The sequence below is a fragment of the Colwellia sp. MB02u-6 genome (genome assembly GCF_014077095.1).
Lineage (GTDB): Bacteria > Pseudomonadota > Gammaproteobacteria > Enterobacterales > Alteromonadaceae > Cognaticolwellia.
This window is the reverse complement of record NZ_JACGVG010000038.1, coordinates 288357-403699: the sequence shown is the minus strand read 5'-3', so window position 1 is coordinate 403699 and position 115343 is coordinate 288357. Positions and strand designations below refer to the sequence as shown.

97 protein-coding genes, 8 tRNA genes and 7 pseudogenes (2 of these 112 cut by a window edge) are annotated in these 115343 nt (G+C 37.5%); 51 read left to right on the top strand and 61 right to left on the bottom strand.

Annotated elements, in window-relative coordinates:
- Window positions 1-962: the 5' portion of a CaiB/BaiF CoA-transferase family protein gene (locus H4J46_RS16695; RefSeq protein WP_182234797.1), read on the bottom strand. The gene continues 253 nt to the left of window position 1, outside the view; only the first 962 of its 1215 coding nucleotides appear in the window; the start codon lies at window positions 960-962; its stop codon lies off the left edge, out of view.
- 167 nt (window positions 963-1129) lie between these two features.
- Window positions 1130-2374 (bottom strand): bifunctional alpha/beta hydrolase/OsmC family protein, encoded by a 1245-nt coding sequence (locus H4J46_RS16690; RefSeq protein WP_182234795.1) that lies wholly within the window; start codon window positions 2372-2374, stop codon window positions 1130-1132.
- Between the two features lie 170 nt (window positions 2375-2544).
- On the opposite strand from H4J46_RS16690, the gene H4J46_RS16685 reads away from it, so the two are divergent.
- The 3 genes from H4J46_RS16685 (at window position 2545) to H4J46_RS17445 (ending at window position 4532) form a co-directional block, all read left to right on the top strand.
- Window positions 2545-3765 (top strand): Xaa-Pro peptidase family protein, encoded by a 1221-nt coding sequence (locus tag H4J46_RS16685; protein WP_182234793.1) that lies wholly within the window; start codon window positions 2545-2547, stop codon window positions 3763-3765.
- A 339-nt stretch (window positions 3766-4104) separates the two neighbouring features.
- Window positions 4105-4407 (top strand): YciI family protein, encoded by a 303-nt coding sequence (locus tag H4J46_RS16680; protein ID WP_182234791.1) that lies wholly within the window; start codon window positions 4105-4107, stop codon window positions 4405-4407.
- Window positions 4407-4532 (top strand): hypothetical protein, encoded by a 126-nt coding sequence (locus tag H4J46_RS17445; RefSeq protein WP_259365920.1) that lies wholly within the window; start codon window positions 4407-4409, stop codon window positions 4530-4532. Before H4J46_RS16680 ends, H4J46_RS17445 begins: the two co-directional genes overlap by 1 nt.
- A 38-nt stretch (window positions 4533-4570) precedes the next feature.
- On the opposite strand, the gene H4J46_RS16675 is transcribed toward H4J46_RS17445, so the two are convergent.
- The 6 genes and pseudogenes from H4J46_RS16675 to H4J46_RS16650 all read right to left on the bottom strand — a co-directional run bounded on the left by H4J46_RS16675 (window position 4571) and on the right by H4J46_RS16650 (window position 9392).
- The gene (locus H4J46_RS16675; RefSeq protein WP_182234789.1) at window positions 4571-5338 is read right to left on the bottom strand and encodes a DUF1461 domain-containing protein; all 768 of its coding nucleotides are present in this window, start codon (window positions 5336-5338) and stop codon (window positions 4571-4573) included.
- Window positions 5328-6062: a hypothetical protein gene (locus tag H4J46_RS16670; protein ID WP_259365919.1), complete on the bottom strand. Its 735-nt coding sequence runs from the start codon at window positions 6060-6062 to the stop codon at window positions 5328-5330. Before H4J46_RS16670 ends, H4J46_RS16675 begins: the two co-directional genes overlap by 11 nt.
- Window positions 6062-6874, bottom strand: coding sequence for a hypothetical protein (locus H4J46_RS16665; RefSeq protein WP_182234787.1), 813 nt, complete (start codon window positions 6872-6874; stop codon window positions 6062-6064). The genes H4J46_RS16670 and H4J46_RS16665 overlap by 1 nt, the downstream gene beginning before the upstream one ends.
- A 70-nt stretch (window positions 6875-6944) precedes the next feature.
- Window positions 6945-7286 (bottom strand): annotated as a pseudogene (locus H4J46_RS16660) (cupredoxin domain-containing protein); the annotation flags it as partial.
- 20 nt (window positions 7287-7306) lie between these two features.
- Window positions 7307-8722 (bottom strand): ATP-binding protein, encoded by a 1416-nt coding sequence (locus H4J46_RS16655; protein ID WP_182234783.1) that lies wholly within the window; start codon window positions 8720-8722, stop codon window positions 7307-7309.
- Window positions 8723-8732: 10 nt separating this feature from the next.
- Window positions 8733-9392 carry a response regulator transcription factor gene (locus H4J46_RS16650; RefSeq protein ID WP_182234781.1) on the bottom strand — a complete coding sequence of 220 codons (660 nt, stop codon included), beginning with the start codon at window positions 9390-9392 and terminating at the stop codon, window positions 8733-8735.
- 549 nt (window positions 9393-9941) lie between these two features.
- Here H4J46_RS16650 and H4J46_RS16645 point away from each other — a divergent pair.
- Both H4J46_RS16645 and H4J46_RS16640 read left to right on the top strand, forming a co-directional pair.
- Entirely contained in the window at window positions 9942-10412 is a 471-nt protein-coding gene (locus H4J46_RS16645; protein ID WP_182234779.1) for a hypothetical protein, read from the top strand.
- Between the two features lie 191 nt (window positions 10413-10603).
- On the top strand, window positions 10604-11092 hold the full coding sequence (locus H4J46_RS16640; RefSeq protein WP_182234777.1) for a YchJ family protein: 489 nt from the start codon (window positions 10604-10606) through the stop codon (window positions 11090-11092).
- On the opposite strand, the gene H4J46_RS16635 is transcribed toward H4J46_RS16640, so the two are convergent.
- The 3 genes from H4J46_RS16635 to H4J46_RS16625 all read right to left on the bottom strand — a co-directional run bounded on the left by H4J46_RS16635 (window position 11089) and on the right by H4J46_RS16625 (window position 13830).
- Window positions 11089-11622 (bottom strand): VC2046/SO_2500 family protein, encoded by a 534-nt coding sequence (locus tag H4J46_RS16635; RefSeq protein ID WP_220463058.1) that lies wholly within the window; start codon window positions 11620-11622, stop codon window positions 11089-11091. The genes H4J46_RS16640 and H4J46_RS16635 overlap by 4 nt on opposite strands.
- Before the next feature lie 123 nt (window positions 11623-11745).
- Window positions 11746-13038 carry an ATP-binding protein gene (locus H4J46_RS16630; RefSeq protein ID WP_182234775.1) on the bottom strand — a complete coding sequence of 431 codons (1293 nt, stop codon included), beginning with the start codon at window positions 13036-13038 and terminating at the stop codon, window positions 11746-11748.
- A 75-nt stretch (window positions 13039-13113) separates the two neighbouring features.
- On the bottom strand, window positions 13114-13830 hold the full coding sequence (locus H4J46_RS16625; protein WP_182234773.1) for a response regulator: 717 nt from the start codon (window positions 13828-13830) through the stop codon (window positions 13114-13116).
- A 370-nt stretch (window positions 13831-14200) separates the two neighbouring features.
- Here H4J46_RS16625 and H4J46_RS16620 point away from each other — a divergent pair, with 370 nt between their 5' ends.
- From H4J46_RS16620 to rlmA, 3 genes are all read left to right on the top strand, one after another.
- Entirely contained in the window at window positions 14201-15460 is a 1260-nt protein-coding gene (locus H4J46_RS16620; protein WP_182234771.1) for an MFS transporter, read from the top strand.
- 750 nt (window positions 15461-16210) lie between these two features.
- Window positions 16211-17020, top strand: coding sequence for an exodeoxyribonuclease III (gene xthA / locus H4J46_RS16615; RefSeq protein ID WP_182234769.1), 810 nt, complete (start codon window positions 16211-16213; stop codon window positions 17018-17020).
- A gap of 115 nt (window positions 17021-17135) precedes the next feature.
- Entirely contained in the window at window positions 17136-17960 is an 825-nt protein-coding gene (gene rlmA / locus H4J46_RS16610; RefSeq protein WP_259365917.1) for a 23S rRNA (guanine(745)-N(1))-methyltransferase, read from the top strand.
- 79 nt (window positions 17961-18039) lie between these two features.
- On the opposite strand, the gene yfbV is transcribed toward rlmA, so the two are convergent.
- The gene (gene yfbV / locus H4J46_RS16605; RefSeq protein WP_182234765.1) at window positions 18040-18471 is read right to left on the bottom strand and encodes a terminus macrodomain insulation protein YfbV; all 432 of its coding nucleotides are present in this window, start codon (window positions 18469-18471) and stop codon (window positions 18040-18042) included.
- A 660-nt stretch (window positions 18472-19131) separates the two neighbouring features.
- Between yfbV and H4J46_RS16600 the strand changes: the two genes are divergently transcribed.
- From H4J46_RS16600 to H4J46_RS16580, 5 genes are all read left to right on the top strand, one after another.
- Complete coding sequence (locus H4J46_RS16600; RefSeq protein WP_182234763.1) at window positions 19132-19512, top strand: ACT domain-containing protein; 381 nt, start codon at window positions 19132-19134, stop codon at window positions 19510-19512.
- A 13-nt stretch (window positions 19513-19525) separates the two neighbouring features.
- Window positions 19526-19870 (top strand): ArsC family reductase, encoded by a 345-nt coding sequence (locus H4J46_RS16595; RefSeq protein WP_182234761.1) that lies wholly within the window; start codon window positions 19526-19528, stop codon window positions 19868-19870.
- Between the two features lie 15 nt (window positions 19871-19885).
- Window positions 19886-21034 (top strand): succinyl-diaminopimelate desuccinylase, encoded by a 1149-nt coding sequence (gene dapE / locus H4J46_RS16590; RefSeq protein WP_182234759.1) that lies wholly within the window; start codon window positions 19886-19888, stop codon window positions 21032-21034.
- A 1-nt stretch (window position 21035) separates the two neighbouring features.
- A complete protein-coding gene (locus H4J46_RS16585; RefSeq protein WP_182234757.1) occupies window positions 21036-21713 on the top strand; it encodes a M15 family metallopeptidase in 678 nt (225 codons plus the stop codon).
- A gap of 111 nt (window positions 21714-21824) precedes the next feature.
- Window positions 21825-22055, top strand: coding sequence for a hypothetical protein (locus tag H4J46_RS16580; RefSeq protein WP_182234755.1), 231 nt, complete (start codon window positions 21825-21827; stop codon window positions 22053-22055).
- A 49-nt stretch (window positions 22056-22104) separates the two neighbouring features.
- Here H4J46_RS16580 and bamC read toward each other — a convergent pair whose 3' ends face one another.
- Together bamC and H4J46_RS16570 are read right to left on the bottom strand one after the other, a co-directional pair.
- On the bottom strand, window positions 22105-23190 hold the full coding sequence (gene bamC / locus H4J46_RS16575) for an outer membrane protein assembly factor BamC (RefSeq protein WP_182234753.1): 1086 nt from the start codon (window positions 23188-23190) through the stop codon (window positions 22105-22107).
- Between the two features lie 561 nt (window positions 23191-23751).
- Window positions 23752-23991, bottom strand: coding sequence for a CDGSH iron-sulfur domain-containing protein (locus tag H4J46_RS16570; RefSeq protein WP_182234751.1), 240 nt, complete (start codon window positions 23989-23991; stop codon window positions 23752-23754).
- Window positions 23992-24577: 586 nt separating this feature from the next.
- Here H4J46_RS16570 and H4J46_RS16565 point away from each other — a divergent pair.
- Together H4J46_RS16565 and bcp are read left to right on the top strand one after the other, a co-directional pair.
- The gene (locus H4J46_RS16565) at window positions 24578-25105 is read left to right on the top strand and encodes a glycine cleavage system protein R (RefSeq protein ID WP_182234749.1); all 528 of its coding nucleotides are present in this window, start codon (window positions 24578-24580) and stop codon (window positions 25103-25105) included.
- A gap of 8 nt (window positions 25106-25113) precedes the next feature.
- Window positions 25114-25584, top strand: coding sequence for a thioredoxin-dependent thiol peroxidase (gene bcp, locus H4J46_RS16560; protein WP_182234748.1), 471 nt, complete (start codon window positions 25114-25116; stop codon window positions 25582-25584).
- 164 nt (window positions 25585-25748) lie between these two features.
- On the opposite strand, the gene cobA is transcribed toward bcp, so the two are convergent.
- The 3 genes from cobA to H4J46_RS16545 all read right to left on the bottom strand — a co-directional run bounded on the left by cobA (window position 25749) and on the right by H4J46_RS16545 (window position 28362).
- Complete coding sequence (cobA, locus tag H4J46_RS16555; RefSeq protein WP_220463057.1) at window positions 25749-26573, bottom strand: uroporphyrinogen-III C-methyltransferase; 825 nt, start codon at window positions 26571-26573, stop codon at window positions 25749-25751.
- Between the two features lie 485 nt (window positions 26574-27058).
- Window positions 27059-28132, bottom strand: coding sequence for an AI-2E family transporter (locus H4J46_RS16550; RefSeq protein WP_182234746.1), 1074 nt, complete (start codon window positions 28130-28132; stop codon window positions 27059-27061).
- Between the two features lie 5 nt (window positions 28133-28137).
- Complete coding sequence (locus H4J46_RS16545; RefSeq protein WP_182234744.1) at window positions 28138-28362, bottom strand: sulfurtransferase TusA family protein; 225 nt, start codon at window positions 28360-28362, stop codon at window positions 28138-28140.
- 108 nt (window positions 28363-28470) lie between these two features.
- On the opposite strand from H4J46_RS16545, the gene H4J46_RS16540 reads away from it, so the two are divergent.
- The 5 genes from H4J46_RS16540 to H4J46_RS16520 all read left to right on the top strand — a co-directional run bounded on the left by H4J46_RS16540 (window position 28471) and on the right by H4J46_RS16520 (window position 33695).
- A complete protein-coding gene (locus tag H4J46_RS16540; protein WP_182234742.1) occupies window positions 28471-29073 on the top strand; it encodes a hypothetical protein in 603 nt (200 codons plus the stop codon).
- 39 nt (window positions 29074-29112) lie between these two features.
- On the top strand, window positions 29113-30570 hold the full coding sequence (locus H4J46_RS16535) for a M48 family metalloprotease (protein ID WP_182234740.1): 1458 nt from the start codon (window positions 29113-29115) through the stop codon (window positions 30568-30570).
- Between the two features lie 57 nt (window positions 30571-30627).
- Window positions 30628-30978: an arsenate reductase (glutaredoxin) gene (gene arsC / locus H4J46_RS16530; RefSeq protein WP_182234738.1), complete on the top strand. Its 351-nt coding sequence runs from the start codon at window positions 30628-30630 to the stop codon at window positions 30976-30978.
- Between the two features lie 2 nt (window positions 30979-30980).
- Window positions 30981-31373 carry a DUF2069 domain-containing protein gene (locus tag H4J46_RS16525; RefSeq protein WP_182234736.1) on the top strand — a complete coding sequence of 131 codons (393 nt, stop codon included), beginning with the start codon at window positions 30981-30983 and terminating at the stop codon, window positions 31371-31373.
- A gap of 357 nt (window positions 31374-31730) precedes the next feature.
- Window positions 31731-33695: a hypothetical protein gene (locus H4J46_RS16520; protein WP_182234734.1), complete on the top strand. Its 1965-nt coding sequence runs from the start codon at window positions 31731-31733 to the stop codon at window positions 33693-33695.
- A gap of 396 nt (window positions 33696-34091) precedes the next feature.
- Here H4J46_RS16520 and H4J46_RS16515 read toward each other — a convergent pair whose 3' ends face one another.
- On the bottom strand, window positions 34092-34445 hold the full coding sequence (locus tag H4J46_RS16515; RefSeq protein ID WP_182234732.1) for an RNA-binding S4 domain-containing protein: 354 nt from the start codon (window positions 34443-34445) through the stop codon (window positions 34092-34094).
- Between the two features lie 1013 nt (window positions 34446-35458).
- On the bottom strand, window positions 35459-35857 hold the full coding sequence (locus H4J46_RS16510; RefSeq protein ID WP_182234730.1) for a DUF3718 domain-containing protein: 399 nt from the start codon (window positions 35855-35857) through the stop codon (window positions 35459-35461).
- An 833-nt stretch (window positions 35858-36690) separates the two neighbouring features.
- On the opposite strand from H4J46_RS16510, the gene H4J46_RS17440 reads away from it, so the two are divergent.
- Window positions 36691-36930, top strand: coding sequence for a redoxin domain-containing protein (locus tag H4J46_RS17440; RefSeq protein WP_310650263.1), 240 nt, complete (start codon window positions 36691-36693; stop codon window positions 36928-36930).
- A gap of 27 nt (window positions 36931-36957) precedes the next feature.
- Complete coding sequence (locus H4J46_RS17435) at window positions 36958-37140, top strand: hypothetical protein (protein WP_259365916.1); 183 nt, start codon at window positions 36958-36960, stop codon at window positions 37138-37140.
- Between the two features lie 41 nt (window positions 37141-37181).
- Here H4J46_RS17435 and H4J46_RS16500 read toward each other — a convergent pair whose 3' ends face one another.
- Window positions 37182-37889: a lipoyl protein ligase domain-containing protein gene (locus H4J46_RS16500; protein ID WP_182234728.1), complete on the bottom strand. Its 708-nt coding sequence runs from the start codon at window positions 37887-37889 to the stop codon at window positions 37182-37184.
- Window positions 37890-38319: 430 nt separating this feature from the next.
- Between H4J46_RS16500 and H4J46_RS16495 the strand changes: the two are divergent.
- From H4J46_RS16495 to H4J46_RS16480, 4 genes and pseudogenes are all read left to right on the top strand, one after another.
- Window positions 38320-38802, top strand: a pseudogene (locus H4J46_RS16495) (IS6 family transposase).
- 96 nt (window positions 38803-38898) lie between these two features.
- Window positions 38899-39060 (top strand): hypothetical protein, encoded by a 162-nt coding sequence (locus H4J46_RS16490; RefSeq protein WP_182234726.1) that lies wholly within the window; start codon window positions 38899-38901, stop codon window positions 39058-39060.
- Window positions 39036-39212 (top strand): annotated as a pseudogene (locus H4J46_RS16485) (N-succinylarginine dihydrolase); the annotation flags it as partial. The gene H4J46_RS16490 and the pseudogene H4J46_RS16485, both read left to right, overlap by 25 nt.
- 625 nt (window positions 39213-39837) lie before the next feature.
- Window positions 39838-40677 (top strand): PEP-CTERM sorting domain-containing protein, encoded by an 840-nt coding sequence (locus H4J46_RS16480; protein ID WP_182234722.1) that lies wholly within the window; start codon window positions 39838-39840, stop codon window positions 40675-40677.
- Window positions 40678-41446: 769 nt separating this feature from the next.
- Here the strand turns inward: H4J46_RS16480 and H4J46_RS16475 are convergent.
- The 3 genes from H4J46_RS16475 to H4J46_RS16465 form a co-directional block, all read right to left on the bottom strand.
- Window positions 41447-41992: a hypothetical protein gene (locus H4J46_RS16475; RefSeq protein ID WP_182234720.1), complete on the bottom strand. Its 546-nt coding sequence runs from the start codon at window positions 41990-41992 to the stop codon at window positions 41447-41449.
- A gap of 602 nt (window positions 41993-42594) precedes the next feature.
- The gene (hda, locus tag H4J46_RS16470) at window positions 42595-43305 is read right to left on the bottom strand and encodes a DnaA regulatory inactivator Hda (RefSeq protein WP_182234718.1); all 711 of its coding nucleotides are present in this window, start codon (window positions 43303-43305) and stop codon (window positions 42595-42597) included.
- Window positions 43302-44432: a DUF2066 domain-containing protein gene (locus H4J46_RS16465; RefSeq protein WP_182234716.1), complete on the bottom strand. Its 1131-nt coding sequence runs from the start codon at window positions 44430-44432 to the stop codon at window positions 43302-43304. The genes hda and H4J46_RS16465 overlap by 4 nt, the downstream gene beginning before the upstream one ends.
- Before the next feature lie 142 nt (window positions 44433-44574).
- Between H4J46_RS16465 and purM the strand changes: the two genes are divergently transcribed.
- Genes purM through H4J46_RS16450 form a run of 3 tightly spaced genes read left to right on the top strand, consistent with a single transcriptional unit; the run spans window position 44575 to window position 47047 of the window.
- Window positions 44575-45621 carry a phosphoribosylformylglycinamidine cyclo-ligase gene (gene purM / locus H4J46_RS16460; RefSeq protein WP_182234714.1) on the top strand — a complete coding sequence of 349 codons (1047 nt, stop codon included), beginning with the start codon at window positions 44575-44577 and terminating at the stop codon, window positions 45619-45621.
- Window positions 45622-45627: 6 nt separating this feature from the next.
- A complete protein-coding gene (purN, locus tag H4J46_RS16455; RefSeq protein WP_182234712.1) occupies window positions 45628-46272 on the top strand; it encodes a phosphoribosylglycinamide formyltransferase in 645 nt (214 codons plus the stop codon).
- A 22-nt stretch (window positions 46273-46294) separates the two neighbouring features.
- The gene (locus H4J46_RS16450; protein ID WP_182234710.1) at window positions 46295-47047 is read left to right on the top strand and encodes a DUF3108 domain-containing protein; all 753 of its coding nucleotides are present in this window, start codon (window positions 46295-46297) and stop codon (window positions 47045-47047) included.
- Between the two features lie 146 nt (window positions 47048-47193).
- Here the strand turns inward: H4J46_RS16450 and H4J46_RS16445 are convergent, their stop codons facing one another.
- Window positions 47194-47979 (bottom strand): class II glutamine amidotransferase, encoded by a 786-nt coding sequence (locus H4J46_RS16445; protein ID WP_182234708.1) that lies wholly within the window; start codon window positions 47977-47979, stop codon window positions 47194-47196.
- A gap of 343 nt (window positions 47980-48322) precedes the next feature.
- Here H4J46_RS16445 and fadE point away from each other — a divergent pair, with 343 nt between their 5' ends.
- Together fadE and H4J46_RS16435 are read left to right on the top strand one after the other, a co-directional pair.
- Window positions 48323-50740 carry an acyl-CoA dehydrogenase FadE gene (fadE, locus tag H4J46_RS16440; RefSeq protein WP_182234707.1) on the top strand — a complete coding sequence of 806 codons (2418 nt, stop codon included), beginning with the start codon at window positions 48323-48325 and terminating at the stop codon, window positions 50738-50740.
- 537 nt (window positions 50741-51277) lie between these two features.
- A complete protein-coding gene (locus H4J46_RS16435) occupies window positions 51278-52330 on the top strand; it encodes an aldo/keto reductase (protein ID WP_182234706.1) in 1053 nt (350 codons plus the stop codon).
- A gap of 296 nt (window positions 52331-52626) precedes the next feature.
- On the opposite strand, the gene H4J46_RS16430 is transcribed toward H4J46_RS16435, so the two are convergent.
- Together H4J46_RS16430 and H4J46_RS16425 are read right to left on the bottom strand one after the other, a co-directional pair.
- Window positions 52627-54447 (bottom strand): acyl-CoA dehydrogenase C-terminal domain-containing protein, encoded by a 1821-nt coding sequence (locus tag H4J46_RS16430; RefSeq protein ID WP_182234705.1) that lies wholly within the window; start codon window positions 54445-54447, stop codon window positions 52627-52629.
- A gap of 262 nt (window positions 54448-54709) precedes the next feature.
- On the bottom strand, window positions 54710-55237 hold the full coding sequence (locus H4J46_RS16425) for a hypothetical protein (protein ID WP_182234704.1): 528 nt from the start codon (window positions 55235-55237) through the stop codon (window positions 54710-54712).
- Window positions 55238-55502: 265 nt separating this feature from the next.
- Here H4J46_RS16425 and H4J46_RS16420 point away from each other — a divergent pair.
- Window positions 55503-56515 (top strand): annotated as a pseudogene (locus H4J46_RS16420) (IS3 family transposase); the annotation flags it as partial.
- Window positions 56516-56621: 106 nt separating this feature from the next.
- Here H4J46_RS16420 and ilvD read toward each other — a convergent pair.
- From ilvD to H4J46_RS16385, 7 genes are all read right to left on the bottom strand, one after another.
- Complete coding sequence (gene ilvD, locus H4J46_RS16415; RefSeq protein WP_182234703.1) at window positions 56622-58301, bottom strand: dihydroxy-acid dehydratase; 1680 nt, start codon at window positions 58299-58301, stop codon at window positions 56622-56624.
- A gap of 772 nt (window positions 58302-59073) precedes the next feature.
- The gene (locus tag H4J46_RS16410) at window positions 59074-59361 is read right to left on the bottom strand and encodes an antibiotic biosynthesis monooxygenase (protein WP_182234702.1); all 288 of its coding nucleotides are present in this window, start codon (window positions 59359-59361) and stop codon (window positions 59074-59076) included.
- A 297-nt stretch (window positions 59362-59658) separates the two neighbouring features.
- Window positions 59659-60549, bottom strand: coding sequence for a dienelactone hydrolase family protein (locus H4J46_RS16405; RefSeq protein ID WP_182234700.1), 891 nt, complete (start codon window positions 60547-60549; stop codon window positions 59659-59661).
- A 340-nt stretch (window positions 60550-60889) separates the two neighbouring features.
- Complete coding sequence (locus H4J46_RS16400; RefSeq protein WP_182234887.1) at window positions 60890-61222, bottom strand: YnfA family protein; 333 nt, start codon at window positions 61220-61222, stop codon at window positions 60890-60892.
- 105 nt (window positions 61223-61327) lie between these two features.
- Window positions 61328-61909 (bottom strand): antibiotic biosynthesis monooxygenase, encoded by a 582-nt coding sequence (locus H4J46_RS16395; RefSeq protein ID WP_182234698.1) that lies wholly within the window; start codon window positions 61907-61909, stop codon window positions 61328-61330.
- 420 nt (window positions 61910-62329) lie between these two features.
- Window positions 62330-62860, bottom strand: coding sequence for a TetR/AcrR family transcriptional regulator (locus H4J46_RS16390; RefSeq protein WP_182234696.1), 531 nt, complete (start codon window positions 62858-62860; stop codon window positions 62330-62332).
- A gap of 198 nt (window positions 62861-63058) precedes the next feature.
- Window positions 63059-64174 (bottom strand): FAD-dependent oxidoreductase, encoded by a 1116-nt coding sequence (locus H4J46_RS16385; protein ID WP_182234694.1) that lies wholly within the window; start codon window positions 64172-64174, stop codon window positions 63059-63061.
- 237 nt (window positions 64175-64411) lie between these two features.
- On the opposite strand from H4J46_RS16385, the gene H4J46_RS16380 reads away from it, so the two are divergent.
- From H4J46_RS16380 to H4J46_RS16370, 3 genes are all read left to right on the top strand, one after another.
- The gene (locus H4J46_RS16380) at window positions 64412-65029 is read left to right on the top strand and encodes a glutathione S-transferase (protein ID WP_182234692.1); all 618 of its coding nucleotides are present in this window, start codon (window positions 64412-64414) and stop codon (window positions 65027-65029) included.
- Window positions 65030-65109: 80 nt separating this feature from the next.
- Window positions 65110-65802: a cupin domain-containing protein gene (locus H4J46_RS16375; protein ID WP_182234690.1), complete on the top strand. Its 693-nt coding sequence runs from the start codon at window positions 65110-65112 to the stop codon at window positions 65800-65802.
- A 436-nt stretch (window positions 65803-66238) separates the two neighbouring features.
- Window positions 66239-66814, top strand: a complete 576-nt coding sequence (locus H4J46_RS16370) for a DNA-J related domain-containing protein (RefSeq protein WP_182234689.1) — start codon at window positions 66239-66241, stop codon at window positions 66812-66814.
- A gap of 384 nt (window positions 66815-67198) precedes the next feature.
- Here H4J46_RS16370 and H4J46_RS16365 read toward each other — a convergent pair whose 3' ends face one another.
- Window positions 67199-67891: an SOS response-associated peptidase family protein gene (locus H4J46_RS16365; protein ID WP_182234687.1), complete on the bottom strand. Its 693-nt coding sequence runs from the start codon at window positions 67889-67891 to the stop codon at window positions 67199-67201.
- Between the two features lie 1111 nt (window positions 67892-69002).
- On the opposite strand from H4J46_RS16365, the gene H4J46_RS17730 reads away from it, so the two are divergent.
- The 3 genes from H4J46_RS17730 to H4J46_RS16355 all read left to right on the top strand — a co-directional run bounded on the left by H4J46_RS17730 (window position 69003) and on the right by H4J46_RS16355 (window position 74364).
- Window positions 69003-69200 (top strand): DDE-type integrase/transposase/recombinase, encoded by a 198-nt coding sequence (locus H4J46_RS17730; protein ID WP_404851806.1) that lies wholly within the window; start codon window positions 69003-69005, stop codon window positions 69198-69200.
- A 330-nt stretch (window positions 69201-69530) separates the two neighbouring features.
- Window positions 69531-70742: an acyltransferase family protein gene (locus tag H4J46_RS16360; RefSeq protein ID WP_182234685.1), complete on the top strand. Its 1212-nt coding sequence runs from the start codon at window positions 69531-69533 to the stop codon at window positions 70740-70742.
- A 1009-nt stretch (window positions 70743-71751) separates the two neighbouring features.
- The gene (locus H4J46_RS16355; RefSeq protein WP_182234683.1) at window positions 71752-74364 is read left to right on the top strand and encodes an EAL domain-containing protein; all 2613 of its coding nucleotides are present in this window, start codon (window positions 71752-71754) and stop codon (window positions 74362-74364) included.
- Between the two features lie 252 nt (window positions 74365-74616).
- Here the strand turns inward: H4J46_RS16355 and H4J46_RS16350 are convergent, their stop codons facing one another.
- Both H4J46_RS16350 and H4J46_RS16345 read right to left on the bottom strand, forming a co-directional pair.
- The gene (locus tag H4J46_RS16350) at window positions 74617-75516 is read right to left on the bottom strand and encodes an ABC transporter ATP-binding protein (protein WP_182234681.1); all 900 of its coding nucleotides are present in this window, start codon (window positions 75514-75516) and stop codon (window positions 74617-74619) included.
- Window positions 75513-76328, bottom strand: a complete 816-nt coding sequence (locus tag H4J46_RS16345; protein WP_182234679.1) for a hypothetical protein — start codon at window positions 76326-76328, stop codon at window positions 75513-75515. Before H4J46_RS16345 ends, H4J46_RS16350 begins: the two co-directional genes overlap by 4 nt.
- A gap of 751 nt (window positions 76329-77079) precedes the next feature.
- Between H4J46_RS16345 and edd the strand changes: the two genes are divergently transcribed.
- Together edd and H4J46_RS16335 are read left to right on the top strand one after the other, a co-directional pair.
- Window positions 77080-78921, top strand: a complete 1842-nt coding sequence (gene edd / locus H4J46_RS16340; protein WP_182234677.1) for a phosphogluconate dehydratase — start codon at window positions 77080-77082, stop codon at window positions 78919-78921.
- 182 nt (window positions 78922-79103) lie between these two features.
- Window positions 79104-79809 (top strand): annotated as a pseudogene (locus tag H4J46_RS16335) (IS4 family transposase); the annotation flags it as partial.
- Window positions 79810-79860: 51 nt separating this feature from the next.
- Here H4J46_RS16335 and tnpA read toward each other — a convergent pair.
- A pseudogene (tnpA, locus tag H4J46_RS17430) lies at window positions 79861-80265 on the bottom strand (IS200/IS605 family transposase).
- Between the two features lie 211 nt (window positions 80266-80476).
- On the opposite strand from tnpA, the gene H4J46_RS17725 reads away from it, so the two are divergent.
- Window positions 80477-80668, top strand: a complete 192-nt coding sequence (locus H4J46_RS17725; RefSeq protein WP_182234886.1) for a tetratricopeptide repeat protein — start codon at window positions 80477-80479, stop codon at window positions 80666-80668.
- Between the two features lie 318 nt (window positions 80669-80986).
- On the opposite strand, the gene H4J46_RS16320 is transcribed toward H4J46_RS17725, so the two are convergent.
- The 4 genes from H4J46_RS16320 to H4J46_RS16305 all read right to left on the bottom strand — a co-directional run bounded on the left by H4J46_RS16320 (window position 80987) and on the right by H4J46_RS16305 (window position 86177).
- A complete protein-coding gene (locus tag H4J46_RS16320) occupies window positions 80987-83395 on the bottom strand; it encodes a DUF748 domain-containing protein (RefSeq protein ID WP_182234675.1) in 2409 nt (802 codons plus the stop codon).
- Window positions 83396-83550: 155 nt separating this feature from the next.
- Window positions 83551-84207, bottom strand: a complete 657-nt coding sequence (locus H4J46_RS16315; RefSeq protein WP_182234673.1) for a DUF2959 domain-containing protein — start codon at window positions 84205-84207, stop codon at window positions 83551-83553.
- An 11-nt stretch (window positions 84208-84218) separates the two neighbouring features.
- Entirely contained in the window at window positions 84219-84449 is a 231-nt protein-coding gene (locus H4J46_RS16310; protein ID WP_146879940.1) for a hypothetical protein, read from the bottom strand.
- A gap of 411 nt (window positions 84450-84860) precedes the next feature.
- The gene (locus tag H4J46_RS16305; RefSeq protein WP_182234671.1) at window positions 84861-86177 is read right to left on the bottom strand and encodes an outer membrane protein transport protein; all 1317 of its coding nucleotides are present in this window, start codon (window positions 86175-86177) and stop codon (window positions 84861-84863) included.
- Window positions 86178-86608: 431 nt separating this feature from the next.
- Here H4J46_RS16305 and H4J46_RS16300 point away from each other — a divergent pair.
- Window positions 86609-86776 (top strand): annotated as a pseudogene (locus H4J46_RS16300) (transposase); the annotation flags it as partial.
- Window positions 86777-87089: 313 nt separating this feature from the next.
- Here the strand turns inward: H4J46_RS16300 and H4J46_RS16295 are convergent.
- From H4J46_RS16295 to H4J46_RS16275, 6 genes are all read right to left on the bottom strand, one after another.
- Window positions 87090-89096, bottom strand: coding sequence for an EAL domain-containing protein (locus tag H4J46_RS16295; RefSeq protein ID WP_182234667.1), 2007 nt, complete (start codon window positions 89094-89096; stop codon window positions 87090-87092).
- The gene (locus tag H4J46_RS16290) at window positions 89096-89641 is read right to left on the bottom strand and encodes a YfiR family protein (RefSeq protein WP_259365915.1); all 546 of its coding nucleotides are present in this window, start codon (window positions 89639-89641) and stop codon (window positions 89096-89098) included. Before H4J46_RS16290 ends, H4J46_RS16295 begins: the two co-directional genes overlap by 1 nt.
- A 7-nt stretch (window positions 89642-89648) precedes the next feature.
- Complete coding sequence (locus H4J46_RS16285) at window positions 89649-90719, bottom strand: transporter (RefSeq protein WP_259365914.1); 1071 nt, start codon at window positions 90717-90719, stop codon at window positions 89649-89651.
- Window positions 90720-90969: 250 nt separating this feature from the next.
- The gene (locus tag H4J46_RS17425) at window positions 90970-91098 is read right to left on the bottom strand and encodes a hypothetical protein (RefSeq protein ID WP_259365913.1); all 129 of its coding nucleotides are present in this window, start codon (window positions 91096-91098) and stop codon (window positions 90970-90972) included.
- 513 nt (window positions 91099-91611) lie between these two features.
- On the bottom strand, window positions 91612-93411 hold the full coding sequence (locus H4J46_RS16280; protein WP_182234665.1) for an alpha-amylase family glycosyl hydrolase: 1800 nt from the start codon (window positions 93409-93411) through the stop codon (window positions 91612-91614).
- Between the two features lie 19 nt (window positions 93412-93430).
- A complete protein-coding gene (locus H4J46_RS16275) occupies window positions 93431-95092 on the bottom strand; it encodes an alpha-glucosidase family protein (protein ID WP_182234663.1) in 1662 nt (553 codons plus the stop codon).
- Between the two features lie 498 nt (window positions 95093-95590).
- Here H4J46_RS16275 and H4J46_RS16270 point away from each other — a divergent pair, with 498 nt between their 5' ends.
- Together H4J46_RS16270 and H4J46_RS16265 are read left to right on the top strand one after the other, a co-directional pair.
- A complete protein-coding gene (locus tag H4J46_RS16270) occupies window positions 95591-98092 on the top strand; it encodes a TIM-barrel domain-containing protein (protein ID WP_182234661.1) in 2502 nt (833 codons plus the stop codon).
- Between the two features lie 150 nt (window positions 98093-98242).
- The gene (locus H4J46_RS16265) at window positions 98243-99769 is read left to right on the top strand and encodes an MFS transporter (protein WP_182234659.1); all 1527 of its coding nucleotides are present in this window, start codon (window positions 98243-98245) and stop codon (window positions 99767-99769) included.
- Window positions 99770-99841: 72 nt separating this feature from the next.
- Here the strand turns inward: H4J46_RS16265 and H4J46_RS16260 are convergent, their stop codons facing one another.
- A complete protein-coding gene (locus tag H4J46_RS16260) occupies window positions 99842-100864 on the bottom strand; it encodes a LacI family DNA-binding transcriptional regulator (RefSeq protein WP_182234657.1) in 1023 nt (340 codons plus the stop codon).
- A gap of 203 nt (window positions 100865-101067) precedes the next feature.
- Between H4J46_RS16260 and H4J46_RS16255 the strand changes: the two genes are divergently transcribed.
- From H4J46_RS16255 to H4J46_RS16225, 7 genes are all read left to right on the top strand, one after another.
- Window positions 101068-101232 (top strand): hypothetical protein, encoded by a 165-nt coding sequence (locus tag H4J46_RS16255; RefSeq protein WP_182234655.1) that lies wholly within the window; start codon window positions 101068-101070, stop codon window positions 101230-101232.
- A gap of 481 nt (window positions 101233-101713) precedes the next feature.
- The gene (locus tag H4J46_RS16250) at window positions 101714-102856 is read left to right on the top strand and encodes a serine hydrolase (protein ID WP_182234653.1); all 1143 of its coding nucleotides are present in this window, start codon (window positions 101714-101716) and stop codon (window positions 102854-102856) included.
- Window positions 102857-103066: 210 nt separating this feature from the next.
- Complete coding sequence (locus H4J46_RS16245) at window positions 103067-103342, top strand: hypothetical protein (protein ID WP_182198101.1); 276 nt, start codon at window positions 103067-103069, stop codon at window positions 103340-103342.
- 100 nt (window positions 103343-103442) lie between these two features.
- Window positions 103443-103913 carry an HAD family hydrolase gene (locus tag H4J46_RS16240; protein ID WP_182234652.1) on the top strand — a complete coding sequence of 157 codons (471 nt, stop codon included), beginning with the start codon at window positions 103443-103445 and terminating at the stop codon, window positions 103911-103913.
- Between the two features lie 121 nt (window positions 103914-104034).
- The gene (locus H4J46_RS16235) at window positions 104035-104304 is read left to right on the top strand and encodes a hypothetical protein (RefSeq protein WP_259365912.1); all 270 of its coding nucleotides are present in this window, start codon (window positions 104035-104037) and stop codon (window positions 104302-104304) included.
- Between the two features lie 503 nt (window positions 104305-104807).
- On the top strand, window positions 104808-105266 hold the full coding sequence (locus tag H4J46_RS16230) for a nuclear transport factor 2 family protein (protein WP_182234648.1): 459 nt from the start codon (window positions 104808-104810) through the stop codon (window positions 105264-105266).
- A gap of 142 nt (window positions 105267-105408) precedes the next feature.
- Window positions 105409-105915, top strand: a complete 507-nt coding sequence (locus H4J46_RS16225; protein WP_259365911.1) for a GNAT family N-acetyltransferase — start codon at window positions 105409-105411, stop codon at window positions 105913-105915.
- A 154-nt stretch (window positions 105916-106069) separates the two neighbouring features.
- On the opposite strand, the gene H4J46_RS16220 is transcribed toward H4J46_RS16225, so the two are convergent.
- The 13 genes from H4J46_RS16220 to pgsA all read right to left on the bottom strand — a co-directional run.
- On the bottom strand, window positions 106070-106759 hold the full coding sequence (locus H4J46_RS16220; RefSeq protein WP_220463052.1) for a glycerophosphodiester phosphodiesterase family protein: 690 nt from the start codon (window positions 106757-106759) through the stop codon (window positions 106070-106072).
- A 144-nt stretch (window positions 106760-106903) separates the two neighbouring features.
- Window positions 106904-108880 (bottom strand): tetratricopeptide repeat-containing sulfotransferase family protein, encoded by a 1977-nt coding sequence (locus H4J46_RS16215; RefSeq protein ID WP_182234644.1) that lies wholly within the window; start codon window positions 108878-108880, stop codon window positions 106904-106906.
- Between the two features lie 142 nt (window positions 108881-109022).
- Entirely contained in the window at window positions 109023-111422 is a 2400-nt protein-coding gene (locus H4J46_RS16210; RefSeq protein WP_182234642.1) for a TonB-dependent receptor, read from the bottom strand.
- 387 nt (window positions 111423-111809) lie between these two features.
- A complete protein-coding gene (locus H4J46_RS16205; RefSeq protein ID WP_182234641.1) occupies window positions 111810-113159 on the bottom strand; it encodes an MFS transporter in 1350 nt (449 codons plus the stop codon).
- A gap of 615 nt (window positions 113160-113774) precedes the next feature.
- Window positions 113775-113861: transfer RNA gene (locus H4J46_RS16200), tRNA-Leu, on the bottom strand.
- A 62-nt stretch (window positions 113862-113923) separates the two neighbouring features.
- Window positions 113924-113999: transfer RNA gene (locus H4J46_RS16195), tRNA-Gly, on the bottom strand.
- 41 nt (window positions 114000-114040) lie between these two features.
- Window positions 114041-114127, bottom strand: a tRNA-Leu gene (locus H4J46_RS16190).
- 61 nt (window positions 114128-114188) lie between these two features.
- Window positions 114189-114264 (bottom strand) — tRNA-Gly (locus H4J46_RS16185).
- Window positions 114265-114333: 69 nt separating this feature from the next.
- Window positions 114334-114409: transfer RNA gene (locus tag H4J46_RS16180), tRNA-Gly, on the bottom strand.
- 64 nt (window positions 114410-114473) lie between these two features.
- Window positions 114474-114560, bottom strand: a tRNA-Leu gene (locus H4J46_RS16175).
- A 4-nt stretch (window positions 114561-114564) separates the two neighbouring features.
- A tRNA-Cys gene (locus H4J46_RS16170) sits at window positions 114565-114638 on the bottom strand.
- Between the two features lie 71 nt (window positions 114639-114709).
- Window positions 114710-114785 (bottom strand) — tRNA-Gly (locus H4J46_RS16165).
- A gap of 142 nt (window positions 114786-114927) precedes the next feature.
- Window positions 114928-115343, bottom strand: partial view of a CDP-diacylglycerol--glycerol-3-phosphate 3-phosphatidyltransferase gene (gene pgsA / locus H4J46_RS16160; RefSeq protein WP_182234639.1) — the 3' portion only. The gene runs 169 nt beyond the window's last position; 416 of the gene's 585 nt are visible here — the last part of the coding sequence; its start codon lies beyond the right edge, outside the window; its stop codon occupies window positions 114928-114930.

The window sequence follows — 115343 nt, the reverse complement described above, 5'->3', positions numbered from 1 at the left end:
CCACAAGGTACAGCAATTACTTCTAATATCGTGACCCAATAATCAGTGCTTTGCTTAGCAATAATAAGCGCTAATATCGGCACAAGTTCAATACGGTTTTCGACCCTATGTTGATTGGTTTTAAATAAGGCATTGTTGGCTAATTCTGAGCACTGAGCGGCCTGACAAAATCGTTCAAACTGTTGATCATTACCTATCGCTAATATTAAGCTGCCGTCATTAGTCGCAAAGGTTTGATAGGGCACAATATTGGGGTGAGCATTGCCTAAACGCTTTGGATTTTCACCTGTGGCTAAATAGTTCATGCCTTGATTAGCCAGCGTTGCCACTTGTACGTCAAGTAAGGCAATATCTATGTGCTGACCTTTGTTGGTATGCGCTTTAGCGAGTAATGCAGCAAGAATAGCATTAGCGCTATAAAGCCCAGTCATCACATCAATCACGGCCACGCCAACTTTCATCGGTTCGCCATCAGCAGCTCCTGTTAAACTCATTAAGCCACCCTCACCTTGGATCATGGCATCGTAACCAGCTTTATGGGCGTATGGGCCATGTTGACCAAAGCCAGTGATTGAACAGTAAACTAATTTAGGGTTGAGTTTTTTTACTTGCTGATAACTCAAACCATATTTTTCAAGACCGCCGACTTTATAGTTTTCAATTAAGACATCGGCTTTAGTGATCATGTCTTTTACCACTTGTTGCCCTTCTCGCTGGGTTATATCAATAGCGATTGACTGTTTGTTGCGGTTTGCACTGTGGTAATAAGCGGCTTGGGCAGGTTCATTATCTTGCGCTGGTTTAATAAATGGAGGACCCCAATGACGGGTATCATCACCTTTTTTGGGTCTTTCCACCTTAATAACTTCAGCACCCATATCAGCGAGCATTTGTGATGCCCAAGGCCCGGCCAAAATTCGGCTTAAATCAACAACTTTAATACCCTTTAACGCTTCAGACATATACCAAACTCTACCCTTTACATTGTTGCCATAGCAATGATGATCTTCTATCTGCCAATGATAATTTATCATCAGCAGATAGAACAGTCTAACTTGAAATAAATAACTCAAATTCATTGATTTTAGTGAGTTATTTCCAGTGAGTTATTTCCAGTGATTCGGATTTTTTATGCTTGATTAAGCAATGTACTCACCACTTTGACATTATTGTGCAGAGTTTTATGTACTGGACATTTATCTGCTATGGCTAAAAATCGCGCGTATTGAGCTGCTTCTAGCTCGCCAACAAAGCTAATTTTCCGCACTATGGCTTCAATACCCTGACTTTCACTTTCACATTTTTGACAGTCTTGTTGGTAATCTCGACTGTGTGTTAACTCCACTTTAATATGTGTAATGGCCAAATTTTTACGCTCAGCGTACATACGTAAAGTCATGGCGGTACAAGCGCCTAAGCCCGCTAGCAAATGCTCATAAGGATCAGGTCCCATGTTATTACCACCAACACTTTCTGGTTCATCAGCAAGCCAATAGTGGCTATTGGTGCTGACATGTTGGGTAAATTTATGGTTTTTTTCTTCTACCATAACGTAGCCTTTAGCGACCTCATTTTTGTCATATTTACTGCTAGCAGTTTCAGCAATATGGTGAGTATTGTCCGCATAAGTCATATATCGCCCTGCCCAGGCCGCTATCACATCAGCAGCATATTCAGCATCACGTTTATTGGTCAGTAAATGGTCGGTATCATCTAAACTAACAAAACTCTTAGGATGTAGGGCGGCTTGGTATATTTTTTCCGCTTCGCTGATATTTACCGTGCTGTCAATTGGTGAGTGCATGACTAAAAGAGCTTTTTTTAGTTGACCAATATGACGGGTATCGTAGCGCTTTATATCATCTAAAAATTGTTTTTCTATGGTGAATACACGCCCAGCTAAATTAACCTCTGCTTTACCATTTTTTTCAATATCATCAAGCTGCAGGGCAAAATTCTTCGCGACATGTGCTGCATCTAATGGCGCGCCAATAGTGACCACTGCGGTCGCTTCTTCAACATATTGAGCAACGCCAAGCACGGCTGCACCACCTAAACTATGGCCAATAAGCAGTCTTGGTGCTTGATATTCTGTACGAAGAAAATCTGCTGCAGCAATTAAATCTTGTATATTTGAAGAAAAATTACTGTTAGCAAAATCACCATCACTATTGCCTAAACCGGTAAAATCAAACCTTAATACTGCAATACCCTTTTGCACTAAAGCTCGGCTAATACGTGATGCCGCCGCGATGTCTTTGCCACAGGTAAAACAATGAGCAAATAAGGCATAAAACTTAACCTCAGACTCAGGACTTTCCAGTAAACCACTTAAGTTGTGTTCACCACTGATAAACTCGACTTTTTTGCGCATAGCTACTCCTTGGGTTAATTGGGCTGGTGATCTTTTTAGGATTATAATGTTTGACCGTTTAGCTTTAGGATAAATTTCTTTTATCATACCGCTACTTTATTTATTACGATACATAGCTTATTTTTTTGTATAAAATATACCAGTATTAATTAAATTTTTTAAGGAAAAATATGACTATAGGTGTTGGCGGCTCTACCGCAAAAATTGAACTTGAAAAGTTAGTCAATATGACTAGCAAAGTGCAAGCAATAACAGCGGCTGAATTTAAACAGCGCATTGTGAAAGCGCAAACAATTATGGCTGAAAATAATATTGAAGCTACTTATATCAACGCCGGAACAAATCTATATTACTTTACAGGTACTCGTTGGTACGCTAGCGAACGTATGGTTGGCGCTATTATTCCTCAACAAGGTGAGATTAAATATATCACGCCATTTTTTGAAGTGAATACGCTTGAGCAATATATGACCATTAAAGGCGAGATAAAAGGCTGGCAAGAACATGAAAGTCCATATCTGCTATTTAAACAAACCTTGGCTGAGTGTGGCATTAATTCAGGCCAAGTGGCCATAGATGAGTCTACTGCTTTTTTTATTGCCGACGGTATTAAAAAAGCGGCACCACAGTTTGCACTTGTTGATGCAAAATGTGTGACCGCGGGTTGTCGTGCAGAAAAATCAGATACTGAAATAGCCTTATTGCAACAGGCAAAAAATATGACTATTGAAGTGCATAAAGCTGTTGCTCGGATATTGCATGTGGGGATTACTACCCAAGAAGTCACCCTCTTTATTGACCAAGCGCATCGCAAAGTGGGCGCTACTGCCGGTTCCTATTTTTGTATCGTACTATTTGGTGAAGATTCATCTTATCCACACGGCGTAAAATCACCAAAAACACTGGAAACAAATGATATCGTGTTGATTGATACTGGCTGTCAGGTTGAAGGATACAACTCTGATATTACCCGTACTTATGTATTTGGTGAGCCTAATCAACGCCAACGTGAAATGTGGCTTTTCGAAAAGCTAGCACAAAAAGCGGCCTTTGATGCCGCCAAAATTGGCGTAGCTTGTGGTGATGTTGATGTTGCCGCCAGAGCTTATTTAGCCGGTCAAAATTTAGGGCCAGATTACGAAACGCCTGGCTGTCCGCATAGAACAGGCCATGGTGTTGGCTTAGATATTCACGAATGGCCTTACCTAGTGCGCAGTGATAGAACGCCACTGGCTAAAGGTATGTGTTTCTCAAATGAGCCTATGTTGGTATTGCCAAATGAGTTTGGCGTGCGTTTAGAAGATCACTTTTACATGACTGATTCTGGCGCAAAGTGGTTTACTGAGCCTTCTTATTCCATTGACGATCCGTTTGGTTATCAGAAAAATTAAGCAAAGCTACAACTAATAGACAAATACAAGGCGTTAACTTCAATACCAGTACCATTTAGTAAAAGCTTAGTAAAGTTAGGGGTAAATAAGCGTTTATCCTTAACTTATCAAAACTATTACACTCTATATCCTTAAATAGTTTGGCGTATCGCTTAGCTTTGGATAGAATTGTTATCTTATCGTTTTTGATACGAGCTTATGTACGCACGGTTAGAAGATCCCCCGTTAATTACTTTTTTTGTATAAATACAAGCCTGAAGATTAGGCAGAAGATAAACAAGAATAATTTAACCTGGGCACTACTTGCGGCTTTTAATTAATAATAATTTTGGATGTAATATGTTTTACCTGATCTACAGTGAAGATGTTGAAAATAGTTTAGCTTTACGTATGAGCGTGCGTGAAAATCATTTAGCTCGTCTACGTGTATTGCAAGATCAAGGCAAGTTACTGGTGGCTGGACCTTGTCCTGCTATCGATAGTGAAAACCCTGGCGACGCAGGCTTTACCGGTTCACTTATTATTGCACAGTTTGACAGTTTAACCGACGCTCAACAGTGGGCAGATCAAGACCCCTACATAGCAGCAGGTGTCTATAAAAAAGTGATCGTTAAACCTTACAAAAAAGTACTACCGGCATAATGATTAATATTAATAATAACTTTTTTAGCAAATACCTATTGCTTAGCTTACTGGGGTTTTCTCCTGCAGCAATGGCTAAAAATACCATAGAAATGTGTGAAGCCAATATGGAAACTGTTGCTTGAAGTGGTTAATTTTCTATACGTTTAAGATTAATTAAACTTTATTTTTGACGCTGATAAAGGCTCAAAATTGCATCAATAATTAGCGCTAATAGTAAAGCTACTAAGAGCAATTGTCCGGCTATAGCGGCAAAAATATCAGGCGCTTTCATCAGTGAAGCCATTAACGAGTCTTGATAATAAAAAAACCACTGATGATCGTTAGGAAATATAACGGTATGTAAATAATAAAAAATGGGTGTAAAACCCCATATCGTCAACATAGCGACAACCAAAGAAACCAAGCAGGCTAAAGCGATTAACTTCTGCTTTGCTGTCGGCATTGCTCTTATCGACTCTGCCGTTAATTGCTTAGCTTTACGACCATAAAATATCAATAAGCTGAGCATAAAAAGTAAATTACCCCACCACAGCTTAGTCATATTATCGAGTAAATTCGCCACATCTTGTAAATGTTGCACTTCACTTTTAGTTAATAATTTTTGTAATATCCCCTGATGATTTAAATAACTAATTTCTGTTAAACCATCACCGTGATGGTGGATAGACTGCACAATATCAGCAAATTTTTTTTTGTGTAATTTCACATCATTAATGGGAAAGTCACGCTTACCTTGGGTGTTTTTTGGCACACTTTTACTAATCAAGGTATTTATTTCTAATGTTTGGTACCAAACATTATATAAGAAGTTTGTCGCTTTACTCACTTGCCAACTTATACCTAAAGAAAAAACCAGTAATGCTAAGGCAAACACACACCAAAATAATGGCCGAATCAATAAATGTTTACACATGATTTTAAAATTCATATTCAATAGCCGCACGTAAGATATGGTCTTTGTCATCACCATTTAAACCGGTTATAAAACCCAATTCCCATTTCAATTGTTTTTGACCATCAAACCTTTGTATGCCCATAAAAGTGGGACCAATACCGGTATAGTCTTGGCCAATATAAATTTCAATGGCTGGCTGAACTTGTGGTAGCCACCGATAGCGGTATTGCAAACGAAACTCTGTTTCAAATTCATTTTTGATATCGCTACCACTTTCATAAATTAAAAACGCATTCAAGGCTAAGCTGTCACGGCCAAATTCTTTTTCAAATAACAAACCGGTAGTAACTTCCCAAACATTTAATTCATGTACTTTTTCGACTTCAAGTAACAAACCCCAATCGGCCCAATATTCGCCTTGATCTGTCATCATCCAGCGCGTTTCAACTTCATAGGCAGACAAGCCAAAGTCACCATCTCTATCTCGCTCACCCACGATATAAAATTCAATCATAACATTGTCGGTTATTGACTTTCCGTAGGCTATTCGTTGTCCTAAACTGTTACCCGCGTCATTTTGATGTGACAACATACGCCATTCAAATTCTTGCTCGTTAGGTAACACATAGGGATGATATACCTTATCAACAACAACACCGTCAGCCAGTGCAACTTGACATGTCAGTGCTGAAAAAGCAGATAAAATCAACAGCAACAAACTAAATTGTGTTAATTTTTTAAAGATTAGAAAGTTCATCACACCACCTCCTTATGACTCACTATAGTGCGTGTTGACTTTGAAAGCGTCGAGCTAAAAAAAATCAAAGCAAAGGCAATCACAATGGCTGAAATATAAAGTAATAGTTGCAATAGTGTTGGCGTGGCATCGTAGCCAAAAAACACCGTAAACAACTGCCCTAGTTCGGAATTTTCCGTTATTAAATAATTAGAATCCCACAAAAGGCTATTCCCAGGTAAAACATCGATTTGGATCAGTAATTTTGTCGCTTTCATCAGTAGTCCAACACTAAAAACTATCAATAGTACTTCACGAATAAGGCGACAATAACGCTCAATAAACGCCATTAAAAAATACAACAATACAGCGATGCTCGCGCATATACCCACACCAAGAGTAACGCCTGCCACTAAGGCATTAGACGCATTATTTTGATACCAAAAGCCAGTGATATAAATTAGAAAATTGGCGCCATTGAGTGTCATAACAATAACGGTTAAAGCCATGGCACAAAGCCGAATAAGGGTAAGTCTTCCGGCGCTTAATGGCCTTTTTACGATTGCAAGCTGGCTCAATAACAACAGTGATATAAAATAACAAACAATGTAGAGGCAAGCATAAAACCATTCTCGCCCCGTATCATCTAGTGTATGTGCAACTTCATCAGTAGTATTTAATAAAATTAGGCTTAACATTACGCCAGTCAATAACGCAGGATAATACCACTGCAACTTGATACCTTGTTGCTGGAGCATAGAGATCAAAATAATACTAATGACGAATATTGGCAAAGCATCTCTTAAAAAAAGAATAACGGTATTAATTAACATGTAAAACCTCCTTAAACAGAAGGCTATTCGCTGCTAGCGGTGCCGTATAAGCTAGCGCTAAAGTCTCTATATTAGCATCAGTTGCGCTCTTTTTAGGGACAACAATAATGGTGCCTTGAGCGCTGTTAGGGTTAAACTCACCAAAAAATTTGTAATGACCTGGAGGTAAAGGTCCAATAAAAATCACTGATTTTTTTTGTGGAAAAATCACTTTCTCTCTATTAAGGTCAAAACTATCAAACTCTTCAGGGGTGGTATCTCGATTATAAATAACTAATTTTACTTTCGTGTTTGCTGGAATTTCTATTTCAGCCGGATAAAACAAATGATTTTTAAGTTCTACCTCGAATTCCGGCCGGTTTGCCAAGCTAGCAAATGATAGTAGCGCTAAAAAGACAATAATGCTTTGCATAGGTTTGACAGAAAATAGGCTCATTGATAATCTCCCTTTGCTGGTGAGCTGGGTAATTTATTACCATTAATAGTTGCACCGCTGTTACTATCTACCATAGAAAAAACAACCTTTACACATAAGCCAAACAAAGCCTTTGAGCGACTTAAGCTGATGTTTGCTTGATGCAATTCTACAATATGTTTAACAATCGACAAGCCTAAGCCACAGCCAATAACATTTGAATTATGGCTATCGCCGCCGACACGATAAAAGCGATCAAATACCCGTGAATATTCTTCCGGCGCAATACCCGGGCCGGAGTCTTCAACACGTAATATAAGCTTATTTTTGTCTTGCACGCACGAGACTAAAATCTTGCCATAATCCGGGGTATATTTAGCAGCATTAGCAATCAAATTTTTCAATAGTATACCGATTACAAATCTGTTGCCCAAAATGTTCAATGGCGCACTATTCAGTTCGATATCATGGCCTCTGCTGGCAATATAAGGATAGAGCTCACTAATACATTCTTGCAATAGCTCTTGTAAATTAAGCACCGCACTTTCAGCCAATATTTGTTCTGGATTAGTCCGGTTCAAGGTCAATATTTGATCAACAACATGTGCCATACGCTCAACACTTTGCTCTAATTGCTGAAAGGGTAATACTGACAGCGCTGTTGAGTTTTTGTCACTGTCAACAAGGATGACATCATTAAAGCTTTGTTGAAGGTTATAAACGTTAATTTTCAATACGCTTAATGGCGTTCTAAGTTCATGGGCGGCATCTGAGGCAAATTGCTTTTCACGCTCAAAAGATAATGACAGTCGCAGAAATAATTCATTTAAGGTTTCAATCACTGGCGCAAGTTCTGTGCTTGAACTGACCGTTAACGGGCTAAGATCATTTGCTTTTTTATTTTTGAGTGCTCGAGTTAAAAAAGTCAACGGCTTCAAGCCCTGCCGCACCGCTAATGAAATGATTAATGCGAGTAATGGCATGACTAAAATAATGGGGGTAACCGCAGATAAAATTATCCCCTCAGCAAGGTCAAATCTTTGTTTTAATGGTTGAGCAATAATAACCCAAGCATTGGTTGTTGAGTTATCTGTTATTTTGTCGGTATAAGTGCGCCAGCGTTTGCCTAGGAAGTTAGCTTCTTTAAAACCGTTATTTAAGGTATTTATTAGCGTGTTTGGCGCATTATCACTGCGAGTTACTACCTGGTTATCAAGCACTATTTGATAAGAAAAATTGCTGGTTACTGGGTGCGTAATGACACCTTTAGGTAGCTTAACAGCCGTTATAACCTGAGCTAAAGAGACTAATTCATTATCAAATACACTTTCGGCTTTGCGCATACTCGCTTTATAACCCTGAATAGCAGAGACAAAAATTACTAAGGTAATAATTGATAACAGCATTAGCACTAGATAACGGCGAATAGGCATAATAAACTTTTTATGCCTTATTTATGGTGTAGCCAACACCACGAACTGTTTGGATAAATTTTTCAGGTAACTTTTTGCGTAAATTGTGAATATGGACTTCTACCGCATTACTCATCACTTCTTCACCCCAATCGTAAAGGCGTGATTCAATTTGCTCTCGTGACTGAATTCGCCCAGCATTTTCCATTAATACTTTTAGCACCATATATTCTTTTTTTGAACAGGACAGTTCTTTATCTTCGATAAACACTTTGTGGGCAGTCGTATCAAGCTTTACCAATGCAATGGAGATTATTGCGCTATCAGCAGTACCTAATCGGCGTTCAATCACTCGTAAGCGAGCAAGAAGCTCGTTAATGTCAAAAGGTTTAATTAAGTAGTCATCGGCGCCAAAGTCTAGTCCTTGAACACGCTGCTCAATAGTGTCTCGTGCGGTCAGCACAATAACCGGCGTAGTTTGCTTTTTAGCTCTAAGCTTTTTTAGCACTAATAAACCATCCATGTCAGGCAACCCTAAATCTAAAATTACCATGTCATGATCAGGCATAGTCAATGACGTTAAAGCGTCTTCGCCGGTATTAACGTGGTTAACCAAGAAGCCCTCATGTCGCAACGACTGTTGTAATGCTTGTGCTAGTGGCAGATCGTCTTCAACGAGTAAAATTCTCATATTGTTACTTTAGAACCTATTTAACTTATTTAACTTATTTCAAGCCAAACTGTCGATAAAAATTTAGCTATTTACATATAACTAACCGTAATAGTTTTAGCAAGTAAACTCAATGGCTTGGCTATACACTTCGAGATGAAATTAACGACGTAATTGGATATCTATTGGTTAATATCCTTGATTATGGTAGCTAGCTCGGTATAAGTTTTATTTTAAATCAATTTGCACCAGTAACATAGCAGAATGCGGTGTTTATCTTTTCACCTTTAATGTTCAGATAGTGTTCAGAGCAATTATTCCTTAATAACTTACCCATATCGGTAAGTTACGCAGCTTTAATTTAAATAGCGTTGTACAGTAATTAATCTCTAACTATTAAGCTCTAGTTATGTTTGCTTTACACATAAAAGATCAGCTTCACTTCGCTAAAATATCGATTTTAAAAAGCGAGTCTTCTTATAGCTTTGAGCAAATATTAGTAAAATAATGCTTGAAATAGCATCAAAACCGATATACTGTACATCCATACAGTATATCGAGGTGAGCACTATGGTTAACACTAATAAAATAAACTTAAAAATAAATAACAACAGCTTAACTATAGCCCCTAGTATTAATTTACCCCCTCAAATTAATTTGTCTTCTGCTTGGTGTAATATTATTAGTGTAAATAGTCTCGGAGATGTCTCTAAAAAGTATCAGGACATTTGTCAAAACCACCATGATGATAAAAAGTGGATTTTAATGATTAATCCAGAAAATTCTTCGCTAGAACAACTCTCTAACATGGGTAAAATTAATCCAGCAAAAATACTAAAAGTGAATGCAAATAAGGTCAATGTCAGCTTAGATCATATCAAAAACACGTTATTAAAAGGCACATGTTCTGCGATGATTTTATCAAACGCCAACTATAATCAAGCTCAATTAAAAGAAATATCTCGCTGTGCTGCCTTAGGAAAAACTCAATGTATTTTATTACAAAAGACAGATTGTAAAGCAATCAACCAATTACATTAAATAACTATATTTAGTCAAGGTGGTAAAACAAAAATAAAACAAAAAATTGTGTTTAATCCACGATTTAATGTAAAGCGCAAAAAACCTTAGGTTAAGTAAGATGAACTGAACAATTAAAGCCATAAACCATAAAAAGCATAATAACTGTCATGATAGACTAAACATAATTACCCTTTAAATAGTTTATCTACATGTTATGTCCATGCGGCTCAGAACGAACCTTTGCACTGTGTTGCCAACCTTTAATAATGGCAACAAAACCTGCTCACTCTCCAGAACAACTTATGCGCTCACGCTACTCTGCTTACGCAACACAACAGGCCGAGTATATTTACCTTACTTATGCCCATTCAAGCCAAGCTCTACAATCCATTGATGATATCGCACAATGGGCTGCAGAAACAAAATGGCTGAAACTCATTATTCACTTTGCCAGTGATCATGAAAAAGATTTAGCTAACCGTAATAATGCTCAAGTAGAGTTTTCCGCTTTTTATCAGGTTCACAAACAAATTTGGCAAATGCGAGAACAATCTAATTTTGTGCTTGAAGATAGCGCATGGCGATATCTTGATGGAGAGGTGTCAGATAGCAAAGTATTAAATAAACCCAAAAAAAATGAGTTTTGTTTTTGTGGCAGTGAGAAAAAGTTTAAACATTGTTGTGCTAAGGCTTTTTAGGCAACGGCTTCCATTAACGGTGCTTTAACAATAGTCGTTTGCACTGCCGCTAACCAAGCTATGGCATTGAAGTCAGCTCTTTGCTCTGTTTGTGTTAACGATATGTCCTGATTTTTTTGCTGGCAATATAAACTGGTATTAGTCATCACCTGTTCGTTTATATGTTTTACATCATCACGAAACGCTAATGGTTTAGGGTTAAGTATGTTTGCTAGCCTTAGGTCTTCTAACTGCTGTTTTTCAATCAAACTTGCCTGATTATAGCTGCTTATATCAGCAACATCTTTTAATGCTAAAGGGGCTTCATCAGGTAATTGAAAATATTTTCGTAACTGTTCTGCTGAAGTGGTTTTTTCAGGTATTTGTGAAAGTGGTAATTTAAATTGGCTATGCGCTCGAACATCGTCGGTTAGCATGGCGAGTAACAGCGCAAAATCAGAACGACGCGCATGGTAAACACTTTGGTTAAGCTGTTCGCCTAACTGAAGTTCATGAACAAGTATGTCGTTTGATAAAGCGTTTAGGGTCAAAATAATCTACTGTTTTGCTACTGATAATATTTATATCGGCAGCAGCACAGTTTACTTTAACCCTATGCCTAATTAATTATTGATTTTTATAGTAAATACAAAGTATTGACTGATTTTTGTCCATTATGCAGAAATTTGTTTAATGGGCCAACGCAGTATAAAGCTGGCTCCACCATTATTGCTATCAACAACAGATGCACTGCCGCCATGCCACTCCATGATCCGACAAACGATGGCTAGACCTAAACCAAAGCCTCCTGTTTCACGATTACGAGATACATCACCACGAGAAAAAGCATCAAATATAGTACATTTGAAATCATCACAGACTCCCTCACCATTATCGGTAACGCTTATCTGGCAGTGCTCTTCGCTTTTCTTAATCGTGATGTCTATTTCACCATTGCCATATTTTATGGCATTAGAGATATAATTATTCAACGCTCGACCAATAAAGTGTCGGTCAACCTCAACTAGTTCATTTCCAAGCAGGTTAACAATGTTAAATTTTTGTTCAAACTGTTGGTAATTACTGACTTGTTTTTCGACAATATCCACCAATGATTCTTCACTAAAATTTATTTCGGGTTTGTCATTATCAAAACTAGCGTAAATTAACATCTCACTAATGAGTTGTTCTAACTCACAAACATCTTTACTAATGGCTTTGCGATATTTCTCTTGTTTGGCTTTATCATCAGTGCAGGCTAGCATTTCTAAGGCAAACTTAGTGCGAGCTAACGGTGTACGTAATTCATGTGCAACCGCAGTTGATAATTCTTTATGAGCATCGATTAAACGTTTAATACGGCTGGCCATAATATTAAACGCCGTCACCATAGGTGCTGCCATGGTCGATATTGCTTGTGGTGCAACAACATCAAAACTTTCTTGACCAAACTCTATCGCCGTTTTTTGCAATTGATCCAAGTCTCGAGACAAAGGCCGTAACCAAAAAAATAATATACAGGCTAAGGTTGCTAGCAAAATAACACGAATGAGTGCCTCTAGCCTAGGCCGGGTTGGCATTTTAGCAGGCCCCAACACAATAACAGTGCCAGCATCATTGATCCTATGATGAATTTCTACCGCGTTATTATCATAATAAATATGCGTATTTTCTTCTTTGATGACGTCATGATTTTGATAGCTAATGGCTTTTACTTCTCGCGCTGACATTAACTTTAATGGCAGTTGCCACTGCTTTGCAGCTTTCGATAGTATTTCTTGCCATTGATCTTCTGGGTGCTTTTCTAAATAGTTAGATAGCGCCAACAGCATACTTTTATAACCGGTGTAAGACTCTATGTCTTGTTCAAGGTATGAACTCCATACTTCATCAAGCATCCATGAGAATACGATGAAAATAGAAATAATAAGGAAGTATAAGCTGAAGAATGAGCGACCAAGTTTCATAAAATGCCTAAAGAAAGGAAATAAATACTGATGAGTCGCCATAACAGCTCACCAGCTTACACAATAAAATAATAGTTAACTCCATGCATCTGGAACAAATAAATAGCCTTGTCCCCAAATGGTTTTAATACGAAAAGGAGTTTCATTACTATCGTGTAATTTTTTACGCAAGCGTGATATGCGCACATCAACACTTCTATCCATGCCGTCGTATTCGCGACCAACAACCGCTTTATAAATATAATCACGATTCTGCACTTCGCCTGAACGACTAGCTAATAGCCAGAGTAAATCAAACTCTTGGCTAGTAAGGTCAACATTTTCTCCGTGCAATGTCACTTGTCTAGAACCACGGCTAATATGTAGTTCACCACAATTAATTTTAGCATTTTCTTTACCATCCGCTGGCAACTGGCCACGACGCAATAACGCATTAACACGGGCAAGCAGTACTCTTGGCTCAACAGGCTTAATCACGTAATCATCCGCGCCAATTTCCAAACCTAACACTTGGTCAAAGTCTGTGCCTTTCGCGGTTAGCATTAAAATTGGCCCTTTAAAGTTAGGGCGTAAATCTTTACAAACAGCAAATCCATCTTTACCTGGTAGCATAATGTCTAAAATAATCAAATCAGGAACGAATTTATCAACTCGCTTTTCTACCGTGTCGCCTCTAAACTCTTGCTTAACGTGATAACCTTCATTTTCTAAAAACTCAGCGACTAGATCCGACAATTGACGGTCATCTTCAACAAGTAATATTTTTTTAACTAACAATTCACTATCTGACATTAACTGCTCCTACTTTATTACGCTGTATTAACAGCATTTTCATGGCTAATTTATGAACACGGTCAATGTTTACGCTAGCCAATAAATAACAACCATTGAAATATGAATCATTGCGCAAGCATAAAATGTTTATTATTAATTAACAACACTATGTACAAGGTGTTACGGCAATAGTACAACTTACTACCCTGAAATTACAATTAATTACACTAGGACTAACAAGTAGAGTTTTATTATACTTTATTAATAAAGGGGCTTAGCGCCACTATCGGTGCGTTAAGAGAAACAGAAAATTTTTACTTTAGTTATAAAGCTAACTTATTATATAATCAATAAGCATTATATCCACCGTATTATATAAATATTCGTTATGACAACTCACGCTACTAAAGTTAAAATATCTGCAAAAAACACCTTAATTACTGAACAGTTAAAAGCAAAAAAAACCTTATTTTCTGTCATGCTGGTAGTACTGTTTAGTAGTGCCGGTATTGCCTTACCTTATCCTGTATTAGCACCTCTTTTTCTAAATGAAGTTAGCCCTTTAACCACTTTTGCTGATTTACCAAGTAAAATATTACTCGGCATTATACTGGCGATATACCCTTTAGGGGTTATTCTTGGAAGCTCAGTTTTAGGTGCTGCCTCAGGTATTTATGGCAGAAAAAAAACCTTAATCATTACTTTGATTTTAACTGCCGTTAGTTATGTATTATCCGCTTTAGCTGTTATGGCTGAAAGTTTTTTGCTGCTGATATTAGCGCGTTTTATTACAGGAATTTTTTCCGGTAATATCAGCATAGCCAAAGCGATAGCGGTAGATTTATCGCCCACGCTAGATAAGACCCACACCTTTAGCCTAGTAAATGCCACCAGCTATTTAGGTTGGTTGCTCGGCCCTTTAGCCGGTGGATTACTGGCAATATACGGTTTAGATACCGTCTTCTACTTCGCTGCCGTCGCGATAGTTATTGCCCTTATTAGCGTCGCTTATGTATTACCTGCTGGTAATAGCAAATCCGATCAGCCAAAGATAAAGTTTTCCCAACTTTTTAGTAAACAAAACTCATTTGCCTTACTCGCTAATAAAAAAATTAGACGTATCTTTTTAATTTATCTATTGGCAACACTCGGCCTAAATGCCTATTACGAATTTTACCCCGTTTGGTTGGTAGAAAACTTTGACTTTACTAGTCCCGACATTGGTTATATAACAGTTGTTTTAACCTTATTTATGACCATAACCAGTGTGTTTTTTGTTAAGCAATTAAAATACTTATTGGGGCTTAAATTGGGAGCCATTGTTGGTATGATGTTAATGGCATTGTTGTTTAGTTTACACCTTGTATTGTCGGCAACCAGCATTTGGCCTATTTATGCCATAATAGGCATCGCCATCGCTATTTTCAATGGTTTATTACCCGTTTATATTTCCGAGCAATATGCTGATATTGAACAAGGACAACTTATGGGCTTAATTACCACCACCTTTAGTTTAGCTAATATGCTTATGGCGCTTATTGGCAGTGTATTAGCCTTATTTGGCGCACACTGGGCCATACTATTTGGCGCCTTTTTGCTTATCATTGCCTCCATCGACTTTCACTTTAGTCAAAAAGATATTCGCTAGCTGATTTCACACTAAAGTTATTCTCTACCTAGGCACTAACTCTATTATAAATTGATGATTGGACTTCCCCTAGTTTACTAAACACCAAACTAGTAACATTGTAATTTCAACTAGAGGCTTTTATGAACAAAGGCAAACGATAAGCCCAAGAATTTAAAATTGAAGCAGTTAAAAAACGAATGAACGTGGTTATTCAGTTACTGGAGTATCTGAGCGGTTAGGTATTTGTACTAAAACGTTATATCACTGACAAAGTCAATTATCGGATAAACCTAAAGCGGTTAAAGCTCAAGATGAACAATTATATTAGCCCACACTAAACCTGACACTTTACATTGTCTATTTCTGGTGTGGGATAATAAACTTCGATGATAAAGACAGCTAGTGGCACTGTTGAACTAGGCAAACCATGACACCCAACCGTGACTATCAGCACCATCTCCCAGTCACCTCTTAAGTAAACCCTTTAATGTTCAATTAACCAACAATCCAAATGACGGATATGAATCTTTATTCAGAAGTCTAACCGTTACAACCTTCACTTACCTTCAAGATAATACGAAACAGCGTTGCCAAGCTATCTTAATTAGTTTCTAATACTACTCATCTTTAATTTCGGTTATGAAAAATAATTTATCAAAGCGCACTTGATTATGCCTATAACTATTTTAGTCTGCTCAAAATAACACCTTAGTATGCCGATAAATTAACAAAGCCAATTAACCCACTGTTATACAAGTATATATAATTATGAAAATCATCTCATTTAATATTAACGGCCTGCGCGCTCGTTTACATCAGTTACAAACTATTATCGATAAACATCAACCTGATATTATTGGCCTACAAGAAATTAAAGTTCATGATGAAGTATTCCCGCTCACTGATGTTGAGGCGATGGGCTATCACGTTTATTTTCATGGTCAAAAGGCGCATTATGGTGTTGCTATGCTATGTAAAAAAGCCGCTAACCTAGTCACTAAAGGCTTTCCAACCGATGATGACGAAGCGCAAAAGCGCATGATCATGGTGCAAACAACCGATGAGAATGGTGAAAAAGTTACCGTATTAAATGGTTATTTTCCACAAGGTGAAAATGTTGCCCATGAAACAAAATATCCTTACAAACGTCAATTTTATAAAGATTTAATGCAATACTTAAATGAGCACCATACCCCTGACGAAAATATTGTGGTGATCGGTGATATTAATATTTCACCTGCTGATTTAGACATAGGGATCGGTGAGCCAAATAAAAAACGCTGGTTAAAAACCGGTAAATGCAGCTTCCAACCAGAAGAAAGACAATGGCTAGCCACCTTAATGGATTGGGGCTTTACTGATACCTTTAGGTCATTACACCCAACCCGTGAAGAAAGGTATTCATGGTTTGATTATCGCTCTCGTGGCTTTGACGATAATCGCGGCTTACGTATTGATGTGGTGTTAGCAACCAAAAATTTTGCTAGCCGCTGTATTGAATCAGATATTGATTATGAACTTAGGGCCATAGAAAAGCCATCTGATCATGCACCCATTTGGTCTACGTTCAGTAAATAAAGCTTTTCAAGCAACATAATACTTATAATTTTAAAATCAAACTTATACTGTTAAAACCATACTTTTAAAAAGGGGCTAGCCCCTTTTTTGTTAAAAATAGACATTAATGATCCCTATGACTGCTACCCACTATGCATGCCCTATATGTAGTTTTCCTCTGCAAAATCATGAAAAGCTGTTTCGCTGTGAGAATAATCATAGCTTTGATCGCGCAAAAGAAAATTACTTAAATTTATTGCCCGTACAATTTAAGCATTCAAAAAATCCTGGTGATAACAAAGCGATGGTCAATGCTAGGCGAGCATTTTTAGAACAAGGTTACTATCAACCCTTGGTTGATAGAATCGTCGCTTTATACCAAGAAAAAGTACTTACTAATGCTAGTAAGCCAACGATTGTGCTCGATGCAGGTTGTGGTGAAGGCTTTTATACTCATCAACATAAGAATACTGAAAATACTGTTTATGGTGTTGATATTGCTAAAGAAGCAATAAAAAAAGCGGGTAAGAAATATCCACAATGTCACTTTAGTGTCGCGACGTTATCGAAATTGCCTTTTAGTGACCGCCTATTTTCTTGGATTATATCGGTTTATGCCCCTATTTTAGAAAAAGAGTTTACGCGCGTATTATCAGCCGGTGGTTTTTTGTTAACCGTTACGCCAGCAAAACAGCATTTGATGCAACTAAAGCAGCATATTTATAATGACGCTAAAGAACATGATGAAGAAAAATTGCCCATTGAACATTTGGCACTGGTGCACCAAGAAAACATCTCTTATCAAATGCACTTAAAAACGGGTCAAGACACGCTAAATTTATTGGCTATGACACCCTTTGCTTTTAAGGCGAGTAACGAAGCCAAAGAAAGCTTACTAAGTCAGCATGACTTTATATGTCAGGCGGACTTTCTGATCAGGCTTTATCAAAAATCGAGCTAAAAAAATGCGCTACAGATTAACTGTATCGCATTATTAGTTATAACCTTTCCTAATCAACTTTACTTATAATCTCAACGAATTAAGAGGTTTTATAACTATTTTTAAAGCTTAAGTTTAATAAGTGAGCCAAGTCTAAATAACGTGGACGTTGAGTTGACAACTTGATATCGCCACCGCTTTGGTTAACGCGCGCGACGCTTTCTTTGTACCAATTAGCTAACGCAGGCGGAAGAAATTTATCAGCTTTAATGCCCATCAAAATCAACGCTTGTAATGGAAAGCTCATAATACAAAGTGTATATAATAGCGCCTGAGGTAAGGCAGACATAGAGCCAAAATACAACTGTAAGATTAAACAAAACACTGCTAAACCGGGCATCACTTTACAGACCAAACGGCTCACTTTAACCGCATGATACTCCATAAAGTATTCACCAAGTTCAACGCGTGAGGGCCATAAATTCATGTACTTTCGGCCAAGCGAGATAATTTCTAATATAGATAACTTCATGAACGATACCCTACAACAGCGGTTGATTAAAAGATAGTACCTTTTAATATACGATGGTATTAAGTAAAATGACCACAGTTGATGGCATTTTATTGCCCTGCATCAATATTTCTCAGTAATTCCTAATAATTATGAGGCTATCGCTAGTGTCTTGGTTGACGATACTTGCATTGGTTGTAATTTCAACACACTTGTAGTCTTCCAACAATATAATCAGTAATTACAAAGATCTGCCCTATAAATAAGTAGATCTTTAGCTGTTTTACGCCTTAATACGACGTTTTAACAACTTATCTCTGAGTTTTAACGCTAATTATTAGCTGGTATTTTTTAACCAGCAAAATAAGTAAATAAAAAACAACAACTTAACCATTTAAACAATAGTTACACACAATGATATCCACAGCTTATGTGGATATCATTAAACGTACAATATTATAATTTATACAATTAATTTGCTTTATATACCTAAATAGACTTAGAAATACACTAGTTTGATAGCAATAATCAATTTAATGCGTAGTAAACACAGGTTAACCAGTTTGCTTAAACATAACATTTAGTTACTGCATTCAAACCCACGCAAGTATAACCCCTAGAGTTGAAAGCTATTAAACGCTATAGTGTCGACATCAGCATTTAAACAAGCGAAGTCGACTTATGAGTAACTTTACCCTACGGCGCTTATCTGAAACGTTTGCTATTCATAGTTTGCGACGTGAGAGCTCAATACCTGACGTGGTATTTAATGCCCCGATATTCTTTTTAGCAAAAACCTATGACGAAATTTCAATTGTTATTCCAGAGCATATTGAAATTGACAGTGAAGAAGTCGAACTTGGCTGGCAAGCATTTGAAGTTGTTGGCCCACTCAACTTTACCTTAACCGGTATAATGTCAAATATATCAACAGTGCTAGCAAATGAAAAAATTAGTATTTTTACAATTTCTACTTTTGACACTGACTACGTTTTAGTAAAATCAGATAAGTTTGCAGCCGCTAAAGCCGCGTTAATAAAACATAACTACCAAGTGATATAATTCAGGAAATAAAATGACAATACTTTATGGCATTAAAAACTGCGATAGCGTAAAAAAAGCAAAAAAATGGTTAGAGCAAGAAAATATTCCTTATCAATTCCACGACTTTCGTAGCGATGGCCTCAGCCCACAATTGCTACAGGAATTTATAAAGTCTGCCGATTTGACTCTGCTGTTAAATAAACGCAGTACTAGCTTTCGTCATTTAACTGACGAGATTAAAAACAACCTCACTGACGACGTGATGACCGAGATTATTTTAGCACAACCCACGCTAATTAAGCGGCCACTACTTAAGCACAATCAAGCATTTTTGGTTGGCTTTAAAGATAGTCAATATCAAGAAATTTTGCTTTAGGTATATAGTATTCTTATGATAAAACATAGCAATTGCACCATTTCACTAGCACAAGCACTGATTGAACGCCCTTCTGTTACTCCTGAAGATTTTGGCTGCCAACAACTCATGTCTGAGCGTTTAGCCAAGTTAGGTTTTAATAATGAAAGCATGGTATTTGAAGATACCACTAACTTATGGTCTCGACGAGGTAGTTCAGGGCCAGTATTTTGTTTTGCTGGCCACACCGATGTTGTGCCACCGGGTAATTTAGAAAGCTGGAACACTCCACCATTTGATCCCGTTATTATTGACAGTATGCTTTATGGCCGCGGGGCCTCTGATATGAAAGGCAGCTTAGCGGCGATGATAGTAGCAACCGAACGATTTGTTACTGACTATCCTAACCACCATGGCTCTATCGCATTTTTGATCACCAGTGATGAAGAAGGTCCTTTTATTAATGGCACAACACGTGTGATTGATACACTTGAAGCCCGCAATGAAAAAATTGACTATTGTATTGTTGGTGAGCCTTCTAGTACCAATAAATTAGGCGACGTGGTTAAAAACGGTCGTCGTGGTTCAATTTCTGGCGAATTACACATCCATGGTAAACAAGGCCATGTAGCTTATCCTGATCACGTTATTAATCCCATTCATAAGGCCATGCCGGTTTTAGCTGAGTTAAGCGAAATGCATTGGGATAATGGTAATGAATATTTTCCGCCGACGAGTTTTCAAGTGTCAAATATTCAATCTGGCACTGGCGCTACCAATGTCGTGCCGGGTCATTTAACCGCATTATTCAATTTACGTTATAGCACTGAATTAACAGCCGAAATGATCGTTGATAAAGTTGAAGCCTTATTAACTCGGCATCAATTAAACTTTGAAATTAAATGGATATTTAACGGCCAGCCATTCATTACAGAACCAGGTACATTGGTTGATTCTGTTGTACAAGCGATTGAAACCTGCTGCAATATAACAACCGAGCTTTCCACCAGTGGTGGCACTTCAGATGGACGATTCATTGCACCTACTGGAGCACAGCTTGTTGAGCTTGGTCCTTGTAATGCTACTATTCATCAAGTTAATGAATGTGTTGCGGTACAAGATTTGATTTTATTAACCGATGTCTACTATCAAACCTTGGTTAATGTTTTAGCCAACGATAAGTAAAATGACAGAACTTGAGTTAATATTGACCGGCAAAACTGAAAGTCATATTCATTGGCTAGCGCCTAATATGGCTATTCATACTGAAATGTTGTCGGCATTCAAACAACTACAGCTGGCCGCAAAAGCTGCAGGTATAGAGTTGAGAATTGCCAGTGGCTTTCGCAGTTTCGACCGACAACTCATGATTTGGCAAAATAAGTTTTCTGGTAAAACGGCAATTAAAGACGGCTCAAATCAAATTTTAGCGGTTAAAGAACTCAGTGACACTGAAAAAATACACGCCATTATGTTATTCTCTGCGCTGCCGGGAGCTAGTCGCCATCATTGGGGCTGTGAAATTGACGTTTATGCGAAAAATTTATTACCCGCGGCGCAACCTTTAGCATTAGAGCCATGGGAATACCAAGCTTCAGGGCACTTCTATCCCTTGAACGTTTGGCTAGCTGAACATGCGAAAACGTATGGCTTCTTTTTACCTTACGATAAGTTTCGTGGCGGTGTTGCCCAAGAGCCATGGCATCTTTCATACTTGCCATTATCTAAACACTACCAACAAGCTTATACTGAAGCACTTTTAGCAGAAACATTATTAAATAGCGAGATTCAAGGTAAAACCTTACTGCTCGCGTTGCTACCTGAGCTATATCAACGTTATATTGTTAATGTAGCTGATGCTTAACTCTTATTAACGATTAAGCATTTTTTGAAACTAAGATTAAAGGCTTAATTATATGTATGATTGAGCGTATTGTAGGCATTTTATTTGCACATTTAAGCGGAGCGTTAATTTATGACCAGCGTATTAAATGAAGGCTGGGTTGCCCCAGCCATCGTTATTATTGCATTAGCTATTTTAATTGGTAATTTAAGTACTTTTCAAAAGAGTGCAAAAACACCTTTACGTAAGAAAAGTTTAAACGATTTAAAAGAAACTATACCAAGAACACAGAAGTCGCCTCATCAAATGGCAACTGTTAGTAAGACTAATGATATTACCCATAAAATAAAAAACTCCGATTAACGGAGTTTTTATTTTTCTATAAGTAATAGTCATTGCTATTATTCGAGTATTAAAAAACGTCTTTAAATGACAAGCCCGCTTCCATTACCTTAAATATTTTCTCTAAAGTTGCCTCAGATAACGCTGTACCTTCATCATCATATAAAGTAACAACAGATTTTTCAGCCATTTTCTCTAGCTGAAATTGATATTTACCATTAGGTAGATCTACAAGCTGTATGCTATCTCCCCAAATACTATCCCACAGACTAGATTCAGGTTTTACGTAATCAACATAATAAATTTTAGTGGTTTCATTAAGGTCGGTAATGCTAAAGCCATGATCTTCAAAAAACAAAGGTAAGTTAGACCAGAATAGCTCTATATCCATTTCTACAATATAGGCTGGCTCACCAGAAGCATTCTCACCTAAGCTAACAAAGGTTTGATTAGCACGTAATAAGCGATTTTCTTGTTGTTTTAAACGATATTGGAAATCAACTTGCGCTATAATTTCATTGAGCATATTCATTTCAGCACGTTGTTGATCAATAATATCGATACGTTTACTGCCACCTGCTGCATCTGTTTTCAGGTAATCGAGTAATTCAACAACTAATGCGACACTTCGACCATGAGATTTACTTTCAAGTGTATAGCGATAACGAATACTCTCTGATATTGCTATTGATTTAAAAGGCCAAGTCCCTGTTTCTACTTCTTTGTTATACCAATCTGACTCAAAAACTAAACCGTTATCGTCGACTTGTTTTAATTCAACATTGTCTGTGGTTAATTGGCCTTTCAAGGCTTTTAAAATAAAGCTTTTTAGATCATCGTCATCAATTACTTGGTCAAACCATACCTTTGCTTCAGCAGAAGTGCTCTCTGTGCGTGTTGACGCCGCGATAGGTAAAACCAGTGAAGGTGCACGAACATCTACATCACCACCAACTGGACCTTCATGGTTTATTTCGTCACTAACAAAAAAGGTATCAACTTGTTTAGGTTTATCTAATCCTGCAGGTATTTTTAACGCTGTTGCTTCTTTTTGTTTTGCGTATTCAAAATCGCCTACTGCTTGCTTATTATTTACAGTACCGCAGCTAGTAACAGCGACACTTAATAATGAAAAATAAAATATCTTGCGATTCATTAACACTCCCGAGGATACAAATCTGAATCTTTCTAATTTAATTTTGCTTGTTTAGTTTTATTAATACTCACTGGTATAAGTATTATTTTTAGTCAATACGAAAAACTGATAAGTTAATATCGTAAAGTTCAAGCAATACATCAATAACGTCGTTTTGATTACTGAATCCGGGCTAAGTTCCCCAAAATCATCTGATTTATTTAAAAGCCGCCAAATTCATGGCAATAGCGCTAAATTGAGCAGCGCACCATGGTACTTGCCTGAAAATACAAACACAAGATATTGCCGCATATTTATCATCAAATATAGTAAAATAGTGACGTATGTTGATGGTTACTCGTTTGCACTTCTGATCATAAAAGAGTGACAGTGCCTGCGTTATACTTTTTATCTTACTAACGGCTTTATTACGGCTAACAGCATTGAAAATATTAAGTAACTATTAACAACCTTCTATATTCAATTATATTATTCATCATTATAAAGCACCATTAAATAAAAAAGTTGATTACAAAGCAAAGCGCAAATAACCAACTATTCAAAGTGTGACTATAATTAGAATTAATTGCTCTTATGGCTACCGTCACACATAGGCTGATTTTTGGTTGATTTACAGCCACAAAAAAAGACTTTACCGGACTCTTTTGCCGTATATTTTACGGGTGTAAATTCAGAGCCTTTATGTGAACCGTCACAAAAAGGTTGTTTGTCACTTTTACCACATGCACACCAAAAATAATTTTTCTCTGCTTCTACTTCAACGCCATAAGGGGTATCTGAAGCACGTTCTGGTTTACTCATAATATATTCTCCATGGTTTATTCTTCAAAATTTAAAAGTTTCAGTTAGAGTATCAATTCAGTTTAGTAATAGTATACCCAGTACCAAGCAACCATCTCTCCTGCATAAGCGGGTATGTTCATTTACATTATCGTAAATTTAACTGCATGTACATTAGTTAGCTTTACCTGCTATTTTAACCATCAAAAATCTAGTTGTTTTAAAGGGGGAACAGCTCTTTAGCCAACCAACTTTGTCCTGCTCTGCCTAACACTTTAGATAAACGTATTATCGTTTTATCGTTTTATCGTTTTAGCGGATATTACTCTCAGGCCTTTAAGCATATAATTTATTAAAATAGGACTATCACTGGTACTGGCAAAATAAAATAAATATAAAAATAAAAACAGTTATACACGCTTAATTAACCCTGATCATTACAGCATTTTCTCTTTATATTACTCGCATTCTTTTAGGGCAACTATCCTTATCCTATGTAAATAAATCTAGTTTTTTCAAAGGGTAAAATAAACACTCAGCATGCGGTTAGCTTTAGTCCCTTAACATGCGTTACAATAGGGTTTTAATATCATGGCTAGGTTTATTGATGAGCGAATATTTAGTATTAACGGCAATGGGGCCAGATCGCACAGGCAGTGTCAGTGACTTAACCAAATTAGCCAGCGAGTGTGGCTGTAATATCTTAGACAGTAGAATGGCAATATTTGGCCTAGAGTTCACTTTAATTATGCTGCTTACCGGTAGCAACAAAGCTATTCATCAATTAGAAAGTAAATTACCGGCTGTCGCCCATGAACTTGAGTTAATTACTATGATGAAAAGAACCTCAGGTTATCGAGAGCAAGATTATGTTCATCATTACCAAGTTGATTATGCTGGTATCGATCAACCCGGAATTTTAAAGGCTGTTACGGCATTCTTTGCGACACGTAATGTCGATATATCGTCATTAAAATCTGAAATTAATCAGAAAAATAATCACACGAGTGCCGCCATATTAATCGCGCTGATGGAAGAAACTAGTATCGAACAACTTGAAAACGACTTCTTGCAGTTGTGTGAACAATTTGATGTGCAGGGTTGCATAAAAAAAATTCAATCAAACTTATTTTAGAGGCTTAAATGAAAACATTAGTTGCCGGTGATAGCGCACCAATTTTCACTTTAAAAGATGAAAATGACCAGGATATTAAACTCGCAGAATATATTGGTAAAAAACAAGTATTAGTTTATTTTTACCCTAAAGCGATGACACCGGGCTGCACGGTGCAAGCACAAGGTCTACGTGACCATAAGGCTGAATTAGATAAATTAAATACTCAAGTGTTTGGTATTAGTCCTGATGAACCCAAAAAACTAGCCAAATTTTGCCTGCGTGATGAACTCAACTTTAGCCTATTGTCAGATCCTGATCATAGTGTTGCTGATGCCTTTGGTGTTTGGGGTTTAAAGAAATTTATGGGCCGTGAATATGATGGCATTCACCGCTTGAGCTTTTTGATTGGCCTAGATGGAAAAATTAGCCATGTTTTTAACAAGTTCAAAACTAAAGATCATCATCAAGTCGTTCTTGATTTATTAAACAAGCTGTAATTTTTAAATTATAGTGGCTTAAACAAGCAAATAAATAGCAAAAAAGGCTTAACAACAAACTTGTTAAGCCTTTTTTGTATCAATAAATCAAGTGCCCTTTCATGGGGTATCTTATTAATCTACCGCCTTTAATAAGTGCTATATGCTCAAATATCAACTTAGCTCTACTCTACTGATAATGGTAACTGTTGCTGATAGTTTTTTGCATCTAAGAAACCTGGTGTTGTTAACGTAATATCGGTTAACTGGTTAACAACATCGCCAATAACGATTAAAGTAGGCGGTGTAACTTTATGCTCAGCCGCCAGATCAGCAAGCGAAGATAATTTACCACGAAAAATTTGTTGTTCCGGTTGAGTGCCTTTGCGTATCAGCGCTGCCGGTGTATTTTTGTCACGACCATGCTTAATTAATTGCTCAGTGATACTAGGCAAGGTGTTAATGCCCATATAAAACACCACGGTTTGACTACTACAACTCAAGCTTTGCCAAGGTAAATTAAGTTGGCCGTCATTTTGGGTATGGCCGGTAATAAAGGTACAGCCTTGTGCTACACCTCTGTGTGTTAAAGGAATGCCCGCATAAGTTGTGCAACCTGATGCCGCCGTAATACCCGGACAAAGATGACAGCTAATACCATTTTTTAATAAAAACTCAGCTTCTTCACCACCGCGGCCAAATATAAACGGATCGCCACCTTTTAAGCGTAATACTTTTCTACCTTGTTGTGCATATGTCACCAACAACTCATTAATTTTATCTTGTGGCACACAATGCTTTGCTTGTTCTTTACCAACATATAGACGTTCACAATGTTGCGGTAAAAGCGCCATAATTTCATCACTGACTAAACGATCATAAATGGCAACGTCTGCCTGCTCAATAAAACGCAAGGCACGAATAGTTAATAATTCTGCATCACCTGGGCCTGAGCCAACCAATGCTACTTCACCAGCTTGTAAAGTGGACTTTCTATTTATGTTATTCAAAACATTGCTACTCAATTTATTTTCATTAGATAATGGTGTTATTTATAGCGTACCTTATCGACCCTTATTCTATTATAATATAAAAACCATCAGGCTTATAAATTATATTTTGATAACTTAGCGTTAATTAACCTAAGTTATTTTATTTACAATAAAATAATCATACTGCACTATCTTACAACCAATAAAAAATAAAAATTCATACTTAAATTAATCAATGTATTACAACTAAATGTGTTGAAGAACTTAACAAAAATGTTGTCCATTAAGCACTCGCCTTAAAACGCTCTAACGATTGAAAAGTAAAGGCTTGGCATTTATATTCAAAGGTGAGGAGAAAAATAAATATACAATTGATGTGAAAGTTCAACACGAATCATTAAATGTTGAACCACACCATTAAATGTTGAACCACACCATTAAGTTTAAAAGCTAAGTCAAAAACTAAAGCCTAGACAACTAGGCTTTAGTAAATGGATAACAAACTAACTGGCTTTTATCACCTCATGCTGAGTCGTTGTTGACCAAGCATTCAGCACGGCTTTAACAAGCGTTGCTAATGGAATAGCGAAAAATACGCCCCAAAAACCCCATAAACCACCAAATAATATCACTGCAATAATAATCGTTACTGGGTGAAGGTTTACCGCTTCAGAAAAAAGTAAAGGTACAAGCAAGTTACCATCAAGCGCTTGGATAATGGCGTACGCTATCATTACATAACCAAATTCAGCACTAGTGCCAAATTGGAACAAAGCCACCAGCAAAACAGGCAATGTTACAATCGTTGCGCCGACATAGGGCACAAGTACAGATAACCCGACTAATACCCCAAGTAATACCGGATAATTAAGTCCTAAAGCAATAAATGCTATGGTTGATGCTGTACCAATAATAATAATTTCAATCAATTTACCACGAATATAATTCATAATTTGCTGATTCATTTCTATACCTACTTGTTTTGCCATACGACGATCTTTTGGCAGAAATTGGCGTAGGCTAACAAAGAGCATGTCTTTATCTTTGAGAAAGAAAAACACCATTAATGGCACTAAAATAAAGTAAATTAACAAGGCGACAACATTGGAAATTGAATTAAGCGATGCTTTGAGCGCCACTTGTCCCCATTCAATTAGCTTATCATTAACTAAGGTTATTACATGGGCAATTTGTTCATTACTGACCAAGTCTGGGTATTGTGCCGGTAATGCGAGTAAATAAGTTTGTCCTTGCCCAAGCATTTGCGGCACTTCTTGCAGTAAATTGCTACTTTGCTGCCAAATAACTGGCATCAGTCCCAATATGCCGATTAAGGTTAAACCAACAAAAACAGACACAACAATAATCACAGCCAGTACCCGAGATAATCCCAACTGCGAGAGTTTATTCACCGGTAGGTCTAATAAAAAGGCTATGGCAACGGCTACAAATACCGGCATTAATAAACTACTGAAAAAATAAACAAACAAAAAAGTACAAATTAAAATAACCATTAAGGTTACCGCACTCGGGTCCGAGAAATTTCTTTTGTACCAATCGCTAAACAGAGAAACCATAATATTTACTTTTCCATTCTTATTATTAATTCAACAATATATCTATCAACATTACGCTGTTCGAAATAAAACCCTTGTTTTGTCAACAATTTAGGAATATCTTTTTTAGAACCATTATCGCAAATACGTATCAAACAACAATCAATAGGGGTTAATTTTCTAAGTAACAAGCGTAAATTTACCAGTGGTACAGGACATTTATCTTGTGTAGCATCGTATTCGTAAGTCATAAATAAAAATATGCGTAGTGCTTTAGTTTGATTATCTAATTTGCGACAATTGATTACAATGACATTTGTAAATTCTTTTAGTGTATTCTAATAAATTAAAGAGGTTAAATGAGCGAGCTTTCTTATAATTCCAGCCTTAAAGAAATAAATAGCTACAAAAAAAAGATAAACTGGGGTGACATACCAACTATTTATCAGTTAGCAACAAATTCACTTAATGATATTGATGGCATGTTAACTCATGGTTTCGATAATGCATTTAAACAGTTACTAGACAAAAGTAACTGGAATATCAATATGGTAGATCAGCAAAACGATATTATGGGTAAAGTAACAACCGCTAAGCCAAAAATCTCGCTTAATCATCATATGAATGAACAACATTATGAATTACATTGTTACCCCATAATCAATAATGAACGTGTGCTACAAGCGCAATTGAATAATCCGCTGTGCCCATTTGTAAGCTGGAGGCCTGGAACTATGCAAATGTTGTTTAGATTGAACTCATTGATTCCTTTTATTGTCTACACTTTTCAAAAGGGTGATGTCGCAGATTATGCCCTTATTCGTTATGCCAACAAACGTGTTAAAGAGTTGATATTATTACTACAGCAATCGTTTGATATTACTGATATCGAAGGCTATACAATCGCTGAGTTTTGTCAAGAAATTTACCGTAAGCATTCACAAGCTCAGCATAAAGCATAAAAATAGTGTTGATAAACCTGACAATATGGAAAATTAAATTTGTTTAAATTAAAGCCACTCATTATTTCACTTGCCTTAGTATCATCAATTACCAGCAGTGCATTTGCCGCAAAGAGTGAGACTAATAAAAATAAACTACCCGAAATTGGCTCAGCGGGTGTCAGTGTATTATCCATCGAAAAAGAGCGTCAAATTGGCGGCGAAATGATGCGTCAAATCCGTGCCTCTCAACCGATATTAAACGACCCCGTATTAACAGAATATATTAATGACTTAGGCAACCGCATGGTGCGAAACGCCAAAGACGTAAACTATAGTTTTGAATTTTTTGTCATACGTAATCAAGAGTTAAATGCCTTTGCTTTTTTTGGAGGCCATATTGCCATTCATAGTGGCCTGATAACTACCGCCAACACCGAAAGTGAACTCGCCTCAGTGGTTGCTCACGAAATATCACATGTGACCCAACGACACTTGGCAAGACGATTAGAAGCACAAAACAAATCACAACCTTTAACCATGGCTGGTATGATTTCAGGTGTGTTACTCACCTTGATAAATCCTACCGTTGGTATGGCGGCACTGACTACTTCAATGGCAGCGTCGCAACAAGCGGGGATAAATTATACCCGCGGCAACGAGCAAGAAGCCGATAGAGTGGGCATTATGTTGCTCGCTAATAGTGGTTTTAATCCCCAAGGTGCCCCTGATTTTTTTTCCACTATGGCAGAGAAGTACCGTTACACCTCGAAGCCACCTGCCATGTTGTTAACTCATCCTTTGCCTGAGTCTAGAATTTCAGACGCCAGAATAAGGGCGCAAAATTACTCACCACGCCCCTTAGCTCCAAATTTAGAATTTGAGTTAGCTAAAGCCCGTATTATGGCAAGGTATGAAGGAAATACGAAAGATAATGTCATTAACTTTCAGCAAAGTTTAGATAAAAAACGCTATGCTATAAAGGCTGCAGCACAATACGGCCTTGCACTTTCTCAATATGAAAATAAAAATTATCAAAACGCTATTAGCCAACTTGAAACATTATTGCACAACGACAAAAAAAACCTATTTTATGTTGATGCCCTAGCCGATGCTTATATTGCCGTAAAAGCTTTTGACAAAGCTATGAATATGCTTAGCGAGTTAAATCTTTTAATGCCGAACAACCAAGTAGTGACATTGAACTACGCGAACGTTTTAAATGAGGCTGAGCAATACAGTAAGGCAGAAACGCTATTACAAGATTTCTTAGTGCTGAGCCCAAAAAACTTTATTGCTAATGATTTATTATCAGAAGTGTATAGAAAACAAGATAAAAAAGCGCTTATGCACGCTACTAAAGCCGAAGTTTATGCCCTATTAGGTGCTTATCCAAAAGCGGTTGATGAATTACAAACCGCTTACAACTTTGTTGAAGAGAACCCATTATTACAAAAACGTATGAAGGGCCGCATATTACAATTGCAAGAACAACAAGAAAAGCTTAAGCGCTTATAAAAATCAATTAAAATACCGTTAAATTTAATTTGTCTAACAATAATCTAAGAGAAAAACATGTTAACGATTTATCACAACCCTCGTTGCTCAAAAAGCCGACAAACACTAGCACTTATTGAAGAAAAAAAACATGATGTTACTATTGTTGAATATTTAAAAACACCGCTTAGCATTACAAAAATTGAACAGCTATTATTATTACTTAAGCTATCACCACGGGAGATGATGCGAACAAAAGAAGTTGAATTTAAAGAGCAAAACTTGACCAATGCTGATGATGCTACTTTAATTGCCGCTATGGCTAACACACCTAAACTTATTGAGCGCCCTATTGTTACTGATAACACCCGTGCTATTATTGGTCGTCCACCAGAAAATGTACTTTCGCTAATGCAGGGTAATGATTAAAAATGACCAATAAAAAACGTTTATCTACAACTACACTCAAGCAGATCACTTTGTTTGGCTATTTCTCATTGCTTTTTTACATGCCATTTTGGCTGATTTTTATGAGTGATGACACAGCGCTATCAGTACCTTTAACGTTAGTAATGTTTGTTCTACCTTTATTATTTCCGTTAAAAGGCCTAGTACAGGGCAACCCCTATACATACGCATGGTCAAACTTTATTGTCATGATTTATTTTCTGCATAGTTTAACCACATTATGGGTTTCAGCTGATGAAAAATTATGGGCCTTGGGTGAGTTTTTCTTTGCCACTGTTATGTTTATTGGTGGTAGTTATTATGCAAAATACCGTGGCCAAGAGCTGGGTTTAAGCATTCGTAAAAAGAAAGAATAGTGTCACTACCTCTTGTGTTCAGTGGGTCATGACTACGAACTTAATAGTGAGTACATTAATACTGAGAAAAAAATACTTAGATAGTTAAGAGATAGGCATTTTTCATCAATACGCTATCAGTCATTAATACTAAACAAGGACGGACTTACACGGGTGCTTCCCCTCCCCGCCTAGTAAATTAATAGCAGGGTTTTCAAACCTGCAAAGCTATAAACACATTCCTTTCTTTACTCTAGGACTAAAATTGTTTAAAAATAGGGTTGCAGATTAACATTGCAACCCATTAGCATTTATTATGAAGTTAATTCCCCATAAGCAGGTCTTTTAATGTAACTCCGCATTTAAACAGAGGCACGAATGAATAATATTGGCATTAATCAAAGAGGCTTTTCAAACACAGTAACAACACTTGTGTTGACTTTAATTGTGTTAATTTTTCAAGGATGTGGTGGTGGTAGCTCTAGCACTAAAGATAGTAAACCTAGTGATGATTTCACCCCTGTTGTTACTCAAACCGGCATAGTCGCATTTGATGACGCCAGTAAAACCGCACAGCCAATTGAATTATTTCTTTACTATCCTGACGATACGCTGAGCAATATTAGTTGGCAACAAACTACAGGCAGTGAGCTTGTTTTTCATGCAAAACATTCCAAAGGCATTGCCTTTTCGCCATCTGCGGCAGGCGAATATAGTTTTCAGGTCAGCTTTACCCGCAATGGCGTAAGTGAAACCTTATCGCATACCGTTATAACTTCAGATGAGCGCAGCCAAATATCAGCAAGACTAGGTCATGCAGCATTGGAGGGGAGTAATGTTTCTTTAAGAGCCAGCATAGAAAATGCCGCGTTAACAAACAACAGCATTATATGGCAACAAACCTCTGGCCCAACGGTGACTTTTAGTGAGGTAACTGAGGGACAGAGTGCCGTTTTTTTCAAGGCGCCTGCGGTTAGCGCTGACAGTTTGCTAACCTTTACGGTTAGTGCTTCAGATGGCGCAACAGAGCAACAAGATACTATTGCCATATTAGTCGAAAATGCAGCAACTATTAGCAGCGATGATAATACGGCTTACGATTCACGATTAGCGACCGTATTTCCTTTTAATGCAAACTCGCCTTATGCTGATGTTTTAGTTAACTGTGTTTATAATAATCGCATTGATTTTCGCACTAGCTGTCGCTTTGATGAGTTACCGCTAATAGCACAAGATACCACCACACCGACTATTGACGACATTATGGACCGCGTTGTGGTTTCTCATCAATGGATGGGGCAAAGATTTAAAGAGTTTTTACAACACTCAGATCAACAAGACGATTTTAAAAACTTACTGCGTGCCACCACAGCCATTGTTATTTCATATGACATACGCCCTTCATATTATTGGGTGGTTACCGGGGCTATTCATCTTGACCCTGAAAACCTTTGGTTAACACCCGATGAGAGAGATACCATTAATCAAGCCCCCGACTTTCGTGCCTCATTCGGCAATGAGCTAAATTTTGCTATGCCATGGCGTTATGTTAAAAATAATAACTACGCAAGCTTTTACTATCCACAAGATTTGCGATTGACTCGTGATGCGAGCGAGGGTGTTTTTGATTTAGCGTCATTGATGTATCACGAACTCGCACACGCCAATGATTTTTTTGCACAAAGCACGTGGGCAAACTTAGACCGAAATGATCGCATACTAGACGCCGCTGATAAAATCTTAAAATCAACCGGCATACAATCTGATATGTTGAGCACTTCACTGCCACTTAATGGTACACAAATGTATCGTTTAGCACAGGTACGTTATCAAGGTGAAACGGCGACAAGCAACGAAAAAAATTACAGTCCAAGTGACGTTACTGGCTTTTTTAGACCTGAACATGCCCCGCAATTTTACAATTACACCAGTAAACGCGAAGACTACGCCATGTTGTTCGATGGTTTTATGATGAAAGCGCGTTACGATATTGACAGAGATGTTGCAGTCACTAGCCAACCTGAAAGTACAGGAGAGCAATACATAGTGACGTGGGGGCAACGCGGACGTATTGGAGACGTTAATATTAAGCCAAGAGTTGACTATGTTACTCGCCGTATATTGCCTGAGTTTACTTCAGCCCCCAATATTATTAACAATTTAGACGCACCAATAGCGATGGAATCAGGAAAAACATGGGCAGAAAATTTAGCGATTAGTCCTGAGGTAAATCAAGCGAATAAAATAGTGCTTGATAGTTTCCAGTTAACTAATTCAAAAGCTAACAGATTCAATGCTAACGGCCCAATGTTTTATGAAAAGCCCATCCCTAAACGTAACTGAACCTAAGCACAAGCGGGATCAGCCTAATGTAAACTTAGCTAGGTTTAAGTATAAGTAATTGTAAAAATTAACGAATAATGAGCGGGGGTTTAAAATATGAGTGAATTTAGCAAATAATTTACAATGGCTATGTGAAATATTTTAGATGCTCAATCAACAAATAAAGTGACTTTTAACGGTCACTGTTGCCATTTACAAGACTTAATTTAAATCTGTGTTCATCACAAAAAAAAGACCACTTTACTACCAAAGCGGTCGTTCACGTAATGGTATGGACATGATTTCTTTATGCACAAAGCTAAAGGTCGTTCGTACCCTATTTCACCTTGGGCTTGTCACAAACTCTACCACTTTACGGAGCTTTTTAGAGGGTAATAGGCCGAAAAAATTGGCTTTTTAGCGTTCGATTGATGGCTTAGTCGCCGTTTCTGATGCAATAATTCGCGCTTTACTTTTAGCTCTTTTTTTCTTTTTTGAATTTTTATTCGCTAAAACTACGGTACTAATAAACTCTGCTGATTTTTTGCTAGGATTATAAGCAATCTCAATAATTTTACCGTTACATGCGATAATATCGCCGCGGCGAATTTTTTTACGCTTTTGAACGACAACTTCATTATTTACTAAAACATTACCTTCACTGATCATGGTTTTAGCTTCGCCACCACCGTCAACCATATTGGCAATTTTGAGTAAGTTACAAAGTTCTATAGGTTCAACACAAATGTCGATAATTGAGTGTTCTGACATGAAATACGCCTAATGATTTAAAATAATAATATTGCTCATATTCTAACATATATTTGGATAAAACTTATATTAAGGATACTTTATAATTCTGAGTCAGCATAGACGGTAACTAATTGATGCATTTATCATTTTCTAAAACGTTACGAAAAGCTTTGGCATTCACTGATTAAATTTTTAAGTTGTGACATCCATGGTTTCTTTATGGCACCAACTTGTCGTTAGGATATCTTTTGAAATAGCGAATTTTTAAAGCAAAACTAAAAATTAATACAACCGACTACTCTAAGGATAATAGCGGCCAAAAAACAACTTATTTCAGTTGTGATTTTATCACTATAAATAATACGTATTGCCACCAGACTGTGTGAAAACTCCCAGCTTAAAATTTTTTTGCGACGCCACGTAAATAAATAGATGGTTTGATAGCAAATGTACTACAAAATTTAATCTACAGAGCCTTTTTTCGTTGATATTATCCAATTACGCAAGTTAAATTAGTTTTCACACGGGCTGCCATCAAAGCAGTTGTTCATCATACAACTACTAATGTGACCTAAGCGCATTGAAAAAGTAAGGTTTTAGAATTATGTGCGTTTGTCTAGGTCTGCTTTACATCCGTTAGTTGTCTTAAGCTGGCCAAGAGCTAACTAAATAATCATTGGCATAGGGAAGGTTCCTAACATCGGTTTTGAGACTGATTTCAGGGTATAAAAAGAAAAATTAAATTATAGAATGGAAACAAAACCTATGATGGCTGCAAGATCATAGTGGTAGTTGGCATTTCATCTATGGACGCTAACTTATGCTGCCAAATAGCCATTCTGGATTATTAAATAGATTCTAATTACTGGTCAGCTTTCGGATAAGAAAACTGACCGTTATATATTTCAGTATTTTTTAGTCAATAATAGGGGCAGACATTCGGATACTAAACGTAACATTAACTTATTGAATGAAGAGCCAAACTTTATAATAAATTATAAAAATTTAGCTCTGAATTTTCAATATGCAATTTATTTAGCCGAGCCGACATAAATGATTTTAGTATCTTCATTTTTGTGATTAAAAACAGCTGCGATATCTTTTATTTCAACACTTGTGGTAGGTATTTTATCTTTTTTGGAGGTAAAACGATTTAAATACGAAAAGGTATCTAACGCATTATATTTATGGGCAAAATGCGCCATTACCATATCATTACAAGTAATAGAATTAACAGCAACGCGTTTTGAATGAATCGCGGATCTCCCCGGATTGAATCGCAATGCATTTTTTAATCCATCTTTATTATTACTGCCAGCAAACACACACATTTTTGTCTCAATACTACTATCTGTTGCAATAAACTCGTACTTGGTAGCATTAGCATTGAAAGATAATACGAACACTACTGCCAATGTTAAAGTTTTCATAATTGACTCCTTTATAGTTGCAAGTACCCGATACAACTTAACCAAAACTCTCGAATAGTTAACGGGCGATAGGAAGCTATTTAACAGCTCCTAATCCGTATCTTTATAGGCATTTTTTGCGCCATTCAGAATTGGTAAAACCTAATCTTATGAATAAAAAGCGATTAAAATATGTAACTAAAAATAATCTTAATTTTGAAATAATAAGTGTAAAAAAACTCGACACAGGCTAATGAAAAATTCGAAATATAGAGAGAAATCTAGTGTGAAATTTGGAAATATACACATTTAGAGTCAAAGCATCATATTTGTAGAGTCAAAGCTTCATATTTGCAGTGCAATGTATTATATACTGTAAAAAATGCTGACATTATAGTCCGATTTACACAAAGTGGACTAGCTGTAAGAAGTCATGCAATACAACTATGTGAACGACTGCAATAGTGCTTTTGTTCGCATTCAGGCATAAAGGGTTATTGGCAAAAAATCATCATTTAGAGACGCACTTTTTCATCTATAACGAATACCAGCTATTAGGATGCTGTTCACTTATTATGGTTGTTCAACAATGTCCGCTGTAGATCAAAGCATACTACTAATTTACTGTAGGGACGTTCAAATGATAACGTCTTCAAAGTGACAATTGTTAGCCTTACTTAGTAGTGGTCAATGGTCATTATTAATAAAGGCCGTAATCTAAATGAATAATATAATTAACGTAACCATGCATAAAAAAATAACCACATCATTTTTTTGCTGTTGTTATTAACTAATAATGCCTTCGCGGATACAAGTATTAATGTTGGCCCAACGCAGGTAAAAAAGCACCATTAATATCAGTTATCAATACGCTACAGCAGCAAGTTAATATCAAACAACTCAGTGGTGATAAAGCTTTAGTTATCTTATTTTCCCGCTCTGCCGATTGGTGCCCCTTTTGTAAAAAACACCTAATAGAATTGAATGTTCATGCCGAACGATTAACAGCATTAGGTTATGGCTTAGCGGCTATTTCTTATGGTAATACTGATGTTTTAAAAACCTTTGCCGAGCAGAAAAGCATAAGTTACTAATTACTTTCTGATTAAAGAGTACAAACCATGTTGGTCTACGATATTGTTAACAATGAATATGCTACAGACAGTGAACATTACGGTATCCCTTACCCAGGTGTAGTGGTCATTGATAACAAAGGTAATGTAATTCATAAGCACTTTTTCAAAGGTTACAAAAAACGTGTTAAGTTTACCGGTCTTTACTCACAGTTAAAAAGAAACATGTAAATAACAATTAGTTTATTTATAACTTTAATATGAATGGCTGTTTATGAATATAAAGCACTATCAACAAAAGCTTGAGTTAACTGCTGATACAACTGATCAATAGTAGGTCGCTCGGTAATATGTTCAAAAAGTGCAGTATGCACTTGCGCTTGTACCCGCTCCGTTTTATCAGATAGTTGATAACATAAATTAACCGGTTTTATAATCTCATCTAATAACACGTCAATAAGAATAAAAGCTTGTGCTAACACTATCTTGCCACCGCCTTTTTTTAATATCACCCGCTGCGCTGTACCCACTATTTTTTTACCGTTAATATTAATATTGTAATCACCATCACAGTAAGAGAACTTTGTCGCATGTGCTTTGCTAACCAAGTTAAATTGATAAAAAAAACCATGTAACACTGTACATAGATTTTCGTAGGCTTGGGGAATTGAATACGGTATATCTTTTGACCAAAGATAAAGGTGAGATAAATTTATAATACCTGGACATTGCGGCACTGGAGCTCCACCCGTTTTACGTGAATGTAACTGCCATTCATCCGCTAGCAAACCCGCTTTAAGTGCGTCTGATTCTGGCCATTTTTTACCTGCAGGTAATACCAAGGTAGCTTCTTTAGCTTGCCAAAGCATTAAACACTGCTTGAGCTCACCAGTTTGGATTTGAGCAATAAGCGCTGTTTCTTTTTCAAAGACCTTAGCGACAGAGGTTTGTTGGTAACGCAGGAGTTTATTGCGGCTCATATTAACTTCTTATACGGGTATCATGTTGAGTGTCAGTATTTTACTGCTAAATTATAATAATTCACCAAGCTAATTTAACAAGGAAGTTAGTAAGTGTATAGGTAAAATAAAACGTCATTTTTCATAAAACAAAAATACATGATGCCTCATATTGACCTCTATTTTATATCCTTGAAGGAGTGAAAGTTGGCTATTCTACGTCTATTAATCAACTGTTGCTAAGTAATTCAGAATTCAAGACAAGCGCCTCCCGCTTTTGTGTAAACCAGTTTTTCTTATGATGATGAAAGGCTTTTATTCGGGGTTTGAAGTCCAGCGGTACGAAAAGTGGTTCTGTCGAAAATAGAGGGAATAGTTGATTATCTAACGATTATTGATCACTTCTTATCATTATGCCCTCAATTTTTCAGGCTGACATTATCTAAAAGAAATCATTCTGCAGTCCCTTCGATACTACTTAGTCTACAAGCTAAGTTATCGTGAAATCGAAGAAATATTTGCAGAGCAAAATATTCATTTTTACCTCTCCACCTTAAATCGTTGGTTGATCAACTATAGCCCACCACTTGAAGCCAATTTTAACACAAGAAAACGTAACGTGGCAGACTCGTGGCGAATGGATGAAACCTACATCAACATTAAAGGAAAATGAGTTTACTATTATCGAGCTGTAGATAAAGATGGCGCTATTGTTGATTTTTACTTAAGTGAAACACGTGATAAGCCCGCTGCGAGGGCATTTTTTGACCAAGCACTAAACAGTAGTGGCTTACCCAATAAAGTGGTGATAGATGAAAGCGGAGCGAATATTGCGTCGCTTGATACCCTCAATGTTCAGCTTTGGTTGTCAGGATATATGCTGTGTATGATTGAAGTGTTAACTGTGAAATACCTTAATAATATTGTCGAGTAAAGTCATCGAAAAGTGAAAGGTAAAATGTACCAATGCTTAGGGTGAAAGTCTGGGGTTGGAGCAGAGGCGACATTAGCGGGTGTTGAGCTTTGCTCGATGCTCAAACAAGGACAGATGATTGACTCAGAAAATAAAATGGTATGGGAGCAATTTTATTCGCTTGCAGGCTATTTTTCTCTGTGGAAAGCGTCACCTTCAATTAAGGCGAAAGAATTTGAGTTTGCGACAGAACCCATTATCGCGATAGATTGCGGATAAATGATTTAAGAGAGCCACAATTGCTTATTGAGTCACGAACGGCATTAGACGAGCTTTTTCAGATTTTATTCCTAGGAGCAGTCTATCGTTTTCAGCAATCAATAGTGCCAGATAAAGTAAAGGCCAGAGAGCCAGAAGGGCTATCTGCTTAGCCCGATCAACCATTAAATGTTGTGGTTCCTTTCTTTTGTCATTTAGGTCTTGTTGGTGCGCATTGTTGACGTTATCTACTGATTGTTCTTTAGATCAAGCGCTAGCCATAGGCTGACATTGAGATTTGATAGACCATATTCATATTCATATTCATATTCATATTCAGGGTAAGTTTAACTAAAATTTCTGCTTGTTTGTGTGGCTGGTTTAAGCTCATTTCTGCCCCTACATCTAGCTGTAGAAAACTAAATTCATTAAGGTCAGTTCTAACTCATTTATCAACATAAAGGCTAGTTTTTCCGAGTATTAGTATCTAGATCTTAGGGTATTTATATACGTAGGTTTGTAAATTAATACATCTTATCTAATTTATTACTTCAATCTCATATAAACTCAATAAACTTAAAATATCCAAATAAAAACAACTGGTTGATAAGCTGTACATGTGTCAGTTTATTTTACAGTCTGTAATATAAATAAAACCGAGATACTATCATTTCATTGAAATTATTGTAGTTTTTATGTTTGGCGTATTTTTTGCTTTAAAGTTACAACGATTAATAAATTACTATTTTAATTATTACCTACTAAAACTAATTGCAAAAGATTAAAAAGGAATATCAGATGAAATTTAAATTTCTTTGTACTGCTTTAACTGGATTAATATTGTCTACAAGTTGTTTAGTATCGACCGCTCATGCTGGATTAATCCATTCTTATGATTTTTCTGGTAGTGCTAATGACACTACGGGTAGTGCGAATGGTAGTGTTTATGGGGCGACTTTAACTACAGATAGACACGGTAATTCGAATAGTGCTTATGCTTTCGATGGTAATAATGCAATTGTTGCAAACTTCTCATCACCAGCAACAGCTACATTTGCGATGTGGGCCACTTGGAATGGTACTCATAATGAAATGTTGTTCAATTCTGGTCCTAATGGGCAAGGGGTAGATTTATTTTTCTGGAAGAACATTATTTCTTGGAATTCAAAAAATAATTCTTTTGGAAATATTTCAAGTACTAACATTGGTGATGGGAAATTCCACCACTATGCTGTTGTTAACGATGCGGTAAATACTCTAACTACCCTTTACATTGATGGTACTTTTTTTGGTAGAGCTTCTTATCAATATAGTAACAACAGTTCATTTACAATAGGCGCAGCTCTACGGAATGGTAATCGGGGTTGGTCTGGAAAAATTGATGATGTTCAGATCTTTGATACTGCGTTGGATGCGGCAGGTGTGAAAGCTTTAACATCAGTCCCAGAACCTTCAACACTTGCTATTTTCGCATTATCAGTCCCAGAACCTTCAACACTTGCTATTTTCGCATTATCAGTCCCAGAACCTTCAACACTTGCTATTTTCGCATTATCAGTCCCAGAACCTTCAACACTTGCTATTTTCGCATTAGGAATGATTGGTTTAGCATCACGTAGATTTAAGAAGCAACCTTAATAATTTTTTTTTAGTAAACTCTAGAAAACACCAATTGTCATGATTGGTGTTTATTTGTTACTGGTGATAGTTAACTATAGAATACTCCGCACTTAACGACCGCCTTGGTTGCTCAGTTGTCTGTCAGGATAAATACAAGTCTATACCCCCTCCAACCCATGACCTTTCCAATAAAAAGTTATTCTAATTTCGTTCAGGCACTAACGCGCTTATCGTTCTAAATAACCAAAACCCTATCGATATTAATGACTATTTTATCGGAGGAGCTGCGATTAGTGAAACAAAAGCTAACGTCAGCACAAAATTAGCATTAACTGTTTGATGATGAATGACCGTTGTAGTGGGTTAGTTCTCTATCAAGATAAAGGTAGGTCTACTTCTTATGAACACTGATAGCAGCGCAAAAAGCTATTGATGTTAACGTCCAGTTTCATATTTTTTCTGACTGTTTTAAGGTCGATTCTTTATTAATAAAAAGGTCAGCAATGTGGCAAAAGTGAATATTCAGATACAAGTGGCCACCGGCGACTTTGAGCTTGAAGCTCACAATAGACCATACTTAGTTCTCCATTAATAACATAGAACTATTATGTTTTCTTTAACCGTTTATAAACCAACTGAGCCATGGAATAAAAACAAAATTGTTGGGCAAAAATTACCACTTAAGCTACAACAAATTTGGGCAATCCGAATCAGATTAGAATTAGTGAATAAACAAAGAGTAAACATTGGAGCACTCCCCCCCAATATTTACCCTTATATAAAGTTACTAAAACCTAAAGGCCAAAACCAAAGCACTCGATACGGCTGACATATCAGCACCATCATCAGCTAAATCTTCATAATCTCCTGTTGAGCGGATACCAACAGACAAATCTAACGATATGGCTTCCCAATTATAACCAAAACCTCCGCGTAATTGGACTCCTGAAAAGTCCTCTTCCATACCTTCAAGATCAAGAGTTTCGCTATATACACCAGCTCCAACGTATGCCTTAAAGCCTTTAGATGCTAAACCTGTACCGTAGTATGCTGAAATATCAACACCTGAAACATCAAGGTATGAAAAGTCATTGTGCTCTAATGAATAATACTGTCCATTTATTGAGAAACTATCACTAACTGCATATGTTGATGACAAAGTAAAACCTGTAAAATCATCATCTCCTAACTCTTCATGGTCAATAATAAGTGCGTATGTTCCCCCTCCAATAGACCAATGTTTAATTGGTTGAGCGTTTTCATCTGCATATGTCGTGTTAGAAAAGATTAAAGAGGAGGTTAATATTACGGCAGTTATTAAGTTATTGTTCATGTTATTCCTTTATTTTTTGACAGGTGCGTAAGCACTAAAATACAAGTCATTTGTATTTTTTCGAATTTACAGAGTAATTTAAATTAAATCAATGTTTTATTAGGCATTTCTTTGGAATTATCAATGTTCGTTCATTAAGTATATTTGAATATATCATGATCTCAGTGTACCTTGTAATTGTCGTTATGGTACTAAAACCTAAAGGCATCAATGTGACAAAATTAGCACGTTGAAAACATAACCCGACAGGCAGTTGAGAGCTTACAGCGCTCGTTAGCCCATAACGACCGGCTAATCTCAAGAGTGTTCCAAAGTTGTCTCTATTTTCTAGCCGCTGTGAAGTTTTTTTAAATTTCTCATAGATTTTCACACAAAACATACGATTAATTTTCCTAACTCAGCTACAGATCTGAAACTATTTAACTAAAATTCTCACTTTATTTTAATTTCCACATAAGATCAAACATAGGCACTTGATTTTTTTTGGCTTTAAATTGATGAATTAAAAGGATTAAATTAAACGGACAATCGAAATTACTAGTTTTAAGTCACTATTTTAAATCAATGGTGTTTACATTAGGATTATGTAAATCACTAATTATTTAAAATAAGACATCTTTAATAAAGGGAATAGTGATGCGACGCTGTTCTCTGATTGACGCCTGATCAAGCTGTTCTAATGCGGCAATTAAACTGGTCATATCGCGTGATAAACGATTAATTAAAAATCTCGCCACGTCATCATTCATCGTTAAACCCCGTTGTTGTGCGCGGTATTGCAAGGCAAATGACTTTTCTTTATCTGATAAGGGTTTTAATTGTTCCGTTAAGCCCCAGCTTAGCCGAGATACCAAATCAGGCAAGCTAATATTTAACTGTGCAGCGCTTTGATCACCGGTAATAATCAGGCATTTGTTTTGCTCAACCATACGGTTATATAAATCAAACACGCCTTGTTGCCAGATATTATTACCCGCAATCAATTGAATATCATCTAGACACACTAGATCAATATTTTCTAAACCGTCAAGTACATCAACCGAAAGTTGAGTAAGCTCAGAAAACGACAAACACAACGAGGTTATACCTAACGTGTCGGCATAGGCACAACTGGCGTGTAACAAGTGACTTTTACCGACATCGGTTAAACCAAACAAAAACAAACTGTGTACTTGTTTGTTTTCATCACCTATATGATCGAGAAAGTGCGTTAACTGTTGCACAACCATTTGGTTGCTCTCACTTTTAAAACTCGCGAAGGTTTCATCGTCAGGTAATTGTACAGACAGAGTGAGTTGCGAAACTTTCTTCACTTTTTACCCCAATAAAATACCGGCACTTGTTCTAAGCCCTCAGGCGCAGCAAGGGGGTCAACATAACGATTGAGCTGTTCACTCAATTTTAATGAAGCAAGCAAAGCTTGTTGTGAGCCAATTAACGACAATTTAAAGCGCCGATTAGTACCTTTTGCACTGATCAATTGTACTGATTGTACTGCAGACAATTCTGCAAAAAAATCTGACACCGCAATCAAGTCTACTAATGAGGCGATATTGGCAACATCTATTTCAAACTCGTTACTGTGAGTTGTTGATAAGGCATATTGCTGATAAATAATATCGGTAATATCAGACAAAGCAGCGGTTAATAACTCGTCAACGTTATTACCCAAGTATTGTTCGCTGAACATTTGTACGTGCTCATTTTGCGCATCGGTCATTAAACTCCAGTCTACGGCTAAACTATTGACTCGGCACTGAGGACAGTTTAAAAGATTATTTTGGCTGGCAACTAAGCTTGAGTTTGAGACTCTAATCACCACCACAGCTTCTGCCATATAACGCGCAGACGCTTGTGCTACTGGTTTTGAAAAACGCCCCCAAACATCAGTTAATGTCAAAGCATTAAGATCAGTTAAGTCCATTATTGGCATGACTAATGGTAAACCACGCAACTGGGAAAAATCATCAATAACGCGGGGTAAAAACGAATTCGATGTTGCAGAAATCACCTTGCGTTTAAAGCCATCTTCCTCAACCAACCAGACCATCACTTGTGGCCTTAATTGTCCCCAGATCGGCAAGTCGCTGGCTTTAAACAATTGATTGATCTTGGCTTCGTTAAAGGAAACATTGAGCAAGACTTTATTATTAGAGCGGATATATTGATATTGCGTAACATACATGCTGTAGTTATTTATTGCTTGGGTAATAAGCGGATGAGCAATGTCATTACCTCCCACCTTAACTAAAATTGCCCGCAAGGCATTTTTAAGTGCTTGATTACGATCGCCATTTGATTGTGACGCTACAGCAACTTTTGCGCTGTACAGGTTTTCTACCTCGATAGCGCTAATTTTAAGCGGTAATACAAGGCATAAGAATATCAGACAATTTCTGAACATATTTAGCATTAACATGTGTTTCATCATGTGTTTCATAATGAAGATCCTATCATAATGTTGCTGATTTTTATCACTTATAAAAAATAAATTATTTTAAAGATTTTCAGCACGTCTTTGCGCTGATAGAATGTGCGCCTTTATCATACAAGCAAACTAACAACATAATTGAGGTTTCCCCGTGAGCGAAGAAAAACAGTCTTTAAATTATAAAGATGCTGGCGTTGATATAGATGCAGGTAATGCCCTAGTTGAAAATATTAAAGGTGCAGTAAAACGCACTACTCGTCCAGAAGTTATGGGGGGTCTAGGTGGTTTTGGCTCTGTCTGTCAACTTCCTACTGGCTATAAAGAGCCCGTACTTGTTGCCGGAACGGATGGCGTTGGTACAAAATTGCGTTTAGCAATAGATTTAAAAAAACATGACACTGTTGGTATCGACTTAGTGGCTATGTGTGTAAACGATTTAATCGTGCAAGGTGCTGAGCCACTATTCTTCCTTGACTATTATGCTACAGCAAAACTTGATGTTGCCGTTGCTTCAGCCGTTGTTGAAGGTATCGCAGAAGGTTGTGTACAAGCGGGTTGTGCATTAGTCGGTGGTGAAACCGCTGAAATGCCAGGCATGTACCACAAAGGTGACTACGATATAGCTGGTTTTTGTGTTGGTGTTGCTGAAAAATCACGTTTAATTGATGGCACTAAAGTAGCCGCAGGTGATCAACTTGTTGCGCTTGGCTCTTCTGGTGCTCACTCAAATGGTTTCTCTTTGGTACGCAAAGTATTAGAAGTAAATAACACCAACACCGATGACTTACTTGATGGAAAACCATTAGCTGAGCATCTTTTAGCGCCAACAAAAATTTATGTTAAATCAGTTTTAGAACTGCTTAAGCATGTTGATGTGCACGCTTTGTCACATATTACTGGTGGCGGCTTTTGGGAAAATATTCCTCGTGTTTTACCAGAGAGCGCTCAAGCCATTGTTGACGGAAATAGCTGGCAATGGCCAGCCATCTTTAATTGGTTGCAAGAAAATGGCAATATCAGTGAACATGAAATGTATCGCACATTTAACTGTGGCGTTGGTATGATCATCGTAGTACCTGCTGAGCAATTAGCACAAAGTATCGAGATTCTTAACGCGCAAGGTGAAAACGCTTGGCATATTGGTGAAATTGCTGATCTACAAGCAGACCAAGAACAAGTTATTATCAACAAAGGTTAATCATTGATGCGAAGCCGAATTGTAGTACTTATTTCCGGCGGCGGCACAAACTTACAAGCGATTATTGATGCCTGTAAGCAAGATAACTATGGTGGCGAAATCGTCGCCGTAGTGTCTAATAAAGCTGACGCCTATGGTTTAACGAGAGCACAAGATGCTAACATAGCAACCTCTGTGCTTTCACACAAAGACTTCGATAGCCGAGAAAATTACGATAGTGCCTTAGTCGCCAAAATTAATAATTATCAACCTGATTTGATTGTGCTAGCCGGTTTCATGCGTATTTTAACCGCTAAATTTGTACAAAAATTTCAAGGTCGCTTGATCAATATCCACCCTTCTCTATTACCTAAGTATCAAGGTTTACATACCCATCAACGCGCCATTGACGCCGGTGATATTGAACACGGTGTGAGTGTACATTTTGTTACTGAAGAACTTGATGGTGGACCGGTAATTTTACAAGCAAAAGTCCCTGTTTTTCCAGAAGATAACGCCAATGAGCTTGCTCAGCGTGTACATCAACAAGAACATCGTATTTATCCTATGGTAATTAATTGGTGTTGTACTAAACGCGTAACTATGGCAGCAGAACAGGCATTATTTGATGGTGTAATCTTACCTATTTCGGGGTATGCTAGCGAAGAATAGTATTTAATTTAGAGAGTTTACCATGTTGAAATCATTACCTTATATTGTTTTACTTTTTTCCAGTCTCAGCTTTAATGCCATGGCAGCAGATAAAGAAAATAGTGTAGTGATCCCTGCATTTAATGCTCAATATACTATTTTGCGAAATAACAAAGCTATTGGTGAAGCCACACGTAAGTTAAGCTATTTAAATAATGGCTTAGCGAAATACAGTTATCAGACAGAAATTGAATGGTTAATTTTCTCAGATAGCCGTACAGAAAGCTCTATTGTTCAGCTTGAAGGCTATAAAGTAACGCCAACAAGTTATGAATACAAACGCGAAGGCACTGGCTCTAACAAATATTATAAATGGCGTTATGACATAGCAAATAATAGTGCTATTGATGAGAAAAAGCAGCAAACAAAAAACATAGACTTCCCTGAGAACATTCAAGACTCGCTCAGTTACCATCTGCAGCTTCGTCTCAATATGATCACTAATTCCGAACAAGAGCATTTTGTTTACCCTGTGATTAAAACCTCAGGCTCAATCAAAAATTACGTTTATCAATACGACGGTGAAGAAGAGCTAATGTTACCTTATGGCTTGGTAAAAACCATTAGACTTAAACGTGAAGTTGTGGAGAAAAAGCGTGTCACCTTCGCTTGGTTTGCACCCGAGTTAGATTACCTGTTAGTCAAACTTTATCAAATTAAAGCTGATATTGAACAATTTGAAGTACAATTAAAGTCAGTGACCAACAGCGATACAGTGACCGCTTTAAGCAAATAATTAAACCTCAGTAAACTTTTAATAATTTTTCAATCAGTTATCGTAAAGTGGTTAAATAAAAGTGTAAAAAGTAACTGAATTAAAAATGGTTATATTAAAAGTGACTCAGTTAAAAGTCACTTTGCTTAATCACTTTTAAGCTTTCATTAGTCTTGCTTACTTTCAAATATGAGCTGGCCTTTACAAAATAATAAACCTTCGCCTACTTGCATTTTTTGCCATTTTTCATCATCAGTTAATGGTTGGGTCGCGATAACAGTAACAATATCATTTTCGGTAGTTACTTGATCAAAATTCACCACCATTTCTGCATCAATCAAACTCGCTTTACCAAACGGCGCACGTCGAGTTAGCCAATGTAAATTATTGGTACAATACACCAATAAAAAATCACCATCGGTTAACAATAAATTGAATACACCTAACTCATTGATTTTCTTACATAGCCCAATAATATAATGAAATAATACTTCAGCATTAGGCTGATCACCGTCAAACTCTTGTAACAGTTGATCTAATATCCAACAAAAAGCCTGTTCGCTATCGGTTTCTCCAATAGGTAAATGATACTTTGTCGCTAACCTAGATTTAAAATCAGCTAATTGGCCATTGTGCGCGTAAGTCCAATTTTTACCCCACATAGGGCGAACAAATGGGTGGGTATTAACCAAAGATACATTACCAGAATTTGCCTGTCGTATATGACAAATCACTGTTTCACTTTTGATCGGGTAATCAGTCACCAACTGAGCAATAGGTGAATGTGCACTCGGTAGCGGATCTTTAAAGCTGCGACAACCCTTGCCTTCATAAAAAGTAATACCCCAGCCATCTTTATGTGGCCCAGTATTACCGCCACGCTGCATTAAACCACTAAAACTAAAACAAATATCTGTAGGTACATTGGCACTCATGGCCATTAATTCACACATATAATAAAACCAATAAAAACAAAAATTGATGAAACTAACACCAGAAAAGTACCCTGTTAACCGTTGAGGTATCAGTAAGAAAAAATAAAAATAATATAAATTCAAATTAATCGAGCTTACCTGACCATTTTACTTTGTTATAGTTAGTAATTAATACTGTTTTAATTCTTTACAGCACATAATCCTAGTAAAGGGCGTAAGTAACGATAAATAATTTGAAATTATCTATCAGACGAATTAAGCTTAAACTATTACGCTGGTATGACCTTAAGCTCTGGTCTGACTATAAAATTTGGTTTGACTCTACCAACGTTGACCAAAATATCAACATTAAGGGAAATATGTGGACTACTTAACTTGGATACTCATTGCTGTAGCATTATGCGGGTTTATGGCCTATTCACGCGCCTCACTCTCAACGTGTACCATAGCATTTACCTTACTGATGATCGTAGGAACTTTTTTCCATGTAATCGCTTTCTTCGGTTGGCTAATTTTTATCATTATCGCCCTACCATTAAATATTGCTGATGTGCGAAAGCAGTATATTTCTAGTCCTTTGCTCGCTATTTTTCGCGGCATTATGCCCGAAATGTCAAAAACTGAGCAAGAAGCTATTGATGCCGGTACAACTTGGTTTGAAGCGGAACTATTTCGCGGCACGCCCGACTGGAAAAAGCTTCATAACTACCCTAAACCAAGATTAAGCGCAGAAGAACAAGCGTTTTTAGATGGTCCAGTAGAAGAAGTTTGTCGTATGACGGATGATTGGCAAACAACCCATGAGCTGGCCGATTTAACACCCGAAGTATGGCAATACCTTAAAGATAATAAATTTTTCGCGATGATCATTAAAAAGCAATACGGTGGTCTAGAATTTTGCGCCTATGCTCAATCTTGTGTCTTACAAAAGCTTTCCAGTGTCAGTACCGTTTTATCATCTACCGTTGGTGTACCTAATTCACTCGGTCCGGGTGAATTATTGCAACATTATGGCACCCAAGAGCAACAAGATTATTATTTACCGCGACTAGTTAAAGGCGATGAAATTCCTTGTTTTGCCTTGACGAGCCCAGAAGCGGGTTCTGATGCTAGTGCAATTCCTGATTTTGGCATTGTTTGTCTTGGTGAGTTCGAAGGTGAAGAAGTGCTTGGCATGCGTTTAACATGGGATAAGCGTTACATCACCTTAGCCCCTGTTGCTACGGTATTAGGTTTAGCATTTAAGTTACAAGACCCTGACCACCTGTTAGGTGAAGAAGAAGACTTAGGCATTACCTGTGCATTAATACCAACAGATATCAAAGGTGTTATTACCGGTCGTCGTCATTTTCCACTCAACGTGCCGTTTCAAAATGGTCCAACCCAAGGTAATGATGTTTTTGTGCCATTAAGCTTCATCATTGGTGGTCCTGAAATGGCAGGACAAGGCTGGCGTATGCTGGTTGAATGTTTATCTGTGGGCCGCGCCATTACCTTGCCTTCAAATAGTACCGGTGGTATCAAGTCGTTGGCATTAGCAACGGGCGCTTACAGTCGTATTCGTCGCCAATTTAAAATAGCTATTGGTAAAATGGAAGGTGTCGAAGAACCCTTAGCGCGCATAGGGGGTAATGCCTACTTAATGGATGCAGTAACGACTATGTCGACAGGCGCCATTGATATGGGTGAAAAACCCAGTGTGGTGTCTGCGATTGTTAAATATCACCTGACCGAAAAAATGCGCACCTGTGTCGCTGATGCTATGGATATTCATGGTGGCAAAGGTATTTGTATGGGCCCTAGTAATTATCTTGCCCGTGCCTACCAAGGTGCCCCTGTTGCTATTACTGTTGAGGGTGCAAATATACTGACTCGCAGTATGATTATTTATGGTCAAGGTGCTATTCGCTGCCATCCTTATGTACTGGCTGAATTATCGGCGGCAAATAATGAAGATAAAACACAAGCACTCAATGACTTTGATCATGCCTTATTTGGTCATATTGGCTTTGCGATTAGTAATATTTGTCGTAGTGTTTGGTTTTCCTTTACCGGCAGTTATGTCCTTAGCGCACCTTTTCACGATGAAACTAGACGTTATTACCAACTAATGACCCGTTTCAGCTCAAACTTAGCCATGCTATCTGACATTGCTATGCTAACGTTAGGCGGAGATTTAAAGCGTAGAGAGCGTATTTCAGCACGACTGGGTGATATTTTAAGCTATTTATATTTAGCGTCTGCAACCCTTAAACGTTACAACGATGAAGGTCGCCAAAGCGCTGACTTACCCTTAGTACAATGGGCCTTAGAAGACAGTCTATACAATATTCAACAAGCGATTGAAGCACTCATTAATAACTTCCCAAATCGGATAGTAGCGAAAGTATTGCGACTGATTATTTTACCGCTTGGCTGTTGGTTGAAAAAACCGTCAGACATAACCGATCATAAAGTGGCGGCCTTACTGCAATACCCTAATGAAACGCGTACACGCTTAGGAAAAGGTCAATACCTTACACGTGAACCAGGCAATGTTTTAGGGCAATTAGAACAAACGCTTGAAGATATCATTGCTTGTGAACCTATTTTTGAGAAAATTTGTCGTGAACTTGGTCAGCGCCTGCCATTTTATCAACTTGATCTTGTTGCTGCAAAAGGCTTAGCGGCCAATATTATCACTGAAAAAGAAGCCACATTACTCACCGCGACAGAAATTGCGCGTAAAGCGACCATTGATGTTGATGACTTTGACTCTGATGACTTAAAAGCCGGTTAGTTTTTAAGTCAAAATTATGGTTATAAAGTCCCTTACTGCGAACAGTAATAAGGGACTTTTTTTTTGTTTAACAATTGATTAAATTAATGTCAGTCTACATCAGTACCAAATTTCAATTTCAACTAATAGTGATAAGGAAAATGTTGGCTATTATTATTGCCATCAGGCGCTAATAACAATGCCACTAACGCTTTGTGCTGTTTGACAAAGACAGTTAAATTAGCTGATGAAGTTGAAAGGCTACATAGCGAAACTTGTCTGAATTAGCTAGGTAAAAAAACATCAACACATAAAGTGCTCATCAAGAGTATGCCAGAAATTTTTGCTACTATTTATACTAGCCTCCTGCTTATGATTTAATCTAGTATTGATAATCTAGTATTGGTAATATTAGCCATTTAAATAGTCATACTGGCACAAGCCTTTATTAATAATTTCCCCCTTGAGCTTGTGCCATAAAATGACTGTTAATTTTACCCCGACACAGCACTATAAATTTTGCATTCGATATTTAAAACAGCATAAAAGGTTAATAAAATGAAATATGTTCGATTAGGCAGTAGCTCATTAGAGGTGTCACCTGCTTGTTTAGGCAGTATGACTTGGGGATTACAAAACAATCAAAGCGATGCTAATGCCCAACTCGATTATGCTCAATCACAAGGTATCAACTTTGTTGATACGGCTGAAATGTACGCCGTACCACCTAGTGCAGAAACTTATGGCAAAACTGAGGACATCATTGGCCATTGGCTTGGTGCTAACCCGTCACGTCGTAAAAACATTGTGTTAGCATCAAAAATTGCGGGTCCCGGATTCTCCTACATTCGTGATGGCAGTAATATATCAGGTGCCAGTGTTATTGCTGCTGTTGACACATCATTAAAACGCTTAAAAACTGATTATATCGATCTTTACCAGTTGCACTGGCCAAACCGCCAGTCACCACACTTTGGTCGACATTGGCCAAATGGCATTAATTATCCACAGGTCGATGTAGAAAAACAAAATGAAGAAATGTTAGATATATTACAAGGCTTAGATAGTTGCGTTAAAGCGGGTAAAATTCGTTATTGCGGACTATCCGATGATACACCTTGGGGTATTAACCAGTACTTACGTTTAAGTGCTAAACATAACTTGCCGCGCATGGTATCAATACAAAATGAATTTAGTTTGTTACATACCAAAGATTGGCCGTATTTAATTGAAAATTGTCTCCATGAAGATATCGCCTATTTACCTTGGTCGCCACTGGCAACAGGTTTACTGACTGGTAAATACCTCAATGGCCAACGCCCAGAAGGTAGTCGCTTTACCTTTATGCAACGCAATGGTCTTTTTAGAGATACAGCAAATACTGCAGCCGCAGTAAAGGCCTACGTCGACATTGCCAAAAAACATAATATTTCGCCAGCCCATTTGGCTTTAGCTTGGTGTAAGCAAGTACATGGTGTAACTTCAACCATTATTGGCGCAACCAATATGCAACAATTGACAGAAAATATTAAGGCTTTTAAGCAACCACTAACCACTGATGTGCTAGAAGATATTAAGCAGGTATTACAACGCTTTCCATCACCGTTTTAGCCAAACATATATTTAACTATATCTGTCTTTTAGCATTGCTAAATATATGCATAGTAAAGAAGAATAAGCTTTTTATGTATTTTTCAACCACATATTTTATAGAAAAACCTCCTACAAACCTCTGAAGTGCCTAGGCAGATAAAATAAAAAATTTACAACAAAACTGAGGTTTGCTAACAGAATCAAAAAAGGCCATATTACTAATGAAATATGGCCTTTTTATTTTATTATCTACGTTAAATTTCACATAAAATCTAGAAAGAAATCCCAGCAAAAATATAGCTAAAACTCATTGTTTACAAGAAAGATAATAATTCTTCATCTAACTGCATTAAGGTTTTAGGATCAGCCATCATAGTTACCGCTAATGACTTAGTACGTGGTAATAAGCGTTCGAAGTAAAATTCAGCAGTTTTAATTTTTGCTCGATAAAAATCTCTGTTTTCAACATCAGTCGCTAATTTTTCGTATGCAGCTTGTGCCATTTGAGCCCAAAAATAAGCCATAACGATATAACCTGAGTACATTAAAAAGTCTACTGAAGCCGAACCAATAACGTCACGATCTTTTTTAGCTTTAAGGCCTAAGCGAATAGTATATTGTTGCCATTTTGCTACCGATGTACTTAACGGCCAGATAAACTTGTTCATTTGACGTTTATGTGGATTGTTCGAGATCATGCTCTGATCTTTACAAAAGATCAGTATTTCTTTAGCAAAAGCATTTAACGATTTACCACGTGTCATCAGCACTTTACGGCCTAATAAATCTAGCGCTTGAATACCGGTTGTGCCTTCATAAAGTGTTGCAATACGTGTGTCACGCACAATTTGTTCCATGCCCCATTCTTTAATGAAACCATGGCCACCAAATATTTGTAGACCATGATTAGCACTTTCTGAACCTAATTCAGTTAAAAACGCTTTTAAAATAGGTGTAATAAAACCTAGACGAAAATCAGCATTTTTACGATCTTCTTCAGTTTTAGCATTATCTATATCATCAACAATTTTCGCGGTGTAATAGATCATCGCACGACCACCTTCACTAATCGCTTTTTGGGTCATTAGCATTTTGCGTACATCAGGATGACAAATAATAGGATCAGCGACTTTATCAGCATGTTTTTTACCCGTTAATGAACGCATAGACAAACGCTCTTTCGCGTAAATCAATGAGTTCTGGTAAGCCAATTCAGCGGCACAAACACCTTGTAATGCCGTACCGACACGTGCGGTATTCATAAAGGTGAACATACATTCTAAGCCTTTATTTTCAGGGCCAATTAACACCCCTTTGGCATTATCAAAATTAAGTACTGCTGTTGCTGAGCCTTTAATACCCATTTTGTGTTCTATAGAGCCACAGGAGACATTATTGAACTCACCAATAACGCCTTGCTCATCCGTTTGCATTTTAGGCACAATAAAGAGTGAAATACCCTTAGTGCCTGCAGGCGCACCCGGTACTCTTGCTAATACAATATGAATAATATTATCAGTTAAGTCATGTTCGCCGGCTGAGATAAAAATCTTAGTGCCTGTAAGGTTATAGGTACCATCACCATTTGGCTCCGCTTTGGTTTTAACTTGTCCTAAATCTGTACCACATTGCGGTTCAGTTAAACACATAGTACCGGTCCACGACCCTTCAATAAGGCGTGTAAGGTAAAATGCTTTTTGCTCATCCGTACCATGAGTATCAATAGTATTCATCGCGCCATGACTCAAGCCCGGATACATAGCCCAAGACCAGTTAGCTGTGCCCATCAACTCAGACATTACCATGCCTAATGATGATGGTAAGCCCTGACCACCGTGCTCAACAGCATGTGACAAACTAGGCCAACCACCTTCAACAAATTTCTGATAAGCTTCTTTAAAGCCTTTAGGCGTTGTTACAACACCATTATCAAAGGTACAACCTTCTTCATCACCGCTTTGGTTAATAGGTAGCAGTTCGTTTTCACTAAATTTTGCACATTCTTCTAAGATAGCATCTACCAAATCAGGCGTTGCTTCTTCAAATTCAGGATACTTTTTGTAATGATCGTAATACTTGAATACATCTTCAAACAAAAATTTGATGTCTGCTATCGGCGCTTTATAACTTAGCATGCTTAACTCCTAACACTTTTAATAATAATTTTTTGCATTACTGCACAAGTGACATTGAGTATACACAGATCCAGCCACTGGTCATACCACTATTTATTCTTTTACTAGGATAAACAGTGTAATGACAACATAAATCATTTAAAACATAAACTTAAAGATAAAAGTCACCTTGTGTAACATATGATTTTATACAATAAATAAGTAATAATTAAAATTATAGTGGGTAAAAGTCTTATTACGAACAAAAAATTAAATGAACTTTCTAATCTTCAATAAGCCAATCAAGGTAACATTGCATAAACAGTTGCCAGAATTTATGACAACTCGAAATTTCAATCAATTGTTGCTGTAACCGCTGCAATATGGCTTCATCAATAACACTACTGGGGTCTGGAAAGAATTGTGCTTGGGTTTGTTGACCATGATCAAACAGCAACTGCATACAAGCGATATAACTAACTAAACTTGTTGCTACTAACTCTACTTCCCAACCTGTTTCAGCTAAAAATCCAGTATAAACTGGTAATTCTGCTTGATTGGTGTCAACAAAATACGGATCACCTAATTCGGTATCTCGGGCAAAAACCTGCCATGAGGTTTGCCAACAGCCTTTTTCTTCGCCGGATAAGTCATCACTGGTTGCCGCTTGACCTAATTCACTCATGCCAAAGCCAAGCTGCGCTTTATTTAATTCGTTTTGAGTTGCTACCTGCTTAAAGCCTTGTGGGCCAAAAAAAACTTCTTGGTTAGCTGAAGTATTTAAAATACTTATCAGTTTTTTATCTGTCATATTTACCTAATACATTTATAAAATTTTTAGAACATGAAAAATTATACGCTACTCAAAGCAAGCGTATGTCAAATTAATTAATCCTTAAGCCATTAAACACTAAAGGTGTATTGCTCAAATATTGTAATTAACGCCCTTTACAGTTTATCTATTTGTTTTAGCGCTACTATCGACAATATGTCATATAACCTAGAGGGACGACTAGCAGTATGTCTCAACACGATTGAGTCAGTAAAAATATTCAAAAGAATGCAAACTTGATGCTATCGCTTTAGTTGTCGAGCAAAAATATAGCCAGGCAGAAGCCTCAAGAAACTTAGGTATTAATCCTAATAGGCTAGGTTGTTGGCTCAAAGAAGCCGACAATGAGGATGGTCAAGCTTTTCGTGGCAAAGGGAAATTAATACCAGAGCAAGCAGAAGTTCGCAACCTAAAAGCTCAAGTAAAACGTTTAGCAATGGAGCGTTAGATCCTAAAAAAGTAATGGCCTTATTTGCTAAAGACACGAAGTAAAATATTCGTTCATTACCCAACATAAGAAGATCTGGCCTGTGGTAGTCATGCACCACTTACTGGGTGTTAAAAGTAATAATTTCTATAGCGTTCAAAAGCGTAAAGTAAGTGCCTCTGATGATCCAACACATCAAGAAATGATTGTGTTGATTAAAGATATTGCTAAATTCAGTGACAATACCTATGGTGCTAGGTGGGTTAAAAAGTACTCAATACGTTAAGCTTTCCAGTTAGCCAACGTAAGACGGCTCAACTAATCGTTTGGGTTCGTTATAAAAAGAAATACAAAGCAACAGCGACCATAACAACCCCATTTATCAAAATGAGCTAAAGTAAAACTTTGCTGTTGCAGCACTGAATAAACCGTGGGTAGGTGATATAACCTACGTTTGGACACATAAGGTTGGCTATATTTACGTGTCGTGATTGACTTATACTCACAAAGAATCTTGGGTTGGAGTATGGGGTCAAGAATGAAAGCACAGCTTGTTTTTGATACATTAACAATGGCTATTTGGCGACGACAGCTCAAAGCAGGGGGATAGTTTATTCAGATCAGGGCTTTAAGTATGCCAGCCATCAATATCGTTGATTACTCAAATCAAATGGATTTGTTGGCAGTATGAGTAAAAAGGATGTTACTGGGATAATGCCGTTGTCGGAAGCTCGAAACCAAAGTGCGTTCATTGGCGTAATTATGAAACACGTTATGCAGCACAGCAAGATGTACTGAACTACATAACCATGTGGTACAACAGTCACCGGCAGTATCAGGAGATTTTTCGCTGGAAACTTAATCTCTGACCTTTGACCGCTTTGATAGCATCACAAAAGAATGCAAAATCAAAACGGGTTCTGAAAACGGGCTATTTTAGTCTATTTCATCGGTAACACACCCTAGCGATGCAGATTTTACCGTGGCAATATACTTTCGTAATACACCGTTGGTAGCTCTATAAGCCGGCTTTATCCATGCGGCTTTGCGCTTAACAATTTCGGCCTCGTCTACTTTCAGTTCCAATTTATTCGTCACTGCGTCAATACGGATAATGTCGCCATTTTGCACCAAAGCAATCAATCCACCTTCTGAAGCCTCAGGGGTAACGTGTCCAACAACAAAGCCGTGAGAACCTCCAGAAAATCTACCATCAGTGATTAGAGCTACGTCTTTGCCAAGACCAGCACCCATTACTGCTGACGTTGGTTTTAGCATTTCAGGCATTCCAGGCGCTCCCTTTGGCCCAGAATAACGGATAACGATAACCTCTCCTTTTTGTACTTCGTCTTCGATGCCTTTTATTGCGGCGAATTCATCTTCATAAACTCTTGCTGGACCTTCGAATACTTCGCCTTCTTTACCTGTAATTTTGGCAACTGAGCCTTCAGAAGCCAAGTTTCCATAAAGAATTTGTAAATGACCCGTTGCTTTTAATGGGTTACTTAAAGGTCTGATGATATCTTGAACTGCTGGCAGGCCAGGTAAATCAGCTAAGTTTTCTGCAATAGTTTGCCCTGTAACGGTCAAACAGTCGCCATGCAACAAACCTTCAGCCAATAAATACTTCATTACCGCAGGGATCCCGCCTATGGCATGTAAGTCTTGCATTAAGTATTCACCTGAGGGTTTTAAGTTTGCCAACAATGGCGTTTTGTCAGCCATAGCTTGGAAATCATCTAAACCTAAATCAACACCACAGGCTCGCGCCATGGCAATTATATGCAAAGTTGCGTTAGTAGAACCGCCTAAAACCATGATCATTCTTAAAGCATTTTCGAATGCTTTTTTGGTCATGATATCTTGTGGCTTTATGTCTTTTTCCAGCAGATTTTTAATGGCATCACCCACTTTGGTCACTTCTACCTTTTTCTCATCACTCACCGCTAGATTAGACGAAGAGTAAGGCAGGCTCATCCCTAAAGCCTCAATCGCTGAAGACATAGTGTTTGCGGTGTACATTCCACCACAAGCACCCGCTCCTGGGATTGCATTTTGAATCACACCTTTATAGTCTTCATCAGAGATAACACCCTGTAATTTTTTTCCATAAGCTTCGAAAGCAGAGACAATATTCAAGTCTTCACCTTTCCATTTCCCCGCTTTAACAGAGCCGCCATAAACCAATATTCCTGGACGATTAACACGCGCCAACGCCATCATTGCCCCTGGCATGTTTTTATCACAGCCAACGATCGCCACCATAGCATCATAATATTGAGCACCGGCAACCGTTTCAATAGAATCCGCAATTACATCACGAGAAACTAAGGAATACTTCATGCCTGCCGTTCCGTTTGAAATACCGTCACTCACCCCTATAGTATGAAAGATTAAACCCACCAAATCGGCAGCAATGACACTTTTCTTTACTTCTTTAGCAAGTTCATTTAAGTGCATGTTGCAGGGGTTACCTTCCCATCCTGTAGAAACGATACCCACTTGTGCTTTTTTCATGTCATCTTCTGTCAAACCAATCGCATAAAGCATGGCTTGTGAAGCTGGTTGTGATTCGTCTAAAGTGACCGTTTTTGAATACTTATTTATTTCTGACATTATTATTTTCTCCGAAACCATCATTAAATAACTTTTATTAGCACAGATTGCAAAAAAATAATTTTTGAAACCAACCCAACGCTGCTCTTTATCCACTTGCATTGAATTTTCTGCTCTATGACTATATTTTTTATATTTCTATATTTCTATATTTCTATACCGAAACTACTTGAACATGCAGGGAGCAGCAAATTAAGGACTGCCCCGAAGTGCCATATATTAATAACAACACCTTTAAATACACCTTGGATAATGAGTATCCCTATTTATAAAGCTCACCTTTTCATCTTTACGATCAGTTTTGCACGTCAATAGAGTTAAATAATCCCTACTGGGCATAATGGTAAAGCTGTTGGTCAAAAAAATCAGAAAAACATATCTGCTATCACTATTATACAAATATAGTTACATACTGGGTGTCCACTATAGGCTTAGATATAACCCAATATAAAATAAATTCTCTGTGAAGAGCTAAAGCATCACTAATTTGCGCTCAAGCAAGAATTTTAGCCGCGAGCCAACTATTGCTTAGACATTCAAATTTAGAAAGTATAATTGAATATTTAGGCGCTGAAATGGACCATGCTTTATCTATATCAGAAAGCACAGAAAATTAATGCCTATTTTAAGTGCCTCAAAAACTGAGGCACTTTCGCCGCCTTTTTGAGGGAGAATTAACCATAACTATTGCGATAAATCGGTCTTTTTTTGGTGTTCAAAAGCGCCCACAACAATGGCTCAATTGAACGCTTTGCAGACGTTAGCAGAAAAATTATGACTGCGATATTAATACTTTAATTTTTTCGTCTTGTATTAGCATTAAAATAATCGCCTTATTAACTTCACGACGTGTTTTTGACTTATGCCAACGATTCCAACAAGCCACATTATCCCAGTTGGTGATAATCGTTCTAATATTAGAATTATTACTGTTGCGGTATGATGCGCCAGAAATATAACCTTTTGCCGTCATTATTGCGGTTAAACTTTTGCGAATTTCAGAGTCGTATGTTCTTTCCATATCGTCAGCGAGTACACGCTCAATAATTACTTTTATCATTTTTATTTCAGTTACCCAATAGTTAAATTTACAGATATCATATTTTTCCATCACTAGCTTATAGATATAACGCACTTAACCCATCATTGTAAGCGGAATAATTGTTGATGTTATATTGGTGTGAAAGTCGATTATATTGTTAAATTATCTGAGGCTATAGTTATTTGAGTTATAAATAACTGAATAAAATAAACCTTTCCTATCAAAAAAACACCCCAAAGCGATCATTTTACGCCCTTCTTAATCACCCAAAAACTAACGTTACCCCTGACTTTTGTCTCCTATTACTCAGTATTTTTAAACTAATTTTTCAGCAAAAAATGCTAATGTACGATCCCATGCAAGATCTGCATTTTCTTTATCATAGCGCCCAGTAGAGTCATTATGAAAGCCATGTTGGGCATTTTTATACATGTGCATTTGATAAGGGACTGCTACCTTTTTTAAGTCGTTCTCATATTCAGGCCAATATTTGTTAACTCTTTCATCAAGTTCAGCAAGCTGAATAAGTAACGAAGCTTTAATATTTTTCCTTGACTCACTTTTTGCAGGTGTGCCATAAAAAGGTACTCCAGCAATAATGAGATCAGACTCAACGGAGGCTAAATAATTAACTATGTAGCCACCAAAACAAAATCCAACAGCACCGAGTTTCCGGTTACTTCTGTCATGCTTCTTGATGAAATTTGCCGCCGCAACAAAATCTTGTTGTATTTTAGAACGCTCCATAGTTTTTTGCATTGCTCTACCCTCATCATCATTCCCAGGATATCCTCCTAGTGTAAAGAGAGCATCAGGAGCAAAGGCAAGATAACCCGCTTTAGCCAGTCGACGAGTGACATCTTTTACGTATGGGTTCAGCCCCCTATTTTCATGAATAACTAAAACAACGGGTAAAGTGCCTGTTTTATTGGTTGGCGTTACTAAATAGCCAGCGCCTTTGCCGTAACCCTCTGGGGAATCAAAGGTCTCATAGGTTGCTTTTATTTCAGCATCATTAAAAGAGACTTGTTCGGCTAAGGCATAATTAGGCAACAATGTTGATGTTAATAAGGCCATGGAATAACCAGCAGCAACCAAAGTACCTAATTTTGCCATAAAGGCTCTGCGATCCATTCCTCCATGAGCATATTCGTCGTACCAGTCAAATGCTTCTTGAGGGATATCACTCTCTAATTTTTTTAACATGTTTATCTCACTTGTTAATTTTTAAAACAAAATGGATACTTATAAAATAGAATGATTTTTAAGGCTTCACAAATTTTAAAATCACAATTTAATTATAATGATTAATAATTAGGTTACTATCACTACAGAAAATTAAATACCAAATAACTTTAACTATTTGATGGTTATATTTTAGCCGCTGTCAACCCTGCGCCTTAGCCATTTTTGGATTGTCTTTAGTCTCTAAAAATGTTTTTTACAGTGGCTGGATGGGGGTAAACCTTTGCAGACTCACTAATGACGTTAAGCCTTTCTCGCTATATCAGCGCTGAAAAAGCCGCACAGCTTACATTTTTAATTGTTATGTAGTGCGGGGGGCAAACATAATAATAGCCATACCCAGAAGTGCTACTCCCGACCCAACTAAATCCCATGCTGTTGGGCGAATTCCTTCTATAACCCACAACCATAAAATAGCCATAAAAATATAAACACCACCATAGGCCGCATAAACTCTACCAGCGGCCTCAGGATGTAGAGAAAGCAACCACGAAAATGTGGCCAAGCTTAGAGCGGCTGGAACCAACAACCAAATTGACTTATCTTCACGCAACCAAAGATACGGTAAATAACAACCTATAATTTCAGTTAAAGCTGTAATGATAAAAAGACCAAATATTTTAAATTCCAACAAAAAAATCTCTCTTAGTAGTGAAAATCCCGCTTGAGCCACAATTTACCGAAGAAAAGCGTAGAAAACACTATTATCTGCAAGTTGTTGGTGGGCTATAAGTGTGCATCAACTGAATAGCCATCGCTGGATAAATCGTGTGTAACGAGGCATGATCCAATAAACCATGAGAAAAACGATGACTCCTGTTACTACAAGCGTGGTTATAAAATGATTATCGGGAAAGTGTAATAGTTGCAGCACTGGTGCAATGACTATCGGTACACCAAGCACTAAAGGGTAAATGGCAGACCATGTCACTATGGACTGTTTCCAGCGAACGGGTACTTTAGCTTTAGCTCTTTCTGGGGTAAACCAGAAATCTAGCCCACTACTGATAAAAAAGTCATCGCCAGTGACTAATAACGGCTGAACCTTGTCAATCAGACGAGAGCGAGTTAACGATTCCATCCAGTCTTGTAAATGTGCTCGAGTGTCAAATCGGATAATAATTGTGTAGGTTCCGGTCAGTCCAGAAATTGGACGGACGATGTGCCAGTCCAAATTCCCTAGTGAGGCTTTGCAAAGCGGCGCAATTTCATTAGACCAGCTTTCGTAATCAGCATGTTTGCCCTCACGCACTCTATGCGTAATAACAACCGTTGCCCCTTCTATATCGCTGAAATTCTCAGTAACTTTATCTGTATGCATAATATCTGCGCCCTTATGTTGATCAACGCCTAAATAGCAGGCTAAGTTATCATTTGCTCAGTTATAGTTGGCTAAAATTTTCTAGCTAAACGAAACCTAGTCAACTATTAGCTTTCTGTTTGAGTAACTTAGGTGATAGCTGTCTGTTTGAGTAACTTAGGTGACTCACTGTCTGCGACTGCCAAGTGTGTTTACTCAACCATAAGCTGAATTATTTTTCTTTCGCTTTGCCCATGTTTTTTGGTTTTGATTTTATATAGGTTTAGGTTCGTCTAGGCTATTTACAGACTTATGTGAGTGGACATAAAAATGAGATTTAGGTATTTGTCTAATATGACTTAATGCGACAACCATTCCACAACGATGGCACATAGCTTAAGACAATATTGTTTAAATAGCATAGTCTATAAAAATACGCGGTTAAATATAAGATTGAATATTATCAAAAGCCGTTTTATCATCTAATACTTTAGATAAAATCATCATGCCCTCTAATGAGGCTAATAACTGAATAGCTTTAGCTTTGGCACTTGCTGCTGTCATATCTTTTTCTTCAATATATCTTTGTTGTAACCAGTTTATATTCAATTCAAAAAAACGTTTGATTTCACTTTTCACTTGCTCTGGTAAGGCGTCTAACTGTGCGCCTAATAAACCACATAAACACATTTGGTTATCTTTTTCCAATGCCGCTTTGAACATATTAATATAGAGATTAATCGCACTATTCTCTTGTTGCTTTGCTTTCTCATCATTTAGTGATGCTAAAAACACATCGGTATACTGATGGGCTAATTCTGCAGCTAAATCAGATTTGGTGCGAAAATAATAATGCACACTTGAGCTTTTAATGCCTATTTCATCGGCAAGCTCTCTAAAGCTAAAATTACCGTAACCGCCAGACCTTACTTTGTTTTCAGCTAATGTGAGTATTTGAGATTTTTTATTCATAAATAAATGCTATGTGAGAGGTTAAGTAAATCATGAAGTTATTGAGTAGCTTTAATGCCCATATTAGCAATATAACCAGACAAGGTTACTGCTGATGTTAGTTACTCAATAATCTCATCTATTATCAATGACTCAGTCATTTTATTCAAATAGTTAATAATTTCGCTAAATTGATACCACTAAGATGCTTGTCTGTTTTTAGTGACTTTTAAACAAGACTGTTTTTTTCAATAAACTAATCGCTGTATTAGCGGCGTTAATCGCGCCTTCAAGGTAACCAGCATCTTGCTCAGAAAACTCACTAGCTGCCAGATATAAGTTTAATGACGATAACTCCTGAGAAAATCGCTTTATATTAAAATCAGGATGCGCCGGTGCCCCTGCTCTGTCTTTATCTGTGGCAACATGGACATCGTTACCCCAACTTTTTAAATAACACTGTTCATAGTCCTCGGCTGCTTCGCCAAACAGTAACTTAAGCTGATTAATACACTGAGCTTTTAAATGTTCAATAGAGACACTCTTTATGGCTTGGGATGAAAGTCCGATAAAACCAAATAATGCAAAACCCTGCTGATCTGCTGCTGAGGCATCATGAATTTCCATCATAGGTCCAACGCGACTAAATGCTTGTCCTGCTAAGCCATTGTCTCGCCAAAAAGGTTTATTATAAGTCGCTATAAACTTTGCTTGGTTCGCCATCCAAGTAGGTACAGCCACTAACGCTTTTGTTAACGCTTCACTCGCCCAATGAGCAGGCGTTAAGTATTCATGAATAAGTCTGGGTGGCAAGGCTAATATTAAATTGTCGGTTTCGTGAATAACGACCGAAGCATCTTTTGTATTTTTCACTGTTACTTGCCAAGTATCATTGACCTTTATTAAACTATCTACTTGACAACTTAGCTGATAGTTACTTTTTGATAACTTAGCTTGTAAAGCCAAAATGAGTTTATATAAACCCCCTTCTAAGCGATGCAATAAAGGCCCTTGACCATTTTTAATAATTTTAGGGGATATATTCGTATGTTCATGATAAACCACCGCGCCAGCAATATGTTGATGAAATAAATTTTGCTGCAAATTAGCCGCTAATGCTTTCATACGATAATGATGCGGAAATATCCATGTTGGGCCAAGATCATGAAATAACGATTCATCATTACTTCCTTTAGGCTGTTCACTATGAATGCGCCCACCAAAAACATCTTTCGCTTCAAAAAGCACATAGGGAATATTTAACTGTTCTAACTGAAACGCGGTGTACAAACCAGCTATTCCACCACCAACAATAATTACGCGCTTTTTATTCATTAACACCTCAAGCCTATCTACTGATAGATAATATTAACTAGCGTTCAATTTAAAAGCAAGTCATTTTGCAACGCGCTAGAATCTATATTTAGCTATTAGTTAACATTTGACAATTGATATAAAAACAACCAAGCTACCTACCAATAGATAGATAACTTAATTGTTAGATAAAAATAAGTAAGTTGACGGTAAATAAAATAATACTTATTTAAATACACTCATTAAGTGGAAATAAAAATGAAAATATATGATGTTGAAGGTTTTCCTAATCCACTTCGTGTTCGAATGGCTTTAGCTGAAAAAAATGCGCTAGACCAGGTTACTTTTGTTGCTGTTGACGTAATGAACGCTGAGCATAGAAGTGATGCTTTCCTAGTAAAAAATCCAACTGCTGGTGTTCCAGTACTCGAATTAGATGATGGTAGCTATATTTCTGAATGTTCAGCTATTATTGAATATATCGATCACACATTTGCCGGTATTTCATTAACAGGAACGTCTGCTAAAGAGCGTGCTGTTATTAACATGATGCAACGCAGAGCTGAATTTATGGTACTTGATGCTGCCGCTACTTATTTTCATCATGCAACTGATGGTTTAGGACCCGATCTTGAAATAGACCAAAATAAAGCATGGGGCAATAAACAAGCTAAAAATGTACTGGCCGGTTTTAAATATTTTAATACCGTATTAAGTACCGCGCCTTATGTCGCCGGTAACGAATTTACGATGGCTGATATCACCTTATTCGCAGGTCTTGCTTTTGCTGATTTTGGTAAACTAACCGTGCCAAGTCAATATACACATTTACTTGCATGGCGTGCAAAGATACAAGACCGACAAAGCCTTAAATAAAACTATATCGCGAGTTGTTTAACCGCTTTAATGCCATTAACGACTCGCTCCCCTTTACTCTTTTTAACTAGGATTTACTTGTGGGAATTTTTGATGATTTTACGCAAAGAGCCGTTGTTCATAGTGCCTCATTAGACTGGTTAGCCTCACCTATGCCAGGCGTTGAAAGAAAACCTCTAGATAGAGTGGGTGGCGAGGTGGCTAGAGCAACCAGCATAGTGCGATACGCAAAAGGCAGTAAATTTTCTCCTCATGTTCATACTGGTGGCGAAGAATTTGTTGTACTTGACGGTGTATTTCAAGATGAAAGTGGAGATTTCCCTGTAGGCTCGTATGTTCGAAATCCTCCGCAATCTAGTCATACGCCACGCTCTGATAACGGCTGTATTATTTTTGTAAAATTGTGGCAATTTCAACCTAAAGATAGAACGCATATTCGCCTACAGATCAAAAAAATGTCAGCGATTCCTTCGCAAACGGTTGGCGTCTCTATTACCCCGTTATACAAAGACAAATATGAAGAAGTGTCGGTTTATTATTTTGAACCGAATACAAAAATGAGTTTATCAGTTCCTGAAGGTGCAGAGGTATTAGTATTAGCCGGGGAATTACAAGCACAAAATGATTTACTGCAAAAGCATAGCTGGATGCGTTTACCTTTAGGCGACACATTAACAGTAGCAGCAAAAAGTAATGGCGCAAAATTTTGGGTTAAAATAGGAAATTTATCTGATGTAAGCAACCAGATAAAACGGATTCAAGCGGCGAACTAATTTTTTAAACAAAGAATAAACAGGGAGTAAATAAAGGGACATGCTATATCTTTAATTGAGTTTTACTAAAATTTTTTATCGTTTAAATAAAGCGTGTCATTTGACAGTATATATCAAATAATTTCTGGCTAATGAATTTGTGTCTATTGATTTATCTTTCCTGTCTATATTCTGTAATGTTCAGATTTCGTGCCTAAAAAGTCTATTAAGCGCTCCTTTATATCTTCATAAATGGCTTTCTATTCACTAACCGCGGATATTTTTGCTGAGCTGAAAAGCTTAATAGATAGTACTATTTTGACCTGACATCCTCATTATTGCTATGGTCTGATTAAGAGCGGGCAAGATACTCTTGACTCTAACCGGTTAACGCTAACTTATACTGTGCCCGCTGACAGTAATGTGTGTGCAATAAATAGAAAGGGAACTGAAATATATGACCAATCCTTTAATTATTTTGATACTGAGATATTTAAGAGAGCAGAAAAGTGCTTGCTCTCTGCTTGATTTGGTGAATCTTTGTGAACAGGACTTTCTTGCGCTTATTCTAACGGATGTCGCCCCTCAGATAGCTATTTTCCAAAAGAATTTTTTTGTTATGAATGCGCTTTATCAAATTCAACATGATATTAAAACAGAGGGTTTTTCACTGACAACTTTTCCTTTAGAAATCTGTCTGATACCACATTGCGCTAGTGTTAAAAACGCCCTGACCACGCGCGATAATGATCTGGCCCACTACTATTTGGATTGGTCTAATTTGAATAACATCACCATTGAAGAGGTTGAATCACTTTTTGCTAGTTTTTGGCAAAAATATCAGGCGGTAGATAAGGTTGGCGATGCTTTGACGACGTTAGGGCTAGATCAAGGTGTGGATTGGTCTAAGATACGTCAGGCTTACCAAAAAAAGGTTTTCATTAATCACCCTGATAAAGGCGGCTGCTCAGATGACTTTCTCAAAACCCGAGCAGCCTATGAAATCTTAAGGTTTTGTTATTATGAAACGTAACAGCAATTTTTTATTTATCTCTAATTCGTTAATGGCCATATTACGCTTTAAATATCACTCATTAAACTTTAAGTAAGTCTGATGCTAAGTTCATATTTCACTTAATGATTAAGACCAACTATGATGGAGCAGCCCTACTTTGCTACCAAACCAAATAATCCTAGTTTTTTCATGTTTAAACATCTACTTTTTGTGCTAAATTTGTATTAGCTTATCAAGTCAATAATGGATAATGTCCGTTCATTAGCTACATCTGCTGAAGTGTCATATTTTCTATCAAAACACGTGTTAAACACTTGTTGAAATAAGATATTTTCTGCCCAATGATGACAACTGGTTCTAAAAAAGACAATATTTATTGAGCGCTAAGGCCAACATATAGAATCAATCATGGTTAATAATCTGTGACTCTGAGATCGTTGTATAAGTCATAGGTTTATCAATCTGGTGAGCAATAAGGTTTTGTGGAATATGGGGTTGTAGCAAGTGTTCAAATTGCTCAACTTCATTAAATTGAGGATTTAGCCACCTATCTACTAATAGTGATTCTTGCGGTAGAATTAGCGGCATTGCTTTACTGTGAATTTTCATCAACTTTGGGTGTGGTGGCAGGGTGATAACCGAGCAGCTAAGTTTTATTTCACCTGTAGCTTTGTGCTTCCATTCACGACACAAACCCCCAAGTATTAATCCACCTGACTCTGCTGCCATATCGTAATAATGTATAGGTTTTTTATTCACAAATTCAGTTTCACCAAAACCTTTAACTGCAATAATACACCGTGAACTACGGTACGCTTGATAACCTGCACTTCTTGGAGTATTTAACTTATCATATCGTGTATTAAATGAAGTAAATTTAGACGGTTTAAAACCATTTACTGTTTGATCTAACAATAACCACCAAGTAGCATTTTCCACGCGCCGTTGTTCACCCACATTCCTGACAATGGAAATGGTATCCGCCGCTTTTACACAACGACTATCAATCGGGTTATCAATTACCTTGTTAATTTTTAAGCTGGTATAAAGTTTTTTAACTCCCGTATCAAATGTTGTATTAAACCGACCGCACATGTTTTTTATTCCTCATGAATTACAGGCTATCTTAGCCACGAATTTTAGCTATACTTCGCCAGTTAACGGTGAACTGCAAGTTTAAAAAGTAACGCTTCATTTACCATTTTTCCGTCTGCTCTTCAGCATTTAGCTTTAACATACCTTGACCATGGCAAGTATTAACTAGCTAACTGTAAAGAGCGTTTTTATTTGCAGGCAGAGAGTATTGAGTACCTACAAAACACTCAGTAACTTTGTTTTTTTCACTCTATTGAGTTGGCGCATATACATGTTAATCAGAATAAGTTTGATCATAAAAGAGTGCCATAATATAACAAGCATCCAATCTGTTGTCACAAAGTTAGGTGTCTCTGTTGATATCACAAAGACATCTGTAATGGTTTAATGAAATTGAAAGGATTTATAACTTAAAATAAGTTAAGGCTTAAAGGTATTCAAATGACCAGAAGAAATTAGTTACATTCCTAATCAAACGCTAGAATATTCAAAGTTAATGGTAGAAGAAAACTATACCAACAAAAAACATAAGATATCTCAGGTGCTTTTGCCTCAGCTATTGCTCGCTTGAAAAGGCAATACTTAGCTGAAGTATCGGGTCATACTCCTCAAGTTTTAATGTGATCACCGTTGACCAACAACGAATCAAATTATTATAGGAGCAATTAAAGAAATCATAAGAGAATAATGAAATATTAAAAAATCTGCAGCTTTCTCATACGCAACAATCCAAATTTGAATTAATCAAAAATATAAAGAAAACAGAGCCTCAATATAAAATCAATGAATTATGTCGAGTTTTTGATGTTAGTTTAAAGCAGTTATTATTACCGTCGAGTAACGGCTAATATAGCGACAACAAACGTAATGAACTTAATTAATAGTATCTCAATTGATTCTGAAAATACCGATTGAAAACGTCGTATTCATGCAGAACTAATTGAACTTAGTCATGTAATAGGTGTACATAAAACGCATACCTTAATGAAGAAACTAAATATAAAGGCCATAATACCTAAGGATCGGCACTACTATCCAAGTTCAAGTAATTAGCACAATAGATGGCTAATTTACTTAAACGTCACTTTAACCCTGACCCAATCAATACGCCTTGGTTGGTGACGTTACCTATTTAAAAACATATCAAGGCTGGAGTTATTTAACTTCTGTACTTGATTTAACGAGTAAGGAAGTCGTGAAGTACACACGAGCTCAAGCACTTGATGCAAACTTAGCAAACAGAGCCTTACGTGATGCAGTGAATAGACAACAACCCAATACGCATAAATTAATGTTTCACTCGGAGTAAGGCGTTCAATACTTAGCGAAAATATTCAGAGATAAATTATTATAATAAGACTAAGCCACATAAGTACAATGCAGGAATAAGCCCCAATGAGTCAGAGTTAAGTACTGGATAAACTACAAAACCATGACCATTTTACTTAACTACTTAAAGCTAAGCGAATTACTGCCAAAGTTGGTAAAAGTAGAACTTAAAGATTTTCATGCCATACTGACTGTTGGACTGGCTTGGAGTGTGTAACAGATTGTATAGGTAGTCCGGTTATTATAAGATGGACAATTGAGATCTATACATTTACCCTACATCCGTCTTGTTATTACAATATTAGATCAAATGAAATCAAAAGCTTATAAAACCGAGCGTTTATACTCGTTAGACTCCTTGCGCGCAATACTAATGCTATTAGGAGTAATATTTCATACAACCTTAACCTACCGGGCCTCTTTACATTCCATTAATATTGATGCATGGATGCAAGATCCCATTTCTACTCATATTTTAAATGATTATATTACAGATTTTGTTCATGCTTTTAGAATGCAACATTTCTATTTAATCGCTGGTTTTTTTGGTGCTATGCTTTTTTATAGCAAGGGCCCTTTGCAAAGTATTACCAATAGATTTTTAAGAGTTGGGTTACCTTTTGCCGTATTTATTGTAATACTTTCTCCTCTCTGTAATTTTGCTTTTGATTATAGTAGGCTAGTATTTAGTGGGGGCACCACTGCGTTTGCGTCTACCTTGTCTGATTTTTCTTTTCCAGGCGATTTAATCCCAGGAAGTACGAAACACTTGTGGTTTTTGTATTATTTAATTTTCTTCTCAGCCTTTTCGATATCTTTAGGCCTCGTTTTTAGAAAATTACCTTCTCTGTCAAATAGGATCTCTAATACTTTTAGCTGGCTAATACAGCAAACAAAATATCGGGTATTAATTTTAAGTGGAATAACATTTCTAATTTATTCTCTAATAGAACCTAAGGCAATAGAGAATTCGTTTTATAAATGGATTCCAGATATAAGTGTTTTTATTTTTTATTTATCTTTCTATTTAGTTGGTTGGTTGTTATTTAAATCAAAGCATCTGTTAAAGACAATGATGCAGTCAGATTGGCTTTGTTTGATGTTGGGACTTGTTTTATTTACGGTTCATTTTGTTATGAAGGAGTCAGTTAATGAAATGATTACACTGATGCTAATTATAAAATCGTTGACAACCTGGTTATTTATTTTTGGTATTACAGGTTTATTTATTCGTTATGGAAGCAATCAATCAGCAAGAATGAGGTACATATCAGATTCGTCTTATTGGGTCTATTTACTTCATTTACCCTTAACAGCTTTTTTACCAGGATTTATTGCCGATTGGCAATTACATGCGATATTAAAATTATTGATTGTTGTAGTTGGCACAATGGTTATTTGTTTAGCTACCTATCATTATTTGGTTAGAGGAACATTTATAGGTCAATTTTTGAATGGGAAAAAATATTCAAAAAAAACAGAAGGTCTATTTACAACAAAACCTATTGTGAATAACTCATAATAAATAATGACATCACGGCCAATAAATATAGTTGACCCGTGATGTCAAATGAGTGTCGCCCCTTCATGCTTATGTAGTGGTCAACTAAAACTGGAAATATTTTAAGGACTCTGTAATAAAAGCTGTGTAACTGCCTATCATTAATACCCATATAGGGTTTAAGATAGATAAACTTTGAATAAGAAAGTACTAGCAGCATTTGCTAAGTAAGTACCCAAAGGCATTAAGTCAGCGCAAGACTTAACCCATCAAAATAGCGGAAATGGTTACCCACTGGGATATCGACATTTTCATCAGAAAAAGTCCCTGAAAGGACAAAGTCCTCCTCGCCTAAAGGGTCATTATATCGAGCAAAATTTTCTCCCGTTTTATTTCTCCCACTTTATATTCAACCATAAAAAGAGCATAGCCAATCTCATGCTTTTTAAGCATTAATGGCTTGCACTATTACCAGATAAAGGGCTTGCTGAGCTTGTATTTCTTTATTGATAACAACACGCTTATTGAAATCCATATTTATCATGTTAATTCCACTTACCGCTGTTTATTTTCTGACGTTTGATTTAATTTTATTTATAAAATAGACCACTCAAAGCCTTATCTTTGACAAGCTTATTTTACGCTCTAGTCGTTGAATTTTATTACAAATAATTTCATTAATACTAAAATAGTGACTTAATAGTAATATTTCTGTTACATTATTGGTAATAGAAATATTAAATTTTTTAGCGACTATTGAACCGTCGATTTTTCACTGCTTATTTTACTGCTTATAGCGTTAGTTGTACTTTTTAGTTATTTGTACGATGTAGCACCTTTAACGTGCAATGATTATGTATAGCAAGGTAATATAATCTAGTAAAAATATCTAACAAACATAAGTTAAGCATAAGACTACAAGCTGTTGAGCGAAATAATGTTTGCCGTAACAAAAATGTGGTGAGTCTTGAAAAGTTAATCGCAAGAGCAACATTCCGAATTATCATTCACTTAGATGAGTATGTATTTCTTGATATTTTCCGAATTCAGCAAAAGAATTTCCACTGCTTTAATTGCTATCATTTTACTTGCTATTGTTGTCAGCTTTGCTGGCCTTATTCATAATATTGACCAAAAAAACATCAACGAATTAAATAGTGACTTTACTATTAATAGTAGCTATTACATTGATAAAAGTAACAATATTGACCTTAATAATATCTTAAGTAATACTGACTTTATCGCTAGTAAATTAAATAGTATTCCTTATGCATTAGCACAGCAAAGTTATTGGATAAAACTATCTCTGCATTATCCTATTGATAAAACATCGATAACTACTAGCGCGCAAAAAAGCTTTATTCAAGGTAGTGGCAACAAGCAACTAATATTGATGGCCGAACATAGTATGCTTGATACTTTTATCGTTTATCAACTCAATGCCTTAACTGCGCCAGAAAAAATTTACCATAAACGCGCCAACTCAAAAGAGTTAAGCCAAAATGTTTACCCTTATGCAAGACTAAAGCTGAATCAATTCGGCCATAGTGAATACCTGATAAAAGTGAAAAATTCTGGTCCTCCTAATATTCCTCTGCTGTTATTTACCCCGCAAGACTTCGAACAAAGAGTACTGCTATCTCAATTAATATATGGCGCATTTATCGGCATATTACTCATCATGGCAATATATAACTTAGTATTATTTTTTGCTGACAAAGATAAAGTGTATTTATTGTATATTGGTTACTTATTATCTGCTTTTGCATTACTGTCCTCATTAACAGGTTATGGATATTTTCTTTTCTCCGACCGGGTAATGCAGTTACTCAGTAAATATATTATCTTTACACATTTTTTACTGATTATTTTTTTACTGTTATTTACGCTTTATTTTTTACGTTATGACCGTCTAAAACATTGGGCTTACAAATATTCACTTGTATTTAGTATTGTTATAAGTTTATTAGGGCTATATTCTCTTTCGCTCAACGAATTAACACAAACTAAACTTTTTTTCTCTCTGCAGCCACTATTTTATATTGTCGTACTCTTCCTAATTCTTAACCGCCTGAAACGAGATTTTTTATGGGCACGTTTTTACTTTTTGTCCTGGTTGCCCTTATTAGGTGGCGCTATTATTCAACCTCTGGTGCTGCTTAATCAGCTTGAATATAGCTTTTTGACCGGTAATGCACTCCTATTTGCCATCATGATTGAAGTCACCTTTATGGCATTTGCTTTAGCTGAGCGTATTCGCCGCAATGAGCAAGAAAAACTAGCCATGGTTGCTTACCACCAAAGTAACCATTTACCGAGACAAACAAATTTAGACCATAAAATCAGTCAGCTAATAGCAGAAGGTAAGCAAGACTTTACCGTAATAGTGATCAAACCCGAGCAATTTCACCGTATCGAACTGTATATCAATGAACAAATACGCGTCCAATTCTTTCAACACTTAAATCTAAAATTATCTTCATTGTTCAGGTTCAATGATGCTGTACTTAACATCACTGAGCAATTTGAGAAACTCTGCTATCTCGAAAATAGCAGCTTAGCTATAGTCATTGACAATTCACTTAACGAGCAAGATATAGCACTATTTGTTAACTCAATTCAGCAAGCCGCTCGTGATGTTTTTTATATTAAAGATCTTAAACTGCCATTGTCCGCGTATATTGGTTTAGCGAACTTTTCTGCTCATGATAGCTCAAGTAAAAGTATGATCAATAACGCGTCAATTGCAGCAAATAAAGCTGAGTTAACGCAAAATAAATGGGCTTACTTCACGCAAAAAGATAACCAAAGTAGTCCTTCATCAATACAGTTGGCCATTGACCTGCAACAAGCAATAACAACGCAAGGGTTTGAGTTATTTCATCAACCGCAGATCGATTTAAAAACCAATAAAGTCTGTGGTAGTGAATGTTTAATTCGCTGGCACCATCCAACACTTGGTCATGTTTCACCTGATATTTTTATTCCCGTCGCAGAGGATTTTGGTTTAATACCTTCAATAACCTTATGGGTAGTAGAAACCGCCTTGAGTCAACAAGCAGCGCTAACCGAGCATACGGGTCTCAACCACATGGTGTCTATCAACATCAGTGGTAAAGACCTTATTCAAGCAAATTTTATTGATGATATTACCAAGATAATTAATCGCAGTGATATTAAAGCAGAAAAAATCATTTTCGAATTAACAGAATCTGTTTCTTTTGCACAAAATAACATCGCAATAGAAACCATAGAAAACCTTATTAAATTAGGTATTACTATCAGTCTTGACGACTTTGGTACTGGCTACGCTTCCATGTCGCAAATTAATCAGTTGCCGTTCCAAGAGTTAAAAGTAGACCGAGAATTTGTTGAAAATGTTTGTAGCAATAATAAACGTAAAGTTATTGCGGAAACGGCAGTGAAAATGGCAAAAGGGCTAGGCTTAGAAGTGGTCGCAGAAGGTATCAATAGCAGCTTAGATGAAGAAACTTTACGCAGTTTTGGTTGCGATATAGGCCAAGGTTATTACTATGCTAAACCTATGTCTTATGAGCAGTATCTAAGCTGGCTTAATCATTTGTCTAATGGCCAAATACCAGCGAGCTTAGAGGGCGAATATATACCCGCTTCTCTTAAATAGGAAAACTTTTGTAACTCCATAAAAGATTAGCTAAAAGGCATGGATGATGAAGCTAGTGCGAAGTAGGACTGAGCCGCTAAGAAAAGTTATTCTCGACGGCTGCACTCGGTGTTGGCTTAATTACCGACAGCGATATAGAAATATTGTTGAAATCCATAACGCAGGAAATAGTCTTTACCTATTTGCCCTTAGCGAGGTAAGTCAGTAGTTAAACAGATATATCCCATCAAAAAAAATTCAGATATTTTTTCGTTAAAACAATTGGTTTTCAAGTGTTTTACCATTAATAAGTTGAGTATAAGACCAATTATTACTTGCTAAAGCCGTTAATAACTCCATTTCAATGCTTAGCTTACCTTGCTCATTACTGACGGTAAGTAAGTATTCTTTATCTTGTGTCATAGTCACCTGGCTAACCCCCGGAATTTGTAAAATTACCGGCATAATTTCTGGATAAATCTGTTTCATTCTCAGCGTTAAAAATCCAGCACTGTCATTATTACCCAGCGTTTGATGGTGTTTTAACTGACCATTATCGAGATAAAGTACCTGATCACATAATCGCTCAAGTTCACTAAGATCATGAGAGCTTAAAATAAAGTTAACGTCGCTGGCATGCTCACTAACAATAGCGCGTATCTCTCTAGCATTAGCAGGGTCAAGCCCAGCGGTTGCTTCATCTAACATGACAATTTCCGGGCTGCCTAATAAGGCTTGCGCTATGGTTGCGCGTTTTCGCATACCGTGTGATAACTCACTGGGTAGGCTATTTAACGCATCCGACAAACCCACCATGTCTAAAACCCTAGCCGTATCTTTTTGAGCAAACTTGTTGCTCATACCTTGTAAACGAGCATAAAAGTTTAATTGCATAGCAATCGAAAATCTAGGGTCTAATTGCGCGTCTTGGGGCAAGGCCGACAAACGCCCAAACAGCGCGGAATCTCCAGGGGTATGTCCCAATATACTAATTTTTCCTGATGAAGGCTGAATATAGCCACATAACAAGCTGAACAAAGTGGTTTTACCTGCACCATTAGGACCTACTAAAGCAACTGGCGCACCTTTTTCTAAGGAAAACTCGACCTTGTTTAGGGCAGTTTTATCTCCATATCGTTTCGTTACTTGTTGAACATCGATAATTAAACTCATAGTGACGCCCTCTTCATCAGCCAATGACTGGTAATCAGTAACAATGCGGTTTGTATTAAAGGTAATAAATATTGGCTAGTGGCCGTACCGTTTTGCGATAAAATACTGCTTATTTGCTCACCTGGAAATAGCCAGTTTAGATAAAAAACTTGACCAAATTGATATTGAATAAAAGCAAGCACCAACGGACCTAAGGCAAAAAATAATGTGGCAGCAACTATCGCAAGTCGCGCTGAATTAACCAAGGTATTAAGTAATGACATTAAGGCAATAAAAGGCATAACAACGATTAATAATTCTACAGATAATTTAGCACCTATCTTTAGGCTGGCCAATAAAAGTGTTACATCTCGCATACTGGCTAGTAAGGTTGTCGCTATTGAGGTCAGCAATATTAATATCGCTATAATAAGCAGCTGACCTAGATAACGCCCTAATACTAACTCGGCTCGGGTTGTTCTTAGGGTGATAAACCTTAATGTGCCACGATGCTTATCTGAACAAAACTGATCGCTGCAGACCAATAAAGCAAAGCTTGGGAAAAAATATACCGCCACCAACCAATAAATAGCGTACTCCGCGACCGGCCAATCTAACAACGCCGTTAGCCCCAGAGCACCAAACAGTTGCGACGCCATACTTTCAAATGAAGGCGAAGTAATCATTGAAGACGCTGAGCCAACAAAATAATACAAGATAATAAACCAGATTGTGGCAAAGGCTGATAACGCCAATAAACCGCGCTTAGTGGTAAACAAACGTAAAACTTCAAAAGTAACTAAGCACCAAATTCTCAACCAACTTATCTTCACATCACACCATAATAACTGTTATTTTTTAATAGATTAAAGTTAAAAGCAGTGAAATGCGAGTCATTAGTATAAATACCTTAAAATATTGTCAGATTTTTTTAAAGTTCAAAAAAATAAACATAACTGGCTGTAAATAAATAATAAAGTATATCAGCCTATTTCTTGGCTACCGTGTTATATATGTCGAAAATATTAATATAACGCCGTGCGCGATTTAAACACATATCATATGCTTAAGTGATAAGAAGTGATCAATAATCGTTAGATCATAAACTATTCCCTCTATTTGCGACAGAACCCTTAAACCTTCTTGGGTTAAGTAACTCAAAGCCAATAATTTTTTTGCCCATAATACTTGAGTAAACTAGTCGGGTATTGTACGATTTAATACTTGAGTAAATTACTCAGGTATTATGGATTATTTTAAATATCAAGCTGTTGTCTACAGCATTCGTGGTTTGCAATAATTTAAATAGCCACTGTGGCATCTAATTATTGAAATCAGGGCAACAAAGTGCGGGAGAAACTAAAGTGTAAATGAGCAAGTCGAACAGGTATTACCCCGCAAATACGATGCCTGTTTTGTCTCCGATATCGCATCTAAAACCGTTCCCAATGGCTTTTACTAAGATGTTATAGGCCGCATATCTGACATGAAAGGGGAACCAGAATATATGTCTTCGCTCTAGTAGAAATAGGATGCAGAGGCCTTCTTCTCACTGAAAATTATACGGTTATTTAAGGATTTAATATGAACACTATTGTACAAGAAGTAACGGATCGAATTATTGCACGCAGTAAAGTATCCAGAGCCGCTTATTTGGCTAAAATTGAACGAGCACGCAGGCAAGGCCCCCAAAGAGGCTCGCTTTCTTGCGGCAATATGGCGCATGGCTTTGCGGCCTGTGGCAAAGAGGACAAAGTCGGTCTGCGCAACATGGTCAAAGCTAACATTGCCATTATATCGTCATACAACGATATGCTTAGTGCCCATCAACCCTATGAAGACTACCCACAGAAGCTAAAGAAAGCGATTTCTGAAGTGGGTAGTGTGGCGCAATTTGCTGGCGGTGTTCCTGCTATGTGTGATGGGGTAACTCAGGGTAATCCAGGCATGGAATTAAGCTTAATGAGCCGCGATAACATAGCAATGGCAGCAACCATTGGCCTGTCGCATAATATGTTCGACGGCGCCTTAATGATGGGTATTTGCGATAAAATCGTACCAGGCTTGTTATTAGCGGCCTTGAGTTTTGGCCATTTACCCACGGTTTTTGTGCCAGCGGGCCCAATGCCATCTGGCTTGCCGAATAAAGAAAAGGCACGTATTAGGCAAGAGTTTGCCGAAGGTAAAGTGGGCCGCGAAGAGCTGCTCGACGCTGAATCAGAGTCATACCATTCTGCTGGCACTTGCACCTTTTATGGCACGGCGAATAGTAATCAGCTTGTGGTTGAAGTAATGGGGCTTCATTTACCCGGGTCCTCTTTTGTGAATCCGGGAACCGAATTAAGAGAGGAATTAACTAATGCCGCCGCAAGACAAGTAACGCGAATAACCGATTTGGGCGACAATTACATGCCGATTGGCCATATAGTAGATGCGAAAGCTATGGTTAATGGTCTTATAGGTTTGTTAGCCACGGGTGGATCAACAAATCATACTATGCACTTAGTAGCCGTTGCGCGCGCCGCGGGCTTCATTGTAAATTGGGACGATTTTGCTGATTTATCGAGGGCAACGCCGTTAATGACCCGCATATATCCAAACGGTTCAGCTGATATAAATCACTTTACTGCTGCAGGTGGTACGTCGCTATTGATTAAGCTATTACTAGATAAAGGCTTGTTACATAACGACGTTAACACCATATGTGGCTTTGGCCTTGAGCGATATACGCAAGAGCCGCGCATAATAGATGGTGAACTTACTTGGGTTGAAGGTGCTACTGAGTCGTTCGATAAAGAAGTCATTGCCGATAGTAACCAGCCGTTTCAAGAAAATGCTGGTTTGTCAGTGTTGTCGGGTAACTTGGGTCGAGCGATAATGAAGACGTCGGCGCTCAGTCAACCCTATTGTAAAATGAAAGCGCCTGCGGTTGTGTTTGAAGACCAATATTCTTTTGATGCCGCGTTTGAAGCTGGCGAGCTCAGCAAAGATTGTATTGTTGTCGTTCGTTTCCAAGGGCCGGCTGCGCTTGGAATGCCTGAGTTACATCGATTGACACCTCCTTTAGGTGTTCTACAAGACAAGGGTTTTAAGGTGGCTTTGGTTACCGATGGGAGAATGTCGGGAGCGTCAGGCAGGGTGCCAGCGGCTATTCACGTAACACCCGAAGCCTTTACAGGCGGTGTTATTGGTAAAATACATAACGGCGATATCGTTGAAATTGATACTATTACTGGTGAGCTTATCTTGCATGTTAGTGAGGCTGAATTAGCAAAGCGTACACAAGCTAAAATAGACTTAACGCTAAGCCATCAAGGCATGGGTCGAGAGTTCTTTGCCGGTATGCGCTCCACGTTGACCGGGGCAGAAGAAGGCGCTTGTTCTTTATTTGTTGAGCTAGATCGTCTTGATTCAGTATCACTTTGATATCCAGTAACCTTGGTCCTTTTGCTTTATCTGTATCGCCATTATTGATTTTAATTAGTGTCTCTATTGGCTTGTTAGTATCGCTTCATAGGTTGGATCTTAAGAAATAAAAAAATTGAAAACATGCTCTAAATTTGATCTGATAGTAATCACCAAACCACTACCTATCCCAAAAATAGAGCATGAATAAACATAATACTGAGTTAAACAAAATAACAAAAGTGCTTAATGATTTTAATATTACGAAATAGGAAAATCCAGCCAATTTTGTAGTCGTAACGAATAATAAAACCCTTTGAACTCGTGATGTCGTTAACAACCGCTTTAGGTGATAAATCAGTAAATACTATCGCTGATTTGCATCGTTATTTTGTGAAGTTAACGGACACTGATGTCCAGTATAAGCCTTTTCACAATCAACTGAGCAAACCAGAGTTTGCTCAGTTGATGAAATAATTGGTTGATGTGGCGTTAAGTGAATGTCAGCAACAGATACTTGGCACAGATATAAGACTTGGTGATTTTAAGCGAATAGTATTACAAGACGGCAGCTCATTTGCAGTATATGATAGTTTAAAAGACACCTTCAAAGGTCGCTTTACTAAAATAAGTCCTGCGGCAATAGAGGCTCATGTGAGTTGAGATGTGCTTAAAGGTTATCCCAAAAACGTTTCAGTGAGTCCAGATAGTCAAGCTGAATATGACTTTTTACCTGATGCAAAATCGTTAATTGATACCTTCTTTTTAGCGGCTAGAGGATATTTAAAGTTATCGTATCTTGAGTCTATTAATACCGCTGGAGGTTTTTATGTTGTGTGGGCTAAAACGACCGTTAACCCAGTAGTGACTGCTGCTGATAATCGGCAGGGTAAATTATTAAAGCGATTTACGTACAAAAAATAAAAAATGATAAATATCTCGGCCGCAAGCGACCGAGTTTTAAAACAATTCCAGCTGATCTGAGTTGATTTCTTTACGATCTAATTCAATCAGTTGGTTTTGAACATATTTCCTAATGACTTCTTCAGTGGCATTTCCAATAGTTTCAACAAAGAAACTTTGAGTCCACAATTTACCTCCCCAGAAGTATTTCTTTTTAATTTCAGGATATATCCTGAAAAATTCACGTGCTGTAATACTTTTAATTATTGGCATTACATCACTTGGTGATTGCTTAGGTATTCCCCTAATCACCATATGAATATAATCTTCTGGTATTCCTAATTACACTATATCGATATCGTAATCATATCCAATTTTCTGAATTATAGCTTTCATCGTAGAACGATAAGGCTCATTGAATACTTTGTGACGATATTTAGGTATCCAAACAAAATGATACATTAATCGATAAACATGATGTGTATTTCTATTAGCCGCTAAGCCACTCTACGAAAAACTGGTCAGCGTTAAATCGCTAAAAAACCAGGCAGTGATATTAAATAATTTAGCGAGTATTTTACAATTTGAAGATTTGGAATCAGCCATACTTTACGCAAAGAAAACTGTTGAGATTAACTCGACGCTAGCCTAATTTTCAGACACTTATGCTTGGATCATCGCTCAACAAGGCGATTATGACTTAGCCTTAAACCTATTACGAAATGCTTATGCTATGGACTCAAACAACCCAAGTATTACTTATCATTTAGCCTTCATACTGACCAAGCTTGAACGTAACAAAGAAGCATTAACCGTACTTAGAAAAAGCTTAGATAACACATCAATATTTAGTGAAAGAGTATAAGCTGAAAAATTTTCCAACGTTTAACTCAAGCCACAAGTCAATCGTAAGCATAAATTAAAAGCACAAAATTCGGCGTAATAGCCGAATTTTTAACACACAAGTACGAGAGATTTCGCTCTGTTGTAGCCGCTGTTGTCATATCAGTTTAAGCTGCTCTTTCCTTATACTGGCGTTGTATAAAAAAAATTAACCATAGGCTGACTATGGCATTTCTTGCTATCCCTTTATGCTTGATGATGTTTTTAAAAAACTCTACTTTTTTAAAAACACTCAAGTTAGACTCATTTGATTAATTAAACTACCTATTAAGTAAATAACCTAAATAACAAATTTCATACGTGGTTTAGCCCCGTTTGAAGTGTCTATTTGTGGCGTACAAAACAAAAGCCGTGCTGAAGAAACTTTTAATTGCTCAACCATATGCGCTTTAAATATTTCCACACGTTGTTGCGATAGTAGATTTAAGCGCGCTATGTTTTCTGGCTGATGCGCTTGTGAAGCATCAGTCAATGTAATATCACTCGGGGTTGCTACAGCACAAAGCTTAACATTAATCTTGTTTCTATCGGCAAGCATCACAGACATTTGGCGACTAAATTCCAGTTGTTCCGTATTCAATTCAGTTGCGCTGGCCGGATAAATTAAGTCATTGATTCTGAGTTTAAGAGCAAATTCACCCGCTGCCATCGCCACTTTCATCACACTGGCATAAGGGACAAACGTGGTAATCAAATAATCTTTTGCCGCTGACATCGTCGCCTGTTTAACCAGTAAGGTTAACAAACCTGACAAGCCAAATGAAGGTGAGCTCATATCGCCAGTGAGTGGTAACGACAAGGCTACATTACCATCAGAATCTTTTAACATACCCAAAGCAACATTAAAGGGCACACTAAATTGTTCTTTTATCACACCTCTTTCATGATCATCCGCTGAAGTGAACTCTATACCTCGAAGTAATAAATCAATATCGCCATTGAGTTTCTTACCCGTCAAGGCGGCTTTAAGCGCTATATCGAGTTGGCCACTTTCAATCTCGTATTGTAAAGCCTCTTTAATATAGCTAGAAATACCCGGTAAACTCACCTCTTTAACCACAGCATCTAGCGTGAACTTCTGCTGGGGAGCAAAGGGTAAGCCTCGCCCTTTTAGGTCAAAACTAGCATATTTATCGCTTTTTCCTTGTATATTAAGCACAACTTCCTGCTCAGGCTTGCCACTATCAACATCTAACAAAAGCAAATGAGTAATATTTACGTTGCGCTCATAGTAGGGTGTAACACTCGTATCTTTAAAGTCTATCTGTGCGCCATCGAGTAAGCTAAACTGCCCTAACCTGAATATAGGCTTAACAGGTTTATTCGTCTCATCAACTACTAGCGCTTGTGTAACAAGCTCATTATCAGCCATTTTACTTTCTTGTTCAGTGCCAGGTATTTTTTTATCCTTGTTATTAGCAAGCGCAACTAGTGTGGCCAATTGCTTTTCTTTATCTAATAAAACATTAGCCACAAGTCCGGATAACGTCATGTTATTAACGGCGATAAGCTCAGGCGTATACGCGATATTATTTACCAACAAACTATTAAAGGCAGCTAATGCTGGCATATTTTTTTGGATGTTTTTTGAAAACTCACTGCTAGCTACTTGCACATTTTCAATCGTTACTTTAGCCCTGTTTTGCTGGTATTGAAGGGCAATAGTATTGGCTGATAACTTTGATATTTCAGCTAAGAGTGTATTACTCTCTTTCGATTTTGCCGCAAGCCCTTCAATAACATAATTCAACATGACATCAAGATTGATGGGTTTATTTGGCTGTAATAATACCGCTAAATCTTGCACCTGAATTTCTTGACGCTTAATAGCTATAGCAATATTATTTTGCTCTACATGCAGGTCATCAATTGAGGCTATTAGGTCACGGGTATGGACTGATGTTTGCTCATTGCTGATAACAATATCCATTTTACTGGTATAACTTACTTTGCCATCTAATGCTGATATGGAACTAGGCAAAAAAGTTTTTACTGAACTTAAGGCAATATTTTTCGCATTCAAATCCAGACTAATTTGACCTTGTTGTTTAAACAAACGACCATCTAACACCACTTCTATTAGTGCGCCATTTAAATGGCTGACTAAATTTAATTTAATCGCTTGTTCATTTTGTGCAAGTAAAATGTTCTGTAAAGAAAAAGAATCTAATTGAATGTTATGTGTTTGTGAAAAATGCACTAATTCGATGTGAGCATCGGTCAAAGTAAATTCAGGGATAATAACTTGATAAGGAAAGTCAGTGCTTGCTTGCTCTGTTTCTACTGCTGTTGCTAACGGTGGTGAGTTTTCGCTACCTAATTCAATGCCAGCAACATTGAGTGACGACTCATTGACCGTAATAGGAATAAATAGGCCATTGACAGCAAATTCGGCAACATAAATTTTATTAAACAACAACTGATGTAAATGTAGTTCTGCGTTCAGACTTTGCAGTTTAAGTGCGCTGCTTTGCTGATTAGTTTTCACTTCTAAATGACTAATCGTTAAATGGGCTGTAAATGGGTTATAGCGAATACTAGATGCAGAAGTGAGCAATAAAGGCTTTGGTAATCCATAAGTATTGAGAGCATAACGTATTATAATCGGTGAGAGTAACCAAATGAGACCATAAAGGAGAATAAAGGTAATAACTAAAATCTGACTAAGGCGTTTAAAATAACGACCCATGTTGGATTCCTATACGTTGAAGAAATAACACAGAGTCATACACAAAGTGGTTTGCTTATGCTCATGTTTTACATGATTAATTATATATAATAAAAAGATAAAACCGACTGCCGCAATGTGAGTAGCATGGTCTGTAAAATAAAAAGCTTAACAAGCTATTCTGCTTTTAACAAATTGATAAATTGTTGTGATTGCGCTATCGCTTTACTCATTTGTGATACTAAAAATTCAACATCACGTTTAATAGTTTTATATTCGCCTTGTAAAGCGCCAATAGCCTGTGCATTTAAATTATGCTTGAGATATAAACTATTATCTTTTAAGGCTGATAACACAGGTGCCATTCCGTCTTTAGCTCGGTACATCGACTTAATCAGACTTTGGTAATTACGCTCGGTTTTTCTCAGTTTTTGCTGACTTTTTTGCTTCAAGCTATTACTTGAATATTGCTGAATTTCTTCATTCCATTCAGCAAACAGGGCATCGGCAACACTTTCAATAGCCTCAATACGAGAAACCACTTCTTCAGCCGAAGCTTTACTGGCTTGATATTGGTCATTGACCAATTCATATTGCGTGGTCAAATCACCACCGTCATAATTGATCAATTCAGACAGCTGCTCTAATGCAGATTGGAACTGCTGCTGAGCATCTTCTTGAGCGCCTTGGGCGTTTTCAACACGATCGAGCATAATATCGCGCTTATGCACACCCACTTTTTCCATGGCAGAATAATAAGCCGATTGACAGCCAACAAGTAACACTAGGGCAATAACAACCAAGTATAATCTTGATACTGCGCAATTTTGCATTTTTAATGCTGTCAAAATCGGTTACCGCTGGAGAATTTTGCAGCGTCAATAATTGCCCACAAGTGCGTAATAAGTGCGAAGGCAATCGGAAAGATTAACCATGAAAGTCCCCAGAAAATACTGGCGAAAACAAAAAACAAAATAGCAGGCAATAAACGCCCTTGCACCAATTGGCCTAAACCTGGAATAAAAAAACTGCATATCGCTGCTAAAACATTACCGCCAGAACCTTGTTGTGCCATAAAAACCTCTTAAATGTAGAATATTTATCACTGAAATACCGTGTTATTGTCAAAAGTATAGCATTACCTTAATGTCTAAGCTGCTGTTATTAAGTTGACATAATGTAAATAAATAAGACCGAACGTTTAGCCAAAACAGCGAATATTTTAGGACAACGTCCAATTGTTATTGATAGTTTATTTTAAATCAAAGTAATAGCATAAAAACATAAAGCTATTTTAATAATACCGGCGTCAAAGGTTAGAACCACTATCAATATGTGAGACTTACCTTAAGCATAAAAAAACCAATCGTGTACACGATTGGCTTTAAATGAATAACTCTTTAGCTGATATAAAGCTCAAAAAGCTCTTTAAACTACCGGTAAATAAGGTGAATATTTAATTAACTGCGCAAAACACCTTATCACTTTAAAAGCTTTTGTTGTACTGCAAGGCCAACAGCAAGGCGTTACCTTCTGAGCTAAAGCTCCAGTCTTTGTTCCCCACAAATGCACTGAGTGATTCGGGTAATTGACCTAATAAAGCATCTTCTTCAGTGACCACAACATTATCGCCATTAATATATGAAAGACCAAAGTCTACGCTGTCAGTGCTACTTAACTGATATGTAGCGCCAGCGCTGTACCATAATCGGTCACTATCAGGTATTGAAATTGAACGATAGTCTTCAGCAGCAGATTGGTCAAACGCAACACCAACTCTTAACGCAAGTACTGGATTAACATCATAGGTTGCGCCTATAGCAAAGCGATAGCTATCTTCAAAATTCTCTTGCTTTTCAAACGCTAGTTCATTGGCGGCATACGCTTCAAGTTTTTCAAAACTCGACCATTGCGTATACATAATGCTGTAATGTGTCGCCCATTGCGGTGTAACTTGATGAAAACCTGAAAACTCTGTCACTGCTGGCATATCTACCGATAAGCTAGCAGCGGTTTCCGGCACTGTAAGTCCAGAAAATTCGCCATCAAATGCAAGCTCTAATTTACTACGATAAGAAAGCGCAAATCGGTGATTTTCATTGATTTCATAAACAACACCGGCATTCCAACCATAACCAAAATCATCACCTGCCATGTTAACAATTTCAGTGCTGCTTGATACTGGTGCAACAAGGGTACCAACGCCAGGAATGGTAACCCCGTCTTTTAACACGCTACCTGCATGCCTAATTAATTCAGCCTCACCATAGACTAGGTTCATACCTAAACCTAGACTAAGCTGTGCATTGACACGGTATGAGCCACTGATATTAGCGTTGACCGTTTTCAGGTCGGTTTTACCACCAATCGAGCCAGCAGCATAATCGTTGTCGTACTCACTTTTAAGGCCAAAATTTGAATTAATGCCAATACCATAAGCAAAAGTATCATTGACCGGGTTAATAAAATACATGGCTGGAATAATAGCGGTTGGTACCACACCCTCTTGGTCAAGTGGACTAACATCGTAGTCTGCGCCAAGCATATCGGGTGCATCCATACCTTTGATATTAACACCGGGATCGATGTACGTGGCCGCTGATGAAAAAGAGGTTTTGTCGAATAAAGCCATAGCTGCTGGGTTTCGCGCTAAAACAGCTGCGTCGTCGGCGATCACTGAATCACCAGCAAATGCACGACCTAAGCCAGAAGCACTGGTTTCGTTTAACTGAAAAGAAGCTGAATAGCTGTTAAACGTTGCCAATGTGATGGCAGCAGCAAGTATTGATTTTTGTAATATCATGTTAGTTCTCGGAAAATATGGGGAATAAAATATTTATCGTGTTGTAATGAATGGATTAAACACTGCAGATTTGACTAGTAATAATACCCTAAAAAACGTATTTAGCTTGTTAAGAAGTGTAACACAGTATCAAAAAAATATTTTTAATACTGTGTTTTCAATATTACAGTAAAAGCATAAATAACAGCACTATAATCTCAGAGTTGAACCACTAGTGCAGTGTTATGTTGTACTTAGAATGCTTTAAAAGTAACTGTTTTTCATTGATTAAAATTTCTCTGTATTGCTTATATTAATGATTACCGAGTGAACTCTCTGAAACATAAATTAATTTAAGAAAATCTTTTTTTTGTTTAAACGATAAGAAGTGACGTAATCTAATAGATTCCACTACCTAGTTAAGAGATAACAATTTTAATTGGAGATCGAAAATGACAAAACGTGAAAAATATTCAAAAGAATTCAAACTTGATGCTATCGCTTTAATTGTTGAGCAAAACTATAGCCAGGCAGAAGCATCAAGAAACTTAGGAGTTAATCCTAATGTGCGGGGTCGTTGGCTCAAAGAGGCTGACAATGAGGATGATCAAGCTTTTCGTAGCATATATCCATCGTCCACCGCTAAGAGGCTGGCCCCTTCCGTTCCCCCCCAGTGTTTTCTATGCTAGGTGAAATGTAGACCAATATTTTACGCCATTGCCGGCAGATAAAATGAAATCGGCTTCGGCCAAGTTAATGCTAGCAGGGTCAAAGCTGGGGTTTCCCTGTTAAACAATGCGGGTATTGAAAATTTTCGGGTAAATATAGGGTAACAACTGGCTTTGATGACCTGTCTCACTAACTGCCTCGCAACACTCATCAAGGACTAGTCAACTTATTAGTATTTTAGAGTGGCTAGGTTACTCAAGTTTATTAAGGCTTGGCATTAGCAAGAAAATTTTCAGCATCATCAACAGTCAAGGGGGTGCTATATAGATACCCCTGTATAATATCGCATTCCATACTTTGCAAAATAGAACGTTGCATCTCCGTTTCAACACATTCTGCCACGATCACCATGTCCAGACTTTTCCCCAGCATGATGATAGACCGAACTATCCCCTCGTTAGTTGCACTTAACCCCAGTCCCTTGATAAAGCTTCCATCTATTTTAAGCGTTCCTATGGGCAAATCCTTCAAATAACTCATACAGGAATAGCCTGTTCCAAAATCATCAATAGATATTTTGATACCAATATTTTGCAAAGTTCGCAATACTGACACAGCGGTCACCCTTGAATTGATAAAGGTATTTTCTGTTAATTCAATTTCAAGGTATCTTGGCGCCAAACCGCTGTCAGAGAGAATTGATTGGATTTTTTTTAGACAATCTGGGTGCATAATAAATGAGGCTGATAAATTCACCGCTACTGTTACCGGTAAAAGCCCAGCTCTTTGCCAACTTTTATTTTGCTTACACGCTTGAGCTACTATCCACAAAGTTAGCTCATACATAAGCCCTACTTCTTCTATAACAGGCAAAAATTCATCAGGAGGTACAAATCTACCGTCAAGGTTCCACCTTATCAAGGCTTCAAATCCAACAATACACTCACTGTTAACCGCCACTTGCGGCTGATAAACTAAAAAGAAATCCTTATTCTCTAAAGCCGTATGCACCTGCATTTCCATTGTTAAGCGTTGTACTGAGTCGTTAAGCATACTCCGTTCAAAATATTCATACTTCCCAGGCCCTTTTGCTTTAGCTTTGTACATACTAATATCTGCATGCTTGAGTAAGCTAAGACTGTCTTTGCCATCTTTTGGAAATAAGGCAATACCAATACTAGTGGAAACATGTAACAAGTGATCTTTCACCATCATTGGCCGCTCTAGCTCTACAATAATTTTTTCAATGATATGCTCTACATCTGAAGCTTGTCCAACATTCTCAATAAGGATAACAAATTCATCTCCACCCCAACGGCTTATAGAGTCAGATTTACGCATGGTGTTAGATAGCTTAGCGGCTACCTGCATTAGAAGCTCATCGCCTACATGATGTCCAAGACTGTCATTAATAATTTTAAATCTATCTAGGTCAAGAAACAACAAAGCCATTTCAGATTTGTTTCTCTGTGCAGCATGAATACCATGTGAAAGCCTTTCCATAAGTAAATGTCGGTTGGGTAACTCAGTCAATTCATCATAGTTGGCACGTTGAAATAATTGTGTTTCATGGGTCTCTATTGTGTCTAACATAGTGTTAACACCTAGAATAAGATCACCAATTTCATCATCACGATTACTATTAAGTCGCTTGTGGTATCTTTTGTTTTCAGCAACGTAACCGACCAAGGTAATTAACTCTCGTATGGGTGCTGTCAGTCTTTTTTGCAACTGCCAATTCAGTATAAAAGCCATGATAATACTGCTAAGAAGAACCAAACTTAAGATTAATAAGTAGTTTTTTTTATGAATGATTGAAGAGTTGAGACTAGCTGATAAGACAATGACGCCAAGATAATCATCACCCATCATTATTGATTGTGACACATAAATATTATCATTTTTAAAAAATGGCTTGTCTGTATAATCCTCAACCGTTAAATCAACTTGCTCTCCCAGACTCTTATACTGAGCAAATAATTGCCTATCCGCGTTATAAATTTGCACATAACGAATCGCTTTATGTTCTTTAAGGGACGTGAGCAAACTTTTTACGGCTTCATGGTCATTAAAGACTAATCCAGAACGACTCGTCGATGCTAGTAAGCTGATTTTGCTGTTCATCATATCTATTAGGTTATTTTTATAATCGGCAATGAAATTCGTATATAACAGCGCAGACATGATCAATAATGGAAGAATATTAACTCCCATCACAGCGAGAAGTTGTTTATAAAAGAAATTGACTCTTTTTTTTTGTAGAATAGCCATTATTTAATACTTGCTAATTTCAATAATTCAGAACTAACAACAACATTTAGTGAATTGATTTTTTTCAGATCAATCTCAAAACGTAGTTTACTTTTTTCGATGTAAAAAACCACCGCAATACCAGGAAAATTAATACTAGCCGAATCAGCTACGATGACTGTATTGTCTAACTTTCTAGTGATTTTCTTACCTCCCTCACTAACGAATAGCAATTCACATCCACTTGCTGTCTCTGCCGGCAATATCTCCAATTTTTGTTGCAATTCCCCAACTCTCCGACCAGCAACTAATTGTTCCAGGAACTTAAAGAAATCAGATGAGTTATCTACACAAATCCTGATCGAAGGAGATGGTTCGTCATCCCCTAAATTTGGCCATTTAATAAATTTAGTAAAATTATACAAATAGGAAGCTTTAAGTTTATTTTCTTTACTTAGTGAATTTTCCGCATTAACCGTATTACAGACTAAGAGACTGAATAAACTTATCAGAAATGCCCAATGCATTGTTTTAAATAATGGGTTAAACCGCACGAAAAATGGCATATTGAAATCACATCACTTTTGAAATCGAAATAGCACTTTGCCATTTTTCCTTTGGCTGTGGTCCATTCAAGTTTTGATAAACAGGCTTACCTATTTCTATACTAAATAGAAAGTCTGGGGGCAGTTGCCATAAAAAGCCTATTCGGACATTAATTTTCTTACCGCCATAGAGATCTGGGTTGGTAATTCCGGCTGGATATGAAAATGGAGAGTTAACTAACAAAGAATCATCCTGGCCATAAATAGGCTGACTGTACTTAACGTTCAGACTCGCAAAAGTTTGTATTGTTGGAGATAGCTCCATTCTATAACCACCATTTAGACTGTAGTTGTTACCTAACCGGTAATTTCGATCATTGGTACCTGTTCGTATATTGACAGATAGGTCAACATTAAAATCGTATACACCGCCATTTTGATAACTAAATTCAAGCGGAAAATCATAGGTGCCAGAGCCCAGTTGCATAGTGTAAGGAAGTTGCTGTTCCCCTGGCTCTCTTGGCGTATCGCCCGTTACATCAATCGCCCCTGTTGGTAGGCTTAAACCAAACGAAAAACGCCAGAATCCTTGGTTGGCATTAGAGGCGAACCATTTATAACTGGCTAAAACCAATGTGTCACCAACTCCATTGGATTTGAGGGTAAAAGATTCATAATTACTCACAATACTAAGGTGATCGGTGCTTTGTTGAATATAAGGCACCGATATGCGCCCATGCCAATGAGGACTAAATTGGTACCCCAAAGAAAAAATTTGGGCTTTTTGTGTAATAAGGGTAGGTAAAACAGGGAAGTTTTTAGTGGTTCGCGGTTCGCTCGGTCCATTCCAAAGAACGTCATCAAAACTTAAAGTTTTGGTGCCATCAAGATATCCTTCAAATTCCACGGATTTGAATTGATAGGTCAATGACCATGGTGAGGTTAAATCATTATATAGTTTACCGTCATAAATACTTTGATTAAAAAGCTGCTGCATAGTCATTTCGGCAAATTCAGACGGCGTATTTTGTGCGATAGATGGAAGGCATGAGAATAAAATTAACACTGGCAGTATTATTGATATGATTAAATGTTTCATTTTTATTACCTCGATTAGGTTAATATTTAACTAGTAACCGCCGATACAAACCATAACTTATTTCTATTAACTATAACTCTGTTTATCTTTTTAATAAGATTAATTTCACTTAAATGAGGAATGAGCTGTTTGGTTTGTTCTTCATCAAGGTGATTAAACGAGCCACCCTTCTCAGGGATAAGTTTATGCTCCGCTATAAAGTCCTTAATATGGCGAGATATTGTACTTTCGTGAACAAGTACATGAGCTATTATGACAACAGTCCAACCTTTGCATATAATAAAACGGCTTTTATACGTTCACGTTCATAACCATCACGAACTTTACTGTGTTGTAATGCTAAGGCTATTTTTAATTTTGGTGTAAGTTTGATATTCATTGGTTACTAGCCTGATCATCTTTTAGCGTAAAATCAAGCATCTTCATTGATCACAGGTATAGGAGTATGGAAGGGTTTATCTACTTTGTTCTTAAACCCTGGATATGAACTTTTAAGCTATTACTGATCAAGGAGTTCGTCACCCCAAACCGCAAATTCAATGTCACTTTTTTGACAAGCTTTAAATATGTTTGAGCAAGTGTTGCTAATATTATCCAATATGATGGTGGTAGGTTTAACTTTACGTCGCCGCTAATGAAAATATTCCACTGGTTTTATGTTATCTAAGCTGGCACTGTTCTGCTCGAGGTAATTTGAGCTACAACCCATTAGTGAACAGAGAACTGGGAATATAGTGTTCCCTATTGTAGGGTTAATCATTCAGATACCTGCCTTGTTAATTCATACCTGTTTAAAGGCATAAACAACCGTCGATTTATTTATCAGATGTCGGCAGTATCTTAGGTAAGATTAGTAAAAGCTTAAGCTAGACGTTAATAACCTGGTGGTAGGTTATTGCAACTGATAAATAGCAAAGCTTAACGGGGCTATTTTATCATCGCCTTGGCTAGCGGCTGATAAATAAAGCCGCTTCGCATGCTTATCGTTATAAATAGCGCTATTAAGTACCTTAAGTGCTTTAACCTGATCGGCGGTATTAAAAACAATCAGTAAAGTTTGCTCTTTTTCTTGTTCATTTAACGAAAAGGTATGTGAGCGCGTAATAGCAAAAATACCGGGTTTGCCTTGCGCGTATACCGTACTTTGTTTGCCAAAACGTAACGCCGGGTATTGCTGGTATAACTCGGCATACTGAGCAAAGTTTTGATAAAACAAGTGGCTGGTATCAAAATTATCATCTGCGGTGGTATGATTGCTTGCCAATAAATCATCATCATTATAACTAACCACTTGAGATGGCATCATGTCTTGGCGTGAGGCTTGATCACCACCATCGCCAACAAAACCTTGCTCATCACCATAATAAATAACCGGCACACCACGACTAAAATACAACAGGGCGTGGGCTAACAAATTTCGTTGAATTTGCTCTGCTTCGCTATAGTTATAGTCACTTTCTTTTAAGGTATAAGCAAAGCGCCCCATGTCGTGATTACCAGTAAAGTTAACCAGTTGGTTTGCATTAGTATTTTCAATATCCTGATGCGACGTTTGGTATAAATAATCTTGAGCAAATAATTTAGCGAGCACATCAGTGCCTTTTTGCTCAACCAAGGTTTGTTGAAGTGCACCTTGTAGCGCAAAATCTAAAACTGATTGCAGCTTTCCCTCTACAGTAAAAGGGCTTAGCAGCTCAGGCTCAAAGCTATAGACCTCGCCATACATAAAGAAGTTATCAATACCTTGTGTTTTAGCATGCGCTATCAAGGCAGGTGAAAACGTTTGCCAAAAAGCCATATTAACGTGTTTTACTGTATCAATACGAAAGCCGTCAGGTTTAAACTCATCAATAATGGCGGTGTAAATATCAATCATACCTTTAACCACTTGCTCACTATTGGTATCAACATCATCAAGACCAGCAAAGTCACCACGAATGGCGCTTTCACCCACCCAATGAGAATCACCTTGATTATGGTAAACATCAACACTATTTAGCCATGCCGGTGTTTTCAGGTTTTCACTACCTGTTGGAATAAAGGGTGTATAGGTATCACCTTGTGCAAGTTGTGCTAGTGACTTAAACGGGCAGTTTTTATCTTTAAGCAGCCAAGTTAAGCCATCACTGCTGTGACATTCTTTATACTTAATAACATCAGCTGTGTGGTTGGTAATAATATCGAAAAATACTTTAATATTGCGCTCGTGGGCTTTATCAATAAAGTTTTTTAATGCTGCATTCGTGCCTAAATGTGGGTCTATCTCACTAAAATCTACAATCCAATAACCGTGATAACCTGAACTGCCGTTTTGCACCGCTTGATTGCGTAATACCGGTGTTAACCAAATAGCACTTATGCCCATATTATCAAGATAAGGTAATTTCTCTGTCAGCCCGGCTAAATCACCACCGTGATACATACCTTTATTTTTTTTATCAAAGCCACCACGTGATATAGCACGTTTGGTATCATTTGCTGCCGCGCCTAAATCATTACTTTTATCGCCATTATAAAATCGGTCTGGTAAGACAAAGTAAAAAATTTCATCCTGAAAGTCTCGTTGTTGATAGGGCGCTAATTTAACCGCTTTTGCCGTAAAGTTTTCACTGACTTCGCCAGCATATAGTTTGACATTAACTACTAAGGTTAGCGCGCATAAACTGCAAAGGGATAACAATTTTCTCATCATTTATATTCTCTATATCACGTTATAAGGAAGCATAAAAACAGCCAAAAGCGGGTAAAATCACTTTACTATCAAGCGTTTTACCGTCAACCGTTTTGCCCTTAATAACCTGAACGGTTGTTAAATTATGATCGCTTAGCGCTAAGAGTTCATCGTTGAATAAATCAAGTGAGAACGCTTGAGTTTGATCACTAAAATTAAAACACACTAAGAGTTTTTCAACGCTATCTTGTCGGATAAAAGCCAGTATCGGCTCTGGCGAATCAACAAAAGCAATATCACCATAAAGCAAGGCACTGTGTTGTTTTCGCCACTGGGTAAAATGACGATAACTATTGAGCACTGAGTCTGCTGAACCGTCTTGTAAATTCACCGATTTTTCTTGATGTTCAACCGCCACAGGTAACCAAGGCTTAGCTTGGCTAAAACCGGCATTAATTTCATCATGTTGCCATGGATGCGGCGTACGACAACCATCGCGGCCTTTAAATTGCGGCCAAAAAGTAATACCGTAAGGGTCTTGAATATCTTCAAAAGCAATGTCAGCTTCAGTTAAACCAAGCTCTTCCCCTTGAAAACTACAGACACTCCCGCGTAAAGAGGAAATCATGGCGAATAGCATTTTAGCTAAATCAGCATTTTGCGCTGCATTTTGACTCTTCCCCCAACGACTGATCACCCGTTGTACGTCGTGATTTGAAATCGCCCAACAAGGCCAACCATCAGACACACGTTCTTCAAGCGTTTGTACAACTTGCTTAATGTAAGTCGCGGAAAATTCATCAGTCAGTAAATCAAAACTGTAGCCCATATGTAATCTATGATCACCTTGGGTATATTCTGCCATGGTTTTTAATGAGTCTTCTGAAGATATTTCACCTAAAGTGACGGTCCCAGGATATTGATCTAATAAGGTTCGAATAGATTCAATAAAAACTAAGTTTTCATCTTGGGTGTTATTAAAATAATGATATTGATAAGCATAAGGATTTTTTTCATCAAAACCGATACTTTGTCTTAATGCTTTTGGTTTAGCCGGATTGTCACGCAGTTGAGCATCATGAAAACAGAAGTTTATCGCATCTAGCCTAAAACCATCCACACCGCGCTTTAACCAAAATTCAACATTATCAAGCACAGCTTTTCGCACTTGTGGCTGATGAAAATTAAGATCTGGTTGGCTAGTTAAAAAGTTATGCAAATAATATTGCTGACGACGAGGTTCCCATGTCCAACCGCTACCACCAAAAATAGATAACCAATTATTAGGCGCGGTACCGTCTTCTTTAGCATCAGCCCAAACATACCAGTCAGATTTATCATTGCTTTGGTCTTCACGGCTATCAATAAACCATTGATGCTGATCTGATGTATGGCTCAACACTTGATCTATCATGATTTTAATATTGCGTTCATGTGCTTTAGCAATTAATTCATCAAAATCGGCTAAAGTACCAAAAATAGCATCGACATCACGATAATCGCTAATATCATAGCCAAAGTCTTTCATGGGTGATTTAAAAAATGGCGAGATCCAAATAGCATCAACGCCTAAACTAGCAATGTAATCTAACTTACTGATTATGCCAGGCAGATCACCGATACCATCTTGATTGCTATCATAGAAGCTGCGCGGATAAATTTGATAAATTACGGCACCACGCCACCACATTTGTTCACTCATTATAAAACTCCACGCTGTATTTTGAATTCATTTAAGACACTAAAACTAGGGTTATTACTTGCTCTTGAATTCTCTCTTTATTATTACAGCATAAGAATACGCAATTCATTTGGTGGGGAATAGCCTTTGCATACGTATGCATTGATTTTCCTTAATTTTGCATACGTATGTAGTAGCTTGTGGGGGGAATATTTCCCATGACTTATACCCGACCTGCTCGATATAAAGTGATCAGCTAAGACTTACGAGCTAAACCTTACGAGTTGTAAATATAGCCGATATAACACCATGTCTTTGCCTATTAACCTAATTATGACTAATAACATAATATAACTAACACAAGCTTGCATACGTATTCAAAGTGCTGTGTTAGCTTGAGTCAGGTTATTATCCTGGTCATTAGATAAAAAATTCAATTCAATAAAGGGCTTTATCTTGCGTTCACTTTTACTGATAAAAAGTACTTGTCTGTTTGTACTCTTATTCGCGCTCCAAACCATGGCCAGCGAAAAAAATAGCTACCTAAACCATCAACTAAAAAATCAGAGCTTAGTGATCACCACAACACTAGGACCCTTGACCTTAAGTGCCTATAGCGACTATGCGATTGAAGCACATTATCAATATAAAAATAAACGCAATAATGCCGCATTTTTACCTTCATATGCCATTAAAGAACAGGCCCTAAAGCAAAAAATTTTGGTCAGCGAAAATCCCCAGCAACTGATACTCTCTGCTGGAAAACTTAACGCAGTCATTAATAAATCGCCTTTTAGCATTAGCTATTATCAAGGCGAAAAATTGTTAGTTTCAGAAGAAGCCGGATTTTTTCTCAGTACAGCGGCAGAAAATAATCAAGCGTATAACGTGCAAGGCTTTCGTTTTAAGTTAAGTGCAAACGAAAAACTCTTAGGTGGTGGTGAACGGGTATTAGGTATGGACAGGCGTGGTCATCGTATGCCGTTATATAATCGCGCACATTACGGTTATGAAACCCAATCAAACCAAATGAATTTCAGTTTACCTGCCGTATTCTCGAGTAATAAATACATTTTGTTATTTGATAACTCAGCAAAAGGTTGGATGGATTTAGGCAAGTCAGAACAAAACATTATGCAATTTGAAGCGGTATCAGGTCGCATGTCTTATCTGGTTTTTGCTGGCAAGACTTACCCTGAACTGATCAATAATTATGTTGATGTTACCGGTAAGCAACCTATGCCACCACGCTGGGCGCTAGGTAACTATGCCTCGCGTTTTGGCTATCGCACTGAACAAGAAGTACGAGATACGGTTAATAAATTTATCGACTTAGACTTTCCTCTTGATGCGTTAATACTCGATTTATACTGGTTTGGTAAAGACATTCAAGGCCACATGGGTAACTTAGCATGGGATAAAGCCGCCTTTCCCACCCCAACAAAAATGATCAGTGACATTAAAGCGCAAGGCGTGAACACCATACTAATCACCGAGCCGTTTGTACTGACCAGCTCGAAAAAATGGGCTGATGCCGAAAAAAGTCAGGCTTTAGCTAAAAACACTAACGGTAACGCCAAGCGTTTTGACTTTTACTTTGGCAATACCGGCTTAGTTGATGTCTTTAGCGATAAAGGCAAAACCTGGTTCAATCGCATATATAAAACTTTATATCAGCAAGGTGTAACGGGTTGGTGGGGTGATTTAGGTGAGCCAGAGGTTCACCCTAGTGACATTTTACATACCTTAAGCGACGGTAACGTGGTCAATGGCGATGCTATTCATAATGTTTATGGTCATCAGTGGGCTAAAATGGTTTTTGAAAACCAGCTAAGCTTAGCACCCAACGAGCGGCCATTTATTTTGATGCGTTCAGGTTTTGCCGGTTCACAACGCTATGGCATGATCCCATGGACTGGTGATGTAAGTCGCGCTTGGGGCGGATTAAAACCCCAAGTAGAGCTTAGCCTACAAATGGGTGTGTTAGGCATGGCTTATACCCATTCAGATTTAGGCGGCTTTGCCGGCGGTGAAACTTTTAATAAAGAGCTGTATATTCGCTGGTTACAATACGGCGTATTTCAACCGATTTATCGTCCACATGCACAAGATAATATAGCGCCCGAAGTCGTATTTCATGATAAAGAAACCCAAGATATTTTGCGAAAATTTATCAAACTCAGATATAACTTACTGCCTTACAATTACACCTTAGCCTATCAAAATAGCACCACGGGTATGCCCTTAATGCGCCCGCTATTTTTTGCTAATGAGCTTAATGAAACGACTGTATATGAGCTTGATGGCGCGCTTAAAGATAAGTCTGAAAATGAGCTTAAAAATCAGAGAAGCCTAAGCTTAATGGACAATGCGAGCAGTTATTTTTGGGGCGATGCTTTTTTAGTAACACCCATTGTAGATGCTGGCGTAAAATCAGTATCAATACTTTTACCCAAAGGCGTTTGGTTTGATTACTTCACCGAGAAAAAGTATCAAGGCGAGCAAACCATTTCTTTAGCCACTAACCTAGACACCCTGCCTGTATTGGTTCGCGCGGGTGCGTTTATTCCCATGATTGACGATATTCAATCAACCCAAGATTACGATAGCAGCCAGCTAACGCTACATTATTACGCCGATGATTCAGTTAAGCGCAGTGCAGGAGAAATGTATGAAGATGATGGTAAAAGCTTGCAATCATTATCAAAAAATCAGTATGAAATATTACACTTTAGCGCCAAGCAAAATAATCTCAACAAGCATGACTCAGGTGAAAAAAATATCGTATTTTCCTTTAATCACACCGGTGAAGGTTACCCCAACATGCCAGAAAACAGGCAAATTTCATTAATCATTCATCATTGGCTTACTATGCCTAAAAACATCACGCTTGCAGATGAAAAATTGAAAATAGGCCCTAATACAGCCGAGTCTGAGGTTTATTGGCATAAAACAGCAAAGACACTAACAGTGAAATTTAATTGGCAACACCAACCATTAACGCTCAGTATAGATAATTAAGTAAAATGCACCGAAATTGTAAAGTTAAGACGCAAGATACCGCTTTATTATACCGCTGAATACGTATGTAGGAGATAGCTGTTCAGCGTTATTATGAGTATATTTAGATTATTAAACTCGCTAAAATCATTAATTATAAGAGTCCGCTACATGACCACAACTGATGCCGATACTAATAAAAGTATCAATGAAAGTATAAATAAAAACACCTCTACCGCTCATCAAAAACCCCGCCTTAATTTTTGGCAAATATGGAACGTAAGTTTTGGTTTTTTAGGCGTGCAGTTTGGCTTTGCTTTACAAAATGCCAATGCCAGCCGAATACTTTCAGACTTAGGGGCTGATCTACACTCTTTATCCTTATTTTGGTTAGTCGCGCCCATTATGGGATTGTTAATTCAACCCATAGTAGGCGCCGCATCAGACAAAACTTGGAATCGTCTAGGTCGACGTAACCCTTACATTTTAGCCGGCGGATTTGCGGCGGCTATTGGCATGCTATTAATGCCAAATTCAGCGACCTTAGCTAGCTTTATTACGCCCTTATTTTTTGGCGCTATGATGCTAGCCTTAATGGATGCGTCGTTCAATTTAGCCTTTCAGCCGTTCCGCGCTTTGGTATCTGACATGGTGCCCGCTGAGCAGCGTAATATTGGCTATTCAATCCAATCTTTTTTAATTAATATTGGTGCAGTTTTTGGCTCCATACTGCCCTTCGTGCTGACTAATGTTGTTGGCCTAGAAAACACCGCTAGCAGCGCAGGGTCAGTTGCCCCTTCCGTTATTTGGGCCTTTTATATTGGCGCCTCAGTCATGCTAGGCTCAGTATTGTGGACAGTATTTAGAACCAAAGAATATGCCCCAGGCACTCATGGCTTAGCCCCATTAGAACAAAGCGATACTGAGCAGACTCTTAGCAATAAATTGGCTGAATTTTTTGGCCTAATGAAAACCATGCCCAGTACCATGAAACAATTAGCCTTGGTGCAATTTTTTTCTTGGTTTGCATTATTTATTATGTGGGTTTATACCATGCCAGCTATCGCTCAGCATATTTGGGGTATTGAGGCTAAATGGTTTGACCCAGATTATTTAGCCTCTATCGGTACCATACCTGCACATATTGCTAACGCAAAAGGCAGCGCTGGAGATTGGGTGGGCATCATTTTCGCTGCTTACTCTTTTTTTGCCGCGATAGCCTCATTATTTATGGCTAAAGTAGCCAGTAAAATTGGTCGTAAGCTAACATACTCTGTCTCGTTACTTGCCGGTGGTATTGGTTACTTAAGTATTATACTGATGCAAAATCCTGAGTTAATCATGGTCAACTTGGGTATTACTCAAATTGAAGTGCCACAAGGCGCAGTAGACTTATTCTTACCTATGGTAGGTATTGGTATTGCTTGGGCGGCAATATTAGCCATGCCATACGCCATTTTAGCGGGCTCATTACCCGTGAAACAAACAGGCGTTTATATGGGAATATTTAACTTCACCATTGCTGCGCCGCAAATTGTTTCAGGTATTTTTGCTGGCTGGATATTAACCGCCGTTTTTGATAACCAAGCGGTTTACATTATAATGATGGCGGGTGTCTCAATGATATTAGCGGCTCTGTCGGTCTATTTTGTCAAAGACGGTACCGAGGATAAAATAGCAAGCCAAAATGCTGACTAACAATTTAAGCGCCGCGTTACGGATATTAACTATTAGGCTTTGTGCTAATAGTTAATATCCAGTAGTTACTAGTTAATAGCCAGAGGATTTTCTAATCACTAATTCTGGCGTTATTAAGGTCGTTGAAGTCTCTTTACCATTAATTGAGTCAAGCAAGGTGTTTACTAATAGCTCACCGGCTATTTGAGTATCTTGCTTAACCGTTGTTAAAGGAGGAAAGGTAAAGCTAGCAATAGCAATATCATCAAAGCCAACAACAGCCACTTGCTCAGGTATGTTGATATCACGTTCTTTGAGTGCTCTCATCGCGCCAATGGCAATTAAATCGCTAGCCGCACAAATTGCATCAAATTCTTGCCCACTTGCTATCAATTCACAAGCCGCCTTGTAACCTGCCTCTTCCGTGTAAAAGGCATTAAACTGCATGTTAGTGTTCACTACTAAGCTATTATCTTCTAGTGCTTGGCAATGGCCTTTATAGCGATCGAAAAATTCAGGCGCATGACTAGAGGCACTGCCTAAAAAGGCAAAGTGTTTTCTCCCTTGCTTAATCACGTGCTCAGTAATTTCTTTGCCGCCAAGAAAATTATCACAACCTATAGAGACGACAGGTAAATTTTTGACTTCTGCACCCCAGCGCACAAAGTGTGTTCCTTGTTCACTCAATTTAATTAACTTTTCTTCATAATCGACGTAATCGCCATAGCCCAATAATATCAGGCCGTCTGCTTTATTACTGTCTTCAAAATCTGCGTGCCAGTCATTACTCGCTTGTTGAAAAGAGACTAATAAATCATAACCTTTATGTGCGCAAGCTCTCGTTATGCTACCTAACATAGAAAGGAAAAAGGGATTAATCGCTGAATTGTCATTGGTGGGGTCTTCAAATAATAACAAGGCAATAGTGTCACAATGCTGTGAGCGTAAGTTGCTGGCATTTTTATCTACTTTGTAATTTAATGCTGTAGCAATAGCCTGAATTTTTTGTCGAGTATCGGCATTAACTAAAGGACTATTGCGTAGTGCTCTAGAGACTGTTGACTGAGAAACACCTGCTTGGTAGGCGATATCAAAAGAAGTAGCTTTTTCTTTCACTTGGATAATCTCTAAAAAAATATGTTTAAAAAACAATGTCTTTAAAGGTGTATTTAAAAACGAAGATAATGAGAATATACCTGAGCAAGTAACAGAAGTATATAGTGTATGTAGCGCGCAAACGTCATAACCAGATCATTATAAATTCTGCCTATGATTGATAATAATATCCCTGTAAAAATGTTAATATCATTGGAAGGATTATGGCCTTTCTCGATAACATTGATACTAATAAAACAAAAAAAGCTCATCAGACAATTATTGATTTACTTGAGCCTGTAACAGATTTTGTTACAGGCTCATTAACTTATACAGACGATATTGCTTCAATAGTAAAAATAACATCTTTGATGATACCGCAGCGCTAATGGATGCTAAATAAATTCTCTATGGCGTTTTGTACACAAAGCAGCATAAAAGAATAACAATTTTTGTCACCATTAAAAGTCGATACAAGCATCAATTAAGCATAATTTAGCTAGGTAAAAGGTCGTTCATCATAAAACTACTAATGCTAATTTGTCTGCATTACTGACATTGCAGTTAAAAATCTTGCCATATATTTTTTTTGAATTATCTATTAGCGTAAACGATGTAATGCCCTTTTATATGGAAGTCAGTATGATTTTTCGAGGTGTGTTACAAGGCGTCTTAGTAACACACCCTAATATACATGTGATTTAGCATTACTAGTTTCTAATGCCTTGAAAGTACTGAAAATTAATGTTAATTTAATGTTACTTTTGGCGAGTGTGATGCTTAAACGCATACATACATACATATATAAGCTGTTATGCAGAAAATTAAGATTTGGCAATAGTCGCCAACTTTACTAAAACGAGATAAATCATGATAAAAAAGTTAGCTTTCCTTTCTTTATTCCTTATTCCACCAGTATTCGCTCAGACTACTCTAGTAGATAAGCTTAAAATCGAACAACAAGTTAAAAGCTTTATGGCTAAGGAAAATATTCCGGCAATAGCTGTTGGCATTATTCAACAAGGAAAAGTTGTGTTTACATCTGGACTAGGTGTAAGAGATAGAGAAACTAAGCAAGTAATAAACTCCAAAACGTTATTTCAAATTGGCTCTCAGTCGAAAGTATTAACCAGTATTATTACATTGGAGCTCATTGATAAGGGGGAGCTTAAGCTAACTGACCGTGTTATTGACCTTTTACCCGATGCTTTCCCAAAAAACTCTCTGTCAAAGTTTGAATCATTAACGATTGAACATTTATTGACACATCGTTCTGGTTTACCAAATTATCCCAAAAACGTCACTAGGATTGATGGTGATGCATTTTTAGGTGGTTATGATGAACAAATGCTATTAAGTGCATTAAAAGTGATGAAATTAAGCTTTAAAGTGAATGAAAAATGGGACTATTCAAACTTTAATTACGCCCTACTTGGATATGTCTTGAGCAAAGTGACAAATAAAAATTATGCTCAATTAGTTAAATATTATATTTCTGATAAATATGAGCTTCCAAACACACTGGTAAATTTATCTGAAAGCCAAAAGAACACTCAACAAGCTTTTCCTTACAGAAAAGATGATCGCCAAGTTCTGACTAAGCCATGGGATATGGGATTGTTAACGCCACATGGCGGTGTTTACTCAAGCATTGATGATATGGCTCATCTTATGGTGTTACAAATGAAGGCATACTCGTTATTTAGTAAAAGTGGAGAGAACTCACCGCTCGTTTCAACTCAAATAAAATATGATACTAAATTTACTCAGGGTGGTGAGAAATACCCTGGATTAAGCTATGGCCTTGGAATGTTTGAAGCAAGTAATCAGTTTCCTCTGTTTTCTGAAACAGTATTGTTTCACGGTGGCGATTTAGATGGTTATGGCTGTGAGTATTTATTTTCTCCAGAATATGGTGTTGGAGTAGTTATGTTAACTTCAAGTGGTGGAGGTAAGTTTGTCAACTTTGGCAGACAAATGATGAGAGAATTATTAGAGATAAGCGTTAAATAATAAAAGATTAACATTGAAAATAATTGTCTAAATAACCTCAAATATTTTCTAGCATAACGAGTTAAATGAAAAGAAGTATTTACGTTTACTTTTTACATAACAAGGTATTACAGTAAGACAAATAACAGTTGGCTGTTTGCTCCTGCGTCGCTTATTTTAGCCAACATAGTATTTGCCTATTAATGAGGCGTTAGTGCACATGGAGTTTGTATGTTCTCAAAAGTTTCAGTAAAAATTATCATAATCTCATGTTTAGTTTCTTTAGGTGGTTGCTCAACAACTAAGCCAACGAATGTTGCATGTGATTTTGTTGTCGGTGCAGGTGATAATGCAATCGAAAGACATGAGAATAAAAACAAGAGTGGCACTCACGGAAACAAGGTTAAAAACAATCAAAATTCAGATACTCTTGAAGGCATTTTAAATATTTTTGGTGGCATGCTTACACGAAGCTTAAACAATGACTCAAGTAAGAAGTGCACATAAGCAATTCAACCGGACTAAAAACAGTGGGCTGTTCGCTTCGCTTTCATTTTAGACCACAATTTTTAGCCTATTAATGGGTCTATATGCCCTCGGAGGCTCAGTGGTAGAAGTATATCTTTTCGATTGGGGCGATACTTTAATGGTCGATTTCCCCAATGTATCTGGAAAAATGTGTGATTGGATTGCTGTTGAGTCAGTTGTCGGCGCTAAAGATACTTTAGAGTCATTGTCTAAACATGCTCAAATTTATATAGCTACTGGAGCTGAGGATTCAACTGAATTGGAAGTTAAGCTGGCTTTTGAACGTGTTGGTTTAAGTGCATTTATAACAGGCTATTTTTGTAAGGCTAATCTAGGTCTGGTGAAAGGATCTCCTGATTTTCTTAAAGCAATAATTTCAAAGTTAAATAAGCCCGTTGAGAATATTGCTATGGTTGGTGATAACTTTGAAAAAGATATTAAACCTGCTCTTGCTGTCGGTATAAATCCTATCTGGTTTACACCGAAGACGAATGAAGTTTTTTCTGAAAATATAAGAAAAATTAGCAAGTTGAGTGAGTTGTGCACATAAGCAATTCAACCGGACTAAAAACAGTGGGTTGTTCGCTTCGCTTTCATTTTAGACCACAATTTTTAGCCTATTAATGCTTAATGGGCCGTTATGTGTCATTCAAATATGGACGTTAAATCAAATGAAAGATGATCAATTTAAAGTTTGGGAATCAACGCGAACAAAAGGGAAATTAAATTTTGTGCTATTTACTGGTGTCTTATCATGGGGCTTACCAATGTTTATTTTTATAGCTTTTATGAATAAGCCTTTTTCTGATGGCTTCACATCGAAATCCGCCATTATTCATTATATAGTTTGGCCATTAGCTGGAGTATTGTTTGGTGTATTAACTTGGTTTATGTCGGAACGAAAGTATAAAAAAGAACTAGCCAGTCGAAGTATCACTTAGTATCAAGGTGCTTAAACGGATAGAGTTGAATGAATCCAGATTATACGAAATATACTCTTGTAGAGTTGTACGATGTTAAAGATAACATTGATAAAGAGTGTTATCCCAAACGATACGATTTATTATTAAATGAAATAAGAAAACGAGAAAACGAGAAAAAAATCCTGAGAATGAACCTAAACCTCGGAAACTTATTAATAAAAAAGATAAAGCTTACCTTAAAATTTTTTTAATGTTTCTTTGTATTCCTTTTTTTTCATGGCAATTAATTAATGCATATAAATATGGAGTAATTCATTCCAGAAATGATCATGTTTTGCATCTGAATTCAGACCCTATAGGGCTTTATGTGGTTGTTTTAATTCATGCTAGTTGTCTTGTGATAGCTTTGAGCTCTGTGTTTAAAGGCTTGAGCGCTAAGTAGTAGCTAAGAAATTAAACAGGGAAAAAAACAGTTGGCTATAATTTAGGCGTTCTACGTATGCTGTAGGAATCGAGGTTATATGAAAAAATTAAGTATATTTTTATTTTTATTTTTATCCATGCAATCATTGGCTAATGAAGCTCCTTTGGAGGACAGAATGAAAGTTCTTGATACAGAGCTTTTTGAATCTTTTAACAACTGTCAGAGCCCTGGAAAGTTAAAAAAATATGCTAGTTATTTCTCTCCTGATGTAGAGTTTTATCATGATAACGGTGGTGTTACTTGGGATCGGAAAAGTATGATCTCAAATACTAAAAAAAACGCATGCGGTAACTACACTCGTAAACTTGTAGCAGGTTCCTTCAAAGCCTATCCAATTAATCAGTTTGGTGCAATCACTGAAGGTGTTCACATTTTTTGTGAAACTAAAACTAAAAAATGCGAAGGAAAATCTGATTTTGTTATGGTTTGGCGTAATGTAAATAATAAATGGGAAATTACTCGAGCATTGAGTTATGGGCACCGTGAAAATAAATAAAATACGTATAACAAAATACAGCTGGCTTTTTGTTCACTACGATCACTAATATTAGCCAACTATATTATTGCACGTTAACAGGCGTTGAGTATTACATTTGAGCATTAATCTCCGACCACTAAATCAAAATGACGATAACTACTTGAAGGTTATCGATCTGTATAAGAAAGCGTTTACCACAGCTCAACGTATTCCCACCTGGATCCTTAAATTTAAACTGAGAAAAGGTAAGGTAGGCTTTAACGTTCTTTATGCAGATGATACTTGGATAGGTCTCATTTACACCACTGAGTTTAAAGATATTATATTGGTACACTTTTTAGCTATATCGGAATCTTTTCGCTCAGGTGGGTATGGCAGTAAAGTGATGGATTCAATGAAAGTTATGCACTCAGGAAAAAGAATTGTACTGAACATTGAGAAACTTGATAAGCAAGAAAAAAACTTCGAACAAAGGATCAAGCGTAAATCTTTTTATGAAAAAAACGGATTCAGTTCATCAGGTTATTTTGTGAAAGAACCAGGAGAAAAACTTGAGATGCTTATCTTTGGCGGCAGTATCAGTAAAGAAGAGATAGAAGCAATGTACAAGAATCTCTTTGGTAGCATTATTGGCTTCTTACTTAGACCTAAAATAATAAATACATGATGCATCCCTTTGTTGCCACCTACTCATAACAAGCGACCCAAGCAGGACAAAAAAACAACTGACTTTTGCTCCTGCATTGCTTATTTTAGCCAACAATTTTTTGCCTCTTAACGAGGCGCTATCGATACTGGTATCACATGTAATATTGTCTTCATTATAGTCTTTCTGGAAAATTACAAAAAATACCATCAATATTCAATTTTTCCATTTCGGCAATATCATCATAATCATTAACCGTATACACATAAACTTTTAAACCGTTGTTATGGGCGTGATTGACAAAGTCCTGATTAATAAAATCTAAACTTAAATTAATCGACTGCGCATTAAGTTCAACCGCACAATCGGAATAAGACAGTGGTATGCCGTCAAGCAAGGCACCAATAGGTATTTGGGGAGCTAGCTGTTTAAATTTATTTAATTCATGATGGTCGAATGAAGAGACCATAAAATCAAGCGCTGACCAAGCATGTTTTTTAATATATTTATCTATAACTTGATACGTTGCAATGGCTGTGTTTCTTCCCTTTAGCTCTATGTTTACCATCACTCTTTTATCAACAAAGTCTAAGACCTCTTCAAGTGTTGGGATAACTTCACCTTTACCCGCATCTAGTTGTCTTAATTCTGCAAAAGTTTTATCTTGGGTATAACCAACACCATTAGTTGTTCTGTCTACTTTATCGTCATGAATGACAACAAGCTCACCAGTCTTGCATACGTATACATCTAACTCTATCGCATCAACATTTAACTCTATTGCTTTTTTAAAAGACCTTATGGTGTTTTCTGGCTCATGTCCCATTGCACCACGATGTCCTATTTTTAGTGTTTTTTTAGCCAAGATTGATTCCTTTGTATTGTAGATATAATAATAGTTAACGGGTGCTAAAAGCTGCTGATTAATTTCAGACACCGCAATTTCTTGATTGGCCGTTAATGCCAATAAAGAAAATGCAGCGCTTGCTTATTTGAGGCTTACTTATGCTTACTTAGGATTGCTTAATGCTTTTTTCAGTGGCCCTAGATGTGATTCATAGTTGCGCCATTGTTCCAGACCACTTTGATAAATAGGTTGGCGCACCTGCTCAGAACTTGGTGTACGAACAGCACGTTTATTGGTGTGAAAATCAATACAGGCCTGTTCAAAAGGCAAGCCACAGTAGTCCAATATACGCCGAACTTGAGTGTCTAAATCAGCAACCACATCTTCATATTGTACCCGTAAAATTTTACCAGGTAATGCTTTGTCCCAGTGGTCCATTATTTCAACATAGTTGCGATAATAATTGCCAATATTCTCAAGATCATAGGAAAACTGTTGGCCTTCGCCAAATAATTGTTTATAACCGCTAAAACAACAAGATAAGGCGTCACGTCTGGCATCAATAATTTTAGCGTTAGGGAGGATCAGATTAATAAGAGCGATATGTCTAAAATTATTTGGCATCTTATCGATGAAGAAAATCGCTCCTTGGCGATGATGCTGAGTGTCTTCAATATAACGTTGGCCCATTTTAGTCAGCTCATCAGCTGATATCTCTTTTAGGATACTGGGATATCTGGGCTCATCCTGCTTGGCTTGTCGTCCATTCAAGCGGTGTGCTAACCCGATGATATTGGCCAATTCCATCGTGCCATCAACCTGTGAGTGTGACGCAAGAATTTGTTCTAAAAGTGTTGAACCCGCGCGTGGTAGTCCAACAATAAATATCGGATCAGGGGCAGAACAACCAGCTAGTTTATTACGTTCAAAAAAGGTGGCGTCAAAATTATTTTGCTGAAATTTAAACGATAATTCTAGAGATTTACTATCAAATTGGTCTTGTTCGCTTTTCAGCTTATTGCCGCGATGGTAAAAAAAGAAAGCTTCATCAAAGTGTCCGCTGTCCTCCAAGTCTTTACCTAGAGCAAAGCAGAAATGAATTTTATCATTTATCGCAGTTGTCGGGCTTGCTTCCTGATCCCGCATTTGCTGACGTTCATTGGCAGTAAATCGGTAAGTTTTTAAATTAGCCAAACTCCAGAACGCATCGCCAAAATCAGGTTTGATACTATAGCTTTTACGGTACGCTGTAATAGCGTCGTCAACACGGCCCATTGTTTTTAAAGCATGGCCTAGGGTTAGGTAGATTGAATTATTGGCGGCGTTGTTATGTAATACACTTTCAAAGGTGCTAATAGCCGCTTCAAAATCTCCGGTTGCTTGTTGCGCATTACCAAGACCAATTTTAAAATTTGAATTTTTTGGGTCTGAATCTAACAAAATTTTTGCTTGCTCAAGTGCCTTTTGAAATTTTTGTCGCTTATGCAAAACATGAACATAGTCCAAACGGGCCCTTTTATAGTTTGGTTCAAATTCAAGACAGCTGGCTAATAAGAATTCTGCGTCGTCAAGAATTTGAAACTTTGTCCCTAACTCAGCCAGTAAGCGCATAGCTTCTGGTTGATGCGGATTGTCTTTGAGAAAGTGACGACAGAGCCATTCTGCGCGATGTAATTGTTTTTGGTAAATTAGGCTGGAAACAGAAACCAATGCCGGTGGCAGGCTAGCGAGCCATTCAACACGCTTTTTAGCTTCTTCACGCATTGGATAGTCAGGTTCTGTAGCAAGTACACGCCAACTGCCAAACAATGCTGGGTTTAAGCTAACGGCTTTTTCAAAGGACGCTATCGCTTGGCTGGTGTTCGCCATTGCTTTGTGAATATAACCTTGCTCTTGGTGAGCTCTGCCGTGCTCAGGCATTTTTACTAGGATTTGATCAAGACTTGCCATGGCTTGGCTATGCTTTTTTTGTTTACGCTGACAAACGGCAAGACAATAAACACCTTCAATATGTCCTGGATTTTCCACCAGCATATCTTCAAGATTTGCAGATGCTTGGCTTAAGTGGCCTTTCTTAATCAAGAGTTGGCACTGTTTAATCACTTGATCAGGTTGAAGGTTTTTCAATTGATTTGGCAAAATAATCTCTCGGTAAATATCAAGATACAATTGATATTATCTATGAAGGTTCAGAATCTATAAAGGTCCAGAAAAAAATAGGTCGGCGTGATTAAACGCCGACCCTAGCCTATCTTAAAATACTTTAAAATAAGGTCAAATGCTAGTAATCATAGCTTAGTCTAAAGCCAATAGTACGAGGTCTTGTCGGTGAAACCCTGAAGACATTATCAGCTGAACCTGCGGCAACTTGTCCAAGAGAGTCGGTAGCATTGTCAATAAAGAACGTTGCTTTCCAGTCATCTTTGCCAATAGAGGCTGACAGGTTAACCTGAGTATAAGACGGTAACTCGACACGGTCAGCATCAACTAGACTATTAAAACGTGAGTCTGTCCACTTGAATACGCCTTGGAAAACAGCAGAAAAATCGCCGATTTCTTGATAGTAACGTCCGCCAATAACGCCTTCACTTTCTGGTGCATAAGGCAGGTTTGACCCTACAGGTGTGATATTCACTAGCGTATTTGGAATATCGGTCAATTCTGAATCGATATAGCTAAATGAGCCAAAAAGATCAACATTATCGGTCGCAGCCCAATTAAGTTCAGATTCAAGACCATTGATTTCAGACGATCCAACATTGTCAAAGAATGAGTTGTTGGCGATACTAAGATCTAGAACACCTTGCTGCATATCACTGAAGTCAACATTATATATAGCGCCGTTAAAACGCAATGTATTGTCAAGCCAAGCAGTTTTCCAGCCAAATTCAACACTGACGACAGTATCGGTATCAAAGGTCGCTGGAATGCCACCCGTGCCAGCTGAACGATTGAATCCACCGCCTCTAAAGCCTTCTGAATACGTGCCATAAAACATCGCGTCAGCATTCATTTTCCAGCGTATATTGGCTTTGTAAATAGTTCCTGATATCGTTGCAGGAGTCAAACCAGCCAGTCTTGAATCGACATTGGTTCCGGCATCAGCTTCTGGTCCAGATGCTCTTTGGCCAAAAGGCGATTGTCCCATTAAACCCATTTCAATCTCGTAGTGGCGAGCACCTACGGTTACGGTGACATCGTCAGTAACATCGTAAGCAAGTTCACCAAATACCGATAGCTCTTCACGATCTGTTTGGTAATCATTGAAGTAGGTTACGCCAGGAGGTCGAGCACTACCATCTGTATTAGTAAAAGCGCCCGGTATCGGAAAGTTTGGTGAGAAACCTGCAGCAATAGACCCAGCATAGTTGAAGTCGGTTAAGGTGTTAAGTTGCTGATCATCATAGAAAACACCACCAATCGCTCGAAAACGATCTTCAGCATTGGTTGCAACACGAATTTCGTGCACAACACGCTCTGTTTCGAATTGCTCAGAAGTCGTCATCACAGGACTAAAACATTCATCATAACCTGGGTAACTACAAGTGTAGTAAGGCACATATGGGCCTATTTCAATATAAGCCGTATAATCAGTATTACCTTGGAACGTTCGGCTGGTGAACGAGCCGTTATAGATAACTTCAAGTCCGCCAAGCATACCATTTAGCGTCCATTGTGTGAGGTCGACCTGATCATCACCTTCAGTGGGAGAGAAAGTCGAAGCATTTAAGTCATCTTCAGTACTAATAGCCGGGTCGTATTCAAAAGAGCCTTCAGTATCAAGCTGTTGGTTTGTGTGTTGTATTAACAAATCCCAATCGTTATTGATTTGCCATAATGCACTGACTCTCATGCCTCTATGTGTCGCTTCATTGTAATCATCTTTTGCAAGCGTGGCGTTACTTACAGCCTGACGAGATGAAGGAACGCTGCCACCTAATCCTGGATTAGTCAATGGTAATTGAGTCGTGCTAAGGGCGTTATCAATAAAGCCAGCATCAGTAGAATTATAAGCCGCAATTCGTATTGCAAATGTATCGTCTACAATAGGGATATTAAGATAGCCCTCAGTTTTATTACTGATACCACCGCTCTTAGTAGATGACATACCTACCTCACCACCTGCCCTGAATTCGTCCAATACCGGTTTATTGGTAATAAGACGTACAGTACCTGCCTGTGAACTAGCGCCAAATAATGTACCTTGAGGACCTTTTAAAACTTCAATGCGTTGTAGATCAACTGCATATAAGTCTATATTACGACCGGGCGTGGTAATTGGTGCTTCGTCGAGATAAAAGGCAACACTTGGCTCACCGCCAATGCCAGCAAGTCTGACATCAGAACGACCCGCGGATACACCACGGATATATGTTTCTTGTTTACCGGGCGCTTGACCTTCAGAGCTAACACCTGGTAGCAACGCGATGTAGTCTTCAAAGCTATCAATGCCTAGTTCTTGAAGTTTTGCACCACTCATCGCCTGTACAGCGAGCGGTACAGTTTGTTGGTTCTCTGCTCTTCGAGTTGAAGTAACAACTATAGTTTCGATCTGACGTTCAGTCTCAACTTTTTTGTCTTCTACTTTACTCTTTTCTTGAGCTTGTACTGTGCCATTGCTCAATGCCAGAGCGATCGCCATAGTTAAGGCTGTTTTAACGGGTCGGTTTATTTGATACATGTATATCCTAGTTGATTATCTTCGTTGATTATCTTCCTGCGACTTAGCCAATTTTAATTGCTACTAAGTAAATTAATATCTTAATTTTGAAGCAAAGCGCTTATCAACAGCGACATCCTTTTGCCTCTTAGCGACAAACCGTTAAAAATAATTAGAAAACGGCTGTAGCCTAGAAATTATCTGTTTTATAACTTCATTATTTAATATGGCAGAAATTTTGCCGCTATAGCATACTACAATATTTTAAAGATTACTGGATATAGGGGGAATAAACAGTAATCTTCGGTGAAAAAGCTCTATTTAAAAGAAGTTGTTTTTGAACCACCCGCCAACATTACTTAGGTGGGTGGCGATAAAATTTTTATAAACATTAATAAAATCACGTGATTAGGACTTAATTAACACTTCCCCTGACTTTGCCGCTTTATATTCTGCATGCATAAATGCCCAAACAGATATAATACCAACTGCTGAAATCAATATAAGCATATTCATAAAACTGGACCAACCGCCCGCACTATCTGCCAATCTTCCACCAATAAAAGCAAATGTTGCACTGGCCGCAAAGCCAAAAGCATCAATAAAACTCACCAGTTTTGCACTATGGGGGCCACCATATTCGATGGAAAATATTGACATAGGTAGGTAATAAGCGGGAGAGATTGAAAACGCGAATAAGAAAATTGCACTCAAAGCTACTATGTAGTTCACCTCAACACTGAGATTAAACCAAGATAAATATTTCAAGGTCAGTACACTTAATAAACTCAGCGTCATCGCTATAGTTAATACTGTCCGGATGCCCTTTTTTGAAAAACGGTCGTAAAATGCGATCGACGCTAACAGTCCAGCTAAAGAACCGACGGGAAATATAGTAGAAGCCATTGCTGCCTGTGAGGGGGATAATTGGTAAGTTTCCATAAGATAAACCGCAACAAAGTCTAAAAACGCCATCATACAAGTAAGCATCATTAGCATGAGCACGACCAACCAAACTCTAGGGCTTTTAACAAATGCCAGCATACCCGCCAGCATACTTGTGCCTTGAAGTGGGTGATTGTATTTGTTATCAATCGCCTGTTTTGATGCTTTCGCCAACTCTATACCTTCGGCACTGGTGTCGCTATGATCACCTTCATTTTCTCTAAAGAAATTTGGGTTTTCGGGTTTTTCTTTCAGGAAAAAATAACAACCAATAAATATAACTAATGCAAAAGCCGCAGCGATGAAGGCTACTGAGCGCCAATGCATAAAGCTCAACAACCAACCAAAAAATAACGTCGCTAGCACAACACTAAATCTAGAACTGGTAGAGATAATACTCCACACCCGTCCGTAATGATGGGGGTGATACCATTCTCCAACCAGTTTAGTCATACCTGGCCAGCCGGAAGACTTTGTACAGTAAAGCAAAAATGAAAAAACAGTAAAAGCCATTATATTAGGCGAAAGTCCAAAGGCGATAACAAACAGCGCGGTAAGGAAAATTCCAATTAAAAAAGTAAAGCGCCCACCAATTACATCAGCAAGAGGCCCCCAGATGAGTTTACCCACCAGTGCACCTAGGGTGCCATAAGCCGCAAAGTCTCCAATATTTGTTTTTGTTAAGCCTAAGGTATCATCGGCAAGCATGGCAGGGCTTAGAATAGTAATCATTTGACGACAGATCATCATGGCGGCATAACCAAGATACATGGCGATAATAATATTTAATTGCTTTGGGGGTCGGATAGACATAATTTCTCTGTGAACTGTTGCAATATAGTTGACGGGGCTGCTATAAAACTAGGGTTCAATTGGGGGTTAATTGTTATTATTATTGTTTAGACGAGACTATGTTGCTCAGTAGCTTACGTCAAATTAACGCATAAACAGTCAGCATTAGATGATACTAGACTTAAGTAAAATAAGGAAATTTCTGTCAGTACTATTTCTATTAGCCAGGTTTTAGTAAAAAATCTTAAATTTTTAGTCTCGATAATGTTAAAAGTATTATTATCGGTAGTGATAAATTAAAATTGCGTAAACAAAAATAGCGGTTAACTTTTTATTTACGTGTGTTGGAGGTAGCATTAAAGGCTTGTGCTGATAGTCATGATAAAGTATGTGTGAGTTTATGCGTGATGAACTTATGCGTGGTAAATTTAAACAAAGGTTTAAGACGTTAAAAGCATAAAAATTTTCAGACAATCTCAATATTAATACAAAAAATAAAATCTAGTCAGTGACTATTATAGAGAGGTAGTTAAAAATTTATATGTACCATATTGGCAAGGCTTTGATTGTATTGGGGGAGATTTTAATTGCTATAGAAGTTCTTTAATTTACTCAACAGAACATAAAGTAAAAGTATGGTACCCGAGGCCGGACTTGAACCGGCACACTCTTACGAGCGAGGGATTTTAAATCCCTTGTGTCTACCAATTCCACCACTCGGGCAACGAGAGTATTTTTTATAGTAGAGATTGGGACCCTACTTTGACAGTAATAACTGTCATATTTGGAGCGGCTGACGAGACTCGAACTCGTGACATTCACGTTGGCAACGTGATGCTCTACCAGCTGAGCTACAGCCGCTTCGAATTTTTACAATACATCTAACTGATATTAATCAGTAATGGTACCCGAGGCCGGACTTGAACCGGCACACTCTTACAAGCGAGGGATTTTAAATCCCTTGTGTCTACCAATTCCACCACTCGGGCAACGAGAGTATTTTTTATAGTAGAGATTGGGACCCTACTTTGACAGAAAAACTGTCATATTTGGAGCGGCTGACGAGACTCGAACTCGTGACATTCACGTTGGCAACGTGATGCTCTACCAGCTGAGCTACAGCCGCCTCATGGTCTCAATTTATAACTAGCAAATATATAACTAGCAAAATAAGACTTTTAACCTGTTTAAAATTTGGAGCGGCTGACGAGACTCGAACTCGTGACATTCACGTTGGCAACGTGATGCTCTACCAGCTGAGCTACAGCCGCTTCATTATTTTAAACTTACCCATACATACGCCAATATGTATTAATCCTTACTGCACCAATGAAATGGTACCCGAGGCCGGACTTGAACCGGCACACTCTTACAAGCGAGGGATTTTAAATCCCTTGTGTCTACCAATTCCACCACTCGGGCAATGTGGAGGCGGGTCCCGGAGTCGAACCGAGGTACACGGATTTGCAATCCGCTGCATAGCCACTCTGCCAACCCGCCACTTACATCAAATACTACTTTCATTTACTACCCTAAGGTAGTCTTCCCTATATCTTTCTCTTAAGAGAAATTGGAGCGGCTGACGAGACTCGAACTCGTGACATTCACGTTGGCAACGTGATGCTCTACCAGCTGAGCTACAGCCGCTTCATGTGCTGACTCCCTGTCAACTGGAAACGCATTCTACATTGAAAAATTTATGAGTCAACCCTTTAATATCAATTTTATTTTGACTGCTCAAAAAGCGACTAATGTGGTGTTTTTTTAACTAAAAACAAGCTATTTAACACTAATTAACCTTAGTTAACTCTGGCCAGGCCGCTTTGAAATAAATCACCATAGACCAAAAAGTAAGCACGGTGGCAATGGCATAAAAACTAAAAGCGGCAAAAAGTAATATTTCATGCGGAAATTCAAACAAAATTAATGGGATATCATAAGTTGGATACCAAATTAATCCCATAATACCTAACATTTGTGTGGCCGTTTTATATTTACCCATTTGTGAAACAGCGATTATTTCTCTTTTACCTCGTGAAGACATGAATTCACGTAAGGCGCTAATAAATATTTCGCGCGCGATCATTAATATCGCTGATATTGATATCCACCAAACTTGAAGGTCTTGAATCAAAATTACCAGCGCAGCAACCACCATTAACTTGTCAGCAACGGGATCAATAAAAGCACCAAAGGCAGACGACT

Coding starts and splice junctions, on each gene's coding strand:
- dapE (WP_182234759.1), top strand. CDS start 19,886: ATGATAAAACATAGCAATTGCACCATTTCACTAGCACAAGCACTGATT.
- H4J46_RS16680 (WP_182234791.1), top strand. CDS start 4,105: ATGTTTTACCTGATCTACAGTGAAGATGTTGAAAATAGTTTAGCTTTA.
- H4J46_RS16425 (WP_182234704.1), bottom strand. CDS start 55,237: ATGACAGATAAAAAACTGATAAGTATTTTAAATACTTCAGCTAACCAA.
- H4J46_RS16445 (WP_182234708.1), bottom strand. CDS start 47,979: ATGTGTGAATTAATGGCCATGAGTGCCAATGTACCTACAGATATTTGT.
- H4J46_RS16620 (WP_182234771.1), top strand. CDS start 14,201: ATGACAACTCACGCTACTAAAGTTAAAATATCTGCAAAAAACACCTTA.
- H4J46_RS16450 (WP_182234710.1), top strand. CDS start 46,295: ATGTTGAAATCATTACCTTATATTGTTTTACTTTTTTCCAGTCTCAGC.
- H4J46_RS16690 (WP_182234795.1), bottom strand. CDS start 2,374: ATGCGCAAAAAAGTCGAGTTTATCAGTGGTGAACACAACTTAAGTGGT.
- H4J46_RS16230 (WP_182234648.1), top strand. CDS start 104,808: ATGAAAAAATTAAGTATATTTTTATTTTTATTTTTATCCATGCAATCA.
- H4J46_RS16305 (WP_182234671.1), bottom strand. CDS start 86,177: ATGATATTACAAAAATCAATACTTGCTGCTGCCATCACATTGGCAACG.
- H4J46_RS16245 (WP_182198101.1), top strand. CDS start 103,067: ATGTTCTCAAAAGTTTCAGTAAAAATTATCATAATCTCATGTTTAGTT.
- H4J46_RS16580 (WP_182234755.1), top strand. CDS start 21,825: ATGACCAGCGTATTAAATGAAGGCTGGGTTGCCCCAGCCATCGTTATT.
- H4J46_RS16545 (WP_182234744.1), bottom strand. CDS start 28,362: ATGACTTACGAATACGATGCTACACAAGATAAATGTCCTGTACCACTG.
- H4J46_RS16685 (WP_182234793.1), top strand. CDS start 2,545: ATGACTATAGGTGTTGGCGGCTCTACCGCAAAAATTGAACTTGAAAAG.
- H4J46_RS16600 (WP_182234763.1), top strand. CDS start 19,132: ATGAGTAACTTTACCCTACGGCGCTTATCTGAAACGTTTGCTATTCAT.
- H4J46_RS16380 (WP_182234692.1), top strand. CDS start 64,412: ATGAAAATATATGATGTTGAAGGTTTTCCTAATCCACTTCGTGTTCGA.
- H4J46_RS16515 (WP_182234732.1), bottom strand. CDS start 34,445: ATGTCAGAACACTCAATTATCGACATTTGTGTTGAACCTATAGAACTT.
- H4J46_RS16265 (WP_182234659.1), top strand. CDS start 98,243: ATGACCACAACTGATGCCGATACTAATAAAAGTATCAATGAAAGTATA.
- H4J46_RS16565 (WP_182234749.1), top strand. CDS start 24,578: ATGAGCGAATATTTAGTATTAACGGCAATGGGGCCAGATCGCACAGGC.
- H4J46_RS16550 (WP_182234746.1), bottom strand. CDS start 28,132: ATGGTTTCTCTGTTTAGCGATTGGTACAAAAGAAATTTCTCGGACCCG.
- H4J46_RS17445 (WP_259365920.1), top strand. CDS start 4,407: ATGATTAATATTAATAATAACTTTTTTAGCAAATACCTATTGCTTAGC.
- H4J46_RS16205 (WP_182234641.1), bottom strand. CDS start 113,159: ATGTCTATCCGACCCCCAAAGCAATTAAATATTATTATCGCCATGTAT.
- H4J46_RS16255 (WP_182234655.1), top strand. CDS start 101,068: ATGGCCTTTCTCGATAACATTGATACTAATAAAACAAAAAAAGCTCAT.
- H4J46_RS16475 (WP_182234720.1), bottom strand. CDS start 41,992: ATGAACAATAACTTAATAACTGCCGTAATATTAACCTCCTCTTTAATC.
- edd (WP_182234677.1), top strand. CDS start 77,080: ATGAACACTATTGTACAAGAAGTAACGGATCGAATTATTGCACGCAGT.
- H4J46_RS16315 (WP_182234673.1), bottom strand. CDS start 84,207: ATGCAAAATTGCGCAGTATCAAGATTATACTTGGTTGTTATTGCCCTA.
- H4J46_RS16465 (WP_182234716.1), bottom strand. CDS start 44,432: ATGAAACACATGATGAAACACATGTTAATGCTAAATATGTTCAGAAAT.
- H4J46_RS16435 (WP_182234706.1), top strand. CDS start 51,278: ATGAAATATGTTCGATTAGGCAGTAGCTCATTAGAGGTGTCACCTGCT.
- H4J46_RS16235 (WP_259365912.1), top strand. CDS start 104,035: ATGAAAGATGATCAATTTAAAGTTTGGGAATCAACGCGAACAAAAGGG.
- H4J46_RS16490 (WP_182234726.1), top strand. CDS start 38,899: ATGCTCAAACAAGGACAGATGATTGACTCAGAAAATAAAATGGTATGG.
- H4J46_RS16640 (WP_182234777.1), top strand. CDS start 10,604: ATGTTATGTCCATGCGGCTCAGAACGAACCTTTGCACTGTGTTGCCAA.
- H4J46_RS16625 (WP_182234773.1), bottom strand. CDS start 13,830: ATGTCAGATAGTGAATTGTTAGTTAAAAAAATATTACTTGTTGAAGAT.
- H4J46_RS16280 (WP_182234665.1), bottom strand. CDS start 93,411: ATGATGAGAAAATTGTTATCCCTTTGCAGTTTATGCGCGCTAACCTTA.
- H4J46_RS16595 (WP_182234761.1), top strand. CDS start 19,526: ATGACAATACTTTATGGCATTAAAAACTGCGATAGCGTAAAAAAAGCA.
- H4J46_RS16290 (WP_259365915.1), bottom strand. CDS start 89,641: ATGCCATTTTTCGTGCGGTTTAACCCATTATTTAAAACAATGCATTGG.
- H4J46_RS16350 (WP_182234681.1), bottom strand. CDS start 75,516: ATGAGTTTAATTATCGATGTTCAACAAGTAACGAAACGATATGGAGAT.
- H4J46_RS16385 (WP_182234694.1), bottom strand. CDS start 64,174: ATGAATAAAAAGCGCGTAATTATTGTTGGTGGTGGAATAGCTGGTTTG.
- purN (WP_182234712.1), top strand. CDS start 45,628: ATGCGAAGCCGAATTGTAGTACTTATTTCCGGCGGCGGCACAAACTTA.
- H4J46_RS16275 (WP_182234663.1), bottom strand. CDS start 95,092: ATGAGTGAACAAATGTGGTGGCGTGGTGCCGTAATTTATCAAATTTAT.
- H4J46_RS16410 (WP_182234702.1), bottom strand. CDS start 59,361: ATGATAAAAGTAATTATTGAGCGTGTACTCGCTGACGATATGGAAAGA.
- rlmA (WP_259365917.1), top strand. CDS start 17,136: ATGACTGCTACCCACTATGCATGCCCTATATGTAGTTTTCCTCTGCAA.
- H4J46_RS16360 (WP_182234685.1), top strand. CDS start 69,531: ATGAAATCAAAAGCTTATAAAACCGAGCGTTTATACTCGTTAGACTCC.
- H4J46_RS16500 (WP_182234728.1), bottom strand. CDS start 37,889: ATGAGCCGCAATAAACTCCTGCGTTACCAACAAACCTCTGTCGCTAAG.
- H4J46_RS16585 (WP_182234757.1), top strand. CDS start 21,036: ATGACAGAACTTGAGTTAATATTGACCGGCAAAACTGAAAGTCATATT.
- H4J46_RS16370 (WP_182234689.1), top strand. CDS start 66,239: ATGACCAATCCTTTAATTATTTTGATACTGAGATATTTAAGAGAGCAG.
- H4J46_RS16395 (WP_182234698.1), bottom strand. CDS start 61,909: ATGCATACAGATAAAGTTACTGAGAATTTCAGCGATATAGAAGGGGCA.
- H4J46_RS16670 (WP_259365919.1), bottom strand. CDS start 6,062: ATGAACTTTCTAATCTTTAAAAAATTAACACAATTTAGTTTGTTGCTG.
- H4J46_RS16285 (WP_259365914.1), bottom strand. CDS start 90,719: ATGAAACATTTAATCATATCAATAATACTGCCAGTGTTAATTTTATTC.
- H4J46_RS16365 (WP_182234687.1), bottom strand. CDS start 67,891: ATGTGCGGTCGGTTTAATACAACATTTGATACGGGAGTTAAAAAACTT.
- H4J46_RS16310 (WP_146879940.1), bottom strand. CDS start 84,449: ATGGCACAACAAGGTTCTGGCGGTAATGTTTTAGCAGCGATATGCAGT.
- bamC (WP_182234753.1), bottom strand. CDS start 23,190: ATGAATCGCAAGATATTTTATTTTTCATTATTAAGTGTCGCTGTTACT.
- H4J46_RS16520 (WP_182234734.1), top strand. CDS start 31,731: ATGAATAATATTGGCATTAATCAAAGAGGCTTTTCAAACACAGTAACA.
- H4J46_RS16645 (WP_182234779.1), top strand. CDS start 9,942: ATGGTTAACACTAATAAAATAAACTTAAAAATAAATAACAACAGCTTA.
- H4J46_RS16320 (WP_182234675.1), bottom strand. CDS start 83,395: ATGGGTCGTTATTTTAAACGCCTTAGTCAGATTTTAGTTATTACCTTT.
- H4J46_RS16525 (WP_182234736.1), top strand. CDS start 30,981: ATGACCAATAAAAAACGTTTATCTACAACTACACTCAAGCAGATCACT.
- H4J46_RS16270 (WP_182234661.1), top strand. CDS start 95,591: ATGGCCAGCGAAAAAAATAGCTACCTAAACCATCAACTAAAAAATCAG.
- H4J46_RS16510 (WP_182234730.1), bottom strand. CDS start 35,857: ATGAAAACTTTAACATTGGCAGTAGTGTTCGTATTATCTTTCAATGCT.
- H4J46_RS16480 (WP_182234722.1), top strand. CDS start 39,838: ATGAAATTTAAATTTCTTTGTACTGCTTTAACTGGATTAATATTGTCT.
- H4J46_RS16665 (WP_182234787.1), bottom strand. CDS start 6,874: ATGTTAATTAATACCGTTATTCTTTTTTTAAGAGATGCTTTGCCAATA.
- H4J46_RS17435 (WP_259365916.1), top strand. CDS start 36,958: ATGTTGGTCTACGATATTGTTAACAATGAATATGCTACAGACAGTGAA.
- H4J46_RS16650 (WP_182234781.1), bottom strand. CDS start 9,392: ATGAGAATTTTACTCGTTGAAGACGATCTGCCACTAGCACAAGCATTA.
- H4J46_RS16675 (WP_182234789.1), bottom strand. CDS start 5,338: ATGAATTTTAAAATCATGTGTAAACATTTATTGATTCGGCCATTATTT.
- H4J46_RS16405 (WP_182234700.1), bottom strand. CDS start 60,549: ATGTTAAAAAAATTAGAGAGTGATATCCCTCAAGAAGCATTTGACTGG.
- xthA (WP_182234769.1), top strand. CDS start 16,211: ATGAAAATCATCTCATTTAATATTAACGGCCTGCGCGCTCGTTTACAT.
- H4J46_RS16540 (WP_182234742.1), top strand. CDS start 28,471: ATGAGCGAGCTTTCTTATAATTCCAGCCTTAAAGAAATAAATAGCTAC.
- arsC (WP_182234738.1), top strand. CDS start 30,628: ATGTTAACGATTTATCACAACCCTCGTTGCTCAAAAAGCCGACAAACA.
- H4J46_RS17425 (WP_259365913.1), bottom strand. CDS start 91,098: ATGAATATCAAACTTACACCAAAATTAAAAATAGCCTTAGCATTACAA.
- H4J46_RS16655 (WP_182234783.1), bottom strand. CDS start 8,722: ATGCCTATTCGCCGTTATCTAGTGCTAATGCTGTTATCAATTATTACC.
- H4J46_RS16295 (WP_182234667.1), bottom strand. CDS start 89,096: ATGGCTATTCTACAAAAAAAAAGAGTCAATTTCTTTTATAAACAACTT.
- H4J46_RS16630 (WP_182234775.1), bottom strand. CDS start 13,038: ATGAAACTTGGTCGCTCATTCTTCAGCTTATACTTCCTTATTATTTCT.
- yfbV (WP_182234765.1), bottom strand. CDS start 18,471: ATGAAGTTATCTATATTAGAAATTATCTCGCTTGGCCGAAAGTACATG.
- H4J46_RS16250 (WP_182234653.1), top strand. CDS start 101,714: ATGATAAAAAAGTTAGCTTTCCTTTCTTTATTCCTTATTCCACCAGTA.
- H4J46_RS16390 (WP_182234696.1), bottom strand. CDS start 62,860: ATGAATAAAAAATCTCAAATACTCACATTAGCTGAAAACAAAGTAAGG.
- ilvD (WP_182234703.1), bottom strand. CDS start 58,301: ATGTCAGAAATAAATAAGTATTCAAAAACGGTCACTTTAGACGAATCA.
- H4J46_RS16570 (WP_182234751.1), bottom strand. CDS start 23,991: ATGAGTAAACCAGAACGTGCTTCAGATACCCCTTATGGCGTTGAAGTA.
- bcp (WP_182234748.1), top strand. CDS start 25,114: ATGAAAACATTAGTTGCCGGTGATAGCGCACCAATTTTCACTTTAAAA.
- H4J46_RS16210 (WP_182234642.1), bottom strand. CDS start 111,422: ATGTATCAAATAAACCGACCCGTTAAAACAGCCTTAACTATGGCGATC.
- H4J46_RS16430 (WP_182234705.1), bottom strand. CDS start 54,447: ATGCTAAGTTATAAAGCGCCGATAGCAGACATCAAATTTTTGTTTGAA.